The following is a 112,821-nucleotide window of genomic DNA, read 5'->3' as shown; positions in this document are numbered from 1 at the left end:
GTTGCCTGCATCGAGACAACAATCTGCACTGAGCAGCTCACGGAGCTCTGAATGACCATCCTCGTCACCGGCGGCGCCGGCTTCATCGGCAGCAACTTCGTGCTGGACTGGCTGGCCGACCCGGCCGCTGAAGGCGTCGTCAACCTCGACGCCCTCACCTATGCCGGCAACCGCGCCAACCTGGCGCCGCTGGCCGGCGATGCGCGGCATGTCTTCGTACACGGTGACATCTGCGACCGCGCGCTGATCGACCAGTTGCTGGCCACGCATCAGCCGCGCGCCATCGTGCATTTCGCGGCCGAGAGCCATGTGGACCGCAGCATCCACGGCCCCGGTGCCTTCATGAAGACCAATGTGGATGGCACCTTCACGCTGCTGGAGGCCGCACGCGCCTACTGGGGCGGCCTGCAGGGCGAAGCCAAGGCCGCGTTCCGCTTCCACCATGTGTCCACCGACGAGGTCTACGGCAGCCTGAAGCCATCGGATCCGCCGTTCGCCGAGACCAACCCGTACGAGCCCAACAGCCCCTACAGCGCCAGCAAGGCCGCCAGCGACCACCTGGTGCGCGCCTGGCACCACACCTACGGCCTGCCGGTGCTCACCACCAACTGCAGCAACAACTACGGGCCGCTGCACTTCCCCGAGAAGCTCATCCCGCTGATGATCGTCAACGCCCTCGCGGGCAAGCCGCTGCCGGTGTATGGCGACGGCCAGCAGATCCGCGACTGGCTGTACGTGAAGGACCATTGCAGCGGCATCCGCGCCGTGCTGGCCGCTGGCCGCCTGGGCGAGACCTACAACATCGGCGGCTGGAACGAGATGGCCAACATCGACATCGTCAAGACGGTGTGCGGTCTGCTCGACGAACTGCGCCCCGACGCCGCCGGACCCTACGCCCGCCTGATCACCTACGTGACCGACCGGCCCGGACATGACCGCCGCTATGCCATCGACGCGCGCAAGATCGAGCGTGAACTGGGCTGGCGCCCGGCCGAGACCTTTGCCACGGGCATCCGCAAGACGGTGCAGTGGTACCTCGACAACCCGCAGTGGGTGGCCGATGTGCAGAGCGGCAGCTACCGCGACTGGGTGAACCAGCAGTACGGCGCCTGACCGCGCCACCAGGGAGAACAGAGCATGAAGACGCGCAAGGGCATCATCCTGGCCGGCGGCTCCGGCACCCGGCTGCACCCGGCCACCTTGGCCATCAGCAAGCAACTGCTGCCGGTCTACGACAAGCCGATGGTGTACTACCCGCTCAGCACACTGATGCTGGCCGGCATGCGCGACATCCTGATCATCAGCACCCCGCAGGACACGCCGCGCTTCGAATCCCTGCTGGGAGACGGCAGCAAGTGGGGCCTGAACCTCAGCTACTGCGTGCAGCCCAGCCCCGATGGCCTGGCGCAAGCCTTCATCCTGGGCAGGCAGTTCGTCAACGGCCAGCCCAGCGCGCTGGTGCTGGGCGACAACATCTTCTACGGCCACGACTTCCAGACCCTGTTGCAGCGGGCCGACGAGCGCAGCGCCGGCGCGAGCGTGTTCGCCTACCACGTGACCGATCCCGAGCGTTATGGCGTGGTGGAGTTCGATGCCCACAAGCACGCACTGAGCATCGAAGAGAAACCCAAGGCTCCGAAGAGCAACTACGCCGTCACCGGCCTGTACTTCTACGACGAGCAGGTCTGCGACATCGCGGCCAGCATCCAGCCCAGCGCGCGCGGCGAGCTGGAGATCACCACCGTCAACGCCACCTACCTGCAGCAGAACCAGCTGGAGGTGGAAATCATGGGCCGTGGCTACGCCTGGCTGGACACCGGCACGCACGACAGCCTGCTGGAAGCCGGCCAGTTCATCGCCACGCTGGAAAAGCGCCAGGGCCTGAAAGTGGCCTGCCCGGAAGAGATCGCCTTCCGCCAGGGCTGGATCACTGCCGAGCAGTTGGAAGCACTGGCCGCACCGCTGGCCAAGAACGGCTACGGCCAGTACCTGCAGCGACTGCTGCGCGACAAGGCCTTTTGAATTGACCGCCCTCGCCGATAACCCCACCATGACCGACGCCCAACGCCGCCCCTGCGTTCACATCGTTGCCGGGGCCCGCCCCAACTTCATGAAGATCGCACCCATGGTGCGAGCGCTGCAGGCCGATGGCCGCCTGGCCTGGAAGATCGTGCACACCGGCCAGCACTTCGACCGCAACATGAGCGATGTGTTCTTCGAGGAACTCGGCATCCCGGCGCCCGACGTGCACTTCAACTGCGGCGGCGGCAGCCATGCCTCGCAGACGGCGCGCATCATGGAAGCCTTCGAGAAGCATTGCGCCGACGACCGTCCCGACGCCGTGGTGGTGGTGGGCGACGTCAATTCCACGCTGGCCTGCGCCATCGTGGCCAAGAAGGCCGGCATCCCGGTGGCCCATGTGGAGGCCGGCCTGCGCAGCGGCGACATGGCCATGCCCGAGGAGATCAATCGCCTGGTCACCGATTCGATCAGCGACTGGTTCTTCGTCACCGAGCCCAGCGGCGTGGCGCATCTGAAGCGCGAAGGCCATCCCGACGCGCGCATCTTCTACGTCGGCCATGTGATGGTCGACAACGTGATGTACCAGGCGCGGCAGATCGAGGGCCTGGACCGCAGCGGCTACGAAACCCAGGCCATCAAGGCCCAGCTGGGCAGCCGCTACGGCGTGGTCACCATGCACCGCCCGTCCAACGTCGATGACCTGGCCGTGCTGGGCCCGATCGCCGGCGCGCTGAAGAAGGTGTCGGAGCAGTTGCCGCTGGTGTTTCCGGTGCACCCGCGCACCCGCGGCAACCTGGAGAAGCTGGGCCTGGAACTGGGGCCGAACATCCACCTGATGTCGCCCCAGCCCTACATGAGCTTCCTGAACCTGTGGAAGGACGCCACGGTGGTGCTCACCGATTCCGGCGGCCTGCAGGAGGAAACCACGGCCCTGGGCGTGCCGTGCGTCACCATGCGCGAGAACACCGAACGCCCGGTCACCGTGGACGAAGGCACCAATGTGCTGGTGGGCATCTCGCCCGAGAAGATCGTGGCTGCCGCCATCGAGGTGATCGAAGGCCGCGGCAAGCAGGGCCGGCGCCCGCACCTGTGGGACGGCGACGCCGCCGTGCGCATCGCCAACGATCTGGCGCGGCTGCTGGGCGCCGCCTGAGTTCGTTTGCGGCTCAGGCCGCGGCGCCGCCCTCGGCCACGAAGTGCGGGTTCTCGAAGCCCGGCTTGCCGTAGGCCAGCGGCGCACCCTCCAGCGTGCACACCCGGCCGCCGGCGGCCGCCAGCACGGCGTGGCCGGCGGCGATGTCCCATTCCATCGTGCGGCCGAAGCGCGGGTACAGATCGGCACAGCCTTCGGCGATCAGGCACAGCTTCAGCGACGAGCCGGCCGCCTTCACCTCGGCCACCTGCCGGCCGGCGAGATAGGCATCCAGCGCGGCCGCATCGCCATGCGATCGGCTGCCCAGCACGGTGAGCCCGGGCTCGGGCACGGCCCGGCAAGCCATGGTGCGCCGGCCCTGCGCATCGCTCACCCAGGCGCCCTGCCCCACCACGCCGCTCCACAAGCGGCCGCGCCCCTCGTCGAGCGCCGGCGCCAGCACCACGCCCAGCACCGGCACGCCGCGCTCGATCAACGCGATGTTGACGGTGAACTCGCCGTTGCGCTGCACGAACTCCCTGGTGCCGTCCAATGGGTCAACCAGCCAGAAACGCCCGCCACCGGCCGCCAGGTCGGGGCTGGCACCGGCGGCCATGGCCTCCTCGGCCACGATGGGCAGGTCGGGTGTCAACGCGCGCAGCCCCTCGGTGATCACCTGCTCGGCCTGCTGGTCGGCCAGCGTCACCGGTGACGCGTCGGCCTTGCCCTGAACCTCGAAGGGCGTGGCGTAGATGGCCATGACCACGCGACCGGCTTCGCGCGTGAGGGCCTCGAGGGCTGGCAGCAGATGGGTCGTGTCCGTCATCGGGCCATCGTAACGGCAGGCAGGCTTCAGCCGGATGTCAGCCCCTGCTCGCGCCCCAGTGCCCGCACCAGATCGGTCTGGGTGAGGATGCCGACCAGCCGATCCCCCTCGCCCAGCACCGGGATGTGGTGGTGGCCGGTGGCCGAGAACAGCGGCAGCATCTCGGCCAGGCTGCGGTGGTCGCGGGTCACGCGCACCTGGCGGGTCATGATCTGGCCCACGACCTCGGGCTTGTCGCTGTGGCTGCCCGGCGTGGCGCGGATCAGCTGGCGCAGACGCTCGTCGAAGCCCTTCAGCACATCCAGATCGGCCCCGCGCAGAAAGTCGGCCTGCGTGACGATGCCCACCAGGCGCCCACTGCGCTCCACCACCGGCAGGGCCTTGATGCGATGCTGCCGCAGCAGCGCCCAAGCGTCCTGCAACGCGGTACCGTAGCTCACCGTCCGCACGTCGTGCGACATGATGTCGCGGCAGCGCAGCTCGCCCATGCGGCGCCGCAAGGACTCGGTCTCGGCCGCCTCCAGCAGCGCGCGCAGGTCATCGCGTGGCACATCCAGCACCTGGTTGTAGCGGGCCAGCGCGCGGTCGATGTCGGCCTCGCTGAAGCGCACCGGCGGCTCGTCCGCATGGGCAGCGGCTGGCGCCGGCCGGTCAGGGTGAGGATAGGCCCGGCCGGTGGCGCGGTTGTAGGCCACGCCGGCGGCCACCAGCAGCAGCACATTGGTCGCCACCGGAAACAGCGCGAAGCGCCAGTCGCTCACGCCGGCCAGCACCATCAGCGCGGCCGTGCCGCCGCCCGGCGGGTGCAGGCAGCGTGCGGCCATCATCGCCGCCACACCCAGGCCGGCCGCCAAAGCCACCGCCAGTGGCGGCCACAGGTGCTGGCCACCCAGCGACATCACCGCAAGGCCCGCCAGCGCACTGACCAGGTTGCCACCCACCACGGGCCACGGCTGGGCCAGCGGGCTGGCCGGCAGCACGAACACCAGCACCGCGCTGGCGCCCAGCGGCGCCACCAGCCATGCACCGGCGGCTTGCCCGGCCCACGGCCCTTGCAGCCACCGCGAGAGGGCGCCAGCCACCATCAAGCCCACGGCCACACCCACCGCAGCGCGCAGCCGCTCGCGCCGGTCGATGGCCAACGGCGCCGGCCAGCGCCAGCGCGGCCCAATCGCTGGCGGAACAGGTGAAGGGCTTGTCTCGCTCATCCGGATCTGCGTCCATTTTGAAGATGCATCTGAAATATTGCTTTCAACAGCCGACGCACCTAAAATAGATGCATCATAAATGCACCTTCAAGCCGTGCGCCTCACCAGCTTCACCGACTACAGCCTGCGCGTGCTGATCTACCTGGCCGCACAGCCCGAGCGGCGGGCCACCATTGCCGAGATCGCCACCGCCTACGGCATCAGCGAGAACCACCTGACCAAGGTGGTGCACTTCCTGGGCAAACAGGGCTGGGTGGCCACGGTACGCGGCAAGGGCGGTGGCATGGGCCTGGCGCTGCCGCCGCAAGACATCGGCATCGGGGCCGTGGTGCGCGCGGCCGAGGGCGGCGACCTGCCGGCCGAGTGCTTCGACCGCGCGCACAACACCTGCACCATCGTGAAGGTTTGCCGCCTGCAGCGCGTGCTGCGCGAGGCCACGCAAGCCTTCCACGCCGTGCTCGATGGCGTCACGCTGGCCGACCTGGTCACGCAGCCCAAGGCCCTGACCGCGCTGCTGCAGCGCACCGCAGCCCTTTGACCGAGGCCCCATGGCCACACTGATCCCGATCGCCGAACCCGTGCTGCCCTCGCGCCGCCCGGCCCCTGGCACGCCGCCGGCCTTCGCGCTGTGGGCGTTGGGCTTCCGGCCGTTCTACCTGGCCGCGGCACTGCTGGCGGCCCTGAGCGTGCCGCTGTGGGCACTGCAGGCCACCGGCTGGCTGCAGCACGCCTACCTGCGCGGGCCGGTGTGGCACGCGCACGAGATGCTGTTCGGCTTTGCGCTGGCGGTGGTGACCGGCTTCCTGTTCACCGCGGGTCAGAACTGGAGCGGTCAGCCCACGCCCAAGGGCCGCACGCTGATGGCCGTGGCGGCGCTGTGGCTGGCCGCGCGCGTGCTGGTGCTCACGCCCTGGACGCTGGCGGCTGCGCTGGCCAATGTGGCCTTTCCGCTGGTGGCTGCCTGGGGCCTGGGCCGCGCGCTGCATGCCGGGGGCAACCGGCGCAACTATTTCTTCGTGGCGCTGCTGGCGCTGTTCAGCGCGGCCGCCGGCCTGGTGCATGCGGTGCAACTGGGCTGGCTGGCCGCACCCGGCGTGGCGTGGCAGAGCGCCGGCCTGCAAGCCGGGCTGGACGTGCTGCTGCTGATCATGGCCGTGATGGCCGGCCGCGTGGTGCCCATGTTCACCAACAACGGCGTGCCGGGTGCCGATGCGCAACGCCTGCCGTGGCTGGAGCAACTGGCCATCGCCACGCCGCTGGTGCTGCTGGCGCTGGATGCGCTGGGCCCGGTGCTGGGCACCCTGTGGCCACCCGCGGCACCGGCACTGGCCGTGCTGCTGGCGCTGGCCGCGCTGGGCGGTGCCGTGGTGCACGGCTTGCGGCTGTGGCACTGGCACCCCGGCGCCACACGCGGCAATCCGCTGGTGTGGGTGCTGCATGCCGCCTATGCCTTCATTCCGCTGCACCTGCTGCTGCGCGCCGCGGCGGCCATGGGCTGGCTGCCGGCCAGCCCGGCCACGCACGCACTCACCGTGGGCGCCGTGGGCGCGCTGTGCCTGGGCATGATGACCCGCACCGCGCGTGGCCACACCGGCCGCCCGCTGCAGGCCGACCGTTGCGACGTGGCCTGCTACGGGCTGGTCATCGCCGCCGGCCTGGTGCGTGTGCTGCTGCCCCTGGCCTGGCCGGCGTCACATGCCACCGCCATACTGCTCTCGGCCCTGCTGTGGAGCGCGGCCTTCGGCCTGTATGCGCTGCACTACGCTCCCTGGCTCACCCGCGCCCGCGCCGACGGCCGGCCGGGCTGACCCTCTGCCTCCATGACCCAGAAGACGATTCCGATCCAGCCGGTGCCCGTGCCGGCACCGGCCGCCGCCGAACCCGCGCTGGTCTCGATGTACGAGGCCCAGGCCAAGATCTACCCGCGTGCCGTCTCGGGCTGGTTCAACCGCTGGCGCTGGACGCTGGTGTGGCTCACCCAGATCATCTTCTACGGCCTGCCCTGGGCCAGCTGGAACGGCCGGCCCCTGATGCTGTTCGACCTGGAAGCGCGGCGCTTCGACGTGCTGGGCCTGGTGCTGTACCCGCAGGACTTCATCTACCTCACCGCCCTGCTGGTGATCAGCGCCATGGCGCTGTTCTTCTTCACCGCCGTGGCCGGGCGGCTGTGGTGCGGCTACGCCTGCCCGCAGACCGTCTACACCGAGATCTTCATGTGGGTGGAGCACCGCATCGAAGGCGACCGCCTGGCCCGCATGCGCCTGGACAAGCAACCCTGGGGCTGGCCCAAGCTGTGGCGCAAGAGCGCCAAGCACGCCGCGTGGGCGGCCATCGGGCTGTACACCGGCTTCAGCTTCGTGGGCTACTTCGTGCCCATCCGCACGCTGGCGGTGGAGCTGGCCACGTTCAGCGTCTCACCCTGGTCGCTGTTCTGGGTGCTGTTCTATGGCGCCGCCACCTACGGCAACGCAGGCTTCATGCGCGAGCAGATCTGCAAGTACATGTGCCCCTACGCCCGCTTCCAGAGCGCGATGATCGATGCCGACTCGATGATCATCACGTATGACGCGCAGCGGGGTGATCCCCGCGGCTCACGCAAGCGCCACACCGATGCGCGCGCGCAGGGCCTGGGCGACTGCGTGGACTGCACGCTGTGCGTGCAGGTGTGCCCCACCGGCATCGACATCCGCAACGGCCTGCAGAACGAATGCATCGGCTGCGCCGCCTGCATCGACGTGTGCAACCAGGTGATGGACAAGATGGGCAGCCCGCACGGCCTGATCCGCTACGCCACCGAGAACGGCGTGGCCCGCCACCTCAGCCGCGGCCAGATGCTGCGCCGGGCCTTGCGTCCGCGGGTGCTGATCTACGGCACGATCCTGCTGGCGGTGGGCGGCGCCTTCGTCGCCAGCCTGGCGCTGCGCAGCCCGTTCCGCGTGGAAGTGATCAAGGACCGCAGTGCGCTGGCCCGGCTGGTGGACGACGGCGCGGTGGAGAACACCTACCGCATCAGCATCACCAACGGCGGCAGCCAGCCGCAGCGCTACCGGCTGGCCGCCAGCGGCCTGGCCGGCCTGGCATTGAGCCCGGCCGAGGGCCTGGACGTGCCACCGCAACAGACCGCCGCCGTCACCGTGCACCTGACACTGCCGCAGCCCGCCACCGCCGGCCTGCGCGGCCAGAGCCACCCGATCCGCTTCGACATCCGGGATGCGGGCGATGCGCAGGTACATGAGCGGTCAGTTTTTTTTGTGCCGAGGTGAGCGTCGTCCTAATGTGTCTTGTCGCCTTGCGCACCGCCGCTGAAAGGCCGCGCTCTTGACCCGCAACCAACGGCCAGTAACAAGTTCGTCGCACAAGCCCGCGTAAAGTTGCTTAGTTCGATTGATAGGGCACCGAAAAAGCAGAGGGATATCCCTGCCAAGCCCCTCCTTTCGGTTCCTGAAATCTTTCGTCCATGGCTCACACGCTCCAACACAGCAGGTACACCGTGACTGCTTCCTTCATCCTGCTCTGTGCGTTGATAAGCGCTTGTGGCGGAGGGGGCGGGGACGCCGGCGGCGACACCAACAGCAGCACTTCGGCAGAAAGCTCCAAAGTTGCAGCTGCGCCGGTTGACACAGTTGCCAGCGTACCGGAGACCGTCACCATGCCAACCGCTGTCGGCATGAATTCAATCGACGGAGCTACGGATGCAGTGATTGCCACATCACTGGGCACGGTTACCCTTGCTGAGCCAGCGGCATCCACCGTGACCGACAGCACAGGCGCGACTTCGATCGCATCGACGCAGGAGACAAGCGCACCCCTGGAGCAGGTGGCCGCGCTGCAAGCATCGCAGCCAGAGTCTGTGTCGTCGGCCCAAGCTGTCGTGACTGCACTGACCACACTGGATGGATCGGGCATTCGCACCCGGAACGCGGCCGGATGCACCCCAGGTGTCTACAGCGACTTCATCGATGGAAACACCTGGAATAACCGTCGCCTCTTGCCACGCGACTGTCTGAAGGTTGCAAGCAATCCGCCGGTGTTTTCCTGGCGCCAACCGAACGACAAGGATGCGTTGTCACCATGGACGCTCTCGGTTCGCAATCGGAAAACCGGCGTGGCCGCGCTGAGCGCGTCGCCCAACACACCGCGCTTGATGCCGAACCAGGCACTGCCGGCCGGCGACTATGAATGGACGGTCTCCTACACAAACAAGTCCGGCAAGCTGGTGGCCAGCAGTGCGCGACGTTTCACGGTCGAAGCGACAACCCCGGTCGTGGTCTTTCCGGCCGGCGTCACGGTGGCCGCGAAAGCCGCCGCGCGGGGACACCCCAGAGCACTGCCATCTGGCGCGACCTTCGCCGCCTTGAAGGCGTCGGCCCTGGCCGGCGACCTCGCCACTGGTTACAAGAACTTGATTGCCATGGCCGAAACGGCCGTCGTCACGCCGTTGCCTCAAGTCGCCGGACTTACAGGCTTCAGTTACGACTCTTTCACGATCACGTCCAAGGTCAGCATGGACGCGCTGCGCAAGACCTGCGATGCCGAGACTCGATATGTCGAAGCGCTGGCCTTCGCCTATCGCTTCACTGGAGATGTCCGATTCCGCGACGCGGGCATCACACGGGCATTGAATCTCGCCGGTTGGTCGCCCAGCGGCGTCACCAGCGAGAGCAATTTCGACTACGGCAATCGCGCCATCTATCTGGCGTTGGCAACAGCTCTGGACCTGTTCAAAGCCGACCTGACAGCCGTGCAGGTGCAGCAGATCGTGTCATCGCTGTCAGACCGCATTTCCCAAGCGATGGCCAGGTTTGACAGTCTCGATGCCAGCCCCTTTGATTCGCATGTTGACGTGCTTGTCTGGAACGTGCTGCAGGCGCTGATGCTGACTGCTGGTACTGAAGGTTTCACCAACAGTACTGCGTGGCTGGCCAAGACCTGGGACATCCTGCTTGGATCGGCAAACATGTGGGGCGCTGACGACGGTGGCTTCGGCAACGGTGTTGCCTACGCTTGGTATCGGATCGGACACCTTGCAGAAGCCATGGCAGCCACGCAAGCCGTGACCGGCCTGAATCTTGCCAAGCATCCGTCAGTCGCCAAGCTCGGCGACTTCTTGCTGGCGTTCACTGCACCGGGCGGAACGCATCGCAGCCCATTTGGCGATGACACGGAAACCACCACCCACTACACCAACTACGCCTTCAATCAGTTCCGGCTGTATGCCCAGCAAACTGGCACGCCAATCCACAACTGGTACTGGAAAGCAGGCGCCTCCACTGCGACGGCCAAGTACTACATGAGCCCCTGGTTGCTCATGCTTCAGGGTCTGGGTACAACGGTTTCGTCGGCGCCCGTAGATCGTTCTTGGGTCTTCGACGACGCTGGGGTTGCAGCCATCCATTCCGATACCTCGCGATCAGACCGCAGCAGCGTGGCCTTCCGTTCAAGCGAGTTCGGCGACTGGGCGCACTCCTTCGCAGATCAGAATTCCTTCACGCTGATTTCGAAGGGCAAAGATCTCCTGATCAGTTCGGGCTACTACCCCTATTGGCTGTCGCCCCACCATGCCGCAGTAACGCGCGCCACTCGCTACAAAAACGCTCTCACCTTTGATGGTGGGATTGGCCAGGCCGAGATCGCTAGCGGCGTGCCCAAGCTACCCGGATCACCGGTGCAATCACGCGACGCCCGGGGCAAGTTGGTCAATCAAGCTGACACAGGTCTGTGGGCCGTTGCCACTGGCGACGCCACCCTCGCGTATCGCAGCTATGACCCATCAACTTACGCCTGGACAGCCTTGCTGAAGAGCGCTGTGCGCACCGTGGCCTACAACCGAAGCAGCCGAGTTCTGGTGGTGTACGACTATGCCAAGAGTGACTCGGCGCGGCGCTGGGAATTGAACTTTCACGCCCCCGCCAGCTTTGCGAGCGGCACCGGTGGTTCCGTGAGCGTAGTCAATGGCGCCTCTTCGGCTTGCATCGCAGTTTACGGTCCAGCCGGGAGCTTTGCCCTGTCCAAGGGTTTCGACATTGCACCGGAGAACGGCGCTGCCGATCAATACCATGCCCGCTTTGCCGTCACCACCAGAAGCAACGAACTCGTCGCCGTCACGGTGATCCGGGAAGACTGCTCCGCAACACCCGTGAAGGTCACCTTCACGGGTGCTGCTGCAGTGTCTGTCAACATCAACAATGGCGTGGACGCCATCTTCGACGGCCGAAGCGTCACCGTGCCTTGAGTGATTACGGCAGTGCAGGCGCCAGAGCTACTGTGCTGAGTTCATCAATCAAGTGCTTGGTCTGCCGAATGTTCGCCCGACTCGACGCACCAAAGACAATGGACTCGATGCGCGGCTGACGGCAAACGTACTCGATGGCTTCGCGCGGCGAGATCGCGCCAGAAGCCAGCACCGACATCGCCACGGGCCGAAAGCGCCGCGTGGCGATTGTCTTTTCGTAAGCCTCGATGCCGCCGCACATGCGGAAGCCAATCTTGTTGATATTGGCGCAGACGATCGGGTTGTCGATGCCCAGCCGGTCCAGCACGTCAAGCAGCTTGGGCACGTTCATCGTGATGTAGCCCGGCTCGGCGCCGTACTTCTCGCGCACATGATCGTGAAAGATGCGGAAGCACTCGTCGAACTTCAAGCCCAGCAGCAGATCAGTGATGACGTTCTGGATAAAGACCACCGGGGTCTTCAGACCGTGGAACATCTTCATCTCAGCATCAATCAGCAACTGCATGATCGTGGCCACGTCCTTGTTGGCCAGGGCGACCCCACCCTTGAGCATGGCGCCCACCGCCCCGTCCTGTGGCAGGAACATGCGCAACGCGTCGATCATGCCGTGCTCGGTGACGGCGTTCGCGTACTTGTGTGCATAGGGCATGCACGGGTAGAACTGGTAATCGGGGTATTTGTCCTGGTTGGCCCTGAAGTGATCGCAGATTTGCGCCACGCGGTCATGCGTGGTGCACATGAAGGTCCTGATGCCTTCCTGGTAAGCCGCATCGAGCACATCGATGATCGCCTGCAGGTCCTGGAAGCGCATTTGCTGCGCACGGGCCTTTTCCTCCGACATGTGGTTCACGCCGAAGAACTGGTTGTCGCCAAAGAGAACGCGGTCCATCGCAATGCTTTCGAGATTCAGATATGGATACGTGGAAGCGGCGGCGATCAGTTGAACAACCGACCCAGCAGGCCCTTGGGTTGCGGCGCGCTGGAGGTAACGCCAGAGCCTCCTGCCACAGCCTGGCTCTCGGCCAGGATCATGCTCACCACACGGTCAGCTTGAAGCGCTGAGCGGAACGAGTTCTCCCCGTCCAGCCGGCGCTGCTTGCAGCTCTGGACGAAGTAGTCGATCTGTGCCGAATATTCTTCCCCGCGCAGATAGAACCACACCTCCTGCGTCAGATCGGTGGTGTAGCGCACCGACCAACCGGCAGGCACGCCGGGCAGCGCGTCGCTGGGCTCGCGCAGATAGATCTGGCACTCCTGCCGATCAGCGGTCACTCGCCCCTTGGTACCCCACACCGACACCTTGGTGCTCATCTTTCGGAAGCTCTCGTCGCTCCAGTTCACGCAAAGCTGGCCGCTGGCGCCGTTGGCGTAGTGCAGCGAGCAATACACCTCGTCCTCCACGTCACGTGAGAACACACCGTGGCGCACTACGCCGCTCACCGACGCCGGCACCCCGGCAACGAAATTCACCAGATCGATGGCGTGGCAGGCGTAGTCGTACAAAGCACCACCGCCCTCGTTCTTGGCCGAGCGCCAGGTGCCACCCTTGGCACGCAGCACCACCGGTCCGTAAGCCTCGGCACGCACGTGGTGGATCTCACCCAGCGCGCCACTGCGCGCCACGCGCGCGGCTTCCTGGAAGGCGCCCACGAACCGGTAGTGGTAGCCCACCTGCGTGACCAGTTGCTTGCTGGCGGCCAGTTGAACCAGTTGCTCTCCATCTGCTACGTCCAGCACGAAGGGCTTCTCGCAAAAGACATGCAGATTCCGTTCCAGCGCCTTCTTTACCATGCCGGCGTGCAATTTGCTGGGCGTGGAAACCACCACGGCATCCAATTGCTCATTGGCCAGCATTTCATCCAGATCTGCGTAGCATTTCAGCCCGGTGTACTTGTTCAGCACATCGGTCAGGTATGCCATGGTGTCGCAAGCCGCAACCAGTTCCACCTCGGGATGCGCGCGAACAATCGATACGTGTGAGAGGCCCATCTTTCCCAGGCCGATCATTCCTACCCTGATCATTTCGTCAATTCCTTTCACAATCCAAAAAAAGTTTCCAGGCTAGCCGGCCCGGAGAATCTCGTTGCGCACTTGCTGATAGGCCATCTTGCCCTTTTCCAGCAATGCGCGATTGACAGCACGCTTGCCTGACACCCTAAGGAACTCCAGGGTCTCGTTCGCCGTCAGGTTGGGCCGGTGCTCGAAAGCGCGCTCGGCCAGAAGAAAGCGATCCACGTCCAGCAACTCATCCTGGTAGACCGAGATGGTGGGAACACCCAAGACCGCCATCTCCCGCGTCATGGTGCCGCCCGCACCGATGAACAGATCACAGGCGGGCGCAATATCGGCAATGTCAAGCGCGGTATCGATGATGGTGATGCCGTCGAAGCGCGCATCTCGGTAGTGGCGACCCTGGTCCTTGCCGCGCGGCAACAGTACCACCTGCGCTTCATGCTTGATGCCAAGCAGCAAATCGTCCATGAAATTTCGGTCGCCACGGTAGTACTGTGCTGTCCATGGCTCTGGCCGCACATAAACCACCGGCCGCGCAGTGCGCTGCGCTGCGGGCTGGCCCTTGGCATCCAGCTTGTCTTGCAAGCGCCAAAGATAAATGCCCTCCTTGACCCCAGGATAGCGCCTCACCTTTCTCAGGTTGGCCAATTGCCGGCGCAGGTTGGCATCGGACAGGAACTCAGGAACCATGATGGTTCCCGCCGCCAGAAATGACGGCACATTACCCAGGGCATGCTCGTTGTCGTTCATGTAGATCGAGCGCACACCCAGCAATTTGGCCACCACGGGCGAGTGGAACGAACTTTGCGAGACAGCCACGTCAATGCGCTGCGGGCGCAGCCAGCGCGCCAGTTGCATCACGCGGATTGGGTAACCCATCACCTTGTGCGAGAACTTAGCGCCGTAGTGTTCACCCACGACCTCATACCGAAAGCCATGCAAATCAAGCAGATCGATCGTGTTGGCCAACGGCCTGCAACTGATCACCACTTCATGCCCGCTGGCCTCAAGGTCGCGGATCAGGTGTGCAAACAGATTGATGTGCGGTGAGTTGGAGAGGTCAAACCAGACTTTCACTTCGCATTCCCGTGTATATCAAGTGGCACGACCCGCGTCGTCAAAACAGTCCCCGGAGCAAGCGTGGCCGCTATGACAATAACTTCAGCAGGTCGCTTTGAATAAAAGCGCTCAGAAGCCCAGCCTTGCGGCGGATCTTCCTGGCCCACGATCACACTCGAACACTCAACAGGGCCGTCGATTGACAACTCCAGAGTGTGCCCCTCAAAGCGCAGTTGCCAACTCATCGAGCGGTTGCCATCGGTAACTGTGCATTGAGTGCCCACGTGCCAATGAAGCTTGACGTGATGCGACTCACGGCATTCCAGCCAATCCTGAACCTCTAGGCTGCCCGCAGCGTCCATGCGAACACGCCGGTGGTGCATGACCGGGTCGCGCAACCGTCGGAAGCCGTCATGGCAGGCATGGACTTCCTGAACTTCGCCCTGTCCCGTAGAAACCACGGTGCAATGAACGTCGCGAAGCCAGAGAAAGCTTGACCCATACACCGATTGATCTTCACCATCAATGGTCAACGTGTTGTGGGCAGCGGTACTTCTGAAAAACCGCCGCCACTCCGGCGACGCGTTGTAGCAGTAGGTTCCGGAATCGCGCAAAACTGGCGTCCCACCTACTGACAGGATCAACGAAAGGGCGTCAGCGTGGGCGTGCCCACCCACCTTGTTGTAGCCGAGCGGTCCGCAGTCGAATACAGCCCGCGCTTCACCGCGTTCATGCAGTTGCGCCCCGAGGATGACGTAGCCCCCCTCCAGAAAGTGCCGAGGAAGTTCCGTCCGGCTTGGCGTCCCCCCCCCCGATGCCCGGCCACAGGCTCCCGGTGGCAGCCAAGCGGCCACGTCCTCCGGGCTGACGCCGAGGCTGGCACACTTGCTTTCAATGATTGGATCAGACGTCAGTCTTGACGCCAGAGCGAGCATCTCCAGCCAACTGCTGGCCGAAGTTGGGCGCAAAGACCATACATCGCCGTCATCGGAGTCGCCATAGGTGGGCACGTTGCCCACGCAGTCGGTTTGCGCGGCCAGGTAGACCAGGGCTGCCTGCAGCCGTTCCCAGAACGCGCCGCTGAAGTCGTCGCCGTTCACCAAACCGACCAGACCTGCAGCGATCAGGAACTGCAAACTGAACTTGTGATATGAAAGCGCCTGCTCCCGGTTGACTCCGTCAGCCGCAAATTGCTTGAGGGCCTCGGTCTCGAGAATTCGCTTTGCAGCCTTACGCTTGTCACGCACATCCTGCCAGCAATCCCAGGTGTGAGAGGCAACAAAGACACCGGCTGCCTCACCGATCAGGTGGTTGTCGGCCGATGAGTAGAACGAATAGTTGTCAGCAGCGAAGTGCACGTGCTGATAGATGCACTTCAACCACGTTTGCAGTCGCACGCGCCCCGTCTCGCGCTGGAAGATGCGCGATGTATCGCCACCTATAACATGCCAAACGATGCTCCAGTTGATCAGGCGAATGCCATGTTCCACTGGTGATGCCCAATTCGGCCCCACGGGGTACGGATTGGCGATGATCCAACTGTCGATATTCGCGGCCAGGCGATCCAACGCGGCTTCGTCCTGCGCCATGGCCCAGTCCATGGCCAGTTCAACCCACCACGCGTGGCGATTAATCTCCCAGAGAAACTTGATATCCAGTCCTGGCAGGTGGCGGAAGTCGATATCCAACCCAAACTTCGCAGGCACCTGCAGTCCGCTCACCGGATCAGCGGTCCAATCAGGCAAGCCATCGTTCAACCGCACGGGATGCCCATAGATGAGCAACTCCTGCGCGTTTGCAAGCCCGCTGGACTTCGCGTCGGCCCGCTGTGTTTTCAGCGCAAGCACATCCACCCATGCATTGCCGAAGCGGCTATCTCCACTCATTGGTGGTGGCCGTTGGGCAGATCCGATGCCATGGCGCCGAAGGTTCGCACGCAACACGCTGGCAACGCGGAATGGCACCTCCTGCCAATACATGCGGCTCATTCGCCTGAAAAGCCAGGTCATGCGGGTCAGCATGACACTCGATCGATCACTCACGTCCGTTCCCTGTCATCGGCGCCAAGCTGCCGGCGCTCCAAGCCCGCAACAGGCATCGGATCGCCGTTCAGCAATGCGGCATGGATGGCTCTCAATTGCTTGATGACCACCGCTGCGGCAAATGTTTGATCAACCCTGACTGCTGCCGCCGCGCCCATGGCAGCACGCTCGTTCGCATTCGAAAGAAGACGTGCAATCGCATCCGACAACTGGTTGATCTGACCCGGCTCGATCAGCAGGCCCTGAACTCCGTCATCGATCATTTCGGGAATGCCGCCCACGCGGCTGGCCACCACAGGCACGCCGTACGCCATGGCCTCCAGAATGCCCATGGGAACGCCTTCGTGGTACGAGGGCAGTAGCAAGAGTGCCGCTGACGCCAGTAGTGCCGATTTTTGGTCGCCCTCGACCCATCCGAGCAACTGCACGCTGCCCTGCAATCCCAGGCGATCCACCGCATCGCGCACAGGAGCGGCATCACCGTCGCCGCCCACGCGCAGCATGAAATCGAGACCATTGCGCCTCACCAAAGACAGCGCCTCCAGCAAGTCAAAGATGCCTTTGGTCTGCACCATGCGGCCGAGGAACAGCAGGTTGGCCTGTCCAGGAGCCGCTGTGGCGCCTTGGAGATGGTTCACGCAGACCGGGTTGTAGAGCCGAATGATTGCCGGGTGCCGAACAATCGACTTGATCTGTGCCTTCCAACTGTCGGACAGCACGATGACAGCATCGGCGCGTGAAAAGACATGCCGGATCATCCAGCGCCGCAGCGGACCACACTCATTGCGATAGAAGTCCATGAATCCGCCGCTGTGCAAATGAAGCACCGTCTTGCAGCCTGATGTCTTGGCCAGCAACAAAAGCACGCTCTTGCGCAGAAAGCTGCCACGCCACGAGGTATGGGCATGCACGGCATGCACCTGGCCAGCGAGCAAGAGACGCAACGTGGTGAAGACGGCACCCACATAGCGCATCAGCTTGGCGCGCGCCGTGCCATCGCCCGTGGTAGCCAGATAGACCACGCCGCCGTCGGCGAACAAGCCGGCTTGCGCGTAGGCCGACACCACGGCCGAAATGCCACCACGCGCCGTGGGGTCTGGGCCGAGCATCAGGATCATGCGCCGCGCCCGCCCCGCTGTTGAACAGGTCGCGCCGGGATACCCACCACCACGTCACCGGGCGCCACATCCTGCAGTACCACTGCATTGGCTCCGATCTTGGCCCGGTCTCCAACTCGCACGGGGCCGAGGATCTTTGCGCCTGAACCGATCTCGACGTCGTCCCCTATCACCGGCACCTGCGCATGACCGGATCGTCCGCCAATGGTCACGTTGGTGCCCACATTGACCCGCCGACCCAACACCGCCCGGCCATGTACCACGGTACCCAGACCGCTGTAACCAAATCTGGTCTGGGCTCCAATCTCGGTCGATGCCGGCAGCACCACGCCGAACACCACCCGGTTAAGTAGATACAGCAAGCGCGGCAGCAGCGGGACGGCATGCACATGCAACCAGTGTGCAAGCCTGTAGATAGGCATCATGCGTGTTCTCCAGACTGTGACTGCATAGCCTGTGCATAGCGCGCCCGTACCTGAGCAGCGAGAACCCGGTAGTCGCGGTGTGCCCGCACAAAGCCTGGGCCACGGGCAGCGGCAACCCAAGCGCCATGCAGATCGGAAGCGAGATCCACGATGCCTGCGGCCAGGGCCTGGGCCGTGCTCTCGCACAAACGCCCAGCACCGCTACTGCGAAGCAGCGCGGCCTGGTCGGGGTTGTCGTTGCCGACGCAGGGTATGGCCAGCGCCAAGTACTCGACGACCTTGGTCGGCGAGCAGGTATCAAGAAGTTCAGATCTCGGGAAGTTGGACACCGCTATATTCACGCCAGCCAGCAGGGGCATGGCCTCTTCTCGGGCCAGCCATCCAGTGATCCTCACGCTGTCGGCAACGCCACGCCGTGCGGCATAGCTCAGAATCTCCTGCGCATCGCGGGGTGAAGGGCCGTCGCCAATCAGCAGCAGCCTCGCGCCTGGGATGCTGAGCTGCACCAGCACCAAGGCGTCGATCAACTGGTCGAAGCCACGCACCAGCGACAACGTGCCCAGGTAGCCGATCACGAAATCCTGGCGCCATTCATCCAGGCGCCGCGGCACCACAGCCTGCGGATTCAGCACAGTGGTATCCACGCCCATCGGCACGGCCGAATGGGAGACCCCGCCATTTGTCTGGTCGTCCACCCAGCGGCCCATGGCCTCGCTCTGCACGAAAACATGCCGTGCCCGCGGCAGCAGCCAGCCGTACAGAAGGCGGCGCTCGACCACGCCCTTGGTCAGCACCGCCTTGGCCCTGAGTCTTGCGCGAAGCGTCTTGGCGGCGGCACCGTCTTTCCGGGCCTGGGCAATGCGCCCCTCAGACATCAGATAAGACATCCAGTACACGAAAGGCAGACGGAGCAGCACGCTGAAGACGAAGGCCAGCACGCCCGTCGGCACCATGTCGCGCACCTGGATGAGGTCATAACGGCCGCGGGAACGTGCCAGCAGGGCCAACACCAGGGCCACATAGCGCAATTCGCGAACCAGCCGGCTGCCTGAATCCTGTGGGTACGACACTGCCGCATAGCGCGAAGCATCCATCGGTGCGCCCGGTGGCATTCCGACAACGTGCGTCTGCACACCCAACTCAGCGAGCCGGGGACCAAACAGCGTGGACACATCCACCCGGAACGTGTCCACCGGTTCAGGTATGAAATACAGGATACGCACTGCGGGCTGCTGCATGGATGGCGTTCTGCTGGCGAACTGTGCAACCAAGCTCAGGGCATGGCCTGCCTGCGCATCACGCAGTCAAACTCGATGACCGCCAAGTCCTCCGTGCGCGTCACCGGGTACAACCCCGTGAGTTCAAAGCCCAGCTCGGAAAAAATGCCCAGCGCATCGGCCATGGCCGGCATGCCCTGGTAGATGGGCTTGACCGACACCTCCGACTGCAGACCCAGCACCCGGTCCAGCACCTGGCGGGCTCCCTTCAACACTTCGAGGTCAAAGCCCTGGGTGTCCAGTTTCAGGTAGACACGGGGGTTGGCCACACCTTCCACGCAGCGGTCGAACATGCGGTCCAGGGTCTCCACCTTCACACGCTCGGTGCGTGCCACAGCGGTCTCGGCCCCAAACTGCTGCCGGCTGAATTCACTGGCCGGCAGGAATGAGTTGAACACTGTGTGCTCGGCGATGTTGATGTCGAGCTCGCCTGGGCTGCTACCCAGCGCGCTGTCGAACACGCGCCAGTCACCCTGGCCCGACGCAGCCGGCCTGAGTTTTGCCAGCGCTTCGGATGTGGGTTCGAAGGAGACGATGCGCCCCTGGTAGCCCATGGCTCGAAGCCGCGTGCCGTATTCGCCATAGTGGCCGCCAACGTCGATGACGACGTTGATACCCAGCCGGCTAAACAGGCCATGCAGGTGTTCCGGCAGGGCATCGGGGGCTGCGAAATAGACATGCAGGCCCACGGCACGCAGTGCACGCTTGATGGTTGTCTTGAGCGACATGATGACTCCCTGTTCGATCCCAGTTTGTGCCTGGGTTGCCTAACGTGATTTGAGTAGACGCTTGAACTGATCGGCCTCGGCCGAGCTCAGGATGGGCAGCAGCCACGCCGCCGTTGCAGTAACCAGCAAGGCCACCACCGCGCCGATGGCCAACGGAACGGGCGGTGCCCATTGGGTGGGAAAGGGCAGCCACCGCAGAACGCCGTAAGTCAACACCCCATAGCCTGCCAGCCGCGCAAGGCTGACCGGTGGCAGCGACGTGAATGCCACGCCGTTGCGCCTGAACAAGACCCCAGCGCTCAGGCTGTAGGCCAGCTCGGCGGCCACCATCACTGCGGCGGCCAACCAGGCGCCGTGTACCGGTTGCCAGCGCAGCACCACTGCAATGGCCAGCGGGGTGAACAGCAGCGGCAGGCCGGCGCGCACGCAAATGTCCGCGCGACTAACGATGTTGGCCACCACATCAATGAAGCGGCGGTTGCTGCCAGGCACGTGCTGTACCAGCAGCAGCAGCAGCACGGGTCCCGCAGCCGCCATGCGCCCTTTGCTCAACGCTGCGCACAGTGCCTCGCCCAAGGCTGCCGCATAGGCCACGATGGGCATCAGGGCCAGCAGGCTCAGTTTCAGGATCAGGTGCACGCGTTGCATCAGCTGGGACACGCTGTGCTCTTGCACATAGCGCGCAACCAACGCGGGCCGGATCAATCCAATGAAGAACTCTGCCGGCAGGTAGCGACGGATCTGCTCGGAAAGGCCACGTGCAAAGCCGAACAGGGCGGCCGCGTCCACGCCGGCATAGCGGCTGACCACCAGGGTGATGACATGAGGGCTGTACACCAGCCACAGCACAGAGTTCAGGTAGCTGTAGCCCGCCAGATGTCGAGCGGCCCGCCACGTTGGCCGCGTCCAGTCAGCTCGGGCGGCCGGTCGCCGATGCTGCTGTCGCAGGTGCCAGGCCGCCAGGGCCAGAGCCACCGCCGCGGCCGACCCCGCGGCCGTCAATTCGTACCGCACCACATCGGCCAGGCCGGCGCCCGGATGCGCGGCGAGCAGACCCAGCATCACGACCAGGCGAATCAGTTGCACCACTTGGGCCTCGCCCTGACGTAGCAGCCCTGCCAGCACCTGATCGCGCATGATACGGGCCAACCCCTCAAGCACCAGCACCAGTGCAAACGCGGGCAGGTGTTCGGCCAGCGCGGGCGCCGCCATCCAACTGGCGATGAGCGACGCCAGCCCCCACAGCAACACAGCGCCCAGTGCTATCCCCGCCAGCTGGGCCGAGGCCAAGGCCGCGAGCAGACGGCTGGTGGCAACACCCGACGCGGCCACTCGATATTCGGGCAGCAGCCGGCCCATCAGCGCGTCCAGCCCGAATGCGCCCAAGCCGATGCCCAGTTCGACCACCGACAGGCCCAATGTGTAGACGCCATAGTCAGGCAACGCCAGCCGCCGCGCGACGGTGGCAAAGACCACCAGTGTCAACAATGCCGTGACCACACGCCCGACGGCGAAATAGAGGCCAGCACGCCTCAGCCGCTTTGCCGAGTACGGCGACTCCTGCATCGGTTCGCCCCTCACTCAGTGCGGCCGGGCCGGCGAGGCGAATCGGTTGCCGAGCGAGGTTGCACGTGCAGAAACAGGTGCAGCGGGCGCTGAACCGCTCCACGCGACGATGTGCCCGATCACCAGAGCGAACAGGATGCCGCTGCTGGCAGCGGCCACGATTGCGTTGGAATAGAAGCTCAAGACCAGAAAGCTCAGCACCGCACAACGCAGGGCTGCCAGCTTTGCGATGTCGAGAGGGGTCGACACACGCCCCCCAATGCGGCGCAAGGCTCGCCACGTAAAGCCGAAGATGCTCAGATAGATCAGCAGGCCGGCCAGTCCAAGATCCCACAAGAGGGTGGATACGGCCGTCAAACCGATGTCAATAAATCCGAACTGGCGCGCCAGGTGGCCAACCACCAGCGCACCAGCACCGTAATACGAACTGCCCAGGCCGTGACCGAAGACGGTGTGCAAGGGATCGCCGGCCGACTGCTGGTGCCACCAGAAACTGAGCGCAGTGCTGCGGTTCAGCGTGAAGGTCTGGCCGCTGTAGCCTAGCTGCCCGAAGTTGTAGGCCAGGGTCACCGCCAATCGATCTTCGATGCTTTGGCCAGGCTTTCCGGTCATGCTCAGGTACAGCAGGGCCAGTCCAGCGGCAGCCGTGGCACCCACCACCAGTAGCAGCAGGGTCGTGACCGGGCGCGACTTGAGGTAGCGAGCCTGGGCCACGAGCAACAGCATGGGTAGCAGCAGCACCACGATCTTGGTTTCGCCCATGCCCAGCGGCAAGGCGGCCAACACGGCCAAGCCCGCGATTCGTGTGCGTGGCAGGGCACGTTCACGCCATGCCACCATCAGGAACATCAAGACCACCAGCAGAAAGGCGGCCATGGCAGCACTCTGGCCACCGCCATCAAGCGTGGCACCGAACGTACCCGCCACCACATCCACTGGCACCACGCCGTGGCCCATGCCCACCCGCTTGGGCATCAACACCCAGCGTTGGTAGATCGCAAACACGATCTGGACTCCGGCCAGATAAAGCAACCAGCGCAACCACCGCGCGCGGTCAGCCACGGCAAAGGGCATTACTGCCAGCGCGAACAACAGCCCCCAGTATTGGAAATAGCGCTTGAAACCGGCGGCCACTTCGAACGGCCCCGAACCATTGGCCAGTGATACCAGCAGGGCGTATGCAACGAACAGCAAGGCGGCCAGGGCCGGAGCGCTGTCAATTTGCCGCACCTTGGTCGCGGCATGGCCTGCAAATGCCATTCGGCGCCCGAGCAAGGAGAACGCAGCATTGGCAAACAACAACAATCCCAACCCACTGAGCAACCAAGAGATCTTGCCCAGCGCTGGCAACAACAACACAACCACGCCATCCACTGCCAGACCGAGCACCAGCAGCAGGCTCACACTGATGCGTGGAGCGGCGGCCAGAATCGACGCGCCGACCGCAGCAACGACCAGGCCGATGATCGGTGGGCTGTTGCTAAGCACCGCGACCACAGACAGCAGGATCAGCACAACCGTGCCCATGGCGATAGCTACATGGGCGGCCATCGGCGCGCGAGGAAACTGAATCTTCATGAGGCGCACTTCATGTCGAGGGTCGCCAGCATCCCCGGCGGTGCCCCGTCGATGGCTGCGAGGCACGCCACACGAGCGGAGTCGGTGGGATCCATCGGGAACTTGCGGGCAAAGAACTTGCCAGACCGCTGCCAAACGGCTTGGTCAGCGAGGCCAAGCGTGTCGGGGCCGTGAATTCGCTGTGACCAGTTAACGTAGTGGTTGAAGTCAACAATGCGATCAAACGCCGAATTACCGATTGCCGTATGCACCACGGCCTCGTCCGAATTGCGGCAACCCGCGAAGTGCGCCATCAGATCGGGCCGGGTGTCGACGAAGTTCAAGACATGCTCGGCCGCCCTGCGGCTCAGACAGAACCAGGTGCTGCCGACGTAGCACTGCAGACCGTCCACAAAAGGATGTCGATTCAAGGCGCGTGAGGTCAGCGCCCGAAACAAGGCCCGCCGAGCGGCTTGCACGACTGACCGCTGATCTGACGCCGCAGGTGGGCAGACTGCCAGACCCGATACCAGCACGCGCTTGGATGGATCAAGCGCACTGCCCGGGGCACGCAAGGGGTCAACCACGCGGCCAATGAGCTTGCGCACAAACGGTCTTGTGACCAAGCTGCGCCAGGCAAAGTTCAAGCGCCCTATGTCGGTGGCCGGCGCGCCGATGCGGATAAGCCCGATGCAGGCATCTGGCCGAATAGCAGCCAGAAATTCCTCGAACTCGACAAGCGGGCGAATCGGCAGGCAACTTTCAGACAGGAGTTGCAAGTAGTCGAACTGGGTTGATTCGACGGCATGGCGCAGCACTGCGAGGATTGCCAATGTCTGGCCCCACGTTCCCCAGCCAGTCGCCACATGCGGCCGCACGACATGACAGCGCGGATGCGTTACAGCGACTGTTGGGTGCTGCCCGAAGTCATGGTGCAGAACCACCGCATGCCGTTGCCCCAGCACATCGACCAGTTGCTGCAACGCGGCCTCGTGAGCCGATGCGGAAAGCACCCCGAAGGTGATCTGGATGGCCATCGCTTCACCGATCAGCCAAATGCCAAACGGGCAGGGACCGGTTCGCACCGCGCTGCGTTCACGCTCATCACCAATTCGCGGCCATCAATGCCGCGTGGGCACGCCTGCCGGTTCGGACTCGCCCAGAAAACGCCTGAGTTCGTTGGCGGGCAACCCAGCAACCATTTGCTCGACAAACTGCTGCTGGATGGCAAATGCCTTGTCGGCTGCTGTATCAATCGACGAGACCCGTATCAGCATCCCCTCAGGGATTCGACCGGTTAGACCATGCTTGATGGTCAGCAGCTTTCTCTGCAGCCCGTAGCCCGTCACCTCGCCACCAACGACCAGCCAATAAGTAATCGGCTCATTCCGGGCGCCCGAGCCAGCCACCATGCGCTTCACGCGAATGACACGCGACCCCACGGCGAGATCGCCAGACTCCGGCTTCTGCCGGATGTCAAAGCCCTGAGCCGGGTAGCAAACCTCAGGCCGGTGGTAGTTCATGCCATCAGTTTGCGAACCACCGAAAGCCAGTGACAGCATTACCCGATAGCCGTCCGCATTGCGGTAGGTGCGGGCAAGCGTCTTGTCGTAGGTGCTGTCAATGACTTTCTGCAGATCCGGGCTGGGCGGAACCGGAACGATGGACCGGTCTACTTCCCACTGCCCGAATGACGGGGGCACTATGGCCTCCAAATCGGGAACACGACCGCGTTGTGGAACTGGCTTCATGGCCCAAGCCATGACAGAGGCGATAGCCATTGCTACGGCGATCACCAAAGCCTTGCGCAGCGTCGGAGTCACTTCAGAATGCCTCGCTTGGCAAGGTGCTCCAGCCCATGATCTACGGACAGAATCATGGCAAGGGCGGCCAAGAACAGAACCATGCCGGAAAAGCCATGCAGGAAGCCCTGCCCCGCTTCGTCCCCGAAGTGGTAGGTGATCAACACCAAGATGCAAACACGGATCACGTTTGCTGCAAAGCTGATGGGAACGATCAGCGTTGCCAGCGTGAGGTTTCGCGACAGGGAGTCGTGCCTCTGCAGATTCAGATACAGCAGACCCAGCGCCTCAAGCGTGAACAACGAGTTTAGACCTGCACAGGCATCTGCAACCAGCAACTGGTACTGGCCCACGTTGAGAATCACACCCGATCGCCCAACCGGATAACCCAGCCAATGCAATAGGTTCGCCGCCACGGCAGAGACAGCCGACTTGAGTGGCGCCGTCACCCAGGCGACGAAGTCCGAGGGAAGCGGACACATGAAGAGCAGAAAGAACAATGGGAACCAGGCGAGACGCAGCGCACTAAATCCACCGAAGATGATCAGCAGTGCTGCCAAGACCACGATCTGGGAACCCACCTCGAAGATGGCGACGTCTTGCGACCTGCCAACCACGTAAAGAAGCAGGCCAAACACCAGCAGCAAGTTACCAGTCAATGCCCGCATGGGAGCGGATATAGCGGCCAACTTGGGCCACAGCCGGTAGAGCAGCCACGCGCTTACTACGAGAATGATCGGACCGTGACCCTGCTCGTCAGTTGCCCACACCTTGTCGGCAAGCCATAGGTACGTAGGGCCGAACATGGCAAGCCAGCCGGCTACAAGTACCCCCGCGGTCGCGAGCGAAGAGCGATCAAGCACTTCCCAAGGTTTGCCTGGCGGAGCTACAGATCCTCCGGGCCGGTCGGCATTCATCGGACGATGCGATCAGAACTCGTTGAACACCACCCCCGCCACCTTGGCCGGGGTTTCTGACAGGTTAGCCACCAGATCCTGCAGCGATGTGACACGCCCCTGGTTCTTGCGCGCCACCACCAGCGCGGCACCGCAGCGCGCCGCGATCACGGCGCTGTCGCTGCCGTAGCAGGCCGCAGGGGTGTCCACCACCACATGGTCAAACTTGGTCAGCAGTTCGCGCATCAGCAATCCGAACGCCGGACGCTCGACAAGTTCCAACGGATTCGGGGGGGTGGTGCCCACCGGCAGCACGAACAGGCTGGGCACGCCAGGCACCTGCTGGATAACCTTGCTTTCGGCCCGGCCGCTCAGAATGCCTGACAGGCCCGCCTGGTTGGCCACGCCGAACACGGCATGCTGGCGCGGGTGGCGCAGGTCAGCATCCACCAGCAGCGTGCGGCCACCCAATTGGGCCAGCACCACGGCCAGGTTGGCCGCAAAGAAGGTCTTGCCGTCGCCGCTGTCGGGGCTCACCACCGCGATGGCGCGGCGATCCTGCCCTTCGTTGAACAGCCGCATCATCACCTGGCTGCGGATGGCGCGAAAGCTTTCGGCCTGCACGCCGAACGGCTGGTTCAGCGCCACCAGTTCGGGGTTGGCCTTGCGCTGGTCTTCGGCGGCGTAGGGGTAGTGGAACTGCTGGGCCAGCGCGAACATCACGTCGTCGTTGCTGGCAAAACCCAGGGCCACGGCGGCCTCGCCAAACCGCACACCTTTGTCGCGCTGGTGGCGCACGATCTTTTCCACCTGGTCGGCGCTCAGGTGGCGCAGATCGGCCAGGATGGCGCCGATGGAGCGGTCGGTCACGGTGCTGTCTTGGAACGCGGTCATCACAGGCTCCGGCCAGTCTCAGGCGCCGGCAGCGACAGGGCTTGCGGCGAATGCAGCGCGGGGCGTGCGGGGTTGAAGCGCTTGGCGCCGGGCTTGGGCAGCGTGCCCAGCACCGGCAGGCCCAGAGCGGCCACGGCGTCTTCAGGCGCTCGCACGCGCCGGTCGGACAGTTCCAGCAGCAAGGCCACACCCACGGCCAACAGCAACCCCAGGAAGACGGCCAGCGCTGTGTTCAGCAGCAGCTTGGGGCTGGCATGGTCAGCAGGTGGTTGGGCCATGGTGAGCACGTTCGCATAGCTCTGGGTGTTCTGGGCTTCCAGGCCGGTCTGGTTCAGGCGCACCACCAGGTTGTCGTAGATGCGCTGGGCGTTCTCCACCTCGCGCTGCAGCACCATGCCTTCGTCACGCACGGCCTTGAGTTGCAGCACCTTGGCACGCTGGGCTTCAAGCGCCGCGCGCACCTGGGCTTCCCGCCCCTTGTTGATGGTGTTGCTGACGCCCACGCCACCGGTCACCCGCTTGGTCTCGGCATCCAGGCGGGCACGCAGTTCAGCGATGTTGGCCTTGGCTTCCACCACCTGCGGGTTGGCATCACCCAGGCGCTGGGTCAGTTCCTGCAGCCTGGCTTCGTTGCGATTGAGTTCAACCTTCAGCCCGCCAATCACCGGGTTGTTCAGCACTTCCTGCAGTCGATCGGCCTGCGAGCCTTGGGCCTGCGACTGGCGGCTGGCACTTTCAGCCGACACGGCCTGCAACTGGGTCACCTGGCTGCTCAGTTCATTCAGGCGGGCATTCTCGACATCCAGGCGTTCGTCGGTGGCGATGATGCCCTTGGCCTGCTGGTAGGCCGAGAGCTTGCCTTGCGCCTTCTCCAGCGCGTCGCGCGCGTCCTTGGTTTGGGTGTCGAAGAACTTCTTGAAATTGGCCGCCGGGTCGGCACGAAGTTCCAGCGTGGTGGCGATGTACGCCTGGGCGAAAGCGTTGGCCAGGCCCGCGGCAAAGCGCGGATCAGGGCTCTTGTAGCTCACCGTGATCACGTTGCTCTCGCGGCTGGGCTTCACATCCAGGCCCTTCTGCAGCAGATCGATCAGGTACTGCTCGAACGTGCCCTTGCCGTTGGCCTCGCTCTGCCACTGCTCACGCAGGCCCGCGTTGTCGGTCAGCTTCAGGTCCTTGATCACGCGCAGCGCGACGCGGTCGCTGCCCAGGATGTCGATCTGCGTGGCCATGAAACTGGGCATGGCCGCCGTGGGATTCATCATGGCCGTGATCGGATCCGGCTTGACGTCGATCACCACGCTGGCATCGGCCTTGTACTGCTTGGGCAGCAACAGGCTCACCGCCACCGTGGTGGCCACCACCAGCGCAAACACCAGCAACGCGGCCCATTTGCGCGCGCGCAGGATCGACAGGAATTGTCCGAAGGTCATGTCAGTCCCAACTCCAGATGATCAGAACAGGCTTTCGCGCACGTACACCACGTCGCCGTCCTGCATCTTGTCGTCCATGGCCGGTGCGATCACCTGCACCTTGCCGTCGGCCGTCTTGCGGTGCACGCGGATGCCCTTTTCGGTGCCGCGCTGGGTGAGGCCGCCACCGGTGGCCAGCGTCTGCATCAGCGTCAGGCCACGCTCCAGCCGCATGGGGCCGGGGCGCTGCACCTCGCCGTAGATGTAGACCAGCGGCTGGCGCTCCACCCACACGGTGTCGCCGTTCTGGATCAGGATGTCCTGCGCCTTGCCGCCCTGGGCGAACACGGTGGGCAGGTCGATTTCCAGGCGCATGGGCTGGCCGTTGCGCGTGCCGGTCACCACCACCATGTCGCTGCCGTTGCTGGCCGTGCCGCCGGCCATGGCCAGCAGGTCGGTCAGGCGCATGTCGGCCACCTCGATCGGGTAGCGGCCGGGGCGGTTCACCTGGCCCAGCACGCTGGCTTGGTTGCCGCGCACCTGCAGCACCACCAGCGTGACCTGCGGGTTCTTGACGAAGTTGCCGTTGCGCAGGCCGTCGGCGATGAGCTTCTCGGCGGCGGTGACGGTCAGGCTGCCCAGGCGCACGGTGCCCAGCAGCGGGTAGCTGACGATGCCCGCCTCGGTGATGCGGGTCTCGAGCGTGAGGTCGGGGTTCTGGTAGACGCTGATGCGCACCACGTCGCCTGCGCCCAGCCGGTACTCGGCCGCGGCATTGGCGGCCGGCGCGGTCTGGGCCACGGCGGCGGTGGGCAGGCCGGCGCACAGGCCGAACACCAGGCTGCCGGCCGCGGCCAGCAGGGCAAGACGGGGGTGGCGCATCGTGGTCATCACTTCTTCAGGCCCATGCCCTTGCTGATGTCGGCGTCGCTCAGGCCCGCGCTGGCGGCAGGGGCCGGGGCGGGCGCAGGCGCGGCAGCGGGTGCTGCGTCGGCCGCCGGGGCCGAGCCCGGCAGCGCCGGGACGCCGGCCGGGGGCACGCCCTCGCCGAACTTGCCCACGTACTCGATCTTGGCCTTCTCGCGCAGGCCCTTCACATCGGCTTCCAGCAGCTTGCGCTTGCGCTCGTTCAGCAGGAACTGCTCGATCGCGGGCTTGGCCTGCTCCAGGCTCACCGGCTGGCTGCGCGAGCCGGCCAGCACCACCACCTGCACGCCGTTGGGGCCCTGGTTCAGGATGGCCTGGCCGTCCTGCAGCTTGGCCAGGGTGTCCAGGCTTTGCAGCGGCAGTTGCTCGGCGGCGCGCACGGCCTGGTTGCCGGCGAACTTGAACTCGTTGGCCTTCAGGAACTCGACGAACTCGTTGATGTTCTTGGCGGCGGTGAGCTTCTCGCGCAGCTGCGGCACCTGCTCGGGTTTGGCCTCGACGGCAATCTCCTGCAGGCTGTAGATGCGGCGTTCCTTGAACAGCGCGGGCTTGTCGTTGTAGTACTTCTCGATCTCTTCGTTGCTGGGCTTGGCCGCGCCCTCGCCCACCTTCTCGAGGTAGGCGCGCGCCAGGATCTCGCGCTTGGCGGCTTCCAGCTGCTGCACCACGCGCGGGTCGCGGTCGAGCTTGAGTTCGTCGGCCTTCTGCAGGGCCAGCTGCTGATCGATCAGGCGCTGCAGGATCTGCTTGCTGGCGGCGTCGGCCTGCTCGGGCTTCAGGCCGCGCTGCTGCTGCAGCACGAAGTTGATCTGGTGGACGGTGATCTCGTCGCCGTTGACCTTGGCGGCGGTCTGGCTGGCGGCCTTGTCCTTCTTGTCGCCGCAACCGGCGGCCAACAGGGCCGTGGCGGTGGCCAGCGCCACAAGGCTCAGGCGCATCAGGCCACGAGAAACGCCATGCTGGCGGGCCGGGGTGGTGTACGTCGTCATGTCTTATGCAACTCCTCGGCCCCGATTCAGGCCCAACTGCATGCAAAAGCCGTCCCAATGCCGGCTGAAATGCCTGTCACAAGATCGCCGGCAAAGTGTAATGGTGATCCATGACGGCTCTGGGACAGCCAACCTTCAAGCAAGGGGGCGACACAGCCTGGGGGCGTGAGGTAGTCACGGCAGCCCCTGTGCAGATCGCACGGGCGGTGGCGCCATCAGTCAGCGACCACGCGGCGCTGGATCAGCATTTGATGCCTACGTGCAGCGCCACCACCCCACCGGTGAGGTTGTGCACGTCCACATGGCCGAAGCCCGCGCCCTTCATGATGGCCTTCAACTCGGCCTGATCGGGGTGCATGCGGATGGATTCGGCCAGGTAGCGGTAGCTGTCGGCGTCGTTGGCCACCAGCTTGCCCATCAGCGGCAGCAGCTTGAACGAATAGAAGTCGTAGGGCTTGCGCAGCGGCTCGGCCACCTTGCTGAACTCGAGCACCAGCAGGCGGCCACCCGGCTTGAGCACGCGGCACATCTCGGCCAGCGCACCGTCCTTGTGGGTCATGTTGCGCAGGCCGAAGGCCACGCTCACCAGGTCGAAGTGGTTGCTGGGCAGCGGCAGCTTCTCGGCGTCGCACACCAGGGTGGGCAGCAGCAGGCCCTCGTTGGTGAGGCGGTCGCGGCCGGTGCGCAGCATGGCCTCGTTGATGTCGGTGTGCAGCACCAGGCCGGTCTCGCCCACCTGGCGCGCAAAGGCGCGGGTGAGATCGCCGGTGCCGGCGGCAATGTCGAGCACCTTGTCGCCGGCCTTCAGGTTGGCCACGGCCACCGTGTACGCCTTCCACGCCCGGTGCATGCCCATCGACATCAGGTCGTTCATCAGGTCGTAGTTCTTGGCGACCGAATCGAACACCCCGCGCACGCGCTTGGCCTTGTCGGCCTCGTCGACGGTTTCGTAGCCAAAGTGGGTCTGGGCCATGGCGCTGGTCTGTTGGCAGAAGTGGGCGGGGGCTCAGTGGTGGTGGCCGCAGGCGCCGCCGGACTTTTCCACCATCGGGGCGTCGCGCTCCAGGCCGGCCTCGGCCAGGCGTTCAAGGTACTGCTGCCACAGCGCATCTTGCTGGGCGCCCAGCCTGTACAGATATTCCCAGGTGAAGATGCCGGAATCGTGACCGTCGCTGAAGGTGGGCTGCACGGCGTAGTGGCCCACCTGCTCGATGGCGTGGATCTCCACGTCGCGCTTGCCGGTCTGCAGCACCTCCTGGCCGGGCCCGTGGCCCTGCACCTCGGCCGAGGGCGAGTACACGCGCAGCAGCTCGAAGGGGATGCGGAAGCTGGCACCGTCGTCGAAGCCGACTTCCAGCACCCGGCTGGCCTGGTGCACGGTGAGCGCGGTGGGTTGCGGCAGTTCAGGGCGGGCCATGGTGTCGGACGGATGCGGTGTCAGGTGGGCTGGCAGTGTAGCGCCGGGCATGCTGCGCCGCGACATGCCGCGCGGGTGGCCCTGTCACCGAAGGCAAGCGCCCCAAATGCTTGCAGGCAACAGGGTCGGAGAAACAGGCATTGAAGCCGTTCGGCGACTCGGTGGATCATCCGGCGCTTCGACGCCACGCCGCCTGCGGCCATCGCCATGCCCGAGCTCCACGTCAACGGCCAACGCCGTCCCCACGACGCCGAACCCGACACCCCGCTGCTGTGGGTGCTGCGCGAGCAGCTGGGGCTGACCGGCACCAAATATGGCTGTGGCGTGGCCCAGTGCGGCGCCTGCACGGTGCACATCGACGGCGTGCCCACGCGCAGCTGCGTGATGCCCGTTTCGGCCATCGAGCCCAGCCAGAAGATCACCACCATCGAGCACCTGTCGCCCGACGGCAGCCATCCGCTGCAAAAGGCCTGGGTGGCGCTGGACGTGCCGCAGTGCGGCTACTGCCAGAGCGGCATGCTGATGGCCGCCGCCGCCTTGCTGAAGGACAAACCCAAACCCTCCGATGCCGACATCGAGGGCGCCATCAGCAACCTGTGCCGCTGCGGCACCTACAACCGGGTGCGCGCCGCCATCCGCCAGGCCGCCGGCATGGACGCGCCCGCCGCGCCGCAGGTGATTCATGTGCAGCGGGGGGCCAAGGCATGAACGCGCCAGACATCACTCGCCGGGGCTTCCTGGGCACGGTGGCCGCCACGGCGGGCGGCTTCTCGCTGGGCTTTGCCACCACCGGCGCCGCGGCCCAGGGCGCCACGCCCGAGATCAACGCCTGGGTGGTGGTGCAGCCCGACGAGCGGGTGGTCATCCGCATCGCCCGCAGCGAGATGGGCCAGGGCACCCTCACCGGCCTGGCGCAGCTGGTGGCCGAGGAGCTGGGCTGCGACTGGGCGCGCGTGAGCACCGAATACCCCACGCCGGGCCAGAACCTGGCGCGCAAGCGGGTGTGGGGCAATTTCTCCACCGGCGGCAGCCGCGGCATTCGCGAAAGCCATGACTACGTGCGCAAGGGCGGCGCTGCCGCCCGCATGATGCTGGTGCAGGCCGCGGCCCAGGGCTGGGGCGTGCCGGCCACTGAATGCCGTGCCGACAAGGGCGTGATCACCCATGCCAGCGGCAAGCGCACCACCTACGGCGCCGTGGCCGCGCTGGCCGCCACGCTGACGCCGCCGCTGGAGGTGCCGCTGAAGGACCCCAAGGACTGGACACTGGCCGGCCAGCGCCTGGCCCGGCTGGACACGGTGGACAAGACCACCGGCCGCCAGGTCTACGGCATCGACCTGCAGCTGCCCGGCCTGCTGAATGCGGCGATCAAGGACTGCCCGGTGTTCGGCGGCACGGTCAAGCGCTTCGACGCCGCCGCCATCAGCGGCCGGCGCGGCGTGAAGAAGGTGGTGCAGGTGGGCGACAGCGCCGTGGCCGTGGTGGCCGACACCTGGTGGCGCGCCAAGAGCGCGCTGGACGCGTTGCCCATCGAATGGGATTTCGGCCCGAACGCCAAGGTGCAGCAGGCCGATGTGGACGCCCTGCTCAAGGCCGGGCTGACGGTGCCGCCGCAGCAGGCCGCCTCGGTGCAGAACAAAGGCGACGTGGCCGCTGCGCTGGCCGGCGCGGCCCGGCGCATCGAGGCCGTGTACGCCTACCCGCACCAGAACCACGCCACGATGGAGCCGATGAACGCCACCGCCCGCGTCACGGCCGATCGCTGCGAGGTGTGGACACCCACGCAGAACGGCGAGGCGGCGCTGGCCGCGGCATCGGAGGCCTGCGGCCTGCCGCCCGCGCAGTGCGAGGTCTACAAGATCCACCTGGGCGGTGGCTTCGGCCGGCGCGGCGCGGTGCACGACTGGGTGCGCCAGGCGGTGCTGATTGCCAAGGCCCTGCCCGGCACGCCGGTCAAGCTGATCTGGAGCCGCGAGGAGGACATGACCCACGGCCGCTACCACCCGGTCACGCAGTGCCGGCTGCAGGCCGGGCTGGACGCGAACGGGCAGCTGCAGGCGCTGCACATGCGCATCTCGGGCCAGAGCATCCTGGCCGGCGTGTTTCCGCAGATGGTCAAGGACGGCAAGGACCCGGTGGCCTTCCAGGGCCTGAACGATGGCGGCGGCGAGGCCATGTTCGGCTACACCGTGCCCCACCTGCTGATCGACCACGCCATGCGCAACCCGCATGTGCCGCCGGGCTTCTGGCGCGGCGTGAACCTGAACCAGAACACCATCTACCTGGAGTGCTTCCTCGACGAGATCGCCCACGCCACGCAGCAGGACCCGCTGGCCCTGCGCCGCAGCCTGATGAAGAACCACCCCAAGCACCTGGCGGTGCTGGAGGCGGTGGCCCAGCGCGCCGGCTGGGGCAGGCCGGCGCCCGATGTGGGCGGGCAAAAGGTGTTCCGCGGCCTGGCGCAGTGCCACGGCTTCGGCAGCTATGTGGCGGCGTGCGCCGAGGTGTCGGTGTCGAAAGACGGTGAGCTCAGCGTGCACCGCATCGTCGCGGCCACCGACTGCGGCCACGCGGTCAACCCGCAGCAAATCGAGGCCCAGGTGGAAGGCTCGTTCGCCTACGGCCTGAGCGCGGCGCTGCTGGGCGCCTGCACGGTGAAGGACGGGCGCATCGCCGAGACCAACTTCGACACCTACCCGGTGCTGCGCCTGGCGCAGATGCCCAAGGTGGAGACCATCGTGATGCCCTCGGGCGGCTTCTGGGGCGGCGTGGGCGAGCCCACGATCGCGGTGGCGGCGCCGGCGGTGTTGAACGCGATCTTCGCGGCCACCGGCATCCGCATCCGCGATCTGCCGCTGGCCAAGCACAGCCTGAAGCGTGCGTGAGCCGCGGCGTGCGCGCCAGCGGGAATGCCGACGCACCGGCCTGGGCACGGCGCTGCTGCTGGCCGGCCTGGGCGCCGGCATCGGCACCGGCACAGGCGCCCAGGCCCAGCCGGTGGGCGACCCCACGCGGGGCGCGGCCATCGTGGCCAGCCGGCAGCAGGGCCTGTGCGTGCTGTGCCATGCCGTGCCCGGCCAGCCCGAGGCGGCCATGGGCAACCTGGGCCCGCCGCTGCACGGCGTGGGCGCGCGCTACACGGCCGAGCAGCTGCGCCAGCGGCTGGAAGCGCCCGAGCGCTTCAACCCCGACAGCGTGATGCCCTCCTACACCCGCACCCAGGGCCTGCAGCAGGTGGCGCGCGCGCGCCAGGGTGAGCCGCTGTTCAATGCCCAGCAGCTGGCCGATGTGGTGGCGTATCTTTCACGTCTGAAATGAGCCGCCCCCCGCCTGCCACCCGGCCCTGCGCCATCCTGCCCCGCCGTGAGCTGCTGGCCACCGGCGCGCTGCTGGCCCTCAGCGTGCGCCCGGCCGGTGCGCAGCTGCTGGAAGAGACGCTGCAGCGCGCCATCCTGAACTTTGCCGCCGGGGTGCCGGTGCGCGAGGGCCGCGTGGCGCTGGACGTGGCGCCGCTGGTGGACAACGGCAATGCCGTGCCGGTCACCGTGACGGTGGACGTGCCGCAGACCGTGGCCGCCCACGCCACCGAGATCGCGATCTACAACGAGAAGAACCCGCAGCGCGACGTCATCCGCTGCCAGCTGTCGCCCGCCAATGGCAAGGCCGAGCTGAGCACGCGCATCCGCCTGGCCACCACGCAGCGCCTGGTGGCCCTGGCGCGGCTGAACGACGGCAGCGTGTGGCAGCACACCGTCAGCGTCGTCGTCACGCTGGCGGCGTGCATCGAAGGCGAATGACGTGGCAACGCGGGTCCTGATCCACCTGCCCGACCCCGCGCCACGCGGCCAGGTGGTGCCGGTGCGCGTGACCATCGGCCACCCGATGGAGGTGGGCCTGCGCTGGAACGGCGACGGCAACATGACGCCGCGCAACATCATCACCCGCTTCGAATGCCGGCTGGATGGCGCGCTGGTGTTCGGCGCCGACCTGTACCAGGCCGTGGCCGCCAACCCCTACCTCGCCTTCTGGCTGCGCGCCGAGCGCAGCGGCACGCTGGTCTTCACCTGGACCGGCGACTACGGCTTCCGGCACGAGGAGCGCCGGACCCTGAACCTGGCATGAACCCGTCCGCCAAACCCCGCCGCCGCCTGCGCCGCGAGCGCCTGTGGGCCATGTTGGCCGGCGCCCTGGTGGCGCTGCTGGAAACCTGCACCGTCGAGGCCCAGACGCTGGCCGATGGCCGCCAGCCCGGCAGTGCCTACATGACCCCCGCGCTGCGGGCCATGCAGGCCGACGAGACCCAGAACCCCGCGCAGCTGTGGGTGGCCGAGGGCCGCACGCTGTGGCAGCGCGCCGCGGCCAACGGCCAGCGCTGCGCCGACTGCCATGCGCTCACCCCCGGCCCGGCGCCGCGGCACCTGGCCACGGCCGCCGCCCGCCACCCGGTGTGGGACGCCGCGCGCGGCCGGCCGATCAGCCTGCCGGCGCGCATCGACCAGTGCCGCCAACGGCACCTGGGCCTGCCCGCACAAGGGGCCGAGGGCGACGAGGTGCTGGCCCTGGGCGCGCTGCTGGCCCAGGCCGCCCGCGGCCAGAGCCTGCAGCCGGCCGCCGAGCCCGCGATGGCCCCGTGGGTGGACCGTGGCGAAGCGCTGTGGCGCACCCGCCTGGGCCAGCTGAACCTGGCCTGCATGCACTGCCATGACCAGCGCTCCGGCCAGCGCCTGGGCGGCGCACCCATCCCCCAGGCCCACCCCACCGGCTACCCGCTGTACCGGCTGGAGTGGCAGACGCTGGGCAGCCTGCAGCGCCGCCTGAAGGGCTGCCTGGTGGGCGTGCGCGCCGAGCCCTGGGCGCCCGACGCCGACGAATGGCTGGCGCTGGAAAGCTACCTGTCCCGCCGCGCGGCGGGCATGGCGCACGAGGGCGCGGCGCTGCGGCCCTGAGCGCCATCGCGCCACGCCATCAGCCATTTCACGCCCTGCACCAGGCCGGCATAGGCCAGCAGCATGGGCAGCAACCAGGCGAAGTAGGCCAGCGGCAGCGCCTGCAGCCTGAACTCCGCCGCCAGCGGCCCCATGACCAGGGCCACGCCGGCGGCCATCACCGCGGCGGTGGTGGCCAGCAGCGGCCAGGACGCGCGGCTTTGCACGAAGGGGATGCGGCGCGTGCGGATCATGTGCACGATCAGCGTCTGCGACAGCAGGCCCTCGACGAACCAGCCCGACTGGAACAGGCTTTGCGCGGCCGGCGTGTTGGCCGCGAACACGAACCACATCAGCGCGAAGGTGGCGATGTCGAACACCGAGCTCACCGGCCCGAACCAGCGCATGAAGCGGCCGATGGCCTCGGCGTCCCAGTGCTGCGGCGCGGCCAGCACCTCGGCGTCCACGTCGTCGAAGGGGATCGCCGTCTGCGACACGTCGTACAGCAGGTTCTGCACCAGCAGCTGCAGCGGCAGCATCGGCAGGAAGGGCAGGAACGCGCTGGCCACCAGCACCGAGAACACGTTGCCGAAGTTCGAGCTGGCGGTCATCTGGATGTACTTGCGCATGTTGGCGAAGGTGCGGCGCCCCTCCACCACGCCCTGGTCCAGCACCATCAGGCTCTTTTCCAGCAGGATGATGTCGGCCGCCTCCTTGGCGATGTCGACCGCGCTGTCCACCGAGATGCCGATGTCGGCCGCGCGCAGCGCCGGCGCGTCGTTGATGCCGTCGCCCATGAAGCCCACCACGTTGCCGGCCTGGCGCAGGTTGCGCACGATGCGCTCCTTGTGCGCGGGGCTGAGCTTGGCGAACACCTGGTGCGTGGCGGTGGCCTGGGTGAGCTCGGCGTCGCTCATGGCCTCGATCTGCGCGCCCAGCAGCACGGCCTGCGCCGGCAGGCCCACGTCATGACAGATCTTGGCGGTGACGCGCTCGTTGTCGCCGGTGAGGATCTTCACCGCGATGCCGTGGGCGCGCAGCGCCGCCAGCGCCGGCGCGGTGGATTCCTTGGGCGGATCGAGAAAGGCCACGTAGCCCATCAGCGTCAGCGCGCTCTCGTCGGCCACGCCATACACCTGCTGGGTGGGCGGCACCTCCTTCATCGCCACCGCCACCACGCGCAGGCCCTGGGCATTGAGCGCCGCGGCCGCAGCCTGCACCTCGGCCAGCGTGGCGGCCTGCAGCGGCTGCGCCGCGCCGTCGCGCCACACCTGCGTGCACACGGCCAGCACCTCCTCCAGCGCGCCCTTGCAGATCAGCTCGTGGTGGTGGCCGTCGCGCTGCTCGTCCTCCGACACCACCACCGACATGCGCCGGCGCTGGAAGTCGAACGGGATCTCGTCGATCTTGCGGTAGCGCGTGTCGATGCCCAACTGCTGCGGCAGGTGGGCGTGCTCCAGCACCGCCACATCCAGCAGGTTCTTCAGCCCGGTCTGGTAGTGGCTGTTCAGGTAGGCCAGCGCCAGCACCGCGTCGTCGTCGCGGCCCCAGGCGTCGGTGTGGCGCTGCAGCACGATGTGGTCCTGCGTCAGCGTGCCGGTCTTGTCGGTGCACAGCACGTTCATCGCGCCGAAGTTCTGGATCGCGTCCAGCCGCTTCACGATGACCCGCTTGCGCGACAGCGCCACCGCGCCCTTGGCCAGCGTGGAGGTGACGATCATCGGCAGCATCTCGGGCGTCAGGCCCACGGCCACCGACAAGGCGAACAGCAGCGCTTCCAGCCAGTCGCCCTTGGTCAGGCCGTTGATCAGGAACACCAGCGGCACCATCACCAGCATGAAGCGCACCAGCAGCCAGCTGACGCGGTTGACACCGGCCTGGAAGGCGGTGGGGGTGCGCTCCTGCGCGGTGAGCTTTTGCGCCAGCGCGCCGAAGAAGCTGTGACCACCGGTGGCCACCACCACGGCCTGGCCGGCACCGCTGACCACGTTGGTGCCCATGAACAGCAGGTTGTCCATCTCCAGCGGCTGGCTGCCGGGGCCGTCACCGGCATGGGTGTGCGCGAACTTCTCCACCGGCAGCGATTCGCCGGTCATCGCCGCCTGGCTGACGAACAGGTCCTTGGCCGACAGCACGCGCAGATCGGCAGGCACCATGTCGCCGGCCGACAGCAGCACGATGTCGCCCGGCACCAGCTCGTGCATCGGCAGCTCCTGCACCTGCGGCGCGTGCGGGTGCAGCGTGACGCCGAAGCCCTCGCGCGCCTCGGCCGCCGCCTCGTGCGCCAGGCTGCGGCGGCGCACGCTGGCACGGTTGCCCACCAGCGCCTTCAGCGCGTCGGCGGCGTGGTTCGAGCGCCGCTCCTGCACGAAACGCATGCCGGTGGACAGCAGCACCATCGCGCCGATCACCGCCGTGGCCTGCGTGTCCTGCGTGGCCGCCGACACCGCCGCCAGCAGCGTGAGCAGCAGGCTGAACGGGTTGGCATAGCAGTGCCACAGGTGCTGCCACCAGGGCGGTGCCTGGTCGTGCGCCACCACGTTGGCGCCCACGCGGCGGCGCACGGCGGCGGCGCGCTGCGGGCTCAGGCCGTCGGGTGAGCTGCCCAGCTCGGCCAGCAGCTGCGCCGGCTCGGCCCGTGCGGCCGCCAGCAGGCGCTGCGACTGCGTGTCCGACAGCGCATGGCCCTGCACCTCGTGGCGGTGGAAGGCGTCCCACACGGCCAGGCTGCGGAAGTGCCGCCCCAGCGCATTTCGGCGCAGCAGGCGCGCGTGCAGCTTCTCGATGCCGGCCAGAACCATCCGTCGCTCCCGCGCCGACCGCGGCGCGCTGTGCGCAGTGTTTCAGAGCGGCGTGACTGCCGGTGGCGCCACGGCATCCGGGCTTGATCGATGACAAGATCCGGCCAGCGCCCACCGCCACGGCGGCCGCGGCCGGCCGGCTCAGGCGCCCTGGTAGCGCGGCCTCAGGCCATCGGCGCCGCGCACGGCGGCAAAGCGCGCCGCCAGCCGCGCCTGCAGGCTGACCGGCAGCGGCGCGAAGCCGGTGCCCTGGGTGGCGGCGTCGCCGCGCATGAAGCACCAGTACCAGAAGCGCAGCGGCCACTCGACCGCCTGCGCCCGGGCCGGCACGGCATCGATCAGCACGAAGGACGTCAGCGTCAGCGGCCAGCTGTCCGGGCCCGGCCGGTCGATCAGCGAGGCCAGGTCCTGGCCCTGGCGGTGCAGGTCGCTGTGCAGCACGGCGGTGCGAAAGCCGCCGACGCCGGCGCTCACCCAGGCGCCATCGCGGTTGCGCAGCTGCACCGGCGACACGCCACCCGCCTCCACCCGGTCATGGCCCACGTAGCCGATGGCGCCGGGCGTGGCCCGCACGGCCGCCGCCACGCCGTCGTTGCCCTCGGCCGCCTGCACCTCGCCCGGCCAGGCGGGCAGTGCGGACGCGCCCACCTTCTCGGCAAAGGCCGGCGAACGCTCGGCCAGGTAGCGGCTGAAGGCTTCGGTGGAGCCCGATTTCTCGGCCCGCACCACCCGCACGATGCGGCGCGCGGGCAGGGACAGGCCGCGGTTCAGCGCCGCGATGCGGGGATCGTCCCAGCGCTCGACCGCGCCGCTGAAGATCTCGGCCAGCAGCTCGCCGCTCAGGCGCAGGCGGTGGGCCTCGATCGCGCCGTGCACCACGGGCACGATGCCGCCCACGGCCGTGGGCAGCTGCATCAGGCCGTGGCGGGCCAGCGCCTCGGGCGCCAGCGGCGTGTCGGTGCCGCCGAAGGCCACCGTGCGGGCGATGGCCTGCTTGACGCCGTCGCCCGAGCCGGTGGGCTGGTAGTTCACCTGGGCGCCGGTGGCCTGCGCATAGTCTTGCGCCCAGCGCCGGTACAGCCGGGCCGGGAAGCTGGCACCGGCGCCCTGCACGGCCGCGCCGGTGGCGGTGGCGGGCGAGGACGCCGGCGCGGCCCAGGTGGCCGACGGCCAGGCCAGCACACCCGCAGCGCGCAGCCACTGGCGCCGCGCGGCCGACGCGGGTGGCGCGACGGAAAGGCCCGCACCGGCACCGGGCGGGATCGGAAACTTCAAAGACGACATGTGACGGACTTCACGAACAACTGCGCAGGAGGCGCAGGGCGCGCGAGTCTAGCGAAGCGCCGGCTCGCCGCACGCCCGGCCCGCCCACCGCACGGGCCTGCCATCGTTTCGTCGCATCGGCCCGGCATCCTGTGCGGCTTGGCCTCCGACGACCTTGCACCGCTGATCCCCCCCGGCACCGCACGCGCACCGGCGCAGGCGCAGGCGCACCGGGGGCGCATGCCGCGCGGCTTCCATCGCCTGATCGCGGCGCAGTTCTGCTCGTCGCTGGCCGACAACGCGCTGCTCATCGTGGCCATCGGGCTGCTGGCCCAGCGGGGCCTGCCGCCGTGGTGGGCGCCGCTGCTGAAGCTGGGCTCCACCGTCTCCTACGTGCTGCTGGCGCCCTTCGTCGGGGTGCTGGCCGATGCCTGGCCCAAGGCGCGGCTGATGGAGGTGATGAACGCCGTCAAGCTGGTGGCGGTGCTGGCCCTGCTGGCCGGCCTGCACCCGGTGGCGGCCTTCGGCATCGTGGGCTTCGGCGCCGCCGCCTACGCGCCGGCCAAGTACGGCCTGGTGACCGAGCTGGTGGGGCCCGAGCGCCTAGTGCGCGCCAATGGCTGGATCGAGGTGTCGGTGGTGGGCGCGGCGCTGCTGGGTGCGGTGATCGGCGGTGCGCTGGTCAGCCCGCAGCTGCTGGGCCAGGCCGCGCTGGCGCCCTGGCACCAGGCGCTGCCGGCGCAGGCTGGCCTGGCCTGCGGGCCGCTGGCCTTGTCGCTGGCGGCGGTGGCCGGCGTGTACGGGCTGGCCGGCCTGATCAACCGCCGCGTGCCCGACAGCGGCCACCCGCTGCACCGCCCGCCGCTGCACCCGGTGGCCCTGGTGCGCGACTTCGCGCTGGCCAACCGCACGCTGTGGCACGACCGCGATGGCGGCATGTCGCTCACCGTCACCACCATCTTCTGGGGCCTGGGCGCCACACTGCAGTTCGCGGTGCTGCGCTGGGCCGAGCAGGTGCTGCAGCTGCCACTGGAGCGATCGGCCGGGCTGCAGGCCATGGTGGGCATCGGCGTGGTGCTGGGCGCCGGCGCGGCCGGGCGCTACGTGCCGCTGGCCGCGGCGCGGCGCATGCTGCTGGCCGGCGTGCTGCTGGGCGCGATGATGCCGCTGGTGGCCGCCACCACCCACCTGGGCACCGCCGCCGTGCTGCTGATGGCCGTGGGCGCCGTGGGCGGCCTGATGGTGGTGCCGCTGAACGCGCTGCTGCAGCACCGCGGCCATGTGCTGCTGAGCCCCGGCCGCTCCATCGCCGTGCAGGGCTTCAACGAGAACGCCAGCGTGCTGGCCATGCTGGCCGTCTATGCGCTGCTGCTGAAGGCCGAGCTGCCCATCGTGCAGATCATGGCGCTGTACGGCCTGGCCATTGCCGGGGCCATCGGCGCCCTGGCCTGGCGCGAACGCGAACGCCGACCCGGGCGCTGAAGGCGCGCTGCCCCCATCGCGCGGCCGTCGACAGCCGAAGCCACGACTCCTGCACGGATTCGCCCACTTCGCGGCGAACGGCCGCTCCCGGCCCCTTCAGACCGGCCTGCGGCTGACGACAAGCAGAATGGCGTCTCCCGCGCTGTCCTCGACGTTGTCCGCGACGCCTTCCTGATGTCCGACTTGAAGTCCTTCTTTCTGCGACCTGCGCGCCACTGGCTCGGTGGCCTGGCCCTGGCCTGCGCATCGACCGGCCATGCCGGGGCCCAGGACCTGACCGACCTGTCGCTGGAGCGCCTGCTGGACACCGAGGTGATCAGTGCCGCCCGGTTCGCCCGCCAGGTGACGGACGCCGCCTCGGCCGTCTCGGTGATGACGGCGCAGGACATCCGCGCGCTGGGCCTGCGTACGCTGGGCGAGGTGCTCGACCAGATGCGCGGCCTGCATGTCAGCCACGACCTGCGCTACGCCTTCCTGGGCGCACGCGGCATCGGCGGCCCTGGTTCGCTGGCCGGGCGGGTGATGCTGCTGATCGACGGCCAGCCGGCGGTCGACAACCTCTATGACCAGCTCTACCTCGCGCAGGACAGCCTGATCGACCCGGCCCTGATCGAACGCATCGAGTACGCGCCGGGTGGCGGCTCGGCGATGTACGGCCACAACGCCTTCCTCGGCGTGATCAATGTGCTGACCCGCCGCGGCCGCGAGCTCAACGGCTGGGAGGCCACCGCCTCGGCGGGCACCAACGCCGAACGCCGGGTGCGCCTGAGCGGCGGCCGGCGGCTGGACAACGGCGCCGAGTGGCTGGCCTCGCTGACGGTTCGCCATGACGACGGCCTGCCCAGCGCCGAGCTCGGGCACCAGCCCTGGCCGGGCGATGGCCGGGCGATGCAGTGGCTGCTCAAGGGCCAGTGGCAGGGCTGGACGGCCCAGGCACTCGGCATGCGCCACAGCGCCGCCACGCGCTATGGCCCGGTCGAGGACGACCGCTTCGTCGATGGCAGCAGCTTCTACGCGATCGGCCACGACCGCATGCTGGGCGAGGATTGGCGCGTCGGCCTGCGTTGGCAGGGCGGCCAGCACTACTACCACTACGACTACGACAACGAGGACGGCCCGCGGCGGCGCGTGCGCGTCGACGGTGGCTGGTGGGAGCTGGATGGCCAGGCCGCCTACCAGGGCCCGGGCCGCCACGCGCTGGTACTGGGCCTGCGCTGGCGCCAGGATCCGCTGCTGCGCTACCGCCGCCTGGCCACGCCCACGCGCGAGGCCGCCAGCTGGTACCTGCATCGCCAGAGCGCCAGCGCCTCGGCCGAAGACCGCATCCGCCTGCGCGACGATCTGCACCTCACGCTGGGGCTGCGCCTGGCGCACCGCAACGGGGGTGACTGGACGGCCAGCCCGCGCAACGCGCTGGTCTGGGACGCGGCGCCCCACTGGACGGTGAAGTGGTCGCAAGGCCTGTCGCACCGCCTGCCCTCGGTGGACGAGGAGGACTTCGGCGACGCGCCGCGCAGCAGCGCCGAGCAGGTGCACAGCCGCGAGCTGGGCGTCGAATACCGCGGGCCGCAGCAACGCTGGCTGGCCACCGCCTACCACTACCGGGTGCGCGACCTGATCGGCGCCGCCGAGGACGTGCAGCGCCTGCGCGGCCGCGGGCTGGAAGTGGAAGGCGAGTGGCAGCATGCCGGCTGGCGGCTGCGCGGCAGCCAGGCCTGGCAGTTCGCCAGCGACGACCTGGGCCGCACGCTGGCCGACTCGCCACGCCATCTCACCAAGCTGCAGCTGTCGGCGCCGCTGGGCAGCGAGCGCTGGCGCCTGAGCGCCGCGCTGCGCCACACCGGCAGCACGCAAAACGGCTCGGGCGGCACGGTGCCGGCCAGCACCCGGCTCGACCTGACGCTGCTGGCCACGCGCTGGCTGCACGGGCTGGACCTGCGCGTGGGCCTGCGCAACCTGACCAACAGCCGCGCGCATGGCCAGGACGACTCGTTCAGCGACGACCCCGCCTGGCAGGGCCGGCGCAACCGCCACGCCTGGATCGAGCTGGGAGGGAGCTTCCAGTGAACACACGGATCCGGATTTGCCAGCTGCTGGTGCTGGTGGCCACGCTGCTCGCCGGCCCCGCCGCGCGTGGCCAGGCCGATGAGCGCACGGTGAAGGCGGCCTTCCTCTACAACTTCATCCAGTTCACGCAGTGGCCGGTGCCGCCCAGCGAGCCCTTCCGGCTGTGCGTGCTGGGCCGCAGCGCGCTCGACGAGGCGCTGGCGCGGCTGGAGGGCAAGAACGTGCTCAACGGGCTGCACATCAGCATCCGCCATGTCGGGCCGCGCGACAGCCTGGAACGCTGCCATGCGCTGTATGTCGACGACAGCCAGCGCGCGGCCGCCGAGGAACTGCTGCCGCGCCTGGCCGGCGCGCCGATCCTCACCATCACCGACAGCGACGGCCTGGCCGACCGCGGCATGATCATCGAGATCCGCAAGCGCGATCTGAAGCTGGCCTTCGACGTGAACCTGCATGCCGCCCGCAAGGCCAACATCGACCTGTCGGCCCGGCTGCTGAAGATGGCGCACTACGTGGCCGGCGCCCGCTGAGCCGCCGGCCCGCTCCGCCGATGACCGACGACACCCGCGCCGCGGCACCGCCCCCTGCCCCGACCGCAGCACTGGCTGCGCCCCCGACCGCCCCTCCGATCGCGCGCCTGATCACCCGGCTGGGCCTGCTGCTGACCGGCGCGCTGCTGGCGCTGTTCGCGGTGCTGATGGTGCTGCACGAGGTGGCCAACCGCCGCGCCGACCTGCAGGGCCAGCTGCAGGCCCTGGCCGGCATGGTGGCGCACAACAGCCAGGCCGCGGCCATGTTCGGCAACGAGGCCGAGGCCGCCGAGATCCTGGCCTCGCTGGCGTCGGCGCCCGATGTGACGCAGGCCCGGCTGTTCCTGCCGGACGGCCGTGAACTGGCGCGCTGGCAGCGCCAGGGCGCCAGCGACACCTGCCATGCGCTGCAGCCCGGCGGCAGCGGCCTGCAGGCGCGCTGGTGCGGCATGGCGCTGTACCTGCCGGTGGTGCGGCATGCCGAGCCGCAGGGCCTGGTCGCCATCGAGGCCAGCCTGGCCGGCGCCTACCGCGCGCTGCTGGGCACGCTGCTGTTCAGCGCCATCGCGGCGGCGCTGGTCTTCGCGGCGGCGGTGCCGCTGTGGCGGCGCCTGGCACGCCGCGTGGCCGGGCCGCTGGACGAACTGGTGGAGGTGGCGAGCCATGTGCGTGCGCACGAGGATTTCTCGCGCCGCTTCCAGTCCGCGGCCAATGCCGAGGTGCAGGCACTGGCCGCCGCCTTCAACGCCATGCTGGCCCAGCTGCAGCAGCGCGACGGCCGCCTGAACGAGGAGCTGGTGCAGCGCCGCCATGCCGAGCGCCGGCTCAACGACCTGGCCTACCTGGACGCCGTGACCGGGCTGCACAACCGCCACCACTTCATGGAGCGCATCGATCAGGTCCTGGCCCAGACGCGCCTGTCGGGCCAGACCGCCGCGCTGCTGTTCCTGGACCTGGACGGCTTCAAGCAGGTCAACGACAACCTCGGCCACGAGCAGGGCGACGAGCTGCTGCGCCAGGTGGGCCAGCGGCTGCGCAGCACCCTGCGCAGCGGCGACGTGATCTGCCGCCTGGGCGGCGACGAGTTCGCGGTGATCCTGGAGCGCGTGGGCGGCCTGCCGCAGGTGGAAAGCCTGGCCGGCAAGCTGCTGGACGAACTGGCGGCGCCCTACACGCTGGGCCGGCAGGTGGGCCATGTGTCGGCCAGCATGGGCATCTGCCTGCTGCCCGAGCCGGCCGGCGCGCAGGCGGCCGCGGGCCCGGGCGCGGCCGCATCCGAGCGGGACACCGGCCGCGAGGCCGCGTTGCGCCATGCCGACGCGGCCATGTACCAGGCCAAGCAGCAGGGCCGCAACTGTTTCCGCGTCCACCGGCCGGGCGGCAGCGAGTCGGCGCAGCAGCGCCGCCAGGCCTTGCGCGGCGGCCTGGCCGCTGCGCTGCGGGAGGGCCAGCTGGCACTGGCCTACCAGCCCCAGCTGGACCTGGCCAGCCGGCGCTGCGTGGGCATGGAGGCGCTGCTGCGCTGGCAGCACCCGACGCTGGGGGCCATCCGGCCGATGGATTTCATCCCCTTCGCCGAGTCCGGCGGGCAGATCGTGCCGATCGGCGAATGGGCGCTGCAGCAGGCCTGCGCGCAGCTTGTGCAGTGGCGCCGCCGCGACCCCCGGCTGCGGGTGGGCGTGAACCTCTCGCCGGTGCAGCTGGCCGATGACGCGGCGCTGGAGCGGCTGTGCAACATCCTGGCCGACAGCGGCCTGGCCGCCGGCGCGGTGGAGCTGGAGCTGACCGAGAACCTGCTGGTCGACCGCTCACCGGTGATGCTGGGCCGCATGGCACGGCTGCGCGCCGCCGGCTTCGGCCTGGCCATCGACGACTTCGGCATCGGCTACTCCTCGCTGGCCTACCTGGACAGCTTTCCGGTGACCACGCTGAAGATCGACCGCGCCTTCGTGCGCCCGCTGCAGGAGCAGGTGGCGCACCGCTCGGCCATCGTGCAGGCCATCGTGGCCGTGGGCCGGGCGCTGGGCATCGAGGTGGTGGCCGAGGGCATCGAGACCGAGCGCCAGGCCGGGCGCCTGGCGCAGCTGGGCTGCCGCGTCGGCCAGGGCTACCTGTTTGCCGAGCCGCAGCCGGCCGCGCAGGTCGACCACTGGGTGCAGCCAGGGCCCGACGGCGGACCGGCGGCCACGGCGCCGGGCCGCTTCACCTCACCGGCCTGAAGCGCCCCCCGCGGCGCGGCTCAACCCTCGCCGATCGCCAGCCCGCGCCGCGCCTGCTTGGCCAGGTGCTTGGCCGCCGCGGCGGCCGTGGCCACCTGTTCCACCCGCTCGTAGCGGCCGGGCCGCACCGGCACCGCACCCACCGACAGCGTGGTCATGGCGAAGAAGCGGGTCACGCCGTGACGGTCTTCGGCGTCGATGCCACCACGCTGGCGCGCGCCTTCGTCGAACAGCGCCTTGGCCCCCTCGTTGAAGGTGGCGATGATCTGCTCGCAGCGCTCGAGCCAGTCGCTGCTCTGGAACAGCACCACGAAGTCGTCACCGCCCACATGGCCGACGAAGTCGCGCCGCGGGTCGCACAGCGCCACCAGCGTGCGCGCCACCAGGCGGATCATCTCGTCGCCGCTCCAGTAGCCGTAGTGGTCGTTGTACGGCTTGAAGTCGTTCAGGTCGCAGTAGCAGGCCACGAACTCGCCACCGCTGGCCAGCAGTCGGCCGATGTGCTCGCTGATCGGGATGTTGCCGGGCAGGAAGGTCAGCGGGTTGGCGTGGCGCGCGGCCTCGATGCGCACCTCGGTCACCACGCGCACCAGCTGCTCGCCGGTGCCCAGGCCCAGGTAGCGCCCGCCCTCGGTGACGATGAAGCCTTCGGTCAGGTAGCGCTGGTCGGCCGAGGTGAGCACGGCGGTCATGGCGTCCAGGCCGGTGTGGCGGTCCAGCACCAGCGGCGTGGTGTTGGCGAACAGCATGCAGGGCTTGCGGCCGTACAGCTCGCGGAAGAAGGGCCGCGTGTAGCGGTCGGTGAAGCTCTGGCGGTTCAGCAGGCCCAGCGGCCGGCCGTCGGCCACGATGGCCAGGGCCTTGAGCGACAGGTCCTGCGCGAACAGCGCCGCCACCCGGTCGTTGGGCGTGTCGGGCTCGATGCCGGGCACCGGCAGGGCCAGCCGCTCCACGGTGAACTGCGCGCTGGCGGCGCGCTGCAGCTCGGGCAGCACGGCCACCTCGGCGCTGGCGATGATGTCGGCCACCGCCCGCGGCACCGCCATCGCCGGGTCGGCCGCCGGCCGGCCCAGCAGGTAGCCCTGGCCGTACTCGATGCCCAGGTCGCGCACCACGCGCAGCTCCTGCTCGGTCTCGATGCCCTCGGCCACCAGCGCGGTGCCGAAGGACTCGGCCAGGCGCAGCAGCCCGCGCAGCGTCTGCACCTTGACGGGCTGGCTGTCGACGCCGCGGATGAAGTACTTGTCGATCTTCACGATCTCGGGCCGCAGCTCGGCCCACAGGCGCAGGCTGGAGCGGCCGTCGCCGAAGTCGTCCAGCGCGAACCGCAGCCCCAGCGCGCGCAGCCGGTTGGCCACCTCGATCAGCTGCGGCACATCGGCCACGCGCTCGTGCTCGGTGAGCTCGATGACGATCGCCGAGGGCGACACCACCGCATCGCCCAGCAGGTCGGACAGCGGCTGCCGCTCCACCAGCTCCACCAGCGTGCTGGCGCTCAGGTTGACGAACAGCAGCGTGCCGGGTGCGTGCGCCCGCCACTGCTGCAGGCCCACCCAGACGCACATGCGCTCCAGCGGCACCACGCAGTCCTCGGCACGGGCCGCGCGAAACAGCGCATCCGGCGAGGCCAGGTCCGACGACACGGGGCCGCGGATCAGGCTCTCGTGACCGGCCACCGCGCCATCGCGCATGCGCACGATGGGCTGGAAGTGCGCGGTCAGGGCCTGCCGGGCCATCACCTGGGCCACGGTCTGCGGCCGCAGGGCCTCGTGAACGCTGCGGCGCATGGCGGCCAGGGCAGGTGTCGGGGACGACAGATGCAAGGTGAATCCTCCCGGTGGATCGGACGGCGTCGGTCTGGCGCCGACGATGCCGTCCCCGCTCACATCCTGACACAGTGACATGACAGTGGCGCGTCGCTCCACGGGGCTCATGCGGCCTCCCCGCCGATGCGAAAGCTGCCGACCTGCGCGGTCAGCCGGTCGGCCAGCTGGTGCATGGCCTGCGCCGACGTGGCCGACTGCGCCACCCGCGCCGCGTTCTGCTGCGTGAGCTGTCCGACCTGGTCGACCGCCTGGCGCACCGACGCCATGCCCTGGCTTTGCGTGCACACCCGTTCACCCACATCGCCGATCGTGCGGCCGACCCCGTCGATGGTGTCGACGATGTCGCGCATGCCGGCGCCGGCGCGCAGCGCCAGTGCCGATCCCTGGTCGATGCGCGCCACCGACGCCGTGATCAGCTCCTTGATCTCGCGCGCTGCCTGCGCCGCGCGCTGGGCCAGGCCGCGCACCTCGCCGGCCACCACCGCGAAGCCGCGGCCCTGCTCGCCCGCGCGGGCCGCTTCCACGGCCGCGGCCGCCGAGGCGCGCTGCACCGCCTGTGCCGACACATCGACCGTGCCGCGCACGGCCTCGTCGATGCGCTCCACCGCGTCGGCCATCTGCCGCAGGCCCTCGGCAGAGGCCTCGGTGCGGCCCTGCAGCGCCAGGTTGCCATCGACCAGCTCGCCGGCCGCACCGCTCAGGCTGGCGGCGGCCTGCTGGATCTGGCAGACCAGCTCGCGCAGGTGCTGCTGCATCCGGCCCAGCGCCCGCAGCACCTGGCCCAGTTCGTCGTCACCGGCCGCCGGCACCGGCGCGTGCAGGTCGCCGGCGGCGATGCGCTCGGTGGCCGCCACCGCCAGCCGCACCGAGCGCAGCGTGCTGTGGATGCAGTGCCACAGCAGCAGCCCCACCAGGGCCACGCCGACCACGAAGGCCGCGCACCACGCCGCGGTGCCGACCAGCAATTGCTCACGGCCGGCCTCCAGGCGCTGCTGCAGGTCGGTGATCACCCGGGCGCTCAGGCCCGCCTGCGCCTTCTGCTGCTCCAGCAGCACTGCGGCGAACCGGTCCAGCGGGTGGTGGATGTCGTCGGCGGCAGCACTGAGCTGCTGGTCGACGGCGGCCAGCTGCTGCGCCACCTGACCCGCAGCGGCCACGAAGCGGTCGCGCTGCGCGGCATCGGCCAGGGCCGCCTGGTCCAGCTGCAGGCGCAGCCCCGCAGCCGCCGCGTGCAGGCGGGCGCGGCCAGCCGCCATCAGGCCCACGTCGTCCACACGCACCGCCAGCACGGCGGCCTGCAGCTCCGACAGCGCGTCGGCCACGCGCGGCGCGTCCTGCAGCGCGGCCTGTGCCGACGCCCGGGTGGCGAGGTCGGCCTCGCTGGACAGGCCGGCCAGCGCCATGCCCTGCGCGGTCTCGTCCAGCACCGCCGTCACCCACTGGCGCTGCGCGTTGAACAGGGCCTGGGCGTCGCGGCTGCGCTGGCCCAGGGCGGCCAGGGCATCGAACTGCCGGCCCAGGCGCACCACGGCCTCGCGCTGGGCCGCGCTGGCGCCGCCCGCCTGCTGTGCCGAGGCCACCGCCTGCAAGGCTTGGCGCAGTTCGCCCGCGGCCGCATCGCGGCGCGCGGCAGCCTCCGGCCGCACCAGGGCCAGCGCCGCCTGCTCGCGATGCTGCTGCAGCGACGCCAGCACGCCCAGCCAGGCGCGGCTGACCTGCAGCGACGCGAGCTTGTGCCCTGCCTGGGCCAGCGCCTGGGCCGCCTGCCAGCCCAGCAGGCCCGCAGGCAGCACGGCCAGCGCGGCGCTCAAGGTGGCAACCAGCAGCAGACGCGTGCGGATGGAACGGTGAGAGACCCAGGACATCGGTGCTGACTCCGCGCCCGCAGTGGTGGACGCACCAGCGGTTTTCGATGCTGCACCGCGTCAGTTGAGTCAGGAGTTCTTGATCCGCGACCCACTATCTTTTTTCGCCACGGCATGAAATGTCATCACGCTGTCACAACGACATAAATGACAACATGGGCGTCCACCTCTTGGCAGCGCCTGAGCAAAAGGTATAAACTGTTTATACCGTATAAACCAAACCGCCGGCTGCGGCATCCGCTGCGCGCCGGCAACGCACCTGCAAGGAGACCGCGATGACCGACCCGACCCTGTGGTGGTGGGCGCTGCTGTGCACCGTCAGCGCAGTCAATGCGCTGGCCTGGGGCCGCGCCGCGTGGTGGGCGCGCCACCACGCCCCGGCGCTGCCCGGCGAAGCGCGGCGCGCCATCCGCTGGCAGCTGCTGCTGTCGGCCGGCTATGTGCTGGGCTGCGCCTACCGCTCGGCGTTTCCGGTCTACGACGTGGGCCGCCAGGTGCTGGTGGATTCGTGGCTGTCCAGCGTGATGATGGGCCGCTCGGTGGCCACCGTGGCCGAGCTGTGCTTCGCCGCGCAGTGGGCGCTGCTGATGCACCTGGCGGCACGCGCCAACGGCCACCGGCTGGGCCTGCGCGTGGCCGCTGCGGTGATGCCGATGATCGTCACCGCCGAGATCTGCTCATGGCATGCCGTGCTCACCACGTCCAACCTGGGCCATGTCATCGAGGAGACGCTGTGGGGCCTGTGCGCCGCCGCGCTGGTGCTCAGCCTAGTGCTGATGTGGCCGCGCTGCGATCGCGCGTTGCGCCCGCCGCTGGCCGCCGCGGCCGCCATCGGCGTGGCCTATGTGGTCTACATGGCCCAGGTGGACGTGCCCATGTACTGGGGCCGCTGGCTGGCCGAGGCGCAGCGCGGCCACGCGCCGCTGTCGCTGGCCCAGGGCGTGGTGGACGCGTCCACGCGCTGGGTGGTGTCGCACCGCTGGGCCGACTGGCAGGCCGAGGTGGTGTGGATGACGCTGTACTTCAGCGTGGCCGTGTGGCTGAGCATCGGCCTGATCCGCGTACCCGCACGGCTGGCCGCATCGCGCGCCACCACGGCCGCGCACCACCCCCGACTCACCCTCGCCTGAGCCTGCCAACGCCATGAAATCCACCACCGCCTTCAGCCTGATGCGCGTGCTGCGCGCCGCGCAGTATTCCGAGCAGGGCATCCGCAGCGCCTGGCGCGACGAGGCCGCGTTCCGCCAGGAGATGCTGCTGGTGCTGCTGCTGGCACCGCTGACCCTGTGGCTGCCACTGCCGCGCACCGACACCGTGCTGCTGCTGGCGCTGATGGCCCTGGTGCTGGTGGCCGAGCTGCTCAACTCGGGCCTGGAGGCCATCGTCGACAAGGTCTCGCCCGACATCCACGTGCTGGCCGCCAAGGCCAAGGACTGCGGCAGCGCCGCCGTGTTCATCGCGCTGCTGACGCTGGCCGGCGCGTGGCTGGCCCTGGCCGGGCCGGTGCTCTGGTCGCGGCTGGCGCCGGCCCTCTGACCTGCACCGGCACACCGCAGCGCCCGCACGGGCGTCCCGGCAAGCGGTCACTCGGCAGCGATGTCGTGCGTGCGCACGAAGCTGCGCCACGCGTCGGTAGCGCTGTCGATGGCCTGGGCCAGCTGGGCCGGCGTGCCACCGGCCGCCGAAGCGCCCTGCTGCTCCAGCGTGTCGCGCACCGCCGGGCTGGCCACCGCGGCGCTCAGGTCCGCCGCCAGCCGCGCTGCCAGCTCGCGCGGCAGGCCGGGCGGTGCCACCACGGCATTCCAGGTAGGCAGGTCGGCCGACGGCACGCCCAGTTCCGCCGCGGTCGGCACGTCCGGCAGCAGGGGGCTGCGCTGCGGCAGCATCACCGCCAGCGCGCGCAGCTTGCCCGCCCGCACATGCTGCAGCCCGCTGAGGATGGGACCGCAGTTCAGCTGCACCTGACCGGACATCAGGTCGGGCATCAGCTGGGCGCCACCCTTGTAGGGCACGCGTTCGGCCTGCACCCCCAGCGCCGACAGCACATGCACGCCGACCATGAACTCGCCCAGCGTGCCGGTGGCGTAGTTCAGCTGCCCCGGATGCTGGCGGGCCCATGCCTGCAGCTCCGGCACGGTGCGCACGGGCAGCGCGGTGCTGGCGAACAGCGCATAGCCGAAGTGGAGCATGCGCGCCACCGGCGTGAACTCGGCCAGGCTCCGGTAGGGCGACTGCTTCTGCACCATCGGCAGCCCGGCCATCGACGCCTGCACCCACAACAGGGTGTGTCCGTCCGGCACCGCCGACAGCACGGCCTGCGCCGCCAGCGCCCCGGCGGCGCCAGGACGGTTCTCGACCACCACCGACTGCCCCCACGCACCGGCCAGGCCCTGCCCGACCAGGCGTGCGACCACGTCGGAGGGCCCCCCGGCCGGGGTCGGGACGATCAGCCGGACCGGACGCTGCGGCCAGGCCGGCGCAGCGAGCGCGGGCCGCCACAGGCAGGCCGCGGCGCCCAGCAGCAGCCTGCGGCGTTGTGCCAGATGCCGGGTGGACACGGTGCTCGCCTTCATCTCGACCTCCTGTTCGATGGGCTGTGCCTGCACTCTAGGGACGCGCCATTGCCGGCGGAATAGCCCAACGGCAACATCTGGCGTTAACCGTTGGTTAACGAGCTGGGGCGGGAGCCGGGATGGACAAGCTGCGCGCGATCACCTACTTCGTGGCCGCAGCGGAGTGCGGCAGCCTGACCGCCGCGGCGCGCCGCCTTGGCGTGAGCGCGCCCGCGGTGCTCAAGCTCATCGGCACCCTCGAGGCCGCGCTGGGCGTTCCGCTGCTCGAGCGCCATGCCAAGGGCGTGCACCTCACGCCGGCCGGCAGCGACTACCTCGACTGCTGCCGGCCGTTGCTGGAGGAACTGGGCGCGGCGGAGGCGGCGCTGCAACACAGCGCGCTGCGCCCCAGCGGCACGCTGGTGGTGGCGATCCACGAGCAGCTGGCCCACCACATCCTGCTGCCGGCCATGCATCGCCTGCGCGGCCGGTTTCCGGAGCTGCAGATCGACTTCCGGACGGTGCACCGGCTCAGCGACGCCGACGCCCAGGACGCCGAGGTGCTGCTGCTGCACGGCTGGCCCGAGGCGCCCGCCAGCTACGTGCACCGCCGTCTGGGCATGACACGCAGCCTGGTGCTGGCCAGCCCGGACTACTGGGCCGCGCATGGCGTGCCCGAGTCACCCGAAGCCTTGGCCGGCCACACCTGCGTGATGATGCGCAACCCGGCCGGCATCGTGATCGACCTGTGGGAGTTCCGCCGCGGCGACGAGCAGCGGTCGGTGCGGGTCAATGGCTGGCTGGTCAGCAACGCACGCGAGGTGGTGCTCAGTGCCATCCTGCGCGGACAGGGCGTGGCCCGCCTGAACGAGGTCACCACGCGCACCCCGGTGCGAACCGGGCAGCTGGTTCCCGTGCTAACGGACTGGGACGTCCAGGGCGGCCCGCCGATCAACCTGCTGTACCCCGCCAGCGCGCGGCGCAACCCGCGGGTCCGCGTGTTCATCGACTTCGCGCTGCAGGTGCTCGAACAGCACGGCTCCGGCGGCGAGCGAACGGCCGCATCCACCGAGCGACCGGCCTGGCACCGCAGCGGCTACGGCCGCGCCTCGGCCACCGTGCGCCCGCGCGAACGCTAGGCCCCGGCGTTCAGTCCGGCCGGTTCACCGCGTCCGGCGGCACCTGCCCAGCCAGCGCCGCGGCCAGGTTGTCCACGGCGCGGTGCTCGATGGCGCGGCGCACCTCGGTGACGGCCGAGCCCAGGTGCGGCGTGAACAGCGTGGCCGGGTGCCCGCGCAGCGCGGGGTGGATGGTGGCCGGCCGCTGCGGCAGTGCCAGGTCCTCGAAGGCGAACACGTCGGCCGCGTAGCCACCCACCTGGCCGCTGGCCAGCGCATCGGCCATGGCCGCCTCGTCGACCACGCTGCCGCGACCCACGTTGACCCACAAGGCCCCGGCGCGCGCGGCCGCCAGCGCTGTGGCGTCGATCAGATGCCGTGTGCCGCTGGTCAGTGGCAGCGCCAGCATCACCCAGTCGGCCTGGGCCAGCGCCCCGGCCAGGTCCATCGGCGTGACGCCCTGGTGCCAGGCACCGGGGATGGCCGCCGCGTCCACGCCCAGCAGCCGGCAGCCGAAGCCGCGCAGCCGCTCGGCGATGGCCCGCCCCAGCCGGCCCATGCCCACGATGGCCACGGTGCGGCCATGCAGGCCGTGGCCGTAGAGCGTGGGCCGCCAGCCGGCAAATGCGCCGCTGCGCACCTGCGCATCGCCCTCGCGCAGGTGCCGGCCCAGACCGATGGCCAGGCCCAGCGCCAGCTCGGCGGTGGGTTCGGTCAACAGATCGGGCACGATGGTCAGCCACACGCCGGCGGCCGTGCAGGCGTCCACGTCGTAGCCGTCGCAGCCCTTCAGCGCACCGGCCACCACACGCAGTCGCGGCGCCTGGTGCAGCAGCGCGGCATCCACGCGGTCGGTCATGAAGCCCAGCAGCGCATCGGCCGCGGCGATGCGCCGCGCGAGTTCGTCGGCCGGCAGCGGCTCGGGGCCGGTGTGCATGTCCAGATCGCCCAGCGCACGCAGGCGCTGCACCACGTCGTCGTGCACCGGCCAGGTCGACAGGATGCGGGGGCGGTGCAGCGGGGAGTCGGGTGTGTTCATCGCGGTTCAGGCGGCGGACGCCATCGTGTGGAGGGATTGCCACCAGGCGCTCAGCTGCGCGGCGGCCTCGGCCAGGCTGCGGTCGTTGACGATGTGCAGATCGGGCGCCGGCCCGCTGGCCGCCGGGACCGGCAGCTGGCGCTGCAGGCGGGCGGCATGCGCGGGCGCCGGCTCCCGCCCACGCGCCTGCAGGCGCGCCGCGCGCAGCGCCTCGGGCGCGTCCACCAGCAGCACCCGCGCACGCGGCGCGGCCAGCCGCAGCTGCGGCAGGTGGGCACGCGAGCCGTTCAGCAGCACCCACTGCCCGCGCGCCAGCGGCGCCAGCTCGGCATGCCGGATGCCGTAGTGCAGGCCGTGGGCCTGCCAGCGCAGCGCGAACGCATCGGCCCGCACCTGGGCGACGAACTGCTCGGGTGTCAGGGCCTCGTGCGCCTCGTGCACCTGCGCGCCCTGTTCGGCCGGCCGCGTGATGCTGCGCCGGGCCAGGTGCGGACGCTGCGCGGCCGGCAGGCTGGCGCGCCACAGCCGCAGCAGGCTGTCCTTGCCGGCGCCCGACGGGCCCACCACCACGACCAGTCGTGCGCTGCCGGGCAGCGCGGCGCCGGGATCGTCCAGCGCAGGGTCGGGGCCGAGGCCGGTGTGCGACCCCCCATCGGCCGGCAGATCGGTGACATCGGAGACGGGCGGGTTCATGGTGTCAGCGCCACGCGGGCGCGGCATTCGAAGGGGGCGCCCGCTGCGGGCTCGGTGAACAGGCACAGGCTGCGGCAGCGCAGCGGCTGGCACAGCGCCTGGGCAAAGTGCTGCCGGGCCTGCTGCAGCAGGCGATCCAGCAGCACGGAGTCGCTGTCGGCCAGGTCATCGCTCAGCGTCAGGTGAAAGCGCCAGTCGTCCAGCACATGGGCATAGCCCCAGCGCCCCACCTGGGCCTGCTGGCGCGGGCTGTGGGCGGCGCGCAGCTGGCGCTGGGCCTCGGCGGGCGAGAGCGGCATGCGCCAGGCGTCCAGCGCCTGCACGGCGTCATCGGCCAGGCGGCGCAGCGGGTGATCGGGCGCCAGCGGCAACACCGGCCGCAGCGCCAGAAAGCCGCCCAGCCGGTCCACGGCCAGCGCCGGCAGCGCGAAGGCGCGGTGCTGGCGCGCCAGGCCCTGCAGCGCCGCCCGCAGGCCGGCCTCGTCCAGGCCGGGCGCCAGGCGCATCGGCGCCTTCAGCGTGGCGTGGAAGCCGTAGCGCCAGGGCGTGGCCACACCCGCACGCGCCGGCGCGCCCGCGCCGATGCCGTCACGCGGGCGGCCCAGCCAGTCACAGCCGGCGGCCCACAGCGGGTGGTCGGGCTCGGGTGCGAAGTAGATGGCGTGGCGCGCGGCGCCGGTGGGGACGTGGGCGGGGGCGGGGGCGGGGGCGGTCATGGCATCACCTCGCGCGCGTCGGTCTCGCCGTCGTGGGCCACGCTCAGCTGCACGGCATCCGACGCGAACACCGTGCGCGCGGCCTCCACCGGCCGGCCCTCGCCGTCCACGTTGACGTACTGCACCACCAGCACCGGCTCGGTGGCCGGGCGGGCCAGCGCATCGGCCTCGGCGGCGCTGGGCAGGCGGCACGACACCGTGCTGCGGGCGCGCACATAGTCAGCCACGCCCAGCTCGGCCAGCGCACGCGTCACCGAGCCGTGGCGCACGAACGCGTCGGCCATGTCGCCCAGGCGCGCGGCCGGGTAGGCCGAGGTCGACAGGCCCACCGGCCGGCCGCGCACCACCGCCAGCGTGTGCAGCAGCAGCACCTCGTCGGTGCGGGCCAGGTGCAGCGGTGCAGCCCAGTCGCCGGCCGGCTCGGTGGCGTGGCCCAGCAGCTCGCGCTGTGCACGCTCGCCGGCCTCGGCCAGGTTCTCGGTCATGCGGGTGCGGCGCTTCAGCGCGTAGTCGAGCACCAGCTCGCGCACATAGGTGCCGCTGCCCTGCACCACGCGCAGGTGGCCCTCGTGCACCAGCTGGCGCACGGCCTGGCGCAGCGTGTGGCGGTGCACGCCGAAGCGCGCGGCCAGCGCGCTCTCGTTGGGCAGCTGCGCACCGGGCGCATGCAGGCCGGCGGCGATCTCGTCGCGCAGCGCCGAGGCAATGCGCTGCCAGCGCGAGGGCGTGCGTGCGATGCGATCGGCCTCATCGGCACGCGTCGATCGAATGTCAGGGGCGTCGAGCATCTTCAAGAAACTGTCATCGGCGCTGTGAATACTGCGTGCATCTTCAGACGTCTAGATGACATGCCCATGAACCCAACGCCTGCCGAACAGGCCAGCCCGCCCGGTGATCTGCAGCCCGCACGCCGCGACTGGCTGCGCGTGCTGGCCCGCGCCCGCGGCACGGACCTGGCGCGCCTGGCCCAGCCGGTGCTGCAGGACTTCCGCTTCGAGCCGCTGCGCGCGCCAGAGGCCGGGCTGGTGATGGTGCGTGCGCGCATCGGCAACAGCGGCGACCGCTTCAACCTGGGCGAGGCCACCGTGGCGCGCTGCGTGGTGCGCCACCGCGCGGCCGATGGCAGCGTGGTGGCCGGCGTGGGCCATGTGCTGGGCACCGACACCGCCCATGCCGAGCGCGTGGCCTGCCTGGACGCACTGCTGCAGCGCCCCGCCTGCCACGCGCTGGTGATGCGCAGCGTGGTGCAGCCGCTGTCCGACATCGACGCGCAGCGCTGCGCCGCCGAACGCGCGGCCACCGAGACCAGCCGCGTGCGCTTCTACACCTTGCAACCCGAGAACGCATGAACGCTGCCCTGTCCCTTCACACCGCCAGCGCGGCGTCCGGCCTGGCACTGGACCGCATCGGCCGCGGCCTGGCCGATCCGGTGCATGGCGCGCAGCAGGTGTTCCGCCAGCTGCTGTCAGCACAGTCGCATCCCGGCCGGCTGCACACCCTGCCCGACACGCTGCTGCAAGGCCTGGAAGCCCCCGGCCTGGGCCGCGCAATGGCCGCCGTGCTGCTGAGCCTGCTGGACGCCGAGACCGGCCTGTGGCTGCCCGCGGATTGGCAGGACAGCGGCGCGGCCGACTGGCTGCGCTTCCACACCGGCACGCGCACCGACCTGACCCTGGCGGATGCGCCCTTCGCCGCCACCGACCTGGCCGCACTGGCCCGCGAAGGCCGCGACGCCGCCAGCCTGTGGACCACCCTGCCCTGGGGCAGCGACGAGGTGCCGCAGGACGGCGCCACGCTGCTGCTGGAGGTGCCCGCGCTGGCCGATGCCGACGCCAAAGTCGGCGCCGATGCCCTGACGCTGCGCGGCCCCGGCATCGCCAGCACGCAGACGCTGGCCGTGGCCGGGTTGGACGCCGCCTTCTGGCGCGCGCGCGACGCGGTGGCCGCGGCCTACCCTTGCGGCGTCGATCTGCTGCTGTGCTGTGGCGACACCTTCGCCGCCATCCCGCGCACCACACGCATCACCCGCCAGGAGGGCTGAGGCCATGTACATCGCCGTGAAGGGTGGCGAGCACGCCATCGAAGCCTCGCTGCGCCTGCTGGACGCCGCACGCCGGGGCGACCGCGCCCTGCCCGCGCTGCAGGCGCCGCAGCTGCGCGAGCAGCTGGGCCTGCTGGTCGACCGCGTGATGGCCGAAGCCTCGCTGTACGACCCCGACCTGGCCGCGCTCGCCATCCAGCAGGCGCGGGGCGACACCATCGAGGCCGTGTTCCTGCTGCGTGCCTACCGCACCACGCTGCCGCGCTGGGGCTTCAGCCAGCCGGTGGACACCGCGGCCATGCGCGTGCGCCGCCGCGTCTCGGCCATCTTCAAGGACCTGCCGGGCGGCCAGCTGCTGGGCCCCAGCTTCGACTACACGCAGCGGCTGCTGGATTTCGGCCTGCTGCAAGGCGACACGGCGGCCGATGCTGCACCCTCGGCCGCCGCCGAGCCCGATCCAGGCGCTGCACTGTCCGACAGCGTGCCCAGTCCGCTGCAGCTGCTGGCCGAGCAGGGCCTGATCGAGCCCTGCCTGCCCAGCCCCGGCGACCCCGAGCCGCCCGACATCACGCGCGACCCGCCGTCGCACCCGCTGCCACGCAGCGCCCGCCTGCAGATGCTGGCGCGCGCCGACGAAGGCTGGGTGCTGGGCATGGGCTACTCCACGCAGCGCGGCTACGCCTTCACGCACCCCTTCGTGGGTGAGCTGCGCCACGGCACCGTGGCGCTGGAGATCGTGCCGCCCGAGCTGGGCTTCGCCATCGAGCTGGGCGAGATCGCGCTCACCGATTGCCAGATGGTCAACCAGTTCGTCGGCAGCGCCACGCAGCCGCCGCAGTTCACGCGTGGCCAGGGCCTGGTGTTCGGCCACGGCGAGCGCAAGGCCATGGCCATGAGCCTGGTGGACCGCGTGCTGCGCGCGGGTGAGTTCGACGAGGCGCTGACCAGCCCCGCGCAGGACCCCGAGTTCGTGCTGCCGCACGGCGACAACGTGGAGGCCTCGGGCTTCGTGCAGCACCTGAAGCTGCCGCACTACGTCACCTTCGAGAGCGAGCTGCAGATGATCCGCGCGCTGCGCGAGGAGAAGGCCGAATGACCGCGGTCCGAGCGCCGGGCCGCTCCCAAGCCGGACCGCATCCCCTCGGGGGATCGGCCGGCGTACTCGACGGACGAGGGGCAAACATGAACGGATATAACTTCGCCTACCTCGACGAGGGAACGAAACGCATGATCCGCCGCGCGCTGCTGAAGGCGGTGGCGGTGCCGGGCCACCAGGTGCCGTTCGGCTCGCGCGAGATGCCGCTGGCCTATGGCTGGGGCACCGGCGGCATCCAGGTCACGGCGGCGGTGATCGGCGCGGCCGATGTGCTGAAGGTCATCGACCAGGGCTCGGACGACACCACCAATGCGGTGAACATCCGCCGCTTCTTCGCCCGCACCACCGGCGTGGCCACCACCGAGCGCACGGCCGAGGCCAGCATCATCCAGACGCGCCACCGCATCCCAGAGCGGCCGCTGGTGGAAGGCCAGATCCTCGTCTACCAGGTGCCGCAGCCCGAGCCGCTGTACAAGCTGGAGCCGCGCCGTACCGAGACGCGCAAGCTGCACGGCTTTGCCGAGTACGGGCTGATGAACGTGAAGCTGTACGAGGACATCGCGCAGTGGGGGCGCATCGACGTGTCGTACGACTACCCGGTGCTCGTGCATGGCCGGCATGTGATGTCGCCGTCACCCATCCCCGCCTTCGACAACCCCAAGATGCACCAGATGCCGGCGCTGCAGCTGTTTGGCGCCGGGCGCGAGAAGCGGCTGTACGCCATTCCGCCGTACACCGATGTGCACAGCCTCGACTTCGAGGACCACCCCTTCCGCATCACGCCGCAAGGCCACGCCTGCGTGCTGTGCGGCTGCACCACCAGCTTCAAGGACGAGGTGCCGATGGACGACGGCAGCACGCAATGGACCTGCTCCGACACCGACCACTGCCGCAGCGTGCAGGCCGGCCACGCGACGGAGGCGGCATGAACGATTGGCTGACCGACGACGGCACGCTGCCCATCCTGGTGGCGCAGGATCTGGGCCACCGCTTCGACCGCCCCGGCAGCACCGACGGCCACTGGGCGCTGCGCGATGCCAGCCTGGCGCTCTACCCCGGCGAGGTGCTGGCCATCGTGGGCGAATCGGGCTCGGGCAAGAGCACGCTGCTGCGCACGCTGGCCGGCCGGCTGACGCCCACGCAGGGCCGCGTGCTGTACCGCGAGCGCAGCGGCCGCGTGGTGGACGTGCATGCCTGCGCCGAGCGCGAGCGCCGCGTGCTGGCGCGCACCGAATGGGGCTTCGTCGAGCAGCATGCGCACGAGGGCCTGCGCATGGCGGTGAGCGCCGGCGCCAACATCGGCGAGCGCCTGATGGGCCGCGGCGAGCGCCACTACGGCCGCCTGCGCGATGCCGCCCAGCGCTGGATGGCCCGCGTGGAGCTGGACACCGCGCGCATCGACGATGTGCCGCGCGCCTTCTCGGGCGGCATGCGCCAGCGCCTGCAGATCGCGCGCAACCTGGTCACCTGCCCGCGTCTGGTGCTGATGGACGAGCCCACCTCGGGCCTGGATGTCTCGGTGCAGGCGCGCCTGCTCGACCTGATCCGCCTGCTGGTGGGGCGGCTGCACCTCTCAGCCATCGTGGTCACGCATGACCTGGGCGTGGCCCGCCTGCTGGCCCACCGCACGCTGGTGATGCGCCAGGGCCGCATCGTGGAGCATGGCCTGACCGACCGCGTGTTCGATGACCCGCAGCACCCCTACACCCAGCTGCTGGTGGCCTCGGTGGTGAACGCATGACGACAACGATGACGACGACCGACACCCCGCCCCCGGTGCTGAGCGTGGAAGCCGCCAGCAAGCGCTTCACGCTGCACCTGCGCGACGGCCTGCAACTGCCGGTGCTGCAGGACGTGAGCCTGCAGGTGCGCTCCGGCGAATGCCTGGCCCTGGTGGGCCCCTCGGGCCGCGGCAAGAGCACGCTGCTGAAGTGCCTGCACGGCAGCTACGGCCTGGAATCCGGCGCGCTGTGGCTCACGCAGGCCGATGGCCGGCGCGTGGACCTGGCCCGCGCCGCGCCGCGCACCGTGCTGGCATTGCGCCGGCGCGAGATCGGCTACGTGAGCCAGTTCCTGCGCGCGCTGCCGCGCCAGTCGGCGCTCGACCTGGTGGCCGAGCGCCTGCTGGAGGCCGACCCCTCGCCGCCGCAACCGGATGCCGACCCGCTGGACGACGGCCCGCACGAGGCGGCCCTGGGCGCCGCCCGTGCCCAGGCCGGCGCGCTGCTGGCCCGGCTGAACCTGCCCGAAGGCCTGTGGGGCCTGCCGCCGGCCACCTTCTCGGGCGGCGAGCAGCAGCGCGTGAACATCGCGCGCGGCTTTGCCGTGCCGGCCCGCCTGCTGCTGCTGGACGAGCCCACCGCCTCGCTGGACGCCGGCAACCGCCGCGTGGTGATCGAGCTGATCCGCGAGGCCAAGGCCCGCGGCAGCGCCATCGTCGGCATCTTCCATGACGAGGAGGTGCGCGATGCCGTGGCCGACCGTCGCTACCACTTCCACTGAAACAGGCTGCCCGCGATGAACCCCACCGTCTTCACCCATGCCCGCGTGGTGCTGGGCAACGAGGTGCTGCCCGAGGCCAGCGTGACCGTGGCCGAGGGCCGCATCGTCGAGGTGCAGCCCGGCCGCAGCCAGGTGCCCGGCGCCATCGACCTGCATGGCGACTGGCTGCTGCCCGGCCTGGTGGAAGTGCACACCGACAACCTGGAGCGGCATGTGATGCCGCGGCCCAAGACCACCTTCCCGATGCGCGCGGCCGTGCAGGCGCATGACGCCGAGATTGCCGCCGCCGGCATCACCACGGTGCTGGACGCCATCGGCGTGGGCGACCCGTATGGCGACGGCTTCCGCTCGCGTGACCAGAGCGCGCTGCTGCAGGTGCTGGATGCGCTGGAGCAGGCGCAGGTGCTGCGCAGCCAGCACCTGATCCATGTGCGCTGCGAGTTGCCGGCCGCCAATGCGCAGGAGCTGTTCGCGCCCTTTGCCGGCCACGCGCGGCTGGCCTTGATCTCGCTGATGGACCACACACCCGGCCAGCGCCAGTGGACCGACATCGAGCAGGCCCGCACCTACTACACCGGCAAGAAGGGCTGGAGCTACGCGCAGTTCGACGACGAGGTGCGCATCGCCCCGCAGCGCCAGGCCGCCCACGCCGAGCCCAACCGCCGCTGGTTTGCCGACTTCGCCCGCCGCCACGGCGTGACCCTGGCCACCCACGACGACACCACGCTGGCCCATGTGGACGAGGCCCGCCAGTTGGGCGCGTTGATGAGCGAGTTCCCCACCACGATGGCCGCCGCCCGCCACGCCCATGCCCAGGGCCTGTCCACCATCGCCGGCGCGCCCAACGTGGTGCGCGGCGGCTCGCACTCAGGCAACGTGGCGGCCATCGATCTGGCACGCCAGGGCGTGCTGAGCGGCCTGTCGTCCGACTACGTGCCCGGCAGCCTGCTGCAGGCCGCCTGGGTGCTGCACCGCGACGGCGGCTTCAGCCTGCCCGAGGCCGTGCGCGTGGTCAGCCGCGGCCCGGCCCAGGCCGCTGGCCTGCACGACCGTGGCGAGATCGCCCCGGGACTGCGCGCCGACTTCGTGTGCGTGCGCGAGGTGGACGCGCACCCGGTGGTGCGCGAGGTGTTCGTCGGCGGACGGCGCGTGGCTTGATCCAGGTCGAGGCCGGCACACGTGCCGGCGCAGGCCCGCATGCCGGGCGGGGTAAGCTGAATGGTCACCGCCAGCAGCTGCCCGCATGCCCCCACCGACCCGAAGCGTCTTCGACATCCCGAAGATGGACTGCCCGTCCGAGGAGGGCATGGTGCGCATGGCCCTGCAGGGCGTGGCGGGCGTCACCTCGCTGTCGTTCGACCTGCACCGGCGCCAACTCACCGCCGTGCACCAGGGCCCGACCGATGAGTTGCTGGCCCACCTTCAGCCGCTGGGCCTGGGCACCACGCTGGCCACGTCCTCGCCATCGGGTGACGCCGCCGCAGCCGCAGCCGACCCTGCCGGCGAGGCGCGCGTGCTGAAGCAGTTGCTGGCCATCAACGCGCTGATGTTCGTGCTGGAGATCGGCGTGGGCCTGTGGGCCCAGTCCACCGGGCTGATCGCCGACGCGCTGGACATGTTTGCCGATGCCGCGGTGTACGGCCTGGCGCTCTACGCGGTGGGCCGATCCGACGCCTTGAAGGCCCGCGCCGCACACCTGGCCGGATGGCTGCAACTGGGCCTGGCGCTGCTGACCTTGGCCGAGGTGCTGCGCCGCTTCGTCTTCGGCAGCGAACCGGTGTCGGCGCTGATGATGTGCATGGGCGGCGTGGCCCTGATCGCCAACGCCGCCTGCCTGATCCTGATCGCCCGCCAACGCCAGGCCGGCGCGCACATGCAGGCCAGCTACATCTTCTCGTCCAGCGACGTGATCGCCAACGCCGGCGTCATCCTGGCGGGCGCCCTGGTGGCCTGGACCGGGTCACGCCATCCCGATCTGGTCATCGGGCTGGTGATCACGGGTGTGGTGATGAACGGGGCGCGGAGGATCCTGAGACTGCGCTGAGGGCGCTCGTGGCGCCCCCGGATCCACACCCCGGCAGCGTCACTCTGCCGCCACCGGCTCGTCCTCGGTGTGACGGTCGGGTTCGGTGGTGCACAGGATCTCGTTCAGGACGGCGGTGGCGTAGCTCCCGGCGTCCAGCGAGAACTCGAGCACCAGTTCGTCCGCCTGCGGCCATTGCCAGGACAGGTCCGCCGGACTGGCCACCAGGGCGCGGCGCGCCTGGTCGAGCCCCGCATGCTCCATGCCGTCGCACAGAGCGGCGTGCTGCTGCGCCACGCCGTTTTCCAGCGCCTGCGCGGCATCGGTGGTGGTCACGCGGCCACGTCCCCAGAGGGGGCCGGTGGGACGGCCGGCCTCGTCCAGCACGTCACCGGGCAGCGTACGGCCCCACTGGCCCTGCCGGATGCGCAGCGCCAGCACCTCGTTGAAGACGAAGGACCGCACGGCCGAGAGGTAGAGGCCCTTCTTCTTCGGGTTGCGCACGCGGATCTCGCGCGCCAGCATCGCCCGGCCCTGCTCGACATTGCCCCCGTCGTGCCCGAAGCGCTGGGCGCCGAAGTAGTTGGGCACGCCCTGCGCCGCCACGGCCCGCAGGTTCGCTTCGATGGCGTCGCGGCGGCCGGTCACGTCGCGCAGCACGATGCGGAAGCGGTTGCCCTGCAGATCACCCGGCCGCAGCTTCTTCACGTGGCGGCTCTGCGCCAGCACCTTGAATTCCGGGTGCGCCAGCCCGGTCAGGTCGGGCCCGTCGCCCTTGGGCAGGTACAGGCTGAACCACTGGCGCGTGATGGCATGGCGGTCCTTCAGGCCGGCATAGCCCACGTCGCGCTCCTGCACGCCCGCCGCCTCGGCCAGCCGCTGGGCCACGAAGGCGGTGTTCGCCCCGTTCTTCTCGACCTCGAGCCAGACATGCTCGCCCACGCCGCCGGGCCGCTGCAGCGGCAGTTCGGTGACGCGAAAGTCCTCGTTGAAGCGCTTCAGCGTGGCGCTGGCACCGCTGGATGGGTAGGCGCTGGGCCAGAGAGGAAGGGGCGTGTAGCGGGTGTCGGTCATGAAAGGAGGGGCCCGGTAGGCGCTGTGCTTTGAGACAGCGCCGCGGGCCGATGTTGCCACCCCGTCGTCACTCCAGCCTGGAAACGCGCAGGCGCGCACCAGCCCCATCGGTCGCGTCCACCTCGAAGCGGTAGCGCCCGGGCCTGGGCACGTTGAAGTGCAGATTGGCACCGCCCAGGGTCAGGTCTGCAAAGGCGCCCGGCGCGATGTGCGGAACGCTCGCAGCACCGAGATCCACCGTCCGCCAGTCTGCGGAGGCAATCTTGAACTCGATGGGGCCTGCAGGCAGTTCGGCCTGGCTGGTGGCTTCAAACCGCCTCGGCGCGACGGCCTGCAGCACCAGATCGGTCCCCCAGTTGTTCAAGCTGCCGCGAACGAACATGGGGGTCGCCTCCATGCGGGCGACCACTGCGGACTGGGTCGTCGGCATCCAGGCCGTCCAGCCGTGGGCCACCGCGACAGCGCGAATGACTTCGTTCATCAGGCTTCTCGCTCCATTGGCGTTGGCCATCAGGACGATGGCACGGCCGCCACCTTCAGCGTCGGCCAACCACCGGGACTCGAAGCCCGCATTGCTCCCGTCGTGACCCCAACGGGCATTGGCCCGATCGACGACGAAGCCGAGGCCGCTTTCATCGAACTGTGGTCTGAGCGCCTCGGCCAGAAGATCAGCCCCCAACAGCTGAGGCAGGGCCAGACTGAAGCGAGCCAGGTCACTGGGGGTCGTCCACAGGCCCGCCGCAGCTGACTCGGGGTGGATGCGGTAGCCACCCGGGATCGGATTCCCCTTCGAATGTCCGACAGCGGTTTGGGCCTGGATACCCGGCGCCAACGGATCAGACGGCGCGAAGAAGCTCTGGCGCATGCCAGCCGGCACCAGGACCTCGTGCTGCGCAACCAGGCCGAACGGCTGGCCGGCCGTGTCCTCGATGACCTGCTGCAGCACGCTGTAGCCACCCCCTGAGTAGCGCCACTGCGTGCCGGGCAGTGCATCGACGCGCACGGGCGCGGAGTTGGCCGGCGGGCTCCCGTCCAGCACCTGCAGCAGTGTCGGGACGGGTGCACCCACCGGATAGCCATCAAAGCCCGACACCGTCAGTCCCGCACTGTGGCTGAGCAGGCGTCGCAGGCTCACACCGCGCTCAAAGGTCTGCGGACCAGCCGGCAGTCGCCAGGCCTTCAGGTGAGACTGCAGATCCCCGTCCAGCGTCAGGCGCCCCCGATCGACCCATCGCAGCGCCACCACGGCGGCGACGGGCTTGCTGATGCTGGCCGCCTGAAGCAGCGTGTCAGTGGTCATGGCCTGACCGGGCCTGGCCTCGCCCCAGGCGTGAGCCCATGCGAGCTGACCTCGGTCCACGACCGCCACGCTCAGGCCGGGAATCTGGAGCTCACACATGCGGTCGACCAGCCTGGCCGGTACGGTGTGCGGCGTCACCACGGCCGGGAGCAAGCCTCGCTCGACGTCCTGAACCCTTGCGGCATTGTCAGCAGGTGCCTGTGGCTGGGCAGCGATCGATGCAGCCCACAGGAGTGCGGCAGCCGAACATGCCAAAGGGATGGACTTCATGGAAGTGGCCACGCCGTTGCCAGCGCCCAGGTCTGCGAGTACAGGGCAGCTTATCAGCGCCGGGACGCCGGCGGTGACAGGTAGTCCTGGCACACCTCATAGGCCGCCACAGCGCACTCTGCCTGCACCTGCTGCGCATGCTCGACGAAGGCGCGCACCAGGCGTGAGGCGTGACGGCTGGCCAGCCACACCAGATGGGCGTGGGTGGCCATGCCCGGCTCCTCGAACGGCACGCCCACCAGGCCGGCGCCGGGCACGAAGCCCTGGGCCGACACCACACCCAGCCCCAGGCGCTGGATGACCGCCTCGCGCACCGCCTCGCGGCTGCTCAGCCGCACGCGTGCGTGCACCGCCACGCCGGCCTCGGCCAGACAACGCTCGAACACGCGCTGGGTGGTCGATCCCACATCGCGCAGCACGAAGGGCTCGTCGGCCAGATCGCCCAGGCGCACGCGGCTGGCGCCGGCCAGACGGTGGCCCGGCGGCACCATCAGCCACAGCGGCTGGCGCTGCAGCGGCAGGCTCAACAGCCGGTCGTCGGCCGGTGCCTCGACAATCAAGGCCAGGTCGGCCGCGTAGTCCAGCACGCGCTGCAGCACGGTGGCACTGTCGCCGGCCACCACCTGCACCTGCAGCTGCGGATGCCGCTGACAGAAGCCGCGCAGCAGCTTCATCAGGTTGTAGGGCCCCACCGCCGCCAGGTGCAGCTGGCCCGACAGGCCGCAGGCATTGGCGCCCAGCAGCGACTGCGCCTCGAGCTCCAGCTCCGACAGACGGTGCGTCACCCCGCGCAGCTGCTGCCCCAGCGGCGTGATCGCCAGGCGCCGGCCGCGCCGGAAGAACAGCTCCACCCCGAAGTGCCGCTCCAGTTCGGCCAGTTGCTCGCTCAGCGTGGGCTGGCTCACGCCCAGGCGGCGTGCGGCGGCCGTCACCGAGCCGGCCGCCGCCACGGCATGGAAGGATTGCAGCAGCATCAACAGCTTCATCGGCCCCACCTATCAGCAGCGCAACTTTCGCGGGCATTCTTTTCATGCCCGTGACATCGCCGGCCGCGAAGCTGGCGCCATGGCCGAGATCCGCATCCGCAACCTTCAGAAGACGTTCGGGTCCACCCAGGTGCTCAAGGGCGTCGGGCTGGACGTGGGCGATGGCGAGTTCATCTCGCTGGTCGGCCCCTCGGGCTGCGGCAAGTCCACGTTGCTGCGCATCCTGGCCGGCCTGGAGCGGCAGGATGGCGGCGAGGTGCACCTGGCCGGGCGCCGCATGGATGCGCTGCCGCCCGCCGCGCGCGACATCGCGATGGTGTTCCAGTCGTACGCGCTGTACCCGCACCTGTCGGTGCGCGAGAACATCGGCGTGCCATTGGCCGTGCGCCGCCTCAGCCGCTGGCAGCGGCTGCCGGTGCTGGGCCGCTGGTGGCCCGGCAGCCGTGCCTGCCGCGCCGAGATCGACCGCGAGGTGCAGGCCGCAGCGCAACAGCTGGACATCGCCCACCTGCTCGACCGCAAGCCGGGCCAGCTGTCGGGCGGGCAGCGCCAGCGCACCGCGCTGGGCCGGGCGCTGGTGCGCCGGCCGGCCGCCTTCCTGATGGACGAGCCGCTGTCGAACCTGGACGCCAACCTGCGCGTGCAGATGCGCAGCGAGATCACCGCCCTGCACCGGCAACTGGGCACCACCTTCGTCTATGTCACGCACGACCAGACCGAGGCCATGACCATGTCCACCCGCGTGGCGGTGATGATGGGTGGCCGGCTGCTGCAGGTGGGCTCGCCCTCGCAGGTGTACTTCGATCCGGCCAACCTGCAGGTGGCCGAATTCATCGGACAACCGCGGCTCAACACCCTGGTGTGCGAGCGCGACGGCCAGGGCCGCATCCGTCACCACGGCCAGCCGCTGCCCGTGGCCCTGCCCGGCGCCGGGCCGGCCGGCCAGCGCATCACGCTGGGCCTGCGGCCGGAGGCGTTGGCGCTGGAGGCGGTGGGCCGGCTGGGGCTGACGGGCCAGGTCACGGGCCACGAGCACCTGGGCAGCGATGTGCTGGTGTGGGTGGCCCTGGACGGCAGCGGCCAGCGCCTGGTGCTGCGCTGCGATGCGTTGGCCGCGCTGCCCGAGCGCGGACAGACCGTCGGCGTGCGCATCGAACCCGCACGCGCCCTGGCCTTCGACACCGACGGCCGGCGTCTGGCATTGGAGGCGGCAACACATGGCTGAACCACTGACCGCAAGGGCTGGCGCGCCGGCCGGGCTGCGCTGGCGCCTGGCCTGGCCGCTGACGGTGGGGCACGCGCTGGTGGCACCGGCAGGCGCGCTGATGCTGCTGCTGCTGTTCGGCCCGCTGGCCGTGGTGGCCGCGCTGTCGTTGAGCGACTACCAGTTCGGTGCCGACACGCTGGCCTACGTGGGCCTGGACAACTACCGCGCACTGGCGGGTGACCGCGTGTTCTGGAAGTCGCTGTCCAACACCGCGCTGTACAGCCTGGCGGTGGTGCCCTGCTCGGCCGGCCTGGGCCTGCTGGCCGCGCTCGGCATCCATGGCCTGCGGCGCGGGCAGGCGCTGTACCGGGCCGCGCTGTTCCTGCCGGTGATGGCCACGCTGATCGCGATGGCCATCGTGTGGGAGTTCATGCTGCACCCGAACTTCGGCCTGGTGAACCTGTGGCTCAAGGCCCTGGGTGGCACGCCACGCGCCTGGCTGCAGGACGAATCGCTCGCCCTGTGGGTGCTGGCCGTCATCGGCGTGTGGCAGGGCTTCGGCTTCAACATGGTGCTGTTCAGCGCCGGCCTGCTGGGCATCCCGCGCGCGCTGTACGAGGCGGCCGAGGTCGACGGCGTGCCGGCCGGCTGGGCGCGGTTCCGGCTGGTCACCTGGCCGATGCTGGCGCCGGTCACGCTGTTCGTGCTGGTGATCAGCGCGATCAAGTCCTTCCAGGTCTTCGACACCGTGCACGTGCTGACGAAGGGCGGCCCCAACAAGGCCACCGAGGTGCTGGTGTACACGCTGTATGCCGAGGGCTTCGAGTTCTTCCGGTCGGGCCACGCGGCGGCGGTGACCATGGTCTTCCTGGCCATCGTGCTGCTGATCACCGTCATCAAGACGCGCTGGCTCGACAAGCGCGTGCACTACGCCTGAACCGCACATGAACCGCCTTCGCCTCGCCGATGCCGTCGGCCAGCTGGCCCGCCACGCCCTGTTGCTGGCCCTGGCGGCGCTGACGCTGCTGCCCTTCGCCTGGATGCTGTCCACCGCCAGCAAGCCCGAAACCGAGGTCTTCAGCGATGTGCTGCACTGGCTGCCGCAGCGCTGGGCGCTGGTCGACAACCTGGACGCGGCCTTTGCCCGTGCGCCACTGCTGCGCCTGCTGGCCAACGGGGTGATCGTCACCGGCTGCATCTTCGTGCTGCAGATGCTGGTGGCGCTGCCGGCCGCGTATGCGCTGGCCAAGCTCGACTTCCGCGGCCGCGGCCTGCTGATGGGCGCCGTGCTGCTGGGCCTGCTGGTGCCGCAGCATGCGGTGGCGGTGCCGGTTTTCCTGCTGCTGCACCAGCTGGGGCTGCTCGACAGCTATGCCGCGCTGGTGGCGCCCTGGACGCTGTCGGTGTTCGGCATCTTCCTGCTGCGCCAGTTCTTCAAGACCGTGCCGAACGACCTGATCGACGCCGCACGCATCGACGGCCTGAGCGAGCTGGCCATCGTCTGGCGGGTGATGCTGCCCACCGCCTGGCCGGCGGTCACGGCCTTCGGCATCTTCTCGGTCGTGGCGCACTGGAACGACTACTTCTGGCCACTGATCGTCATCAACAGCCCGCAGTACCTGACGCCTGCGCTGGGCGTGGCCCAGTTCCGCAACCAGGAGGCCGGCACCAACTACGGCGTGCTGATGGCCGCCGCCATGGTGGTCATCGCGCCCCTGGTCATCGCCTTCCTGCTGGCGCAGCGCCGCTTCATCGAAGGCATCACCCTCACCGGCATGAAGTGACGCCGGCGCCGCGCGCCTGCACCGCCCCCTCTTTCCCCCCCGCGCACACCGGAGATCTCCGACATGAAGTTCCTGCACCGCATCGCCGCCGCCGCGGCCTTGGCCAGCGTGGCCACGCTGGCCGCTGCTGCCCCCACCGAGATCGTCATCCAGTACCCCTACGGCGAATTTTTCGACGAGACCCACAAGCAGATCGCGGCCGAGTTCGCCAAGCTGCACCCGAACATCAAGGTCACGTTCCGCGCGGCCTATGACAGCTACGAGGAGGGCACGCAGAAGGTGCTGCGCGAGGCCATCACCAAGCAGCTGCCCGATGTCACCTTCCAGGGCCTGAACCGCATCCGCATCCTGGTCGACCGCAAGGTGGCCGTGCCGCTGGACGGCTACATCAAGGCCGAGAAGAACTTCGCGACCCAGGGCTTCCATCAGGCCATGTTCGACATCGGCACGGCCGGCGGCAAGGTGTATGCGCTGCCCTTCGCCATCTCGCTGCCCGTCGTCTACTACAACCTCGATCTGGTGAAGCGCGCCGGGGGCGACCCCGACAAGCTGCCCAGCACCTGGGATGGCGTGTTCGCGCTGGCCAAGAACGTGCGCGGCCTGGGCGGTGAGCTCAACGGCGTGACCATGGCCTGGGACATCACCGGCAACTGGCTGTGGCAGGCCCCGGTGCTGAGCCAGGGCGGCAGCATGCTCAGTGCCGACGAGAAGAAGGTGGCGTTCGACGGTCCGGCCGGCGAGTTCGCGATCGACCTCTACAGCCGCCTGGTGCAGGAGGGCCGGATGCCCAACCTGTCGCAGCCCGATTCGCGCGCGGCCTTCGCCGCTGGCAAGACCGGCGTGCACATCACCAGCACCTCCGATCTGGCCAAGGTGACCAGCATGGTGGGTGGGAAGTTCGCGCTCAAGACCGGCGTGTTCCCCGGCGTGAAGGAAGGCAGTGGCCGTCTGCCCGCCGGCGGCAACCTGGGGGTGGTGGTCAGCACCGACCCCAAGAAGCGCGAGGCCGCCTGGGAGGTGCTGAAGTTCTGGACCGGCCCGATCGGCGCCTCGATCGTGGCCCGCACCACCGGCTACATGCCGCCCAACAAGGTGGCCAACGAGATCTACCTGAAGGACTTCTACGCCCAGAACCCGAACAACTACACCGCCGTGAAGCAGCTGCCGCTGCTGACCCGCTGGTACGCGTTCCCGGGCGAGAACGGCCTGAAGATCACCGACGTGATCAAGGACCACCTGCAGACCATCGTCTCGGGCAAGCGCGCCGCCGAGCCGCGCGCCGTGCTCAAGGACATGGCCCACGACGTGCAGCAGCTGCTGCCGCGCTGAGGGCCGGGCCATGCGCTGGACCAAGTTCATCCACCTCACCGACACGCACTTCGTCGAGCCCGGCGAACGCCTGTACGGTGGCGACCCGCGCAGCCGGCTCGAGGCCGCGGTGCGCAGCATCGCCACCGAGCATGCCGATGCCGAGTTCTGCCTGATCACCGGCGACCTGGCCCACCTGGGCCAGCCGCAAGCCTATGGCGCGCTGCGCGAGGTGCTGGCCGGCCTGCCCATGCCGGTGCAGCTGCTGCTGGGCAACCACGACGACCGCCACGCCTTCCAGGCGTGCTTTCCGGCCGTGCCGCGCGATGCCGACGGCTTCGTGCAGCGCGCCCTGCCGTTCCGGCAGGGTCTGCTGCTGATGCTCGACACCAACGAGCCCGGTGTCTCGCACGGCGTGTTCTGCGAGCGCCGCCGCGCCTGGCTGGCCGCGCAGCTGGCCGCCAGCGGCGAGCAGCCGGTGTGGATCGCCATGCACCACCCGCCCTTCGACATCGGCCTGCCGAGCATGGATGCCATCGGCCTGCGCGAAGCCGATGCCTTCGAGGCCGTGATCGCGCCGCACCGCCAGCGCCTGCGCCACCTGTTCTTCGGCCATGTGCACCGGCCGGTGTCGGGCAGCTGGCTGGGCGTGCCCTTCAGCACGCTGCGCGCACTGAACCACCAGGTGGCACTGGACTTCCGCGACGACGGGCGCATCCCCGGCAGCTTCGAGCCGCCGGCCTATGCGGTGGTGCTGGCGGACGAGCGCCAGACCGTGATCCACAACCACGACTTCCTCGATGCCAGCGAGCGCTTCCTGCTCTGAGGCCGGACGGCCGCAGGCCATCGTCTTCGATGTCGATGGCACCCTGGTCGACACCCTGCCGGCCGTGCACAGCGCGCTGAATGCGGTGCTGGGCATGGCCGGGCACGCCGCGGCCGATCACCGCCTGGTGCGCCGGCACTTCAGCGCCGGCATGCACGGGCTGCTTCAGGCGGCCCTGGCGGCAGGCGATGGCGTGGGCGATGCCTCGCGATCCACACCGGTCGACCCGGCGCTCGAGGCCGCCTTCGGCCAGGCCTACCTGGACCGCGTGGCCGACCTCGCGCGGCCGTTCGACGGCGTGGCTGCCATGCTGGCCGATCTGGCCGGGCGCGGCCTGCGCCTGGGCGTGTGCTCCAACGGTGCCTCCGCCGCACTGCAACGCATGCTGTCGGCCTTCGGCTGGCACTCGCACTTCAGCATGGTGGTGGATGCCGGCAACGCCCGTGCGCTCAAGCCCAGCCCGGCGCCGCTGCAGCAGGTGCTGCAAGGGCTACAGGTGCAACCCGCCGATGCCTGGCTGGTGGGCGACAGCGAACTGGACGGCCGCTGCGCGCGGGCGGCAGGCTGCCGCTTCGTGTGGGTGGCCTGCGGCTACGGCGGCGACGAGGCTGCCGCGATGGCGCACAGCCGGCTCGCCGATCCGACGGATCTGCCCGCACTGTTGGCGGGCGTCGGCTGAGCGGCGCTGGATGACCGGCAGCTCGCGCGGTCAGGCGCGGCTGCGCAGGCCGTCCAGCAGCCCCAGGTAGTAGGCCAGCGGCGGCGTTTCACGCCCCGGCACCTTGGCCAGGTCGTCCCAGCGCCGCAGGCTCAGCGCGGCCTGCGCATGCGGCTGGGCCTGGAAGGCGGTGGCCTCGGCCTCGGCCATGGGCCCGCCCTGCAGGGCCAGCGAGTGCACCGACGCGGGCGACAGCGTGGCCGCGTAGCCGGGGTCGACGGTGACCAGGCAGCGCTTGGCCTGCACGTGCAGGCGGATCGGCTCGATCAACGCGGGGCCGAAATGCCCGGCCAGCAGCGGCACGGCCAGGTCTTCATGGCGGTCGTCCAGGCGGTCGTTGCGGGCGATGGCCTCGGCGGCCAGGAAGTGGCCCACGTCGTGCAGGAAGGCCGCGGCCACCAGCGGCGCGTCGGCGTGCGCCCATTCGGCCAGCTGGGCGCACTGCAGTGCATGGGCGGTGGCGCTGATGGCCTCGCGGCGTGCGCCTTCATAGGGTTGCTCGCCGTGGGCGGCGAACAGGGCGTCGATGCGTTCGATGATGTCCATGGTGTGGCGAGCTCAGGGGTTCAGATCAGGCGCTTGCGCAGCTGCGACGACAGCACGTCGATCAGCGACACGGTCACCACCAGCATCAGCAGCACGGCGGCGGTCTGGCCGTACTGGAAGCCGCGGATCACGTCCCACAGCACCATGCCGATGCCGCCGGCGCCCACCATGCCCACCACCGAGGCACTGCGCACATTGGCCTCGAAGCGGTACAGGCCGTACGAGATCCACAGCGGCATCACCTGCGGCAGCACGCCGAAGGCGATCTCGGCCAGCGGGTGCGCGCCGGTGGCGCGGATGCCATCCACCGGGTGCGGGTCGATGGCCTCCACGGCTTCCGAGAACAGCTTGGCCAGCGTGCCGGTGGTGTGCACCCACAGCGCCAGCACGCCGGCAAACGGCCCCAGGCCCACGGCCACCACGAACAGCAGCGCGAACACCATTTCGTTGATCGAGCGGCAGGCGTCCAGCACGCGGCGCACCGGCTGGTGCACCCAGGCCGGCGTGAGGTTGCCCGCCGCCAGCAGCGACAGCGGCACCGAGCACACCACGGCCAGCGCCGTGCCCCACAGCGCGATCTGCAGCGTGACCAGCAACTCGCTCAGGTAGTGGCGCCACTCGGTGAAGTCGGGCGGGAAGAAGCCGCTGGCGTACTGCGCCATGTTGCCGGCGTCGCGCCACAGGTCCAGCGGACGCATGTCGGCGCCCTGCCAGCTGCCGGCCAGCACGGCCAGCAGCAGGCCCCAGCCCAGCAGGGCCGCGGTGGAGGTGCGGGGCGCGGCAGGCATGGCCGCCCGGGCGCCGGGCTGCGACGGGGACATGGCGTGGGCGGTGGCGGCGGTGGGGCTCATGGCAGTAGCTCGGTGCAGCGCGGTCAGTCCGGCATCACTTGGCGCTGGCCAGCTGGCGGCCCAGTTCGGCCAGGCGCGCGTCGATCTCGGCCAGCTTCTTGGCGCGCTCATCGGCCGCCAGCGCGGTGTTGGCTTCCACCTTGGCGCGCTCGCGCGCCAGCTCGATCTGTCGCACCGGCACCAGCTGGGCGTTGCTGGACGGGCGGAACGCGCTGTAGCCGATGACCTGCAGGTTCTGCTGCTCGCGCTCGGTCTTGCCGTAGTTCAGCATGAAGGCGCGCACCTTGGCCTTGGTGGCCTCGTCCATGTCCTTGCGCCACACGATGGGGTCGCTGGCGATCAGCGGCGAGCGCCAGATCTCGCGGAAGTTCTTGCTCTGCTCGGCATGGGTCTGGCTGAAGCGGTGCACGTTCTCGGTGTTGTTGGTGGCCACGTCCACCTGCTTGTTCACCACGGCCAGCAGGTTGGTCTCGTGGTTGGCGCGCACGGTGCGCTTGAAGTCCTTGGTGGGGTCGACGCCGTTCTGCGCGAAGGCGAACAGGCCCGGCACCGCGGTGCCGCTGGTGGAGTTGGGGTCGCCGAAGCCCAGCGTCAGGCTGGCGCGGCTCTTCAGAACGTCGTCCAGGTTCTTGATCGGGCTGTCCTTGTGCACCACCAGCAGCGAGTAGTAGCCCTCGGTGCCGTCCTTGCCCACCACCTTGGCAAACACCTCGGCGCCGGCGCGGTCCACCGCCTCCATGGCCGACTTGTTGCCCATCCAGGCGACCTGCACCTTGTTGAAGCGCAGGGCCTCGATCACGCCGGCGTAATCGGGCACGAATACGGCGTTCACCTTGATGCCGGTGGCCTTGCTCATGTCGTCCAGCACGGGCTGCCAGGCGGTCTTGAGGTTGGACGACGACTCGGTGGTGATGAAGCTGAAGTTCAGCTCCTTGACCTGGGCCGAGGCGCCAGCGGCGGCCAGCAGGCCCGAGGCGAGGCAGAGGGTGGCGATCCAGGGTTTGATCATGATGCGGGTGTCCTTGCGGTCGGTCGCTTGAAGGGGATGGGGTGAACAGGTGAACCGTCAGGCGGCCTGCAGCGCAGCCGGCATGGGTGGCAGGGGCGGCAGGCCGGCATCGTTGGCCGGCGCGGCATGGCCGGCGGCGGGGGCGAACAGTTCGTCGGTCTGCGCGCCGTACAACTCGCGCAGGCGCTCGGGGGTCAGCGCGGTGGTGGGGCCGTCGTGCACCACGCGGCCGGCGCGCAGCGCGATGGTGCGCGGGCAGAACGCGAAGGCATGTTCCACCTGGTGCAGCGACACCACCACGGTGACGCCGAGCTCGCGGTTCACCTCGGCCAGCAGTTCCATCACGCGGCGGCTGGAGGCGGGGTCGAGCGAGGCCACCGGTTCATCGGCCAGGATCAGGCGCGCGCCCTGCACCAGGGCCCGCGAGATGGCCGCACGCTGCTGCTGCCCGCCCGACAGCGTGGACGCGCGCTGCCAGGCGCAGTGGCCGATGCCCACGCGGTTCAACGCATCCCAGGCGCGCTGCTGCTCGGCGGCCGGGAACTGGCGCGTCAGCGCACGCCACAGCGGCAGGCGGTGCAGCGCGCCGGCCATCACGTTGTGCATCACCGGCAGGCGCGGCACCAGGTTGAACTGCTGGAAGATGGTGGCCACCTCGCCGCGCATGGCCCGCACCTGCGGCGCCAGGCGGCCGCCGCGCTGCAGATCGCGGCCGAACAGACGCACCGTGCTGGCCGAGCCCGCATCGGCGCGGTGCAGGCCGTTGAGGTGCCGCATCAGCGTCGACTTGCCCGAGCCCGAAGCCCCCAGCAGGGCCACCATCTCGCCCGGCGCCACGCGCAGCGACACCTCGCGCAGTGCGGGCTGGCCGCCGAATTGCTTGCTCAGCGCTTCCACTTCAATGGCCCAGGTGCTCATGGCGGCTCCGTCAGTTCCCACAACGGAGCGCGATCATCTAGACCTCTCGTGACCTTCCGATGACGATGCCCCGGCAGAATCCCGCTTCACCCCCATCCAACGCCCCGGAGAACGCCCGATGAACGACCGCCTGCGCTGCTTCTGCCAACTGGCCGACCTGGACGGCGCCGCCGGCTTCCTGACCGCCACGCGCCAGCACCTGCACCGCCACCCCGAGCTGTCGTTCGAGGAGGCCGAGACCGCCGCCCTGGTGGCCGCCCACCTCTCCGAATGGGGCTGGCAGGTCACGCGCCACGTGGGCGGCCACGGCGTGGTGGCCACGCTGACCGTGGGCGACGGCCCGCGCCGCGTGGCCGTGCGCGCCGACATGGACGCGCTGCCGATCGCCGAGATCGCCGACCCCGACGGCCGCCCCTGGCAAAGCCGCACCACCGGCGTGATGCACGCCTGCGGCCACGACGGCCACACCACCATGCTGCTGGGCGCCGCGCAGCAACTGGCGGCCACGCGCAACTTCAGCGGCACGGTGCACCTGGTGTTCCAGCCGGCCGAGGAGAGCAATGGCGGCCCCGGCGGCAAGAGCGGCGCGCAGCGCATGATCGACGACGGCCTGTTCGAGCGCTTCCCCTGCGACGCGATCTTCGGCCTGCACAACACGCCGGGCGTGCCGGCCGGGCACTTCGGCTTCGGCAGCGGGCCGTTCATGTCGGCGTCCGACACCGCGCGCATCACCATCCACGGCCGCGGCGGCCACGCCGCACGCCCGCACCAGGCGGTCGACCCGGTGCTGATCGCCGGCAGCCTGGTGGTGGCGCTGCAAAGCATCGTGGCACGCAACATCGACCCGCGGCAGACGGCCATCATCACCATCGGCGCCATCCATGCCGGCTCGGCCCCCAACGTGATCCCCGACGAGGCCACTCTGGCCATGAGCATCCGCAGCTTCACGCCCGAGGTGCGCGAGCTGCTGGAGCAGCGCATCCGCGCCCTCGTCACCGCGCATGTGGCCGGCTATGGCGGCACGGTGGACATCGACTACGAGCGCGGCTACCCGGTGGTGGTGAACAGCGAGGCCGAGACCGATTTCGCGCGCCAGGTGGCCGAGGAACTGGTGGGCCCCGAGCGCGTCATCGCGCCCTTCCCGCCCGTCACCGGCAGCGAGGATTTCGCCTACTACCTGCTGCACAAGCCCGGCTGCTTCTTCCGCCTGGGCAATGGCGAAGAAGGCGCCATGCTGCACAACCCGCGCTACGACTTCAACGACGCCATCCTGACCACCGGCGCAGCGTTCTGGACGCGGCTGGTGGAGCGCTACCTGGCGCAGTGAGCCGCGGCGGCCGCCCGTCCTTCTTCGGCGGCCCCGGCCAGGATGCGGTGGCCAGCGTGTGCCACACTGGCCCATGACCCAACCGCTGCTGCAAGCCGCCGACCTGCGCGCCGCTGCCCGCCTGACCACCGACGCGGTGGCCGGCATCGCCAGCCTCGTCGAAGCCATGCATGCCCGCATCGCCAGCCCGCTGCGCGGCGCCGGCCTGGGCCCCGCCTGGCCCGACGATGCGCGCGCCGGCGGCGTGGCCGGCCTGGTCTACAAGACCGTGCGCGGCGTCACGCACCTGGTGGGCGGCAGCGCGCAGGCCCTGCTGGCCTTGCTGGATCCCGTGCTGGCCGCGCCTGAGGCCGGCCAGGCGCCCCGCGCCGAGCGGGAGGCGGTGGTGGCCGCGCTCAACGGCGTGCTGGGCGACCACCTGGCGGCCACCGGCAACAGCCTGGCCATCGACATGCGCTTTCGCCGCGCGGGCCGGCCCCTGCTGCTGGAGCGGCACGCGCTGCGCGCCAGCCTGCCGGGCGCCACGCCGCGGCTGCTGGTGCTGCTGCACGGCCTGTGCATGAACGACCTGCAATGGCAGCGCGCCGGCCACGACCACGGCGAGGCACTGGCGCGCGACCTGGGCTACACGCCGGTCTACCTGCACTACAACAGCGGGCTCAGCATCTCCACCAACGGCCGCATCCTGGCGCAGCGCATGGAGGCGCTGTACGACGCCTGGCCGGGGCCGATCGAGCGCCTGGTGATGATCGGCCACAGCATGGGCGGCCTGGTGGCGCGCAGCGCCATCCACCATGGCGCGATGGCGCAGCGCGGCGGGCTGCGCTGGCCGGGGCGCGTGGACGATCTGGTGTGCCTGGGCTCGCCGCACCAGGGCGCGCCGCTGGAGCGCGCCGGCCATGGCGTGGACGTGCTGCTCAGCGCTGCGCCCTACGCCGCACCGCTGGCACGCCTGGGCAAGGTGCGCAGCGCCGGCATCCATGACCTGCGCCTGGGCAACATCGTGAACCCGCCCTCGGGCGATGACGGCGAGCACCGCTGTCCCCAGGTGCCGCTGCCCGGCGGCACCCGCTGCTACGCCGTGGCCGCCAGCCTGGGGCCGTCAAGCGGCAGCCTCAAGTCGCGGCTGCTGGGCGATGGCCTGGTGCCGGTGGCCAGCGCACTGGGGCAGCACCGCGATCCCGATCGCCGCCTGGCCTTTGCCGCCGACCGCCAGGCCCTGGTGCACGAGACCGGGCACCTCGACCTGCTGTCCAGCCGCGCGGTGTACGCGCGGATGCGGGACTGGCTGGCCTAGAAGCCAGGCGATCGGCTACGCTCGGACCGGTGTCCACCCCACCCATGGCCTCCATCGCCCGCGCCGCCGCCTGGATGGCCGGCTGGCTGACCCTGATGGTGGTCATCGCGCTGGCCGGCCGCGAGGCGGCGCGCGAGCTGTCGGTGTTCCAGATCATGCTGCTGCGCTCGACGCTGGGCATGGCGATGCTGTGGCCGCTGGTGCGCGCGGCGGGCGGCCTGGCGGCGGTGCGCACCCGGCGGCTGCCGCAGCATGCGCTGCGCAATGCGGTGCACTACGCCGCGCAGTACGGCTGGTTCGTGGCGCTGACGCTGATCCCGCTGGCGCAGGTGGTGTCGATCGAGTTCACGATGCCGATCTGGTCGGCGGCGCTGGCGGTGGCCTTTCTGGGTGAGCGCATGAGCGGCCGCAAGTGGTTCGCCGTGCTGCTGGGGCTGGTGGGGGTGGCGGTGATCGTGCGCCCAGGAGTTGCGTCCGGCGGGGCAGCCGCTGCACAGGATGCCGGGCAGCTCATCGCGCTGGCCTCGGCGCTGGGCTTCGCGGTGTCGGTCGTGCTGGTGAAGTCGCTCACCCGCACCGAGGCGGCGGTGGCCATCAGCTTCTGGATGCTGGTGGTGCAGAGCGCGATCGGGCTGGTGCCGGCGCTGCTGGTGTGGCGCTGGCCATCGGCCACGGTCTGGGCCTGGGTGGCGGTGGTGGCCTTCTGCGGCACCTACTCGCACTACTGCTTCGCCCGGGCGATGCAGCACGCCGACGCCACGGTGGTGGTGCCGATGGACTTCCTGCGCGTGCCGCTGACCGCCCTGGTGGGCTGGCTGGCCTATGCCGAACGGGTGGACCTGTTCACCGCCCTGGGCGTGGGCCTGATCCTGGCAGGCAACCTGCTGAACCTGCTGCGCGCCCCGGTGGCCGCCGCGCCGGCGCGGCCCTGAGGCTCAGGCCGCCGGCCGCTCGACCACGCCCGCCAGCGGCTGGCGCAGCAGCGGGCCGGTGTCGCGCATCACGGATTCGAGCACGCTCTCGAAGCGGGCCACGATGTCGCGCCAATCCAGCGCGCTGGCGGTGGCGCAGGCCTGCCCACCCAGGGCCTGGCAGCGCGCGGCATCGCTGGCCAGGGCCACGGCCTCGCGCACGAAGGCGTCGTTGTCGCCCATTGGCACCAGCACGCCGTTCTCGCCGCTGCTGATCAGCTGGCCGGCACCTGCATGGTGGAAGGCCACCACCGGCAGGCCGCTGGCCATGGCCTCGGTGGTCACGTTGCCGAAGGTCTCGGTCATGCTGGGGAACAGGAAAAGGTCGGCCGAGGCGTAGTGCGCGGCCAAGTCCTCGCCGCTGCGCTGGCCGGCGAAGATGGCGTCGGGGCAGCGCTGCTGCAGCTCGGCCTGCATCGGCCCCTGGCCCACCAGCAGCAGGCGCGCGCCGGGCACGCGCTGGCGGATGGCCTCGAAGGCTTGCGCCAACACGCCCAGGTTCTTCTCGGCCGCCAGGCGGCCGACGCAGGTCACCACCATCTGGCGCGGCTGCACGCCCCACTGGGCACGCAGCTGCGCGCTGCGGCGCAGCGGGTTGAACAGCTGCGTGTCCACACCGCGCGTCACCACCACCAGGCGCTGGAAGCCGGCGGCTGCCAGGTCGCGGCGCAGCGCCTCGGTGGGCACCATGGTGCAGCGCGTGCGGTTATGGAACTTGCGCAGGTAGGCCATGATCGGCTTGTGCAGCCAGCCGATGCCGTAGTGCCGGCTGTAGGCGTGGAAGTTGGTGCGGAAGTCCGAGCTGACCGGCAGCTTCAGGTGCTGCGCGGCCTGCAGGGCCGACCAGCCCAGCGGGCCTTCTGTGGCGATGTGCACCACGTCGGGCCGGCGCGTGGACCACAGCTGCACCAGCGCGCGCTTGCTGGGCACACCCATGCGCAGGTCGGGGTAGCGCGGGATCGGCAAGCCGCGCATCAGCACCTCGTGGAAGCGCGTGCCCTCCTCGGGGGCCTGCGCCTTGTCCTGGCGCGGACGCACCAGCTGCACGTCGTGGTTGCGGCGGTGCAGGCCGTCGACCATGCGCGCGAGCGACATCGCCACGCCGTTCACCTCGGGCGGGTAGGTCTCGGTGACGCAGGCGATGCGCAGGGAGCGCCGCGCCGCCGGGTAGTTGTCGACGACCAGTTGCTGCAGCGCGGAGGGTTCCATGCGTCCAATGTGCGCGTGCTGTGCAACAGGCGCGTGACAGCGTGGCGCGGGCCGTTCGGCAGGCGGGGCGTCACGGCAATTTCATGCAGGCCGGTCACCATCCGGTCACGCTGCCGGGACCGATCCGGCCGCGCGGGTGCCGGCGTGGCGCCGTGGCCGCCTGTTCTTCAACCGATCGTCATCCAACCTCGAGGACTGCCGTGAAGGGTTTCCTGCAACTGCTTGCCACCCAGCGCTGGGACGACCACCGCTACTACCACCAGAGCCGCATCAACCAGACGCTGCACCTGATCAGCGCGATCAGCTTCCTGGTGGCCTATGTCTGGCTGTTCATCGACCCGGCGGTGTCGGCACTGATCGGCTGGTGCATCTCGATGGGCACGCGCCAGTCGGGGCATTTCTTCTTCGAGCCGCGCGGCTTCGACCATGTCAACAACGCCACCGACGCGCACAAGGAAGCCATCAAGGTGGGCTACAACATGCAGCGCAAGACGGTGCTGATCGGCGTGTGGGCCGGCATCCCGGCGGTGCTGTGGTTCTTCCCGTCGCTGGGCGGCCTGATCGAGCCGGCGGTGGGCTTTGCCGGCTTCCTGCATGACCTGGGCTGGGCCTGGCTGATGCTGGGCGTGAGCGGCATGCTGTTCCGTGTGCTGCAGCTGTGGTTGCGCGACGGGCTGGTAGTGGGCCTGGCGTGGATGACCAAGATCCTGACCGACCCGTTCCACGATGTGCTGATGTACTGGAAGTCGCCGTTCTATCTGATGCGGGGGCAGTTGCTGGATCCGATGGAGCATGTGCGGTCGCATTGAGCGCAGGGGCTTGCGCCTGCTTGGCGCGCCTTGAATGCGCATTTGCCTGCTTTGCTTCCGGTTGCCCATGGTTCCTTGCAGCCCGCCGGTCTCGCCCGGCCGGCGAGGTCCTTTCTTGTCGCGACAAGAAAGGACCCAAAGAAACGCTTCCAAACTTTCCGACGAGGCCCTGCTGCTCACCCACCATCGAGACGGGCGCCTCGCCCGCCCGGCGGGCTCGAACAGGCTGCCGGACGAGGGCTTGAAGAAGGACGCGCTGCCACCGATGGCAAGGCCGTCGCATGGCACCGCTCTGGCAGCTGCCTTGCCCTGCCACCGCCTTCTCGCAAGTCTTGATCGGGGGGGCTTGGCCTGGGAATGGCCCAATTCGCTTCCGGCTGGCTATGTTTGAGCCCGCCCGGCGGGCTACAAAGAGAAATGGGCAACCGCCACAAAGGCAACCATCAGAACCTGGCGGCCAGCATCTCCCGCAGGATGCCCCGCCGGATCGCCTTGTTCGTCAGCATCGGGTCATCCCACCACCAGCCGTCTGCGGCCATCTGCTGCGCCGCCGCCACGAAGCGATCGGCCACCGCCTCGAAGTCGGCATCCGAATAGTTCAGGCTGAAGATGAAGCGCCCCGTGCCCACCCAGCTCAAGGCCAGGCCATGCGCACGCAGGTAGAACTGCAGCATCCAGTTGTAGCGCGAGGGCTGGGTGTACAGCACGGTCCAGATGGTCGACAGGTTGGCCACCTGCACCGGCAGCCCGGCGCCGCGCAGGCGCTGGTTCAGCAGCGCGGCGCGGGCGTTCCAGCGCTCGTCCAGCCCCGCGTACAGCGCCAGCACCTCGGGCCGCTCCATGCGGTCGAGAAAGGCCGCCATCGCACCCATCACGTAGGGGTGGGCATTGAAGGTGCCACGCGCAAAGCAGATGTCGGCCGGGCGCTCGTCGCGCCAGCGCTTCATCAGCGCGGCCTTGCCGCACACCACGCCCACCGGCAGGCCACCGCCGAGCGTCTTGCCGTAGGTCACCATGTCGGCGTGCACGCCGAAGTACTGCTGCGCGCCACCCGGCGCCAGGCGGAAGCCCACGAACACCTCGTCGAAGATCAGCACGATGCCGCGCTCGGTGCACACCTGGCGCAACTGCTGCAGCCAGGCGGTGTAGGCGGCGCGGTCGAAATGGGCGTTGCGGCCGCTGTCCACCAGGCTGGTGTCGCCGGGCGCGCCGCTGTTGGGGTGCAGGGCCTGCAACGGATTCACCAGAACGCAGGCGATGTCGCTGCGGGTGCGCAGCACCTGCAGCGTGCGCGCATCCATTTCCTTCAAGGTGTAGGTCTCGCGCGGCGGCAGCGGGTTGCCGGGGCCGGGCTGCACGTCCTCCCACCAGCCATGGTAGGCGCCGCAAAAGCGCACCAGGTACTTCTTTTTCGTGTGGTAGCGCGCCAGGCGCACGGCCTGCATCACGGCCTCGGTGCCCGACATGTGGAACGACACCTCGTCCAGGCCCGAGATCACTTTCAGGCGCCGCACGTTGTCGGCCACGCAGGGGTGGTAGGCGCCCAGCACCGGGCCCAGTTCGGCCACCCGTTCGGCCCCCTCGGCGATGCACTGCTTGTAGGCGTCGTAGCCCAGCAGGTTGACGCCGTACGAGCCGGTCAGGTCGTAGAAGCGGTTGCCGTCCAGGTCTTCCACCGTCACGCCGCTGGAGGCCTGCACGAAGCCGCCCAGCTTCAGGTGCGCGCGCAGGTAGGGGCTGTACTGGAAGGGCACGCGGTAGCTGCCGGTGAACTGCAGGTCGCTGATGCCTTCGCGCGCCTGCGCGGTGAGCGCCGCGCTGCGGGCGTAGCGGCGCGCGTACAGGTCGCACAGCGCGGCAAAGCCGGCGCGGCGGTGGGCCTGCACCTCGGCCGGCGCCTGGTCGGACGCGAAGAAGCGCGCCTCGTCGTAGGCATAGCCCGGAATCAGCGCGGCCACGCGCTTGGCCATGCGCGAGTGCCCGGCCAGCGAGCGGTGCTTGGCGCGCGAGAGTTCCAGCCGGCGCTTGATGCGCGGCAGCGCCAGTCCGAAGGCGCCAAGCGCCGCCAGCGCAGAGATCGTCAGGGTTTCGTCCATGGTGGATGCAGGTGGATGACACCCCGAGAGATACCAAGCCAATGAGTCAAGCCCATGAAAGTCCGCCGATGAAAGCCCACCCCTCGCTGCCGGCCCGCAAGCCCGGCCTGCTGCAGCGCCTGACCCAGCACGAGGACCTGAACTTCCTGCTCACCAACCGCGTGCCGCGCCAGGCGCTCACGCACCTGGTGGGCTGGTACAGCCGCATCCGCAGCCCCTGGCTCACGCGGCTGTCGATCTGGGTGTGGCGCCGCTTCACCGAGCTGGACCTGCGCGAAGCGAAGCAGCAGCAGTTCGACAGCCTGCACGCCTGCTTCACGCGCGAGCTGAAGCCCGGCGCGCGGCATGTGGACGTGCGCGACGACATCTTCGCCAGCCCCTGCGATGCCATCGTGGGCGCCTGCGGGCCGGTGCAGGGCACGCAGGTGTTCCAGGCCAAGGGCTTTCCGTACCAGCTGGGCGAGCTGTTCGGGCCCAGCCAGGACACCACGCCCTTCCACGGCGGGCACTACGTGACGCTGCGCCTCACCTCGGCCATGTACCACCGCTTCCACGCGCCGCACGACGCCACGCTGGAGCATGTCACCTACCTCAGCGGCGACACCTGGAACGTCAACCCGGTCGCGCTGCAGCGGGTGGAGAAGCTCTATTGCCGCAACGAGCGCGCGGTGCTGAACCTGCGGCTGGATCGCGGTGGCCACCGCGTGGCCCTGGTGCCGGTGGCGGCCATTCTGGTGGCCAGCATCCGCCTGCACTGCCTGGACGTGCGCCTGCACCTGCGCTACCGCGGCCCCAACGAGATCGGCTGCCGCGAGCCCTTCGCCAAGGGCCAGGAGATGGGCTGGTTCGAGCATGGCTCGACCATCATCGTGTTCGTGCCGCCGGGCTTCACGCTGGCCGAGGGCGTGGCACCCGGCGCGCGGGTGCGCATGGGCCAGGCGCTGCTGCAGCTGCCGGCCAGCGCCTGAGGGCCCCGCGTGCGGCGTGGGCGGCGTGGGCGGCGTGGGCGGCGTGGGCGACGTGGGCGTCACCGTGCCGTCATCGGTGGCCGCCACCATGCGCGGCCGGCCCCGGCCAGTCCCGGCCAGTCCCGGCCACGTGCCACGCCCGTCACCGCTGCCGCGGGAGCCTCCGTCATGACCCTGTCCGCCCTCGCCACAGCCACGCCCGCGACCGCCCCCGAGACCGCCGCCATCGCCGCGCTGGCCCGCGCACGCCACGCGCTGCAGGTGCGCAGCACGGCGGTGCACCGGCCGGATCCGGCCGCAGGCCTGGCGCAGCTGCAGCGCCGTGCGCCGCACATGCTCGAGCGCATCACCGAGCGCTTCGGCATCTGCCTGGCCGGGCGCAGCTTCGGCCTGTGGGGCGACGAGGCGGCCCAGTGGCTGGTCGATTCACCGCTGGTGGCCGGTCTGCTGCGCCGCGGCGCCACGGTCAGTGCCCACGACCCGCTGGCTCTGCCCGGCGTGCGCAACGCCGGCTGCGCCGGCCTGGGCCTGCACTGGACCGACAGCCCGCTGGCCGTGGCCGAGGGCGCCTCGGCCCTGCTGCTGGCCGGCGACGGCGCGCCGCCGAATGCGGGCGATCTGGCCGCGCTGCGCGGCCTGATGGCCCATCCGGTGCTGCTGGACCTGACCGGCCGCGGCGACGCCTCGCTCAGTGCCGCGCTGGGCTTCGTGCACGTGGGCGTGGCCCGGCCGCGCGCCGACGAGCCCTTCAGCCGGCCGACCGCCCCGCTGGCGCTGCCGGCCTGCCCGCTGCCGGCCTGAGCGCGGGCGGCCCGGGGCCCCGGTCACGCCTGCCGCACCTGCGGCACCTGCGGCACATGCCGAACGGCACGATTGTTGCAGCGCAACATTTCTGCTGCCACGTGCGCGCCGGCTTCATGTTGGCGTCACACTCGCGGCCCATCGTGTTCAGGGTAATCCCTTATCTGAGGTTGGAATGAACAGCGCCTTCCGTCCCCTGGCCGGGCGCCGCGGCCTGATCGTCGGCGTGGCCAACGAGCACAGCATCGCCTGGGGCTGCGCGCGCCGGGCGCACGGGCTGGGCGCCGATCTGGTGCTCAGCTGCCTGAACGCCAAGGCCGCCGCCGTCACCGCGCCACTGGCCCGGCAGGTGGGCGCGCCGCTGCTGACCTGCGACGTCGCCGATGCCGACGCCCTGTCACGCATGGTGGGCGAGGCCGCGCAGCACCTGGGCGGGCTGGACTTCGTGGTGCACTCGATCGCCTGGGCGCCGCACGACGACCTGTTCGGCCGCGTGGCCGACAGCAGCGCCGAGGGCTTTGCCAAGGCCATGCAGATCTCCTGCCATTCGTTCGCCGCGCTGGCGCGGCTGGCCGAGCCGCACATGGCCGCCGGCGGCACGCTGGTGACCATGAGCTACCTGGGCGCCGAGGAGGCCGTGCCGCACTATGGCCTGATGGGCCCGGTGAAGGCCGCGCTGGAGTCGATGGTGCGCTACCTGGCGCTGGAGCTGGGGCCGGCGGGCATCCGCGTGCATGCCGTGTCGCCCGGGCCGGTGCCCACGCGGGCCGCGTCGGGTTTGCCGGATTTCGACCAGCTGATGGCCCAGGCGCGCGCGCAGGCGCCGCTGCGCCGCCTGGTCACGCTCGACGAGATCGGCGACTGCGTGGCCTTTCTGGTGGGCCCCGGCGCCACCGGCATGACCGGCCAGACGCTCTACGTCGATGCCGGCGTGCACGCGGTCCGTTAGACCTGGGGCACCCGGCCCCGCAGGTACGCGGGCCCACCCGCCGGGCGGCCCGACCTGAACGGGTCTTTGACAGTTGCAATTTGGAGTACGCCATGGGCGCCGCCGACGACCTGATCGAGAACCTCACCTTCGACGAGCTGCGCATCGACCAGCGCGCGCAGGCCAGCCGCACGCTGACCATGGCTGACATCCAGGCCTTCGCCCTGGTGTCGGGCGACGTCAACCCCGCCCACGTGGACACCGAGTACGCCGAGGGCACGCGCTTTCACGGCGTCATCGCCCACGGCATGTGGGCCGGCGCGCTGATCTCCAGCCTGCTGGGCACCGAGTTCCCGGGGCCCGGCACCATCTACCTGTCACAGGACCTGCACTTCCACCGCCCGGTGCGCGTGGGCGACACGCTCACCGTGGTGGCCACGGTGCGCGCCAAGGACGCGGCCACGCGCCACGTGACGCTGGCCTGCGAGGTGCTGAACCAGCATGGCGAGGCCGTGGTCACCGGCCAGGCGCTGGTGAAGGCGCCGGCCGCCAAGGTGGTGCGCCCGCGCGTGGCCATGCCCACGCTGCACCTGTTCGATCCCGAGGCCCGCCTGGCCGCCTGGGTGCAGCAGCTGGCCACCGGCCCGCAGCGCGGCGCGGCCGTGCCCTGCGCCGTGGTGCATCCGTGTGACGAGACCTCGCTGCGCGGCGCGCTGGAGGCGGCCGCCCACGGCCTGATCGTGCCGCGCCTGCTGGGCCCGGCGGCACGCCTGCAGGCCCTGGCACAGGCACTGGGCCTGTCGCTGGACGGCGTGGCCATCGACGACATGCCGCACAGCCATGCCGCGGCCGCCCAGGCGGCCGAACTGGCCGCGCGCGGCGAGGTGGCCATGCTGATGAAGGGCAGCCTGCACACCGACGAGCTGATGCATGCCGTGGTGAGCGAGCCGCGCCTGCGCACCGGCCGGCGCCTGAGCCATGTGTTCCGCTTCGAGGTGCCCACCTACGACCGGCCGCTGCTGGTCACCGACGCGGCGATCAACATCGCGCCCACGCTGATGGACAAGGCCGACATCGTGCGCAACGCCATCGACCTGGCCCGCGCGCTGGGCGTGGCGCGCCCCAACGTGGCCGTGCTGTCGGCGGTGGAGGTGGTGACGCCGCGCCTGCAGTCCACGCTGGACGCGGCGGCGCTGTGCAAGATGGCCGACCGCGGCCAGATCAGCGGTGCCGTGCTCGACGGTCCGCTGGCCTTCGACAACGCCATCTCGGCCGAGGCCGCGCGCATGAAGGGCATCGCCTCGCCGGTCTCGGGCGTGGTCGACATCCTGGTGGTGCCCGACCTGGAGAGCGGCAACATGCTGGCCAAGCAGCTCGACTACCTGGCCGGCGCCGCCAGCTGCGGCGTGGTGCTGGGCGCCCGCGTGCCCATCGCGCTGACCAGCCGCGCCGACAGCGCTGCCTCGCGCCTGGCCTCGGCGGCGCTGGCCGCCCTGGTGGCTTGGCGCGCCGGCGACACCACGGCGACAGGCACACCCCCCGCAGCGCCGGAACACGGCGCGTGAGCGTGCCGACCACCCCCGATCGCGAACCCCTGGTGCTGGCGGTGAACGCCGGCTCCTCGTCGCTCAAGTTCGGCCTCTACGCCGCGCAGGGCCCGGCACGCCTGGTGGGCCAGTGCAGCGGCCTGGAGCCCGGCGGCACGCCGCGCTGGCAGACCGATGCCGAACCCGCCGCACCGCTGCCACTGGCTGCCGGCCAGACGCCGTGGGACGCCGCGCTGGGCGCCCTGCTGGCGCTGCTGCACCGCACGCATGTGGGCGAGCGTGAGGCCGGCGCGCCGGGCAGCGCGGGCGCGGGCGCCCTGCTGGCCGTGGCGCACCGCATCGTGCACGGCGGCAGCGTGTGCACGGCGCCGGTGCTGCTGGACGAGGCGCACCTGGCGGCGCTGGCCGAGCTGTCGCCGCTGGCGCCGCTGCACCAGCCGCACAACCTGGCCGGCGTGGCCGCCTTCCGCCGCGCCCTGCCGTCCGTGCCCCAGGTGGGCTGTTTCGACACCGCCTTCCACGCCACCTTGCCGCCGCTGGAGCGGCGCCTGCCGCTGCCCGGCGCGCTGGATGCACAAGGCCTGCGCCGCTACGGCTTCCACGGCCTGTCGTACCAGTACCTGAGCGAGACGCTGGCCGCCCGCACACCCCGCAGCCAGGGCCGCGCGCTGCTGATGCACCTGGGCAGCGGCGCCAGCCTGTGCGCCACGCTGCAGGGCCGCTCGGTGGCCACCACGATGGGCTTCTCGGCGCTGGACGGGCTGATGATGGGCACCCGCTGCGGCAGCCTGGACCCCGGTGTGCTGCTGCACCTGTGGCGTGCCGGCCGCACGCTGGACGAGGTGGAGGCGCTGCTCTACCGCGACAGCGGCCTGAAGGGCGTGTCAGGCCGGTCGGCCGACCTGCGCACGCTGCGCGCCCTGGTGGCGGCCGGTGGCGACGGCGCGGCCGACGCGGCCCTGGCCATCGACCTGTTCACCCACCGCATCGTGCGCGAGGCCGGTGCGCTGGTGGCGCTGATGGGCGGCGTCGACCTGGTGGCCTTCACCGGCGGCATCGGCGAGCACGACGCCGCGCTGCGCGCCGGGCTGGCGCAGCGCCTGGGCTTCCTGGGCCTGCGCATCGACGCGGCGCGCAACCACGCCGCCACGGGCGAGGCCATCGCACCGGTGCATGCCGGCGACAGCACGGCCGAGCTGTGGGTGGTGCCCACCGACGAGGGCCGCGTCGCGGCGCGCTCGGCGTTCAGCCTGCTGAGGGCTTGACCGGCGCCAGCGCCGGCTCGGCCGGACGGGCGGCAGGCAGGGCGGCCTGCACCAGGCGCGGCATCAGCTCGGCGCTGCGGTCGATGATCTCCAGCCGGCCGTCGTGGTGCTCCACCAGGGCGGTCAGGCTCTCCACCCAGTCGCCGTCGTTGCAGTACAGCACGCCGTCGATGCGGCGGATCTCGGCATGGTGGATGTGACCGCACACCACGCCCTGCACGCCGCGCTTGCGCGCCTCGCGCGCCACAGCCTGCTCGAAGTCGCTGATGAAGCTGACCGCGCGCTTGACCTTGAGCTTCAGGTACTTGGACAGGCTCCAGTACGGCAGGCCCAGGCGCGCGCGCGCGCTGTTGAACCAGTGGTTGACCTTGAGCGTGAACTCGTAGGCCGCATCGCCCACATAGGCCAGCCACTTGGCGCACTGGATCACGCCGTCGAACATGTCGCCATGCGTGACCCACAGGCGCTGGCCGTCGGCCGTGACGTGGATGCACTCGTCCATCACGTCCACGCCGCCGAAGTTGTGGGCCACGTACTTGCGCGCGAACTCGTCGTGGTTGCCCGGCACGAAGATCACCCGCGTGCCCTTGCGCGCCTTGCGCAGCAGCTTCTGCACCACGTCGTTGTGGGCCTGCGGCCAGTACCAGCTGCGGCGCAGCTGCCAGCCGTCGATGATGTCGCCCACCAGGTACAGGGTCTGGCACTCGGTGGTGCGCAGGAACTCCAGCAGCGCCTGCGCCTGGCAACCCGGCGTGCCCAGGTGCAGGTCGCTGATCCACACCGTGCGCACGCGCAGGCTGGGTTCGTCCTCGGCGGCCGCAGCCATGGCGGCGGCCTGGGTGTCGGTCAGCATGCGCGCGTGCTCGGGGTGCATGGCCCTGCATGCTCGCGCGCCGGCATGACGCCCGCGTGAATGCGCCGCCGTGGCGGATGGCTCAGTGCCGCTGCGCCGCCGCGCGCAGCGCAGCCAGCCGGGCCAGCAGCGTGGCATCGGCCTCGCGCACGGTGCGCAGCGCGCCGGCATACACCTGCCCGGCGTTGCCATCCAGCGTCAGCACCTCGCCCTCGGCAAAGCCCTGGGCGCCGATCGTCACACGGCGTTGCGCCAGATCGATGTGCAGCGCCTCGCAGCCCACCAGGCACACCTTGCCGAGCTGTCGTGCCACCACCGCGGCGTGCGAGGTGCGCGCGCCACGTTGGGTCAGCAGGCCCTGCGCCACCTCCAGCGCGGCGATGTCGCCGGTCTCGGCCTCGGCGCGCAGCAGCAGCACCGGCACGCCCTGGGCGCTGCGCTGGCGCGCGCAGGCCTCGTCCAGCGCGATCTCGCCGCTGGCCACGCCGGTGCAGGCGCTGGCCGCGCTGGCCAGCGGCCGGGCCGTGCCCGCCGCGCCGGGGCCGCCCTCGTCGCTCAGCACGCGGGCCAGGGCCAGGCTGTCGGCGTCCAGGCCCTCGGTGCGCTGCAGTGCGGTGGCCAGCGGAATGCGGCCGGCGTCGAACAGGTCCAGCGCGATGCGGGCCGCCGCCTTCGGCGTGCGCTTGCCGGCGCGGGTCTGCAGCAGGTAGAGCCGGCCCTCCTCGACGGTGAACTCGAAGTCCTGCATGTCGCCGAACTCGGTCTCCAGCACCTGGGTGGCCTGCAGCAGCTCGGCCCACACCGCCGGGGCCACCTGGGCCAGGGCATCGTGGCCCTGGGCGCTGCGCCGGCCCGACACCACGTCCTCGCCCTGGGCGTTGAAGAGGAAGTCCACCCAGGGCTCGGGCGCGCCGGTGGACGGATGCCGCGTGAAGCCCACGCCCGCGCCCGAGGTGCCACCGGCGTTGCCGAAGACCATGCGCTGCACCGTGACGGCGGTGCCCAGCGTGTCCGGCAGGCCCTGGCTGCGGCGGTAGTGCTGTGCCTTGTCGGCCTGCCACGAGGCGAAGACGGCCTGGATCGCGCCTTCCAGCTGGTCCATCGGGTCCTGCGGGAAGGCCTTGCCGGCCTCGCGCTGCAGCGTGGCCAGGTGGCGCCGCGTGAGTGCGCGCAGCGCCGCGAAGTCCAGCTCGCGCTCGGCCTCGCCGTGGCCCCCGCCAGCGCTGCCGGCGACGGCGGCGAGATCGGCCTCGAACAGCGCGGCGGGCAGGCCCCACACCACCTCGCCCCAGCTGGCCACCAGGCGGCGGTAGGCGTCCCAGGCCAGGCGCGGGTTGCCGGTCTGCCGCACCAGACCCGGCAGCGTGGCGTCGCTCAGGCCGATGTTGAGCAGGGTTTCCATCATCCCCGGCATGGACACCGGTGCGCCCGAGCGCACCGACAGCAGCAGCGGCCGCCGGGCATCGCCGAAGCGCAGGCCGCTGGCCTGCGCCAGGGCGTCGAGTGCGCCCTGCCAGTGCCGGCGCTGCAGCTGCCGCGGCTGCGCACACCAGTCGGTGCCGATGACGAAGGCCGGCGGCACCGGCAGGCCCAGCGCGGCCATGCGGGCCAGGTTGTGGGCCTTGAAGCCGATGGCCTGCGGGCTGGCCACCGGGGCATCGACCGCGGTGCCGCAGCCCAGCAGCCGGGGCGGCGAGTCGGGCGCCGGGGCCGGCGCCGCGGCAGTGGCTGCGGGGCTGGCGCTGCGCTGTGGATCGCGCGCGTTCATGCCGCCACCCCCGCGCGCTGGAAGGCCTGTTCACGCAGTCCGTACACCAGGGCCAGCAGGGCGTCGCTGGCGTGCTCCAGCGCCGCGGCCAGCTCGTTGCCCAGCTGCAGCGACGCGGCGTCGCTCACCTCGCGCGCCAGGCTGCGGCGCGCGCTGCGCAGCAGGGTGTCGCACTGGCGCTCGGCCTGCAGCACGCGCCACGAGGCGGCGAGGAATTCGTCGCGGTCGGTGGCTGCGGCGCCGTCCGCGCCGGCCGGCGCGCCCAGGCTGCGCAGCACGGCCAGCGCCTTGACCTGGTCCTGGGTGGCGCCCAGCACCGCGGCGGCCAGGGCCTGCAGCTCGTCCAGCACCGGTCCGGCCCAGCCCTGGTGGTGCCCCTCGGCCACCACGCCCAGCACGAAGGCCGCTTCCTCCAGCGCATCGGCCACGTCGTCGGAGCGTTCGAGCAGGCGCGCCAGCGGCTGCCACTGCGGCTGGCGCTCGGCCAGCGCGCGGGCCTGCATCACCAGGTGATCGGCCTCGCGTTCCCAGGTCTTGGCGCGTGCCGCCAGCCGGGCCGCGGCAGCCGTGTCGCGGTGCACGCCATGCACCAGGCCGTCGCGCAGCGCCTGGGCCAGGGCATGGCACAGCGCGGCATGCTCCTCCAGCAGGGCCATCTGGCCCAGCCGGCCTTGCAGGCGCTGCGCCAGCAGCCAGCGCGCCTCGTCGGCCACCAGGGCCACGGGCTGCTGGCGCTGCGCGGCCTGCCAGGCCAGGGCCAGCAGGTCGACCAGCCAGTCGCGCGCGGTCTCGGCGCCCATCACCGCGTCGAGGCGGTCGCCCAGGCGGAAGCGGCCCTCGCCCTGCGCGCTCATGGCGTTCCACACCAGGCGTTCGCCGCCGGCCTGCAGCCAGGCCATGTGGCCGCACTCGCGCCGCGCGGCCTCGCGCAGCACGGCCACGGCGCCCTCGGCGTCGACGAAGGCCAGCAGGCGCTTGCGCGCGCGGTTCCAGTCGATCAGGAACACGATGCGCGCGCCGATGCCCTGCAGCTGCTGCTGCAGGCCCGCCTCGTCGCTGGCGCTGAAGCTGGAGGTGCCCAGGTGGTAGGCCTCGCCGCGGTTCAGGCCCTCGGTGCTGCGCTGCTGCACGCTGCTCCACTGCGCGCCCAGCTCGGCCAGCAGCTGCTGGAAGAAGGCGAAGCGCTGGCGGTGCAGGTCGGAGTAGGTGAGCGTGATGCCCAGGCCCTGCACCTGCAGCACCAGCACATGGGCGTCGTTGGTGCCGATGTCGTTCTGGATCAGCAGCCGCTCGCCGTCGCGCGTGGCGGCGGTGTCCAGGCCCGGGTGGTCCAGCTTGAGGGCGCGCGTGCGGTTCAGGCCCTGCATGAAGGCGGCCACGCGGGCGTGGTCGCTGCCGTCGGCCGCCAGGCCCCACACATGGGCGCCCGCCACGGTCTCGGCGGCCAGGCGCGCGGCCAGCTGGTTGAGCGCCTTGTGCAGGTCCATCACCGTCAGGTGCAGGCTGTCGCTGGCGGCATGGCCATGTCCCTCGCGGCAGCCATGGGTCAGGGACTCGAGCAGTCCGCCATCGAGCGCCGGGCCGTCGATCGCCTCCAGCCGCTGCGCCCAGTGCTGCACGCGCTGGCCGAAGGCCGCCTGGCCGTCGGCCGCATCGAGCAGGGGCCGGGCCATGGTGAGCAGATCGTCGTGCAGGCTGCGGGCCAGGCGAGGCAGCTCGGGCAGGTGGACGGCACCGTCGCCGTCCTGCCGGCTGGCGGTGGCGGGCAGCTCTTGCAGCCAGTCGGCCTCGTCGGCGCCGGCGAGGCCGGCCGCGGCGATCTCGTGCCGCAGGTCCAGCGCCTGCCGGCCGGGGTGGGCCGCCTGCGCTGCGGCGACCTGCAGCACGGTGAGGTAAAGCTTGAGCCGGTCGTTCGCGCGCAGCGCGGCGCGCAGGCGGGCGGGTTGCAGCAGCGAGGTCTGCCCCAGCGAGGCGACGGCGTCGGACTTTTCCATGGCGATGGCGATGAACGGACGGGCCCGCGCACCGGTGGGCGCAAGGCGGATGGATGGCTGGCGGATGGTTGGCGGCCAGTGTGGCGGGCCGGCCATGACAGCGCGGTGACGGCGGCCGGCGCGCCCGTGCGGCGCCTGCGGCAGATCAAGCCGGCCTGCGTCACCGCGGCGCTGGGTTCGCATGTTTGCGGCTTGTCAATGGCCTGTCGGGCGAAGCCGGGGCTTTCGCTTGAGCGCGGGACCTCTGGGTAAACTCTGATCCGTGAGCAGTCTTCTTGGAGGCCCCATGCAGTGGCAAGACCATTCCATCGCCCGCCAGATCTTCGCCCAGGCGCCGCTGGGCGAGCCTGTGCGGCTGCCCCAGGCCGGCACCAGCCTTGAGAACCCCTATGTGTTCGATTCGGTGGCGCGCGAGATCAAGTTCGCCGGCAGCGAGTTCGGCGCGCTGGAAGTGATCGAGGAGCGCACGCTGAGTGGCAGCGACGATGCCCTGATCGTCGATTTCGTGTTCCGCCGTCTGGTCTGAGCGCTCTGGCGCCGGCGGGCTCAGGGCCGCCGCAAGACCTGCAGCGTTGCCGCCAGGGCGGCTTCGTACAGTTCGTCCACCGCGATCCGGGGCTTCTGGCTCACGCCGGCAGCCCCGTTTTTCATGCTGCCGTCCAGCCGTGTGGCGGGGATCAGCCGGTCCGTGCCGTCTGCCCCGGTCACCGCCAGGCCGGCCCAGCGGCCTTCGGCATCGAACACCGGGCTGCCCCGTGGCCCGGCCGGCAGTTCGATGCTCAGGGCCCGCGGCGCGGCGGTATCGCCCGACCGTGGCAGCGCGCCGAAGAAGCCCTGCTGCAGCAGCGGCCAGGCTGGCCGCCCGTCACCGGGTGCCTGTTCGAGCACATAGGCCGGACTGCCGGCATAGGGGGGGCGCGGCGCCGTCTCCAGCCCGGTGGCCGGCAGCGCCGTGCGCAGGCGCAGGCGCTGCACACCCGCATCGTCCGGGGCGCCGTCCGCCTCGGCGGCGACGGTGCGGCCCAGGCCGTCGCGCAGCCAGACCCTGTCCGCACCGCGCAGGTGGGCGGCCGCGGCCACGGCGCCGCGTCCGTCCGGCAGCAGCATCGCCGTGCCGACGCAGCGGGCGTCGTCGGGTACGGCCTCGCCCAGGGCATAGGGTCGCGGCAGCCAGGCGTCCAGGGCCGGGCCGGGGCGCGGCCAGGGCTCGGCCAGCCGCAGCTGGGTCTCGTGCAGCGCGGGGTTGCCGGGTGTGCGGGCCAGGGCGTCGGCCAGCACCTGCTGCGCCGCGCGCGCCTGGCCGCCCGCGCGCAGCAGCCAGGCGTACCAGGCCATGCCGGCCGGCCATTCGCGCTGGTGGGCACCGGCGGCATGCGCCGCGAAGGCCAGCGCGCGCCGGTACTCGCCGGCCTGCAGGTCGGCCCGGACCAGGGCCGATTCGGTGTCCGCCGCATGCAGCATCAGCGCGGCGCGTTCAAGCCGTTCGCGTGCCTCGGCGGTCTCACCGGTGCGCAGCAGGGCCTCGGCCTCGTCGAGCAGGGCCTGCCGCAGGCCCCGGGCCTGCGCAGCCTGATCGGCCGGGCCCAGCAGCAGGCGCTGGCGTGCCGCCTCGCTCCAGGCAGGCACCTCGTCGTCGGCGCGGGCCGGCCCGGCCGTCCAGCCGGCCAGCAGCAGAGCGGTCGACAGCGCCAGCGCGCTGGCCCCGGCCGGCCGCCGATGGCCGGCCGGCGGCACCCTGCCCGGCCACACGCGACGCCAGACGATGCGCATCCGCCGCCGTCAGGGCAGCACGACGATGCGCGGCTTGCCCAGCTCGGCTGCGGCCGGGTTGTAGGCCGCGGCCGGCGCCTTGAAGCCGGTCAGGTGGGCAATCAGCGCGTCGATGTCCTGCGCGCCACCCAGCTGGCTGGTGCCGCCGATGAAGGTGCTGAAACCATCGCCGCCGGTGGCCATGAAGTTGTTCACCGTGACGCGGTAGGTCTTACCCGGGTTCTGCACCACGCCGTTGATCACCAGGTTCTCGGTCGCCGCAGTCGCGACCGGCGGCACCACGGTCACGTCGGTGGGCGTGAACCACACGTTGCGGATGCGCGTGCCGCAGCTGCCGCTGGCCGACCACTCGTACTTGAAGCCGTTGCTGATCTGCATGATGCGGTTGCTGCTGCCCTGGCCCTTGCAGTTGGCGAACTGCTGCTCCAGCACGTCCTTGATCTGCTGCGCGGTCAGCGTCATCGAGACCAGCGTGTTGCCGAAGGGCTGCACGGTGAAGGCGTCGCCATAGGTCAGGTTGTACGGGTAGCTGCCCGCCGCGTTGACGAAGCCGGGGCTGCGCACACCGCCGGCATTCATGAACGCGATCTGGGCGCCGCCCAGGCCGGCCGGCTGGGTCGCGGCGAGCTGGGCGTCGGCGATCAGGTCACCGGCCGGCATCTCGCCGGCGCTGCTGGCGCCGTTGCCCATCGCGGCGGTGATGCTGCCCACCACCTGGCCCGCCAGCGGCGAGACGGCGGTCTTGTAGGCCGCCACCAGGTTCCTGACCTCGGGCGCGCTGGTGATGGCCGCGGTGATCGTGGCGTTGCTGCGGTCGACCAGGCGGTTGACCGGGCTCACGTCGACCACGTCGCGGGTGGCCGGATCGATCTGCAGGTCGATCTCGGTCAGCACTCGGCCAAAGGCGCTGGCGCTGGTCACCGGCACCAGGCGCCCGTTCCGGTTCGGCAGGCCGGTCGCGCGGGCGGTGGTCACCTTGTTGGCGGCGCTGCTGCCGGTCACGTCGGTGGTGTTGCGGCTGCAGTTGTAGGCGGCATGGGTGTGGGCGCTGATCACCAGGTCCACTGCATTGTCCAGACCGGCCACCACCTTGGCGATGTCGCTGGGACTGCCGTCGGTGTTCTTCAGGTCGTTGAGGCAGCCGTTGATGTCACTGGCGTTGACGACGGCGCTGCTGGGCGCGTTCTGGAAGCCGCCCTGGTGGATCAGCACCACGATGGCTTCGACACCCTGGGCGCGCAGCCGGGGCACCAGCGCATTGACGGTGGCGGCCTCGTCGTTGAAGCTCAGGCCGGCCACCCCGGTCGGGGTGACGATGCCCGGCGTGCCCTTGAGCGTCATGCCGATGAAGGCCAGCTTGACGCCGCCGAAGCTCTTGATGCCATAGGGCGCCAGCAGCGGCCTGCCGCTGGCGTTGTCGATCACGTTGGCCGACAGCCACTTGAATTTCGCGCCATCGAAGGTGCCCGGTGCCGACGAGCCGAAGCCGCGGCAGCTGTTGGGCTCGACGCTGCCGCTGGCCGTGAGCTTGCAGCCGCCGTTCTGCAGGCGCAGCAATTCGGCCTTGCCCTTGTCGAACTCGTGGTTGCCCACCGAACTGAAGTCCAGCCCGATCTTGTTCAGCGTCTCGACCGCCGGCTCGTCGAAGAACAGTGCCGAGACCAGCGGCGTGGCGCCGATCAGGTCGCCGGCGCCCACCACCACGGTGTTCGGGTTCGTGGCGCGCATGCTGGCGACATAGGCGGCCAGGTACTCGGCGCCGCCCACGGCCGGCCGGCTGGCGCTGGGCACGGTGGTGTTCTGGCCGAAGGTGCCGGGCGACTCGAGGTTGCCGTGGTAGTCGTTGAAGGCAACGATCTTGACATTGACCGGGGCGGCCTGGGCGGCCACGGCGGCGAAGGCCGTGGCCATGGCCAGCAGCAGGGGGCGGAGTGTCATGGTGGAGGTGTCCTGTGCGGGAAGGGACGGTCGGAGGCGGCGGCGCAAGGCGCAGGCGCAGCTCAGCGGGCGCGACGGCGCAGCGCGGCGCCGACCAGCCCCAGGCCGGCCAGCAGGCTGAACACGGTGGCGGGCTCGGGCACCGCCGAGACCTCGAGCTTCAGCGCGGCGGTGGTGGCGCCATAGCCGGTGCCAGCCAGCACGGCACCGGTCAGCAGGTGGCTGCCGGCCGACAGCGTGAACACGCCGCGGCTATAGGTGGCGTCGGCCAGCGCGGTGTCCGCATCGGCGAACCTGGCCTGGGCGGCATCGAAGGCGGCCGGACCGGTTTCGCCCAGACGCGTACCGTTGTCCCGCAGCTCGAAGCGGTCGCCGGCGTAGGCGGTGTCCACCACCGTCAGCCTGCCCTCGAAGCCGCTGGCGATGGTGACGGTGTAGCCGACCTCGGTGTAGCTGGCGCCATCGCTGCTCAGCGTGACCCAGGCGCTGGTGAAGGGCGGCAGACCGTCGTCCGCCAGGATCTCGACCCAGCTGCCATCCGCGGGCAGGGCCAGGTTGGCGGCCTGCGCCAGCGGCGGCAGGCAGGCGGACAGCGCCAGGGCGCAGGCGGGGAGGATGTGACGGAAGCGCATGGAAGACCTCGCTGTGAACGGCAGGCGATGGAACAGGCGGAACAACAGCGCGACAGCTTGGCGGGCGGCGGTGAATCGCCGGTGACTGGCGCGCGGGTCCGGCATGAGCCGTTCAGGCGGTCGGGGACGGCGGCGGTGGCCCCGGTGCGGCGGCCCGGCGGCGACCGGCAAGGCCGCGACGCCTGAGCCGAACGGCTCATGTCCGGACACATGCCGGCACGGATCTTCACGCCCCGGTCATCCTCGGCACGTAGTCTGAGCCGCTTGTCACCATGAGCCGAGCCCCCTGTGCCGCCAGCCGTCCAGCGCACTCCGAATTTCCTGCCGTCCCGTGCCCGGCGCCGGCGCGGCTTCACGCTGCTGGAGCTGCTGGTGGTGATGGTGATCATCGGGCTGCTGGCCGGCTATGTGGGCCCCAAGCTGTTCGGCCAGATCGGCAAGAGCGAGACCAAGGTGGCGCGCGCGCAGCTGGACGCGCTGGGCAAGGCGCTGGACCATTACCGCATCGACACCGGCCGCTACCCGGCCAGTGAGGCCGGACTGGCGGCCCTGGTCACCCGCCCGGCCGACGAGCCGCGCTGGCAGGGCCCGTACCTGGCCAAGGCCGTGCCCGTCGATCCCTGGGGCCGTGCCTATGTGTACCGTGCCCCTGGCGAGCATGGCGACTACGACCTGCTGAGCTACGGCCACGACGGCCGCCCCGGCGGCAGCGGCGACGACGCCGACGTCACCAGCTGGTGAGGCCGCGATGCCCGAGTTCGCGGTCAAGCTGGCCGAGCTGGACGGCCGTGTGCGCCAGGTGCGGGTGCAGGCGCCGGATGCCGCCGGCGTCAGCGCGGCGCTGGGCGTGCCGCCCATGCGCTTGCTGTCGGTACGGGCCACCGCGGCCCCTGCGCAGGCACCCGGTGCGCGGTGGTGGCATCGTTCACCGGGCTTCGAGCTGCGCCTGTTCAGCCAGGAACTGGCCGTGCTGCTGGACGCCGGCATCCCGCTGCTGGAGGCCCTGAGCACGCTGCGCGAGAAAGACACAGCCGGCCGCGGCCATGCCACGCTGGACACCGTGATCGCCGCGCTGCGCGACGGCCTGCCGGTGTCGGCCGCGCTGGCGCGCGCACCCGGCGCCTTCGACGCGCTGTTCATCGCGCTGGTGGCCGCCAGCGAGCGCAGCGGGCAGCTGCCCGCCACGCTGCGCGACCATGCCCGCTACCTGGGCTGGAGCGGCGATCTGCAGGCGCGCCTGCGCGCCGCGCTCGTCTACCCGGCCATGCTGCTGGCCGCCGGGGGATTGGTGATCGTGTTCCTGCTGCTGTACGTGCTGCCGCGCTTCGCGGGGGTGTTCGACAGCCTGTCGGGCGAGGTGCCGGCGGCGTCGCGCTGGCTGATGGCACTGGGCGTGCAGGCGGCCGCGCACCCCGGCGTGACGCTGGCACTGGCCGCGGCCCTGCCGCTGGCCGGCGTGGGCCTGTGGCGCAGCCCGTCCGCACGCCAGTGGCTGGCCCGCACGCTGTGGCGCAGCCCCGGCCTGGGCGTGCGGCTGCGCACCGTGGCGCTGGCCCGCCTGTACCGCTGCCTGGGCCTGCTGCTGGGTGCGGGCGTACCGGCACCCGAGGCGTTGCGGCTGGTGGCCCAGGTGCTGGACGCGCCGCTGCGCCCGGCCTGCACACAGTCCCTGACCCGGGTGATGAGCGGACAGCGTCTGTCGCAGGCGTTCGAGGCCACCGGTCTGGCCACGCCCGTGGCCCGGCGCATGCTGGCCGTGGGCGAGCGCAGCGGCACCCTGCCCGCCATGCTGCAGCGCGCCGCCGCGTTCCACGACGACGAGATCGCGCGCCTGGCCGAGCTGGTGACGCGCCTGCTCAATCCGCTGCTGATGCTGCTGATGGGCCTGGTGATCGGCGGCATCGTGGTGCTGATGTACCTGCCGATCTTCACGCTGATGGAGCAGGTGCAGTGACGCCGGCCGCATCCGAGGTCGCATCCGGGGTCGCACCCGGGGCCGCATCCGGGGCCGTGGCCACGCCCGTCGCGGCGCTGCGCCTGGAACGCGAGCGCTGGCCGCAGCCGCTGGCCCGCCGGCACCGCGCGCTGGTGGGCGTGGACGCCCAGGGGCGCTGGCACCTGCTGGCCGACCGCGACTGCGATGCGCTGCTGCTGCAGATGGCCGAGACGCGTCTGGGCGAGGCCTTGCGCTGGCAGCGCTGCAGCGCCGCGGCACTGGATGCCGGGCTGGCCGAGGGCGACATCGGCGGCCGCGCGCTCGACACCCTGGACGCCGTGGACGGGCCGGCGGCGCCGTCCGCCCTGCACGATGCCGAGGCCGGTGCCGAGGCCGGTGCGCTGACGCTGTCCGCGCTGGGCGCCGAAGCCAGCCCGGCCGTGCGCCTGCTGGACGCGGTGCTGCTGGACGCACTGGCCGACGGCGCCAGCGACATCCACCTCGAGATGCAGCCGCGCGGCGCCCAGGTGCGGCTGCGCATCGACGGCGTGATGCAGGCCATGCGCCAGGTGGACGGCGCGGCGCTGGCCGAACAGGTGGTGTCGCGCCTGAAAGTGCTGGCCGAGCTGGACATCGGCGAGCGCCGCCTGCCGCAGGACGGCCGCTTCAAGCGCCGCATCGCCGTGCAGGGCCAGGCGCGCGAGATCGACTTCCGCCTGTCCATCATGCCCAGCGTGTGGGGCGAGGACGCGGTGGTGCGCGTGCTCGACCGCAGCGCCGCGGCCCAGGGCGGTGGTGGCCCCACGCTGGCCGCGCTGGGCTTCGAGGCGCCGATGCGCGACGCCCTGCTGCAGCTGGCGCGCGCGCCGCACGGGCTGCTTCTGGTCACCGGCCCCACCGGCAGCGGCAAGACCACCACGCTGTACGCCGCACTGGCCGAGATCCAGGCCGGCCGCGAGAAGATCATCACCATCGAGGACCCGGTGGAGTACCAGCTCGAAGGCGTGGTGCAGATCCCGGTCAACGAGAAGAAGGGGCTGGGCTTCGCGCGCGGCCTGCGCGCCATCCTGCGCCACGACCCCGACCGGGTGATGGTGGGCGAGATCCGCGACGCCGAGACGGCACAGATCGCGGTGCAGGCCGCGCTCACCGGGCATGGCGTGTTCAGCTCGGTGCACGCCAACCACGCCTTCGACGTGATCGGGCGCTTCATGCACATGGGGCTGGACCTGTACAACGTGGTGGCAGCGCTGAACGCGGTGCTGGGCCAGCGCCTGATGCGCCAGCTGTGCACCGCCTGTGCCGAGCCGGTGACCGCCACCGCCGCCGAGCTGGCGCGCCTGGGCGAGCCGCACGCCGGCCCGCCCGTGAGGCTGCACCGGCCGGTGGGCTGTCCGGCCTGCCACCACAGCGGCTACCGCGGCCGCCGGGCGGTGGCCGAGCTGCTGTGCATGGACGACGATCTGCGCGACCTGATCGCCGCACGGGCCCCGATGTCGGCGATCAAGCAGGCGGCGCGCGAGCGCGGCATGCAGTCGCTGCAAGCCGCGGCCCTGGCGGCCGTGCGCGCTGGCCGCACCAGCTTCGAGGAGATGGACCGTGTGGTCGCCGCGGCGTGAGCGCGCCGTGCAGTCCCTGTGGTGGGGCGACAGCGGCCTGTGGCAGGCCGATGGCAGCGACACGGCCACGCACTGGCACGGCTTCGACGCCTGGTGCGCCGCGCATCCCGGCACATCGGCCCGGCTGTGGCTCAGCGGCGCCTGGGTGACCGACGTGCTGGTCGACGCCGCCCTGCCGCTGCCCGACGACGACGCCCTGCTGGCCCATGTGCGGCCCCTGCTGCAGCACTACCACGGTGATGCAGCGGCCGCCTGGCCGCTGGCAGCGTGGCGGGCGGGCGGCACGCAGGGCGTGAGCGCACTGCACGGCCTGGCGCTGGACCCGGTGCGCCACAGCGCCGCACAGCATGGCGTTCGCCTGCTGGCGGTGCAGCCCTGGTGGGCCCGCGCGCTGGCCCTGGCCGTGGCGGCCGAGCCCGCGCTGGCACGCCAGGCGGCCGCACAGCTGCTGCTGCTGGAAGGCCCCTGGCTCACGCAGCTGCAGCTGTGCCGCGGCACGCTGCACGGCCTGCAGCGCCGCCGCCTGCCCGACGCCGCGCCCGACGCCCTGGTGGACTGGCTGGCCGGCCTGCCCGGCCACGCTGGCGCCGCCATCGGTAGCACCGATGCCGCCGACGCGCACCGACGCGGCCTGGGGCACGGCCAGCGCGGCAGCGCCGCCACCTGGCGGACGCGGCTACCAGCGCCCGGCGCCCCTGCCACCCCGGCGGCGGCACGGCTGGATGGCCCGCACCCCCCGACGGCCTGGTGGGCCTGAACCCCGCTGCCATGCTGCGCTCCCGCCTGCCTCAACCCGACTTCCTGCGTCCGCAGCGGCGCGCCAGCCTGCTGCCCTGGGCCTGGTGCGCCACCGGTGCGCTGGTGCTCGCGGCCACGCTGCCCGATGCACTGGCCGCCTGGACGCAACGCCGCGACGCCGAGGACCGGCTGGCCCGGCTGGCGCAGGCGCCCGCGGCGGCAGCCGCCGCCAGCCGGCCTGTACCCACCGCCGACACGGCACGCACGCCCCGCGACACGCCAACCCGGCGCTGGCGGCAGGCCCTGCACATGCCGTGGTCAGAGGTCTTCCTCGCCGCCGAAGCCGCCGCGGTGGACGGCGTGGTCTTCACCGGCCTGCAGGCCGATGGGCAGGGGCCGCTGCGCCTGGAAGGCCAGGCCCCGGACGCCGCCGCCGCGCTGGCGGCCGCCGCGGCGCTGCGCGCCCAGGGCGAGGATGCGGCGCCGGTCTGGGCCTCGGTGACGCTGTCACGGCTGGACACCCTGACCGGGCCCGCCGCCGCCGGCCCGCGCTTCGAGATCGTGGCCCGCCGCACGGCCAAGGCAGCCCGATGAGCACCGGCGCGGGCCTGTCGGTGGTGATGGGGCACGTGCTGGCACGCGCACTGACGCGCCTGCGGGTGCACGGCCGTCGGCGCAGCGCGCTGCCCGTGGCACTGGGGTGCACCGGTCTGCTCGGCGCGGCGGTGCTCGCCGGCGCACTGGTGCCCCACTGGCAGGCACAGGCGCGCGCCGCCGACCACGCCTGGCAGCAGCGGGTGGCACAGATGCGTGCGGCCCAGGCCCGCCCAGCCACCGCGGGTGCCGACCAGCGCCTGCGCGAGGCCCTGCCGCCCGCCGGCCAGACGCCCCGGCGCCTGGCCGAGCTGCTGGCCCTGGCCCGGCAGCACGGCCTGGTGCTGGGCAGCCTGCAGCAAAGCAGCGCCCAGGCCGGCGATGGCGTCGGCAGCCAGCCGCTGGGCTGGCATGTCAGCGGCCACTACCTGAGCCTGCGGCAGTTTGTGGCCGAGGCCCTGCAGGCCGACCCGGCGCTGGTGCTGACCCAGCTGCGCCTGAGCCGCACCGACAGCCGCAGCCCGGTGCTGCAGGCCGATCTGCAATGGCAGCTGCTGCACCGCGCCGAACAGGCCGGCCCGGCCCCGGCCGAGGCGGCGCGATGAGGCCCGCGCTGTGGATCGCGCTGGCCGGCACCGTGGCCGCGGCCGGCGTGCTGGCCTGGCAGACCGGGCCGGACGAGGCCGGCACCGACTTGCTGCCGGTGCAGCGGGGGGCCACGCGCCCGCCGTCATCGACGGGCACGACGCCCCGCCCCACACCGGCCCTCACACCCGCCCTCACACCGGCCCTGCCCGCACGCCCGGCCGACTGGCCCGCCCCCGACGCTGCGGCCCTGCTCGCCTGGGGCGCACCGCCACCACCACCTCCACCACCCGCCGTCCGCCCGACATCGGCCCCGGCCGAGCCACCGCCGCCGCCACGCGCACCGGCCTTCCCCTACCCATGGATCGGCAGCCTGGACGATGGCGGCGGCCGCCAGGCCCTGCTGGGCGGACCGCTGCGTGCGGCCAGCCTGCGCGAAGGCCAGGTGCTGGACGGCCAGTGGCGGCTCGACCGGGTGCGCGACGGCGCGCTCGAGCTCACCTGGCTGCCCGGCGGACTGCGCGTCACCGTGCGCTCATCCGTGCCCGGCAGCGGCCGCAGCCAGCCCAGCAGCCCCGCCAGCGAACCAGGCGACGCCGGACCCGAGTCATGACCCACCTCCTTCCGCCCTCCGCCGCCCACCGGGGTAACTGGCGTCGCCCGGCCCTGGCCGGCTGCGCGCTGGCACTGGCGCTGCTGCTGGCCGGCTGCGCCACTCCCGCCATCGACGAAGCCGACCGCCTGGCCCGCGCCGGCCGCTACGAAGACGCCTACCACCGGCTTGACGCGGCCCTGCGCGATCGGCCGGACGATCCCGCGCTGCGCACCGCCCATGCCCGCCAGCGCGAGCGCGTGGGCGTGGCGCTGCTGTCGCAGGCCGAACTGGCCCTGGCCGCCGGCCGCCTGGACGAGGCCGACCGCCTGCTGGCGCGCGCCCGCGCACTGGACGCGCAGCAGCCGCGCCTGCCGGCCCTGCAGTGGCAGCTGCTGCAGGCCCGGCGCGAGCAGCAGCGCCAGGCCGATGCAGCCCGCCACGCCGCCAGCGCGGCCGCCGTGCCGGCACCGGCCGCCGCGGCGCTGCCCGCCGCGCTGGCCGCGGCCTACCAGAAGCCGGTGGCGCTGGAGTTCCGCGAGGCGCCGCTGCGCCAGGTGTTTGAAACCCTGGCGCGTGCCAGCGGCGTGAACTTCGTGTTCGACAAGGACGTGCGCGGCGACGCCAAGGTCACGGTGTTCCTGCGCAACGTGTCGCTGGACGAGGCCATGCGCGTGATCCTGGCCACGCAGGCGCTGGACCGCAAGCTGCTGAACGACAGCACCGTGCTGGTCTACCCCAACACCGCCGCCAAGCAGCGCGAGCACCAGGAACTCGTCACGCGCAGCCTGTACCTGCGCAACGCCGATGCCAAGCAGGTGCAGACCCTGGTGCGCACCATGACCAAGACGCGCGACCTGCATGTGGACGAGCGTCTGAACGCCCTGGTGCTGCGCGACACGCCCGAGGTGGTGCGCCAGGCCGAACAGCTGATCGCCACACTGGACCTGCCCGAGCCCGAGGTGATGATGGCCGTGGAGGTGATGGAGGTGGCCAGCAGCCAGCTCGAGAGCCTGGGCCTGAGCTGGCCGAGCACGGTGCAGTACGGCCTGCCGGGCGCTTCGGGCCAGGTGGCGCTGGGTGAACGCGCCAGCTTCCGCGCCACCGTGCTGAACCCGGCGCTGGTGGCCACGCTCAAGGGCGACTACGGCAACACCAACCTGCTGGCCAACCCCACCATCCGCGCCCGCAGCCGCGAGAAGGCCAAGGTGCAGGTGGGCGACAAGGTGCCGGTGTTCAGCACCTCGCAGGTGGTCAACGGCAGCGTCAGCACCTCGGTGACCGTGACCTACCTCGACGTGGGCCTGAAGCTGGAGGTGGAACCCACGGTGCAGCTCGACGACGAGGTCACGATCAAGGTCGGCCTGGACGTCAGCAACCTGGTGGCCGAAGTGAGCGGCCCGCAAGGCGCCACCGCCTACCGCGTGGGCCAGCGCGCCACCAGCACCACGCTGCGCCTGAAGGACGGCGAGACCCAGGTGCTGGCCGGCCTGATCAACGACGAGGACCGCCGCACCGCCACCGGCCTGCCCGGCCTCACGCAGATGCCGCTGCTGGGCAAGCTGTTCGGCGTGCAGGGCGACACCCGGGCCAAGTCCGAGATCGTGATGCTGATCACCCCGCGCATCGTGCGCCGGCTCGCACCGCCCGCGCCCGCCGCCGCCACGCTGGCCTCGGGAACGGACAGCCAGCCGGGTGCGGCGCCACTGCGGCTGGCAGCGGGCGCCCTGGCGCGTGTGGAGGACAGCCGAACTGGCGCACGCGTCGCCACACCGGCGTCGCAGGCCGCGGGGGTCTCGGGGGCAACGGGTACCACCGGCGCGACGCTGCAACTCAACGCCACCCGCGAGGCGCAGGTGGGTGACACGGTGTCGGTGACCTTGTCCAACCGCGCCAGCGTGGCCCTGAGCGGCGAACTGCAGTTCGACGCCTCGGCACTGCAGGCGGCCACGGCCGCGCCGGGCCGCTCAGCCGGCCAGCACCCGTTCGCACTGAACCCGGGCGACGAACTCGTGACCGTGCTGCGCGTGCTCCCGGCTGCCGCCGGCAGCACCCAGACCGTGCAGGTGGTGGGCCTGAGCGCCGGCAACGGTACCGCCGCCACCGTGGAAGGCCAGGCCGAGATCCAGGTGGCTGGCGACACAGCGCCCACGGGCCGGCGCCGTGGCGCCAACCCGCGCGCCGACACGCCATGACACGCCGATGGCGCGCCCCGGCGGGCTTCACGCTGATCGAGATGCTGGTGGTGCTGGCCATCGTCGGCATCCTGGCAGGGGCTGCCATTCCGCTGGTGGAGCACACCGCCCGCCGCGCGCGCGAGGCCCAGTTGCGTGAGGGGCTGCGCAGCATCCGCCAGGCACTGGATGCGCACCGCGACGCGGTGGAGGCACGCCGCATCGGCGCCGGGCCTGACGGTTCGCCCTGGCCGGCCACGCTGGAGGTGCTGGAACAGGGCGTGCCGATGCTCGACGCCGAGGGCCGGCCGCGCGAAGGCGTGCGCCTGCACCTGCTGCGGCGACTGCCGCGCGACCCGTTTGCCGACCCGACCCTGGGTGCCGCGGCCACCTGGGCGCGCCGCGCCAGCACCAGCCCCCCGGGCCAGTTCGACGGGGGTGCCGACATCATCGACATCGCATCGCGCAGCGCTGCGCGCGCGCTCGACGGCAGCCAATACCGGGACTGGTAGGCAGGTACACCATGTCCGGACACCACCGCCCTCTTCGCCACCGCGGCTTCACACTGATCGAGCTGATCGTGGTGATGGCCATCGTGGCGCTGCTCACCAGCATCGCCGCGCCGCGCTACCTGCGCAGCGTGGACCAGGCGCGCGAAGCCAGCATGCGCAGTTCCCTGGCCGTGATGCGGCAGGCCATCGACCAGTTCGCCGCCGACCGCGGCCGATACCCGCACGACCTGCAGGAACTGGTGGCCGAGCGCTACCTGCGCGCCCTGCCCGAAGACCCGCTGACCGGCCGCCGCGAGAGCTGGGTGGCGTTGTCCCCTCCTCCCGACGACGGCCTGGCCGCCGCCGGCGTGTGGGACGTTCGATCGGGCGCAGCGGGTCGCTCCCGGAGCGGAGACCTCTATGCCGACTGGTGAGCGTCCATCCGTGCCGAGGCGGACCCTGCAGGGCTTCGCCTACCTGGGGCTGCTGTTCGTCCTGGCCATCGGCGCCGCCGGCCTGGGCGCGCTGGCCACGCAGTGGCAGGCCGCCACGCAGCGCGAGCGCGAGGCCGAACTGCTGTTCCGCGGAACCCAGATCGCGCGCGCGCTGAGCCGCTATGCCGCAGCCACCCCCGCCGGCCAGCCCAGGGCCCCGGAGCAGCTCGACGACCTGGTGCAGGACACGCGCCATGCACCGCCGCTGCAGCACCTGCGCCGGCTGTATGCCGACCCCTTCACCGGCCAGCCGGACTGGCTGCTGCTGCGCGATGAACAAGGCGGCATCGTGGGCCTGCACAGCCGCGCCACGCAGCGCGCCTGGCGGCGCCATGCGCTGCCGATACCAGCCCCGGATCACCAGCCGGCGACCGTGGGTGACTGGCGCTTCATGAGAGAGGCCGGGATCAGCCCGGACAGGAGGAACCCTTGAACCCACATGTCCATGCCTCGGCCTCGCCGTGGCCGGGTGCAACGTCACCCCCCGGTCCGGCACCGGTGGACCTGTCGTCGATGGCAGGCGACCAGGTGCAGGCCCTGATACGGCTGCTCGAGGCCGCGCCCGCGGTACAGCGGCGGCACCAGTTCTTCGTCTGGATCCAGAGCCAGATGCAGCCGCTGGTGCCGCACCAGATGCTGGTGTGCGGGGCCTGGCAGCGTCAGCGTCGAACGGTGGTGCTCGACGCCTTCCACAACGTGGTGCTGCCGCAGGCGGCGATCGAGCCGCTCACCGATCCCGCCGGCCCGCTGGTGGCCGCACTGCAAGCGCAGTGGATCGCCGGCCGCGGGCGTGCCCGGCTCATCGATCTGGATCGTCTGGATGCGGCCGCACGCCTGGCCGTGGGGCCGCTGCGTGCTGCACTGGGCGACACGCACCTGCTGGTGCATGGCGTGGCCCGGCCGCAGCGCCCGGCCGAGATCGAGAGCCTGTTCATCTTCGGCGGCCTGGCCGCCAGCCAGAGCGGCCCGCAGATGGACCTGCGCGGCGCCTGGCTCGACCTGGTGCTCCCGTTCCTGCACAGCACCTGGCTGCGGGTGACGAGCACGGAGCTCGACCTGCAGCGCCCCGCCGGACCGTCGCCAGCGGCGTCGGCGGGTCATGCCGAGCCCCAGCCCAGGCCCGGTCCGCCTGTGCCGCCGCGCGGCGGCGTGACCGAGCGCGAACGCCAGATCCTGGCCTGGGTGCAGGAGGGCAAGAGCAACCACCAGATCGCCACCGTGCTGGGCATCAGCCCGCTGACGGTGAAGAACCACGTCCAGAAGATCCTGCGCAAGCTGGGGGCGAGCAACCGCGCCCAGGCCGTTTCGCGCGCGCTGGCGCTGGGCGTGCTGGCCTCGGGCAGCACGGAGCCACCCGATGCCGGGCCATGAGCCCGCCCCCCATCGCCCCCCATCGCCCCTCTCATCCCTTCATCACATCCGGGCCCGCGCCGAGCGGGCTTGCACCATGAACACCCTGCCTGACTTCGACATCCGAGACCGACTTCCGCGCTGGATCGGCACAGCCCTGCTGGGCAGCACCGCACTGCTGAGCGCCTGTGGCGGCGGTGGCGGCGCATCGACGGAGGCGGCCGATGACGGCAGCATGCCGGCCCAGGCCACGGCCCGGTTCACCAGCAGCCAGGACGCCGCCACCGCGCTGGTGCGCAACGCCGAACAGCACACACGCAACCTGCAGCTGGCCAGTGGCCTCGCCGGCGCGGCGGCGCCCAAGCTGGCCAGCGCCGCGCCAATGCGCCCGCTGGGCCAGGTGGCACTGCGCCATGCGCTGGCCGTGCAGAGCCTGAGCGCCGAACTGTGCGCGGCGGGCACGGCCACGATCGACGTGGCCGACAGCCTGCTGGACCGCTTCGTGAAAGACCCGAATGCCCTCTTGCAGGCGGGCGACACACTGGCCTTCAGCGCCACGGCGTGCACGGTCAAGGCGGCGGTGGACCTGGGCGACGTCGCACTGGGCGACTTCGGTGTGGGCGCAGTCATCGACGGCCGCTTCACGCTCAAGGTGCTGCAGCGCAGCGGCAGCGATCTGCTGCTGGAACTGACCTACGCCGCCTTCAGCTGGCAGCCCGTGGGCCAGGCCGCCTATCCGGCACTGGACGCGACCATCCGCTTCGGCACCCAGGCAGGCCAGGCGGTGTTCTCGCTCGACGTGACGGGCATCCGCTTCCTGTCGACGCCTGAGGTCATCGCCACCAGCCAGCAGATCCAGGTGAGCAGCGGCAGCCTGCGTGGCCGCGTGCCCGCCAGCGCCGGCACCGGCCATGCCGACTACGGGTACAAGGGCTGGATCTACGCCACCAGTTCCGGCCGTGCCGACGCGGGCACCGTCACGCTCAGCGGCGCTGGCACCGATCAGGCCAGCATCGTCGCCTCGGCCAGCGGCTACCAGGTCAGCATCAGCAGCGGGGGCAGCACACGCCAGTACAGCGTGGCGCGATGAACCGCCTGCGGGGACGAGGTGGCTGATGCGGCCGCAGCCCGGCCGCGCGCACCCCGGATTCAGGGGTGAACGGCGGCAAAGCCATGGGCCGAACGGACCAGTGATGGTTCCTTCGGACCATCCCCGGCCCGCCACACCGATGGGCGAGCGTCACGAGCGCTGGACACACTGTCGTTCGTGCAAAGGCTAGTGGACGCCGGGGCTGGAGGCCCTGTGGACGAGTGGGTCCGAACGATCCGCCGGCGCTGCGCAGTTGCCGTGCGCGTCGGCGGGCCTCTGAGGCCGGTCGAAGGTGCGCGGTCATTCACAGCACCGACCCAAGAAACTGAACAGGAGTTCTGACATGAGCATCTTCAAGAAGGCCCTCGTGGCCGCCGCCGCGCTGGCCAGCGTGAATGCCTTTGCGGCCATCGCCCCCGCCTCTTCTGGCAACGGCGAACTGATCCTGACCGTTTTCGACGACACCGCCAAGGTGTCGTACCTGATGGACCTGGGTGTCACCATCAAGGACTTCCGCACGGCAGCCGACGCCGTGCGTGTGGCCAGCGAAAATGTGTCCGCCGCCAGCCCGGTCACCAATGCCGCCTACTCGGCCAACTGGTCGCTCGCCGGCACCGAGTTCAGCTCCTTTGTCGCGGCCTCGAATGTGGCCAACTGGCGCTGGGTGGTGACGGGTGGCGATTCGACCGGCAGCGCTGTCGGCAGCCAAGTGTTCGCCACCACGGTGACCGGTGGCGACGACGCTTCGGCGATCACGACCGGCACGCAGAAGTCGGCCCTGACCTCTCTCAATGCCTACGTGGTTGCGAACAACGCCAAGGGCGACGCGGCCAACGTGAACCTGTCGACGGCGCAGAACGGCTCGGTCTTTGGCAGCGCCGACAACGGCCTTTACGCCCTGGGTGTGGGCAACTGGCTGGGCAAGAACGCCGGCAAGTCCCTTAGCTTCAGCACCGACAACGCCCTGGGCTCGTCGTCCGTGTTCAACACGTACATCCGCGCCGGTAGCAGCAACACGGCCTCGACGGTGCTTGACACCTTCGACAACGTCAGCGGCCAATCCGGTCTGTTCTCGCTGAAGTCGACGGCCAATGGCTACGCGCTCAACTACACGCTGACCGCCGCCCCCGTGCCCGAGCCCAGCAGCTACGCGCTGATGCTGGCCGGCCTGATGACCCTGGCCACCCTGGCCAAGCGTCGCCGCGGCTGATGCCCGATGGCCCCAGCGAGGCTGGGGCCGTGGATTCCACCCGTTTCTGACGTCGCATGACCGGTTGAACCGGTCGTGTGGCGGAGCTCACTTTGTTCAGGATTGATCATGAAACTTCGCACCATTGCAGCCGCCGTCGCCGCGCTCGCCACCTTCCAGGCCCACGCCCTGGACATCACCACGACCAACAGCGCCAACACGGTCAAGATCTACGCGGCAGGCGCCTCGGCCGTGTCCAACGTGCTGGCCGGCATCTTCGTCCAGAACTGCGCCAGCGGCCTGGACATCTACGGCAGTGACAAGACCAAGCCGAACTTCTCGACCGACGGCAACAACGGCGATTCCCACCGCGTCTACAGCTGCACGCTGAAGGCCGAAGGCCAGCTCGATGCGGATCTGCAAGGCAAGGGCCTGGGCAACGCCAACGTGGCACTGTGGAAGCGCGATGCCGGTGGCTCGGCCACGGGCGTGTTCCATGTCGCCGTGCCGCTGGTGTCCACCAATCTGGTGGTCAGCGCCACCTCGTGCACTTCCACTGGCGCCACCGCCGGCTACGCGCCCGGTGCGTCGCGCCCGACCTACTCCTACTTGTGCGGCGACACCGAATCCGTCCGCTCGCCCGACGTCGGCTTCTCGGACGTTGAGCCCGAGTTCTTCAAGGGCATCAACGTGCCGGACGAT

104 protein-coding genes (1 of these 104 running past the window's edge) are annotated in these 112,821 nt (G+C 70.4%); 59 read left to right on the top strand and 45 right to left on the bottom strand.

Annotation, left to right across the window (positions count from 1 at the left end; all coding sequences use genetic code 11):
* Positions 1–51 precede the first annotated feature (51 nt).
* From rfbB to wecB, 3 genes are read left to right on the top strand one after another with little or no spacing between them, the layout of a single operon-like run.
* Entirely contained in the window at positions 52–1,113 is a 1,062-nt protein-coding gene (gene rfbB / locus AACH10_RS07810; RefSeq protein ID WP_341409807.1) for a dTDP-glucose 4,6-dehydratase, read from the top strand.
* A 24-nt stretch (positions 1,114–1,137) separates the two neighbouring features.
* The gene (rfbA, locus tag AACH10_RS07805) at positions 1,138–2,022 is read left to right on the top strand and encodes a glucose-1-phosphate thymidylyltransferase RfbA (RefSeq protein WP_341409806.1); all 885 of its coding nucleotides are present in this window, start codon (positions 1,138–1,140) and stop codon (positions 2,020–2,022) included.
* Positions 2,023–2,050: 28 nt separating this feature from the next.
* Positions 2,051–3,175, top strand: coding sequence for a non-hydrolyzing UDP-N-acetylglucosamine 2-epimerase (wecB, locus tag AACH10_RS07800; RefSeq protein ID WP_341409805.1), 1,125 nt, complete (start codon positions 2,051–2,053; stop codon positions 3,173–3,175).
* 13 nt (positions 3,176–3,188) lie between these two features.
* Here the strand turns inward: wecB and cysQ are convergent, their stop codons facing one another.
* Entirely contained in the window at positions 3,189–3,980 is a 792-nt protein-coding gene (cysQ, locus tag AACH10_RS07795) for a 3'(2'),5'-bisphosphate nucleotidase CysQ (RefSeq protein ID WP_341409804.1), read from the bottom strand.
* Positions 3,981–4,006: 26 nt separating this feature from the next.
* A complete protein-coding gene (locus tag AACH10_RS07790) occupies positions 4,007–5,188 on the bottom strand; it encodes an HPP family protein (RefSeq protein ID WP_423228573.1) in 1,182 nt (393 codons plus the stop codon).
* Positions 5,189–5,267: 79 nt separating this feature from the next.
* On the opposite strand from AACH10_RS07790, the gene AACH10_RS07785 reads away from it, so the two are divergent.
* The 4 genes from AACH10_RS07785 to AACH10_RS07770 all read left to right on the top strand — a co-directional run bounded on the left by AACH10_RS07785 (position 5,268) and on the right by AACH10_RS07770 (position 11,420).
* The gene (locus AACH10_RS07785; RefSeq protein WP_423228572.1) at positions 5,268–5,726 is read left to right on the top strand and encodes an RrF2 family transcriptional regulator; all 459 of its coding nucleotides are present in this window, start codon (positions 5,268–5,270) and stop codon (positions 5,724–5,726) included.
* A 10-nt stretch (positions 5,727–5,736) separates the two neighbouring features.
* Positions 5,737–6,996 carry an NnrS family protein gene (locus AACH10_RS07780; RefSeq protein WP_341409802.1) on the top strand — a complete coding sequence of 420 codons (1,260 nt, stop codon included), beginning with the start codon at positions 5,737–5,739 and terminating at the stop codon, positions 6,994–6,996.
* Between the two features lie 12 nt (positions 6,997–7,008).
* Positions 7,009–8,451 (top strand): cytochrome c oxidase accessory protein CcoG, encoded by a 1,443-nt coding sequence (gene ccoG, locus AACH10_RS07775; protein WP_341409801.1) that lies wholly within the window; start codon positions 7,009–7,011, stop codon positions 8,449–8,451.
* Between the two features lie 227 nt (positions 8,452–8,678).
* Positions 8,679–11,420, top strand: a complete 2,742-nt coding sequence (locus AACH10_RS07770; RefSeq protein ID WP_341409800.1) for a DUF4962 domain-containing protein — start codon at positions 8,679–8,681, stop codon at positions 11,418–11,420.
* A gap of 4 nt (positions 11,421–11,424) precedes the next feature.
* On the opposite strand, the gene AACH10_RS07765 is transcribed toward AACH10_RS07770, so the two are convergent.
* The 19 genes from AACH10_RS07765 to AACH10_RS07675 all read right to left on the bottom strand — a co-directional run bounded on the left by AACH10_RS07765 (position 11,425) and on the right by AACH10_RS07675 (position 31,539).
* Entirely contained in the window at positions 11,425–12,309 is an 885-nt protein-coding gene (locus AACH10_RS07765) for a hypothetical protein (RefSeq protein WP_341409799.1), read from the bottom strand.
* A gap of 47 nt (positions 12,310–12,356) precedes the next feature.
* Positions 12,357–13,427 carry a Gfo/Idh/MocA family protein gene (locus AACH10_RS07760; RefSeq protein WP_341409798.1) on the bottom strand — a complete coding sequence of 357 codons (1,071 nt, stop codon included), beginning with the start codon at positions 13,425–13,427 and terminating at the stop codon, positions 12,357–12,359.
* A gap of 54 nt (positions 13,428–13,481) precedes the next feature.
* A complete protein-coding gene (locus tag AACH10_RS07755; protein WP_341409797.1) occupies positions 13,482–14,510 on the bottom strand; it encodes a DUF354 domain-containing protein in 1,029 nt (342 codons plus the stop codon).
* Positions 14,507–16,513, bottom strand: coding sequence for an alginate lyase family protein (locus AACH10_RS07750; RefSeq protein ID WP_341409795.1), 2,007 nt, complete (start codon positions 16,511–16,513; stop codon positions 14,507–14,509). Before AACH10_RS07750 ends, AACH10_RS07755 begins: the two co-directional genes overlap by 4 nt.
* A 17-nt stretch (positions 16,514–16,530) precedes the next feature.
* Entirely contained in the window at positions 16,531–17,652 is a 1,122-nt protein-coding gene (locus AACH10_RS07745) for a glycosyltransferase family 4 protein (protein ID WP_341409794.1), read from the bottom strand.
* Positions 17,649–18,077, bottom strand: a complete 429-nt coding sequence (locus AACH10_RS07740) for a serine O-acetyltransferase (RefSeq protein WP_341409793.1) — start codon at positions 18,075–18,077, stop codon at positions 17,649–17,651. Before AACH10_RS07740 ends, AACH10_RS07745 begins: the two co-directional genes overlap by 4 nt.
* On the bottom strand, positions 18,074–19,315 hold the full coding sequence (locus tag AACH10_RS07735) for a glycosyltransferase (protein WP_341409792.1): 1,242 nt from the start codon (positions 19,313–19,315) through the stop codon (positions 18,074–18,076). The genes AACH10_RS07740 and AACH10_RS07735 overlap by 4 nt, the downstream gene beginning before the upstream one ends.
* A gap of 35 nt (positions 19,316–19,350) precedes the next feature.
* Positions 19,351–20,082, bottom strand: coding sequence for an FkbM family methyltransferase (locus AACH10_RS07730; protein WP_341409791.1), 732 nt, complete (start codon positions 20,080–20,082; stop codon positions 19,351–19,353).
* A 39-nt stretch (positions 20,083–20,121) separates the two neighbouring features.
* Positions 20,122–21,648, bottom strand: a complete 1,527-nt coding sequence (locus AACH10_RS07725; protein ID WP_341409790.1) for a lipopolysaccharide biosynthesis protein — start codon at positions 21,646–21,648, stop codon at positions 20,122–20,124.
* Between the two features lie 15 nt (positions 21,649–21,663).
* Positions 21,664–23,226, bottom strand: a complete 1,563-nt coding sequence (locus AACH10_RS07720) for a hypothetical protein (RefSeq protein ID WP_341409789.1) — start codon at positions 23,224–23,226, stop codon at positions 21,664–21,666.
* Positions 23,223–24,242, bottom strand: coding sequence for a beta-1,6-N-acetylglucosaminyltransferase (locus AACH10_RS07715; RefSeq protein ID WP_341409788.1), 1,020 nt, complete (start codon positions 24,240–24,242; stop codon positions 23,223–23,225). Before AACH10_RS07715 ends, AACH10_RS07720 begins: the two co-directional genes overlap by 4 nt.
* 84 nt (positions 24,243–24,326) lie before the next feature.
* Positions 24,327–25,028, bottom strand: coding sequence for an exosortase-associated protein EpsI, B-type (gene epsI, locus AACH10_RS07710; RefSeq protein WP_341409787.1), 702 nt, complete (start codon positions 25,026–25,028; stop codon positions 24,327–24,329).
* Positions 25,025–25,924, bottom strand: a complete 900-nt coding sequence (xrtB, locus tag AACH10_RS07705) for an exosortase B (RefSeq protein WP_341409786.1) — start codon at positions 25,922–25,924, stop codon at positions 25,025–25,027. The genes epsI and xrtB overlap by 4 nt, the downstream gene beginning before the upstream one ends.
* Positions 25,925–25,936: 12 nt before the next feature.
* A complete protein-coding gene (locus AACH10_RS07700) occupies positions 25,937–26,797 on the bottom strand; it encodes a polysaccharide biosynthesis tyrosine autokinase (protein ID WP_341409785.1) in 861 nt (286 codons plus the stop codon).
* The gene (gene epsF / locus AACH10_RS07695) at positions 26,797–28,227 is read right to left on the bottom strand and encodes a chain length determinant protein EpsF (protein WP_341409784.1); all 1,431 of its coding nucleotides are present in this window, start codon (positions 28,225–28,227) and stop codon (positions 26,797–26,799) included. Before epsF ends, AACH10_RS07700 begins: the two co-directional genes overlap by 1 nt.
* Positions 28,228–28,248: 21 nt before the next feature.
* A complete protein-coding gene (gene epsE / locus AACH10_RS07690) occupies positions 28,249–29,088 on the bottom strand; it encodes a polysaccharide export protein EpsE (RefSeq protein WP_341409783.1) in 840 nt (279 codons plus the stop codon).
* 8 nt (positions 29,089–29,096) lie between these two features.
* Positions 29,097–30,122: an EpsD family peptidyl-prolyl cis-trans isomerase gene (locus AACH10_RS07685; protein ID WP_341409782.1), complete on the bottom strand. Its 1,026-nt coding sequence runs from the start codon at positions 30,120–30,122 to the stop codon at positions 29,097–29,099.
* 241 nt (positions 30,123–30,363) lie between these two features.
* Entirely contained in the window at positions 30,364–31,095 is a 732-nt protein-coding gene (ubiE, locus tag AACH10_RS07680; protein ID WP_341409781.1) for a bifunctional demethylmenaquinone methyltransferase/2-methoxy-6-polyprenyl-1,4-benzoquinol methylase UbiE, read from the bottom strand.
* A 33-nt stretch (positions 31,096–31,128) separates the two neighbouring features.
* Entirely contained in the window at positions 31,129–31,539 is a 411-nt protein-coding gene (locus AACH10_RS07675; protein WP_341409780.1) for a gamma-butyrobetaine hydroxylase family protein, read from the bottom strand.
* Between the two features lie 207 nt (positions 31,540–31,746).
* On the opposite strand from AACH10_RS07675, the gene AACH10_RS07670 reads away from it, so the two are divergent.
* Genes AACH10_RS07670 through soxA form a run of 6 tightly spaced genes read left to right on the top strand, consistent with a single transcriptional unit; the run spans position 31,747 to position 36,485 of the window.
* On the top strand, positions 31,747–32,247 hold the full coding sequence (locus AACH10_RS07670; protein WP_341409779.1) for a (2Fe-2S)-binding protein: 501 nt from the start codon (positions 31,747–31,749) through the stop codon (positions 32,245–32,247).
* A complete protein-coding gene (locus AACH10_RS07665; protein WP_341409778.1) occupies positions 32,244–34,424 on the top strand; it encodes a xanthine dehydrogenase family protein molybdopterin-binding subunit in 2,181 nt (726 codons plus the stop codon). Before AACH10_RS07670 ends, AACH10_RS07665 begins: the two co-directional genes overlap by 4 nt.
* Entirely contained in the window at positions 34,417–34,857 is a 441-nt protein-coding gene (gene soxX / locus AACH10_RS07660) for a sulfur oxidation c-type cytochrome SoxX (RefSeq protein WP_341409777.1), read from the top strand. Before AACH10_RS07665 ends, soxX begins: the two co-directional genes overlap by 8 nt.
* A complete protein-coding gene (locus AACH10_RS07655; RefSeq protein ID WP_341409776.1) occupies positions 34,854–35,336 on the top strand; it encodes a SoxY-related AACIE arm protein in 483 nt (160 codons plus the stop codon). The genes soxX and AACH10_RS07655 overlap by 4 nt, the downstream gene beginning before the upstream one ends.
* Before the next feature lies 1 nt (position 35,337).
* The gene (locus AACH10_RS07650; protein ID WP_341409775.1) at positions 35,338–35,661 is read left to right on the top strand and encodes a thiosulfate oxidation carrier complex protein SoxZ; all 324 of its coding nucleotides are present in this window, start codon (positions 35,338–35,340) and stop codon (positions 35,659–35,661) included.
* Positions 35,658–36,485, top strand: coding sequence for a sulfur oxidation c-type cytochrome SoxA (soxA, locus tag AACH10_RS07645; RefSeq protein ID WP_341409774.1), 828 nt, complete (start codon positions 35,658–35,660; stop codon positions 36,483–36,485). Before AACH10_RS07650 ends, soxA begins: the two co-directional genes overlap by 4 nt.
* Here the strand turns inward: soxA and mgtA are convergent.
* Both mgtA and pstS read right to left on the bottom strand, forming a co-directional pair.
* Positions 36,428–39,265 carry a magnesium-translocating P-type ATPase gene (gene mgtA, locus AACH10_RS07640; RefSeq protein WP_341409773.1) on the bottom strand — a complete coding sequence of 946 codons (2,838 nt, stop codon included), beginning with the start codon at positions 39,263–39,265 and terminating at the stop codon, positions 36,428–36,430. The two genes, soxA and mgtA, sit on opposite strands and share 58 nt — an antisense overlap.
* A 141-nt stretch (positions 39,266–39,406) precedes the next feature.
* Complete coding sequence (pstS, locus tag AACH10_RS07635) at positions 39,407–40,549, bottom strand: phosphate ABC transporter substrate-binding protein PstS (protein WP_341409772.1); 1,143 nt, start codon at positions 40,547–40,549, stop codon at positions 39,407–39,409.
* 138 nt (positions 40,550–40,687) lie between these two features.
* On the opposite strand from pstS, the gene lplT reads away from it, so the two are divergent.
* From lplT to AACH10_RS07615, 4 genes are all read left to right on the top strand, one after another.
* Positions 40,688–42,010, top strand: a complete 1,323-nt coding sequence (lplT, locus tag AACH10_RS07630; RefSeq protein WP_341409771.1) for a lysophospholipid transporter LplT — start codon at positions 40,688–40,690, stop codon at positions 42,008–42,010.
* Positions 42,011–42,184: 174 nt separating this feature from the next.
* Positions 42,185–44,077 carry a TonB-dependent receptor plug domain-containing protein gene (locus AACH10_RS07625; protein ID WP_341409770.1) on the top strand — a complete coding sequence of 631 codons (1,893 nt, stop codon included), beginning with the start codon at positions 42,185–42,187 and terminating at the stop codon, positions 44,075–44,077.
* Positions 44,074–44,607 carry a YfiR family protein gene (locus AACH10_RS07620; protein ID WP_341409769.1) on the top strand — a complete coding sequence of 178 codons (534 nt, stop codon included), beginning with the start codon at positions 44,074–44,076 and terminating at the stop codon, positions 44,605–44,607. The genes AACH10_RS07625 and AACH10_RS07620 overlap by 4 nt, the downstream gene beginning before the upstream one ends.
* 20 nt (positions 44,608–44,627) lie before the next feature.
* On the top strand, positions 44,628–46,826 hold the full coding sequence (locus tag AACH10_RS07615) for a putative bifunctional diguanylate cyclase/phosphodiesterase (RefSeq protein WP_341409768.1): 2,199 nt from the start codon (positions 44,628–44,630) through the stop codon (positions 46,824–46,826).
* Positions 46,827–46,846: 20 nt separating this feature from the next.
* Here the strand turns inward: AACH10_RS07615 and AACH10_RS07610 are convergent, their stop codons facing one another.
* Both AACH10_RS07610 and AACH10_RS07605 read right to left on the bottom strand, forming a co-directional pair.
* Positions 46,847–48,613, bottom strand: coding sequence for an EAL domain-containing protein (locus AACH10_RS07610; protein WP_341409767.1), 1,767 nt, complete (start codon positions 48,611–48,613; stop codon positions 46,847–46,849).
* A 143-nt stretch (positions 48,614–48,756) separates the two neighbouring features.
* Complete coding sequence (locus tag AACH10_RS07605) at positions 48,757–50,517, bottom strand: methyl-accepting chemotaxis protein (RefSeq protein ID WP_341409766.1); 1,761 nt, start codon at positions 50,515–50,517, stop codon at positions 48,757–48,759.
* Positions 50,518–50,792: 275 nt separating this feature from the next.
* Here AACH10_RS07605 and AACH10_RS07600 point away from each other — a divergent pair, with 275 nt between their 5' ends.
* Complete coding sequence (locus tag AACH10_RS07600; RefSeq protein ID WP_341409765.1) at positions 50,793–51,647, top strand: hypothetical protein; 855 nt, start codon at positions 50,793–50,795, stop codon at positions 51,645–51,647.
* A gap of 13 nt (positions 51,648–51,660) precedes the next feature.
* On the top strand, positions 51,661–52,053 hold the full coding sequence (locus AACH10_RS07595) for a diacylglycerol kinase (protein ID WP_341409764.1): 393 nt from the start codon (positions 51,661–51,663) through the stop codon (positions 52,051–52,053).
* Positions 52,054–52,100: 47 nt separating this feature from the next.
* On the opposite strand, the gene AACH10_RS07590 is transcribed toward AACH10_RS07595, so the two are convergent.
* Positions 52,101–53,090: a Bug family tripartite tricarboxylate transporter substrate binding protein gene (locus tag AACH10_RS07590; protein ID WP_341409763.1), complete on the bottom strand. Its 990-nt coding sequence runs from the start codon at positions 53,088–53,090 to the stop codon at positions 52,101–52,103.
* Between the two features lie 119 nt (positions 53,091–53,209).
* Between AACH10_RS07590 and AACH10_RS07585 the strand changes: the two genes are divergently transcribed.
* The gene (locus tag AACH10_RS07585; RefSeq protein ID WP_341409762.1) at positions 53,210–54,208 is read left to right on the top strand and encodes a LysR family transcriptional regulator; all 999 of its coding nucleotides are present in this window, start codon (positions 53,210–53,212) and stop codon (positions 54,206–54,208) included.
* 10 nt (positions 54,209–54,218) lie between these two features.
* On the opposite strand, the gene AACH10_RS07580 is transcribed toward AACH10_RS07585, so the two are convergent.
* Genes AACH10_RS07580 through phnF form a run of 4 tightly spaced genes read right to left on the bottom strand, consistent with a single transcriptional unit; the run spans position 54,219 to position 57,423 of the window.
* Complete coding sequence (locus AACH10_RS07580) at positions 54,219–55,226, bottom strand: NAD(P)-dependent oxidoreductase (RefSeq protein WP_341409761.1); 1,008 nt, start codon at positions 55,224–55,226, stop codon at positions 54,219–54,221.
* 6 nt (positions 55,227–55,232) lie between these two features.
* Complete coding sequence (locus AACH10_RS07575) at positions 55,233–55,919, bottom strand: phosphonate metabolism protein/1,5-bisphosphokinase (PRPP-forming) PhnN (protein ID WP_341409760.1); 687 nt, start codon at positions 55,917–55,919, stop codon at positions 55,233–55,235.
* The gene (locus tag AACH10_RS07570; RefSeq protein ID WP_341409759.1) at positions 55,916–56,635 is read right to left on the bottom strand and encodes a DUF1045 domain-containing protein; all 720 of its coding nucleotides are present in this window, start codon (positions 56,633–56,635) and stop codon (positions 55,916–55,918) included. The genes AACH10_RS07575 and AACH10_RS07570 overlap by 4 nt, the downstream gene beginning before the upstream one ends.
* Entirely contained in the window at positions 56,632–57,423 is a 792-nt protein-coding gene (gene phnF / locus AACH10_RS07565; RefSeq protein ID WP_341409758.1) for a phosphonate metabolism transcriptional regulator PhnF, read from the bottom strand. Before phnF ends, AACH10_RS07570 begins: the two co-directional genes overlap by 4 nt.
* Positions 57,424–57,489: 66 nt before the next feature.
* On the opposite strand from phnF, the gene phnG reads away from it, so the two are divergent.
* The 8 genes from phnG to AACH10_RS07525 all read left to right on the top strand — a co-directional run bounded on the left by phnG (position 57,490) and on the right by AACH10_RS07525 (position 64,318).
* A complete protein-coding gene (gene phnG / locus AACH10_RS07560) occupies positions 57,490–57,984 on the top strand; it encodes a phosphonate C-P lyase system protein PhnG (RefSeq protein WP_341409757.1) in 495 nt (164 codons plus the stop codon).
* Complete coding sequence (gene phnH, locus AACH10_RS07555; protein WP_341409756.1) at positions 57,981–58,676, top strand: phosphonate C-P lyase system protein PhnH; 696 nt, start codon at positions 57,981–57,983, stop codon at positions 58,674–58,676. Before phnG ends, phnH begins: the two co-directional genes overlap by 4 nt.
* A gap of 4 nt (positions 58,677–58,680) precedes the next feature.
* Entirely contained in the window at positions 58,681–59,772 is a 1,092-nt protein-coding gene (locus AACH10_RS07550; protein ID WP_341409755.1) for a carbon-phosphorus lyase complex subunit, read from the top strand.
* An 86-nt stretch (positions 59,773–59,858) separates the two neighbouring features.
* Positions 59,859–60,701 carry an alpha-D-ribose 1-methylphosphonate 5-phosphate C-P-lyase PhnJ gene (locus AACH10_RS07545; RefSeq protein WP_341409754.1) on the top strand — a complete coding sequence of 281 codons (843 nt, stop codon included), beginning with the start codon at positions 59,859–59,861 and terminating at the stop codon, positions 60,699–60,701.
* Positions 60,698–61,513: a phosphonate C-P lyase system protein PhnK gene (gene phnK / locus AACH10_RS07540; RefSeq protein ID WP_341409753.1), complete on the top strand. Its 816-nt coding sequence runs from the start codon at positions 60,698–60,700 to the stop codon at positions 61,511–61,513. Before AACH10_RS07545 ends, phnK begins: the two co-directional genes overlap by 4 nt.
* An 8-nt stretch (positions 61,514–61,521) precedes the next feature.
* Positions 61,522–62,274 carry a phosphonate C-P lyase system protein PhnL gene (gene phnL / locus AACH10_RS07535; RefSeq protein WP_341409752.1) on the top strand — a complete coding sequence of 251 codons (753 nt, stop codon included), beginning with the start codon at positions 61,522–61,524 and terminating at the stop codon, positions 62,272–62,274.
* A gap of 15 nt (positions 62,275–62,289) precedes the next feature.
* Positions 62,290–63,432 (top strand): alpha-D-ribose 1-methylphosphonate 5-triphosphate diphosphatase, encoded by a 1,143-nt coding sequence (locus AACH10_RS07530; RefSeq protein WP_341409751.1) that lies wholly within the window; start codon positions 62,290–62,292, stop codon positions 63,430–63,432.
* 85 nt (positions 63,433–63,517) lie between these two features.
* Entirely contained in the window at positions 63,518–64,318 is an 801-nt protein-coding gene (locus tag AACH10_RS07525; protein WP_341409750.1) for a cation efflux transmembrane domain-containing protein, read from the top strand.
* A gap of 39 nt (positions 64,319–64,357) precedes the next feature.
* Here the strand turns inward: AACH10_RS07525 and truD are convergent, their stop codons facing one another.
* The 3 genes from truD to AACH10_RS07510 form a co-directional block, all read right to left on the bottom strand.
* A complete protein-coding gene (truD, locus tag AACH10_RS07520) occupies positions 64,358–65,371 on the bottom strand; it encodes a tRNA pseudouridine(13) synthase TruD (protein WP_341409749.1) in 1,014 nt (337 codons plus the stop codon).
* Between the two features lie 67 nt (positions 65,372–65,438).
* Positions 65,439–66,941 carry a serine hydrolase gene (locus tag AACH10_RS07515; RefSeq protein WP_341409748.1) on the bottom strand — a complete coding sequence of 501 codons (1,503 nt, stop codon included), beginning with the start codon at positions 66,939–66,941 and terminating at the stop codon, positions 65,439–65,441.
* Between the two features lie 53 nt (positions 66,942–66,994).
* On the bottom strand, positions 66,995–67,927 hold the full coding sequence (locus AACH10_RS07510) for a LysR substrate-binding domain-containing protein (protein WP_341409747.1): 933 nt from the start codon (positions 67,925–67,927) through the stop codon (positions 66,995–66,997).
* 79 nt (positions 67,928–68,006) lie between these two features.
* Between AACH10_RS07510 and AACH10_RS07505 the strand changes: the two genes are divergently transcribed.
* From AACH10_RS07505 to AACH10_RS07480, 6 genes are all read left to right on the top strand, one after another.
* On the top strand, positions 68,007–69,152 hold the full coding sequence (locus AACH10_RS07505) for an ABC transporter ATP-binding protein (protein ID WP_341409746.1): 1,146 nt from the start codon (positions 68,007–68,009) through the stop codon (positions 69,150–69,152).
* The gene (locus tag AACH10_RS07500) at positions 69,145–70,071 is read left to right on the top strand and encodes a carbohydrate ABC transporter permease (protein ID WP_341409745.1); all 927 of its coding nucleotides are present in this window, start codon (positions 69,145–69,147) and stop codon (positions 70,069–70,071) included. The genes AACH10_RS07505 and AACH10_RS07500 overlap by 8 nt, the downstream gene beginning before the upstream one ends.
* Positions 70,072–70,078: 7 nt before the next feature.
* The gene (locus tag AACH10_RS07495; RefSeq protein WP_341409744.1) at positions 70,079–70,918 is read left to right on the top strand and encodes a carbohydrate ABC transporter permease; all 840 of its coding nucleotides are present in this window, start codon (positions 70,079–70,081) and stop codon (positions 70,916–70,918) included.
* A 63-nt stretch (positions 70,919–70,981) separates the two neighbouring features.
* Positions 70,982–72,247, top strand: coding sequence for an ABC transporter substrate-binding protein (locus tag AACH10_RS07490; protein ID WP_341409743.1), 1,266 nt, complete (start codon positions 70,982–70,984; stop codon positions 72,245–72,247).
* A 10-nt stretch (positions 72,248–72,257) separates the two neighbouring features.
* A complete protein-coding gene (locus tag AACH10_RS07485) occupies positions 72,258–73,052 on the top strand; it encodes a phosphodiesterase (protein WP_341409742.1) in 795 nt (264 codons plus the stop codon).
* The gene (locus tag AACH10_RS07480; protein WP_341409741.1) at positions 73,027–73,731 is read left to right on the top strand and encodes an HAD family hydrolase; all 705 of its coding nucleotides are present in this window, start codon (positions 73,027–73,029) and stop codon (positions 73,729–73,731) included. Before AACH10_RS07485 ends, AACH10_RS07480 begins: the two co-directional genes overlap by 26 nt.
* Positions 73,732–73,761: 30 nt before the next feature.
* On the opposite strand, the gene AACH10_RS07475 is transcribed toward AACH10_RS07480, so the two are convergent.
* The 4 genes from AACH10_RS07475 to phnC form a co-directional block, all read right to left on the bottom strand.
* A complete protein-coding gene (locus tag AACH10_RS07475) occupies positions 73,762–74,316 on the bottom strand; it encodes a phosphonate degradation HD-domain oxygenase (protein ID WP_341409740.1) in 555 nt (184 codons plus the stop codon).
* Positions 74,317–74,336: 20 nt separating this feature from the next.
* Positions 74,337–75,137, bottom strand: coding sequence for a phosphonate ABC transporter, permease protein PhnE (gene phnE, locus AACH10_RS07470; RefSeq protein WP_341409891.1), 801 nt, complete (start codon positions 75,135–75,137; stop codon positions 74,337–74,339).
* Between the two features lie 64 nt (positions 75,138–75,201).
* A complete protein-coding gene (gene phnD / locus AACH10_RS07465; protein WP_341409739.1) occupies positions 75,202–76,176 on the bottom strand; it encodes a phosphonate ABC transporter substrate-binding protein in 975 nt (324 codons plus the stop codon).
* Between the two features lie 57 nt (positions 76,177–76,233).
* A complete protein-coding gene (phnC, locus tag AACH10_RS07460) occupies positions 76,234–77,094 on the bottom strand; it encodes a phosphonate ABC transporter ATP-binding protein (RefSeq protein ID WP_341409738.1) in 861 nt (286 codons plus the stop codon).
* A 118-nt stretch (positions 77,095–77,212) separates the two neighbouring features.
* Between phnC and AACH10_RS07455 the strand changes: the two genes are divergently transcribed.
* From AACH10_RS07455 to AACH10_RS07445, 3 genes are all read left to right on the top strand, one after another.
* Positions 77,213–78,421, top strand: coding sequence for a M20 aminoacylase family protein (locus tag AACH10_RS07455; RefSeq protein WP_341409737.1), 1,209 nt, complete (start codon positions 77,213–77,215; stop codon positions 78,419–78,421).
* Positions 78,422–78,494: 73 nt separating this feature from the next.
* Positions 78,495–79,718 carry an esterase/lipase family protein gene (locus tag AACH10_RS07450; RefSeq protein WP_341409736.1) on the top strand — a complete coding sequence of 408 codons (1,224 nt, stop codon included), beginning with the start codon at positions 78,495–78,497 and terminating at the stop codon, positions 79,716–79,718.
* Positions 79,719–79,762: 44 nt separating this feature from the next.
* Positions 79,763–80,650: a DMT family transporter gene (locus AACH10_RS07445; RefSeq protein ID WP_341409735.1), complete on the top strand. Its 888-nt coding sequence runs from the start codon at positions 79,763–79,765 to the stop codon at positions 80,648–80,650.
* Between the two features lie 3 nt (positions 80,651–80,653).
* On the opposite strand, the gene AACH10_RS07440 is transcribed toward AACH10_RS07445, so the two are convergent.
* Positions 80,654–81,898, bottom strand: coding sequence for a glycosyltransferase family 4 protein (locus AACH10_RS07440; protein ID WP_341409734.1), 1,245 nt, complete (start codon positions 81,896–81,898; stop codon positions 80,654–80,656).
* Between the two features lie 200 nt (positions 81,899–82,098).
* Here AACH10_RS07440 and AACH10_RS07435 point away from each other — a divergent pair, with 200 nt between their 5' ends.
* Positions 82,099–82,707, top strand: a complete 609-nt coding sequence (locus tag AACH10_RS07435; RefSeq protein WP_341409733.1) for a hypothetical protein — start codon at positions 82,099–82,101, stop codon at positions 82,705–82,707.
* 443 nt (positions 82,708–83,150) lie between these two features.
* On the opposite strand, the gene AACH10_RS07430 is transcribed toward AACH10_RS07435, so the two are convergent.
* The gene (locus tag AACH10_RS07430; protein ID WP_341409732.1) at positions 83,151–84,803 is read right to left on the bottom strand and encodes an aminotransferase class III-fold pyridoxal phosphate-dependent enzyme; all 1,653 of its coding nucleotides are present in this window, start codon (positions 84,801–84,803) and stop codon (positions 83,151–83,153) included.
* 68 nt (positions 84,804–84,871) lie between these two features.
* Between AACH10_RS07430 and asd the strand changes: the two genes are divergently transcribed.
* The 5 genes from asd (at position 84,872) to AACH10_RS07405 (ending at position 90,312) form a co-directional block, all read left to right on the top strand.
* Positions 84,872–85,771: an archaetidylserine decarboxylase gene (gene asd / locus AACH10_RS07425; protein ID WP_341409731.1), complete on the top strand. Its 900-nt coding sequence runs from the start codon at positions 84,872–84,874 to the stop codon at positions 85,769–85,771.
* Between the two features lie 168 nt (positions 85,772–85,939).
* Positions 85,940–86,572, top strand: a complete 633-nt coding sequence (locus AACH10_RS07420) for a UDP binding domain-containing protein (RefSeq protein WP_341409730.1) — start codon at positions 85,940–85,942, stop codon at positions 86,570–86,572.
* A 175-nt stretch (positions 86,573–86,747) separates the two neighbouring features.
* Positions 86,748–87,521: an enoyl-ACP reductase FabI gene (gene fabI, locus AACH10_RS07415; protein WP_341409729.1), complete on the top strand. Its 774-nt coding sequence runs from the start codon at positions 86,748–86,750 to the stop codon at positions 87,519–87,521.
* Between the two features lie 92 nt (positions 87,522–87,613).
* Complete coding sequence (locus tag AACH10_RS07410; RefSeq protein WP_341409728.1) at positions 87,614–89,065, top strand: bifunctional enoyl-CoA hydratase/phosphate acetyltransferase; 1,452 nt, start codon at positions 87,614–87,616, stop codon at positions 89,063–89,065.
* Positions 89,062–90,312, top strand: coding sequence for an acetate/propionate family kinase (locus AACH10_RS07405; protein ID WP_341409727.1), 1,251 nt, complete (start codon positions 89,062–89,064; stop codon positions 90,310–90,312). The genes AACH10_RS07410 and AACH10_RS07405 overlap by 4 nt, the downstream gene beginning before the upstream one ends.
* On the opposite strand, the gene AACH10_RS07400 is transcribed toward AACH10_RS07405, so the two are convergent.
* The 3 genes from AACH10_RS07400 to AACH10_RS07390 form a co-directional block, all read right to left on the bottom strand.
* Positions 90,293–91,186 (bottom strand): UDP-2,3-diacylglucosamine diphosphatase, encoded by an 894-nt coding sequence (locus tag AACH10_RS07400; RefSeq protein ID WP_423228571.1) that lies wholly within the window; start codon positions 91,184–91,186, stop codon positions 90,293–90,295. The genes AACH10_RS07405 and AACH10_RS07400 overlap by 20 nt on opposite strands.
* Before the next feature lie 61 nt (positions 91,187–91,247).
* Entirely contained in the window at positions 91,248–92,933 is a 1,686-nt protein-coding gene (locus tag AACH10_RS07395; protein ID WP_341409726.1) for a PEP/pyruvate-binding domain-containing protein, read from the bottom strand.
* Positions 92,930–95,023, bottom strand: a complete 2,094-nt coding sequence (locus AACH10_RS07390; protein WP_341409725.1) for a phosphate transport regulator — start codon at positions 95,021–95,023, stop codon at positions 92,930–92,932. Before AACH10_RS07390 ends, AACH10_RS07395 begins: the two co-directional genes overlap by 4 nt.
* A gap of 190 nt (positions 95,024–95,213) precedes the next feature.
* Here AACH10_RS07390 and AACH10_RS07385 point away from each other — a divergent pair, with 190 nt between their 5' ends.
* Positions 95,214–95,453 carry a hypothetical protein gene (locus AACH10_RS07385; protein WP_341409724.1) on the top strand — a complete coding sequence of 80 codons (240 nt, stop codon included), beginning with the start codon at positions 95,214–95,216 and terminating at the stop codon, positions 95,451–95,453.
* A 20-nt stretch (positions 95,454–95,473) separates the two neighbouring features.
* On the opposite strand, the gene AACH10_RS07380 is transcribed toward AACH10_RS07385, so the two are convergent.
* From AACH10_RS07380 to AACH10_RS07370, 3 genes are all read right to left on the bottom strand, one after another.
* Complete coding sequence (locus AACH10_RS07380) at positions 95,474–96,697, bottom strand: hypothetical protein (RefSeq protein WP_341409723.1); 1,224 nt, start codon at positions 96,695–96,697, stop codon at positions 95,474–95,476.
* A gap of 9 nt (positions 96,698–96,706) precedes the next feature.
* Positions 96,707–98,635, bottom strand: a complete 1,929-nt coding sequence (locus AACH10_RS07375; protein WP_341409722.1) for a bifunctional metallophosphatase/5'-nucleotidase — start codon at positions 98,633–98,635, stop codon at positions 96,707–96,709.
* 62 nt (positions 98,636–98,697) lie between these two features.
* Entirely contained in the window at positions 98,698–99,267 is a 570-nt protein-coding gene (locus tag AACH10_RS07370; protein WP_341409721.1) for a PEP-CTERM sorting domain-containing protein, read from the bottom strand.
* 288 nt (positions 99,268–99,555) lie between these two features.
* On the opposite strand from AACH10_RS07370, the gene gspG reads away from it, so the two are divergent.
* From gspG to AACH10_RS07295, 15 genes are all read left to right on the top strand, one after another.
* Positions 99,556–100,008, top strand: coding sequence for a type II secretion system major pseudopilin GspG (gene gspG / locus AACH10_RS07365; protein ID WP_341409720.1), 453 nt, complete (start codon positions 99,556–99,558; stop codon positions 100,006–100,008).
* A 7-nt stretch (positions 100,009–100,015) separates the two neighbouring features.
* Positions 100,016–101,221 (top strand): type II secretion system F family protein, encoded by a 1,206-nt coding sequence (locus AACH10_RS07360; RefSeq protein ID WP_341409719.1) that lies wholly within the window; start codon positions 100,016–100,018, stop codon positions 101,219–101,221.
* A 56-nt stretch (positions 101,222–101,277) separates the two neighbouring features.
* Positions 101,278–102,822, top strand: a complete 1,545-nt coding sequence (locus tag AACH10_RS07355) for a GspE/PulE family protein (protein ID WP_341409718.1) — start codon at positions 101,278–101,280, stop codon at positions 102,820–102,822.
* A complete protein-coding gene (locus AACH10_RS07350; protein ID WP_341409717.1) occupies positions 102,803–103,579 on the top strand; it encodes a hypothetical protein in 777 nt (258 codons plus the stop codon). The genes AACH10_RS07355 and AACH10_RS07350 overlap by 20 nt, the downstream gene beginning before the upstream one ends.
* A gap of 11 nt (positions 103,580–103,590) precedes the next feature.
* Positions 103,591–104,154 carry a hypothetical protein gene (locus AACH10_RS07345; RefSeq protein ID WP_341409716.1) on the top strand — a complete coding sequence of 188 codons (564 nt, stop codon included), beginning with the start codon at positions 103,591–103,593 and terminating at the stop codon, positions 104,152–104,154.
* Positions 104,151–104,759, top strand: a complete 609-nt coding sequence (locus tag AACH10_RS07340) for a hypothetical protein (RefSeq protein ID WP_341409715.1) — start codon at positions 104,151–104,153, stop codon at positions 104,757–104,759. The genes AACH10_RS07345 and AACH10_RS07340 overlap by 4 nt, the downstream gene beginning before the upstream one ends.
* Positions 104,756–105,352 carry a hypothetical protein gene (locus AACH10_RS07335; RefSeq protein ID WP_341409714.1) on the top strand — a complete coding sequence of 199 codons (597 nt, stop codon included), beginning with the start codon at positions 104,756–104,758 and terminating at the stop codon, positions 105,350–105,352. The genes AACH10_RS07340 and AACH10_RS07335 overlap by 4 nt, the downstream gene beginning before the upstream one ends.
* Complete coding sequence (locus AACH10_RS07330; RefSeq protein WP_341409713.1) at positions 105,349–107,526, top strand: secretin N-terminal domain-containing protein; 2,178 nt, start codon at positions 105,349–105,351, stop codon at positions 107,524–107,526. Before AACH10_RS07335 ends, AACH10_RS07330 begins: the two co-directional genes overlap by 4 nt.
* Positions 107,523–108,017 (top strand): prepilin-type N-terminal cleavage/methylation domain-containing protein, encoded by a 495-nt coding sequence (locus AACH10_RS07325; RefSeq protein ID WP_341409712.1) that lies wholly within the window; start codon positions 107,523–107,525, stop codon positions 108,015–108,017. Before AACH10_RS07330 ends, AACH10_RS07325 begins: the two co-directional genes overlap by 4 nt.
* Before the next feature lie 11 nt (positions 108,018–108,028).
* Positions 108,029–108,430 (top strand): type II secretion system protein, encoded by a 402-nt coding sequence (locus tag AACH10_RS07320; protein WP_341409711.1) that lies wholly within the window; start codon positions 108,029–108,031, stop codon positions 108,428–108,430.
* Between the two features lie 10 nt (positions 108,431–108,440).
* A complete protein-coding gene (locus AACH10_RS07315) occupies positions 108,441–108,923 on the top strand; it encodes a type II secretion system protein (protein ID WP_341409710.1) in 483 nt (160 codons plus the stop codon).
* Entirely contained in the window at positions 108,920–109,861 is a 942-nt protein-coding gene (locus AACH10_RS07310) for a LuxR C-terminal-related transcriptional regulator (protein WP_341409709.1), read from the top strand. Before AACH10_RS07315 ends, AACH10_RS07310 begins: the two co-directional genes overlap by 4 nt.
* A gap of 76 nt (positions 109,862–109,937) precedes the next feature.
* Complete coding sequence (locus tag AACH10_RS07305) at positions 109,938–110,930, top strand: hypothetical protein (RefSeq protein ID WP_341409708.1); 993 nt, start codon at positions 109,938–109,940, stop codon at positions 110,928–110,930.
* 367 nt (positions 110,931–111,297) lie between these two features.
* Positions 111,298–112,140, top strand: coding sequence for a PEP-CTERM sorting domain-containing protein (locus AACH10_RS07300; RefSeq protein WP_341409707.1), 843 nt, complete (start codon positions 111,298–111,300; stop codon positions 112,138–112,140).
* Between the two features lie 108 nt (positions 112,141–112,248).
* Positions 112,249–112,821, top strand: partial view of a type 2 periplasmic-binding domain-containing protein gene (locus tag AACH10_RS07295; RefSeq protein ID WP_341409706.1) — the start only. Its footprint extends 894 nt past the window's final position; the window shows 573 of its 1,467 coding nt (coding positions 1–573); the start codon lies at positions 112,249–112,251; its stop codon lies beyond the right edge, outside the window.

This window comes from Pseudaquabacterium inlustre (assembly GCF_038066595.1).
GTDB classification, from domain to species: domain Bacteria; phylum Pseudomonadota; class Gammaproteobacteria; order Burkholderiales; family Burkholderiaceae_C; genus Pseudaquabacterium; species Pseudaquabacterium inlustre.
Note: the sequence above shows the minus strand (reverse complement) of the source record. Positions and strands in the feature narration are given on the sequence as shown.

Bases quoted from the DNA above. Each gene is read 5' to 3' on its own strand.
- AACH10_RS07785 (WP_423228572.1), top strand. From the start codon at position 5,268: ATGCACCTTCAAGCCGTGCGCCTCACCAGCTTCACCGACTACAGCCTG.
- AACH10_RS07700 (WP_341409785.1), bottom strand. From the start codon at position 26,797: ATGACCGCGTTCCAAGACAGCACCGTGACCGACCGCTCCATCGGCGCC.
- fabI (WP_341409729.1), top strand. From the start codon at position 86,748: ATGAACAGCGCCTTCCGTCCCCTGGCCGGGCGCCGCGGCCTGATCGTC.
- AACH10_RS07655 (WP_341409776.1), top strand. From the start codon at position 34,854: ATGAGCCGCCCCCCGCCTGCCACCCGGCCCTGCGCCATCCTGCCCCGC.
- AACH10_RS07440 (WP_341409734.1), bottom strand. From the start codon at position 81,898: ATGGAACCCTCCGCGCTGCAGCAACTGGTCGTCGACAACTACCCGGCG.
- AACH10_RS07590 (WP_341409763.1), bottom strand. From the start codon at position 53,090: ATGAAGGCGAGCACCGTGTCCACCCGGCATCTGGCACAACGCCGCAGG.
- AACH10_RS07610 (WP_341409767.1), bottom strand. From the start codon at position 48,613: ATGCGCCGCAGCGTTCACGAGGCCCTGCGGCCGCAGACCGTGGCCCAG.
- AACH10_RS07390 (WP_341409725.1), bottom strand. From the start codon at position 95,023: ATGGCCGGCCCGCCACACTGGCCGCCAACCATCCGCCAGCCATCCATC.
- wecB (WP_341409805.1), top strand. From the start codon at position 2,051: ATGACCGACGCCCAACGCCGCCCCTGCGTTCACATCGTTGCCGGGGCC.
- AACH10_RS07615 (WP_341409768.1), top strand. From the start codon at position 44,628: ATGACCGACGACACCCGCGCCGCGGCACCGCCCCCTGCCCCGACCGCA.
- AACH10_RS07605 (WP_341409766.1), bottom strand. From the start codon at position 50,517: ATGTCCTGGGTCTCTCACCGTTCCATCCGCACGCGTCTGCTGCTGGTT.
- mgtA (WP_341409773.1), bottom strand. From the start codon at position 39,265: ATGGTTCTGGCCGGCATCGAGAAGCTGCACGCGCGCCTGCTGCGCCGA.
- AACH10_RS07750 (WP_341409795.1), bottom strand. From the start codon at position 16,513: ATGCTGACCCGCATGACCTGGCTTTTCAGGCGAATGAGCCGCATGTAT.
- phnH (WP_341409756.1), top strand. From the start codon at position 57,981: ATGAACGCTGCCCTGTCCCTTCACACCGCCAGCGCGGCGTCCGGCCTG.
- AACH10_RS07585 (WP_341409762.1), top strand. From the start codon at position 53,210: ATGGACAAGCTGCGCGCGATCACCTACTTCGTGGCCGCAGCGGAGTGC.
- AACH10_RS07600 (WP_341409765.1), top strand. From the start codon at position 50,793: ATGACCGACCCGACCCTGTGGTGGTGGGCGCTGCTGTGCACCGTCAGC.
- ccoG (WP_341409801.1), top strand. From the start codon at position 7,009: ATGACCCAGAAGACGATTCCGATCCAGCCGGTGCCCGTGCCGGCACCG.
- asd (WP_341409731.1), top strand. From the start codon at position 84,872: ATGAAAGCCCACCCCTCGCTGCCGGCCCGCAAGCCCGGCCTGCTGCAG.
- phnK (WP_341409753.1), top strand. From the start codon at position 60,698: ATGAACGATTGGCTGACCGACGACGGCACGCTGCCCATCCTGGTGGCG.
- AACH10_RS07505 (WP_341409746.1), top strand. From the start codon at position 68,007: ATGGCCGAGATCCGCATCCGCAACCTTCAGAAGACGTTCGGGTCCACC.
- AACH10_RS07725 (WP_341409790.1), bottom strand. From the start codon at position 21,648: ATGCAGGAGTCGCCGTACTCGGCAAAGCGGCTGAGGCGTGCTGGCCTC.
- AACH10_RS07475 (WP_341409740.1), bottom strand. From the start codon at position 74,316: ATGGACATCATCGAACGCATCGACGCCCTGTTCGCCGCCCACGGCGAG.
- AACH10_RS07430 (WP_341409732.1), bottom strand. From the start codon at position 84,803: ATGGACGAAACCCTGACGATCTCTGCGCTGGCGGCGCTTGGCGCCTTC.
- ubiE (WP_341409781.1), bottom strand. From the start codon at position 31,095: ATGGCCCAGACCCACTTTGGCTACGAAACCGTCGACGAGGCCGACAAG.
- AACH10_RS07570 (WP_341409759.1), bottom strand. From the start codon at position 56,635: ATGACCGCCCCCGCCCCCGCCCCCGCCCACGTCCCCACCGGCGCCGCG.
- AACH10_RS07495 (WP_341409744.1), top strand. From the start codon at position 70,079: ATGAACCGCCTTCGCCTCGCCGATGCCGTCGGCCAGCTGGCCCGCCAC.
- AACH10_RS07305 (WP_341409708.1), top strand. From the start codon at position 109,938: ATGAACACCCTGCCTGACTTCGACATCCGAGACCGACTTCCGCGCTGG.
- AACH10_RS07340 (WP_341409715.1), top strand. From the start codon at position 104,151: ATGAGCACCGGCGCGGGCCTGTCGGTGGTGATGGGGCACGTGCTGGCA.
- AACH10_RS07580 (WP_341409761.1), bottom strand. From the start codon at position 55,226: ATGAACACACCCGACTCCCCGCTGCACCGCCCCCGCATCCTGTCGACC.
- rfbA (WP_341409806.1), top strand. From the start codon at position 1,138: ATGAAGACGCGCAAGGGCATCATCCTGGCCGGCGGCTCCGGCACCCGG.
- AACH10_RS07330 (WP_341409713.1), top strand. From the start codon at position 105,349: ATGACCCACCTCCTTCCGCCCTCCGCCGCCCACCGGGGTAACTGGCGT.
- AACH10_RS07485 (WP_341409742.1), top strand. From the start codon at position 72,258: ATGCGCTGGACCAAGTTCATCCACCTCACCGACACGCACTTCGTCGAG.
- AACH10_RS07530 (WP_341409751.1), top strand. From the start codon at position 62,290: ATGAACCCCACCGTCTTCACCCATGCCCGCGTGGTGCTGGGCAACGAG.
- pstS (WP_341409772.1), bottom strand. From the start codon at position 40,549: ATGTCGTCTTTGAAGTTTCCGATCCCGCCCGGTGCCGGTGCGGGCCTT.
- AACH10_RS07720 (WP_341409789.1), bottom strand. From the start codon at position 23,226: ATGAAGATTCAGTTTCCTCGCGCGCCGATGGCCGCCCATGTAGCTATC.
- AACH10_RS07715 (WP_341409788.1), bottom strand. From the start codon at position 24,242: ATGGCCATCCAGATCACCTTCGGGGTGCTTTCCGCATCGGCTCACGAG.
- AACH10_RS07545 (WP_341409754.1), top strand. From the start codon at position 59,859: ATGAACGGATATAACTTCGCCTACCTCGACGAGGGAACGAAACGCATG.
- epsF (WP_341409784.1), bottom strand. From the start codon at position 28,227: ATGACCTTCGGACAATTCCTGTCGATCCTGCGCGCGCGCAAATGGGCC.
- AACH10_RS07625 (WP_341409770.1), top strand. From the start codon at position 42,185: ATGTCCGACTTGAAGTCCTTCTTTCTGCGACCTGCGCGCCACTGGCTC.
- AACH10_RS07420 (WP_341409730.1), top strand. From the start codon at position 85,940: ATGACCCTGTCCGCCCTCGCCACAGCCACGCCCGCGACCGCCCCCGAG.
- AACH10_RS07450 (WP_341409736.1), top strand. From the start codon at position 78,495: ATGACCCAACCGCTGCTGCAAGCCGCCGACCTGCGCGCCGCTGCCCGC.
- AACH10_RS07740 (WP_341409793.1), bottom strand. From the start codon at position 18,077: ATGATGCCTATCTACAGGCTTGCACACTGGTTGCATGTGCATGCCGTC.
- AACH10_RS07380 (WP_341409723.1), bottom strand. From the start codon at position 96,697: ATGCGCATCGTCTGGCGTCGCGTGTGGCCGGGCAGGGTGCCGCCGGCC.
- AACH10_RS07550 (WP_341409755.1), top strand. From the start codon at position 58,681: ATGTACATCGCCGTGAAGGGTGGCGAGCACGCCATCGAAGCCTCGCTG.
- rfbB (WP_341409807.1), top strand. From the start codon at position 52: ATGACCATCCTCGTCACCGGCGGCGCCGGCTTCATCGGCAGCAACTTC.
- AACH10_RS07525 (WP_341409750.1), top strand. From the start codon at position 63,518: ATGCCCCCACCGACCCGAAGCGTCTTCGACATCCCGAAGATGGACTGC.
- AACH10_RS07320 (WP_341409711.1), top strand. From the start codon at position 108,029: ATGTCCGGACACCACCGCCCTCTTCGCCACCGCGGCTTCACACTGATC.
- AACH10_RS07345 (WP_341409716.1), top strand. From the start codon at position 103,591: ATGCTGCGCTCCCGCCTGCCTCAACCCGACTTCCTGCGTCCGCAGCGG.
- phnF (WP_341409758.1), bottom strand. From the start codon at position 57,423: ATGCTCGACGCCCCTGACATTCGATCGACGCGTGCCGATGAGGCCGAT.
- AACH10_RS07765 (WP_341409799.1), bottom strand. From the start codon at position 12,309: ATGGACCGCGTTCTCTTTGGCGACAACCAGTTCTTCGGCGTGAACCAC.
- AACH10_RS07780 (WP_341409802.1), top strand. From the start codon at position 5,737: ATGGCCACACTGATCCCGATCGCCGAACCCGTGCTGCCCTCGCGCCGC.
- AACH10_RS07490 (WP_341409743.1), top strand. From the start codon at position 70,982: ATGAAGTTCCTGCACCGCATCGCCGCCGCCGCGGCCTTGGCCAGCGTG.
- AACH10_RS07515 (WP_341409748.1), bottom strand. From the start codon at position 66,941: ATGAAGTCCATCCCTTTGGCATGTTCGGCTGCCGCACTCCTGTGGGCT.
- AACH10_RS07500 (WP_341409745.1), top strand. From the start codon at position 69,145: ATGGCTGAACCACTGACCGCAAGGGCTGGCGCGCCGGCCGGGCTGCGC.
- AACH10_RS07370 (WP_341409721.1), bottom strand. From the start codon at position 99,267: ATGCGCTTCCGTCACATCCTCCCCGCCTGCGCCCTGGCGCTGTCCGCC.
- soxA (WP_341409774.1), top strand. From the start codon at position 35,658: ATGAACCCGTCCGCCAAACCCCGCCGCCGCCTGCGCCGCGAGCGCCTG.
- AACH10_RS07375 (WP_341409722.1), bottom strand. From the start codon at position 98,635: ATGACACTCCGCCCCCTGCTGCTGGCCATGGCCACGGCCTTCGCCGCC.
- AACH10_RS07480 (WP_341409741.1), top strand. From the start codon at position 73,027: ATGCCAGCGAGCGCTTCCTGCTCTGAGGCCGGACGGCCGCAGGCCATC.
- AACH10_RS07685 (WP_341409782.1), bottom strand. From the start codon at position 30,122: ATGACGACGTACACCACCCCGGCCCGCCAGCATGGCGTTTCTCGTGGC.
- AACH10_RS07400 (WP_423228571.1), bottom strand. From the start codon at position 91,186: ATGCACCCCGAGCACGCGCGCATGCTGACCGACACCCAGGCCGCCGCC.
- AACH10_RS07735 (WP_341409792.1), bottom strand. From the start codon at position 19,315: ATGCAGCAGCCCGCAGTGCGTATCCTGTATTTCATACCTGAACCGGTG.
- AACH10_RS07575 (WP_341409760.1), bottom strand. From the start codon at position 55,919: ATGAACCCGCCCGTCTCCGATGTCACCGATCTGCCGGCCGATGGGGGG.
- AACH10_RS07410 (WP_341409728.1), top strand. From the start codon at position 87,614: ATGGGCGCCGCCGACGACCTGATCGAGAACCTCACCTTCGACGAGCTG.
- AACH10_RS07445 (WP_341409735.1), top strand. From the start codon at position 79,763: ATGGCCTCCATCGCCCGCGCCGCCGCCTGGATGGCCGGCTGGCTGACC.
- phnC (WP_341409738.1), bottom strand. From the start codon at position 77,094: ATGAGCACCTGGGCCATTGAAGTGGAAGCGCTGAGCAAGCAATTCGGC.
- AACH10_RS07665 (WP_341409778.1), top strand. From the start codon at position 32,244: ATGAACGCGCCAGACATCACTCGCCGGGGCTTCCTGGGCACGGTGGCC.
- AACH10_RS07790 (WP_423228573.1), bottom strand. From the start codon at position 5,188: ATGAGCGAGACAAGCCCTTCACCTGTTCCGCCAGCGATTGGGCCGCGC.
- AACH10_RS07760 (WP_341409798.1), bottom strand. From the start codon at position 13,427: ATGATCGGCCTGGGAAAGATGGGCCTCTCACACGTATCGATTGTTCGC.
- epsE (WP_341409783.1), bottom strand. From the start codon at position 29,088: ATGCGCCACCCCCGTCTTGCCCTGCTGGCCGCGGCCGGCAGCCTGGTG.
- AACH10_RS07325 (WP_341409712.1), top strand. From the start codon at position 107,523: ATGACACGCCGATGGCGCGCCCCGGCGGGCTTCACGCTGATCGAGATG.
- AACH10_RS07395 (WP_341409726.1), bottom strand. From the start codon at position 92,933: ATGAACGCGCGCGATCCACAGCGCAGCGCCAGCCCCGCAGCCACTGCC.
- phnL (WP_341409752.1), top strand. From the start codon at position 61,522: ATGACGACGACCGACACCCCGCCCCCGGTGCTGAGCGTGGAAGCCGCC.
- phnD (WP_341409739.1), bottom strand. From the start codon at position 76,176: ATGATCAAACCCTGGATCGCCACCCTCTGCCTCGCCTCGGGCCTGCTG.
- AACH10_RS07335 (WP_341409714.1), top strand. From the start codon at position 104,756: ATGAGGCCCGCGCTGTGGATCGCGCTGGCCGGCACCGTGGCCGCGGCC.
- AACH10_RS07670 (WP_341409779.1), top strand. From the start codon at position 31,747: ATGCCCGAGCTCCACGTCAACGGCCAACGCCGTCCCCACGACGCCGAA.
- AACH10_RS07595 (WP_341409764.1), top strand. From the start codon at position 51,661: ATGAAATCCACCACCGCCTTCAGCCTGATGCGCGTGCTGCGCGCCGCG.
- phnG (WP_341409757.1), top strand. From the start codon at position 57,490: ATGAACCCAACGCCTGCCGAACAGGCCAGCCCGCCCGGTGATCTGCAG.
- phnE (WP_341409891.1), bottom strand. From the start codon at position 75,137: ATGTCCCCGTCGCAGCCCGGCGCCCGGGCGGCCATGCCTGCCGCGCCC.
- AACH10_RS07745 (WP_341409794.1), bottom strand. From the start codon at position 17,652: ATGATCCTGATGCTCGGCCCAGACCCCACGGCGCGTGGTGGCATTTCG.
- AACH10_RS07360 (WP_341409719.1), top strand. From the start codon at position 100,016: ATGCCCGAGTTCGCGGTCAAGCTGGCCGAGCTGGACGGCCGTGTGCGC.
- AACH10_RS07675 (WP_341409780.1), bottom strand. From the start codon at position 31,539: ATGGCCCGCCCTGAACTGCCGCAACCCACCGCGCTCACCGTGCACCAG.
- truD (WP_341409749.1), bottom strand. From the start codon at position 65,371: ATGACCGACACCCGCTACACGCCCCTTCCTCTCTGGCCCAGCGCCTAC.
- AACH10_RS07510 (WP_341409747.1), bottom strand. From the start codon at position 67,927: ATGAAGCTGTTGATGCTGCTGCAATCCTTCCATGCCGTGGCGGCGGCC.
- AACH10_RS07455 (WP_341409737.1), top strand. From the start codon at position 77,213: ATGAACGACCGCCTGCGCTGCTTCTGCCAACTGGCCGACCTGGACGGC.
- AACH10_RS07730 (WP_341409791.1), bottom strand. From the start codon at position 20,082: ATGTCGCTCAAGACAACCATCAAGCGTGCACTGCGTGCCGTGGGCCTG.
- cysQ (WP_341409804.1), bottom strand. From the start codon at position 3,980: ATGACGGACACGACCCATCTGCTGCCAGCCCTCGAGGCCCTCACGCGC.
- AACH10_RS07385 (WP_341409724.1), top strand. From the start codon at position 95,214: ATGCAGTGGCAAGACCATTCCATCGCCCGCCAGATCTTCGCCCAGGCG.
- xrtB (WP_341409786.1), bottom strand. From the start codon at position 25,924: ATGAATGCCGACCGGCCCGGAGGATCTGTAGCTCCGCCAGGCAAACCT.